At 67.0% G+C, this 115343-nt stretch carries 92 protein-coding genes and 3 tRNA genes (1 of these 95 cut by a window edge); 51 read left to right on the top strand and 44 right to left on the bottom strand.

Annotation, left to right across the window (positions count from 1 at the left end; genetic code table 11):
* From coxB to ASE83_RS11230, 5 genes are all read right to left on the bottom strand, one after another.
* Window positions 1–377 carry the beginning of a cytochrome c oxidase subunit II gene (coxB, locus tag ASE83_RS11250; protein WP_055789723.1) on the bottom strand. It extends 598 nt beyond the left edge of the window, so 377 of the gene's 975 nt are visible here — the first part of the coding sequence; it begins with the start codon at window positions 375–377; its stop codon lies beyond the left edge, outside the window.
* Between the two features lie 52 nt (window positions 378–429).
* Entirely contained in the window at window positions 430–3468 is a 3039-nt protein-coding gene (locus ASE83_RS11245; RefSeq protein ID WP_235513224.1) for a hypothetical protein, read from the bottom strand.
* Window positions 3465–4868, bottom strand: coding sequence for a glucoamylase family protein (locus tag ASE83_RS11240; RefSeq protein ID WP_055790239.1), 1404 nt, complete (start codon window positions 4866–4868; stop codon window positions 3465–3467). Before ASE83_RS11240 ends, ASE83_RS11245 begins: the two co-directional genes overlap by 4 nt.
* Window positions 4869–4941: 73 nt before the next feature.
* Window positions 4942–7989, bottom strand: coding sequence for a TonB-dependent receptor (locus tag ASE83_RS11235; RefSeq protein ID WP_055789718.1), 3048 nt, complete (start codon window positions 7987–7989; stop codon window positions 4942–4944).
* 8 nt (window positions 7990–7997) lie between these two features.
* Window positions 7998–9026, bottom strand: a complete 1029-nt coding sequence (locus ASE83_RS11230) for a LacI family DNA-binding transcriptional regulator (RefSeq protein WP_055789715.1) — start codon at window positions 9024–9026, stop codon at window positions 7998–8000.
* 184 nt (window positions 9027–9210) lie between these two features.
* Here ASE83_RS11230 and bglX point away from each other — a divergent pair, with 184 nt between their 5' ends.
* Window positions 9211–11496, top strand: coding sequence for a beta-glucosidase BglX (gene bglX, locus ASE83_RS11225; protein WP_055789713.1), 2286 nt, complete (start codon window positions 9211–9213; stop codon window positions 11494–11496).
* Between the two features lie 59 nt (window positions 11497–11555).
* Window positions 11556–11798: a hypothetical protein gene (locus tag ASE83_RS11220; protein WP_443024314.1), complete on the top strand. Its 243-nt coding sequence runs from the start codon at window positions 11556–11558 to the stop codon at window positions 11796–11798.
* A gap of 9 nt (window positions 11799–11807) precedes the next feature.
* Here the strand turns inward: ASE83_RS11220 and ASE83_RS11215 are convergent, their stop codons facing one another.
* Window positions 11808–12674 (bottom strand): ROK family protein, encoded by an 867-nt coding sequence (locus ASE83_RS11215; RefSeq protein ID WP_082443300.1) that lies wholly within the window; start codon window positions 12672–12674, stop codon window positions 11808–11810.
* 182 nt (window positions 12675–12856) lie between these two features.
* Here ASE83_RS11215 and ASE83_RS11210 point away from each other — a divergent pair, with 182 nt between their 5' ends.
* The 3 genes from ASE83_RS11210 (at window position 12857) to ASE83_RS11200 (ending at window position 14160) form a co-directional block, all read left to right on the top strand.
* Window positions 12857–13885, top strand: coding sequence for a LacI family DNA-binding transcriptional regulator (locus ASE83_RS11210; protein ID WP_055789705.1), 1029 nt, complete (start codon window positions 12857–12859; stop codon window positions 13883–13885).
* 77 nt (window positions 13886–13962) lie between these two features.
* Window positions 13963–14038, top strand: a tRNA-Ile gene (locus ASE83_RS11205).
* A 45-nt stretch (window positions 14039–14083) separates the two neighbouring features.
* A tRNA-Pro gene (locus tag ASE83_RS11200) sits at window positions 14084–14160 on the top strand.
* Between the two features lie 616 nt (window positions 14161–14776).
* Here the strand turns inward: ASE83_RS11200 and ASE83_RS11195 are convergent.
* Window positions 14777–15022: a hypothetical protein gene (locus tag ASE83_RS11195; RefSeq protein ID WP_055789702.1), complete on the bottom strand. Its 246-nt coding sequence runs from the start codon at window positions 15020–15022 to the stop codon at window positions 14777–14779.
* A 429-nt stretch (window positions 15023–15451) separates the two neighbouring features.
* On the opposite strand from ASE83_RS11195, the gene ettA reads away from it, so the two are divergent.
* A complete protein-coding gene (ettA, locus tag ASE83_RS11190) occupies window positions 15452–17131 on the top strand; it encodes an energy-dependent translational throttle protein EttA (RefSeq protein WP_055789700.1) in 1680 nt (559 codons plus the stop codon).
* Between the two features lie 4 nt (window positions 17132–17135).
* Window positions 17136–18317, top strand: coding sequence for a sensor histidine kinase (locus tag ASE83_RS11185; RefSeq protein ID WP_055789697.1), 1182 nt, complete (start codon window positions 17136–17138; stop codon window positions 18315–18317).
* A 336-nt stretch (window positions 18318–18653) separates the two neighbouring features.
* Here the strand turns inward: ASE83_RS11185 and ASE83_RS11180 are convergent, their stop codons facing one another.
* The 5 genes from ASE83_RS11180 to ASE83_RS11160 all read right to left on the bottom strand — a co-directional run bounded on the left by ASE83_RS11180 (window position 18654) and on the right by ASE83_RS11160 (window position 24598).
* Window positions 18654–19430, bottom strand: a complete 777-nt coding sequence (locus tag ASE83_RS11180) for an NYN domain-containing protein (RefSeq protein ID WP_055789694.1) — start codon at window positions 19428–19430, stop codon at window positions 18654–18656.
* A gap of 44 nt (window positions 19431–19474) precedes the next feature.
* Window positions 19475–19855, bottom strand: a complete 381-nt coding sequence (locus ASE83_RS11175) for a DoxX family protein (RefSeq protein WP_055789691.1) — start codon at window positions 19853–19855, stop codon at window positions 19475–19477.
* 84 nt (window positions 19856–19939) lie between these two features.
* Window positions 19940–21586, bottom strand: coding sequence for a YbaL family putative K(+) efflux transporter (gene ybaL, locus ASE83_RS11170; protein ID WP_055789688.1), 1647 nt, complete (start codon window positions 21584–21586; stop codon window positions 19940–19942).
* A gap of 505 nt (window positions 21587–22091) precedes the next feature.
* The gene (gene greB / locus ASE83_RS11165; RefSeq protein ID WP_055789686.1) at window positions 22092–22574 is read right to left on the bottom strand and encodes a transcription elongation factor GreB; all 483 of its coding nucleotides are present in this window, start codon (window positions 22572–22574) and stop codon (window positions 22092–22094) included.
* Window positions 22571–24598, bottom strand: coding sequence for a lytic transglycosylase domain-containing protein (locus tag ASE83_RS11160; RefSeq protein WP_055789681.1), 2028 nt, complete (start codon window positions 24596–24598; stop codon window positions 22571–22573). The genes greB and ASE83_RS11160 overlap by 4 nt, the downstream gene beginning before the upstream one ends.
* Before the next feature lie 78 nt (window positions 24599–24676).
* Between ASE83_RS11160 and dapA the strand changes: the two genes are divergently transcribed.
* The 7 genes from dapA to ASE83_RS11125 all read left to right on the top strand — a co-directional run bounded on the left by dapA (window position 24677) and on the right by ASE83_RS11125 (window position 34928).
* On the top strand, window positions 24677–25561 hold the full coding sequence (gene dapA / locus ASE83_RS11155; protein ID WP_055789679.1) for a 4-hydroxy-tetrahydrodipicolinate synthase: 885 nt from the start codon (window positions 24677–24679) through the stop codon (window positions 25559–25561).
* An 82-nt stretch (window positions 25562–25643) separates the two neighbouring features.
* Window positions 25644–28256: an ATP-binding protein gene (locus tag ASE83_RS11150; RefSeq protein ID WP_055789676.1), complete on the top strand. Its 2613-nt coding sequence runs from the start codon at window positions 25644–25646 to the stop codon at window positions 28254–28256.
* Between the two features lie 183 nt (window positions 28257–28439).
* A complete protein-coding gene (smpB, locus tag ASE83_RS11145; protein WP_055790234.1) occupies window positions 28440–28922 on the top strand; it encodes an SsrA-binding protein SmpB in 483 nt (160 codons plus the stop codon).
* A 79-nt stretch (window positions 28923–29001) separates the two neighbouring features.
* A complete protein-coding gene (locus tag ASE83_RS11140) occupies window positions 29002–29493 on the top strand; it encodes a DUF2062 domain-containing protein (RefSeq protein WP_055790230.1) in 492 nt (163 codons plus the stop codon).
* A gap of 346 nt (window positions 29494–29839) precedes the next feature.
* Window positions 29840–31903: a M13 family metallopeptidase gene (locus tag ASE83_RS11135; protein WP_055789674.1), complete on the top strand. Its 2064-nt coding sequence runs from the start codon at window positions 29840–29842 to the stop codon at window positions 31901–31903.
* Between the two features lie 227 nt (window positions 31904–32130).
* Entirely contained in the window at window positions 32131–34518 is a 2388-nt protein-coding gene (locus tag ASE83_RS11130) for a response regulator (RefSeq protein ID WP_055789670.1), read from the top strand.
* Window positions 34519–34574: 56 nt separating this feature from the next.
* Window positions 34575–34928: a response regulator gene (locus ASE83_RS11125; RefSeq protein ID WP_055789667.1), complete on the top strand. Its 354-nt coding sequence runs from the start codon at window positions 34575–34577 to the stop codon at window positions 34926–34928.
* 16 nt (window positions 34929–34944) lie between these two features.
* Here ASE83_RS11125 and ASE83_RS11120 read toward each other — a convergent pair whose 3' ends face one another.
* Together ASE83_RS11120 and ASE83_RS18195 are read right to left on the bottom strand one after the other, a co-directional pair.
* Window positions 34945–35424 carry a hypothetical protein gene (locus tag ASE83_RS11120; protein WP_156353053.1) on the bottom strand — a complete coding sequence of 160 codons (480 nt, stop codon included), beginning with the start codon at window positions 35422–35424 and terminating at the stop codon, window positions 34945–34947.
* Complete coding sequence (locus tag ASE83_RS18195) at window positions 35424–36500, bottom strand: LysM peptidoglycan-binding domain-containing protein (RefSeq protein ID WP_082443299.1); 1077 nt, start codon at window positions 36498–36500, stop codon at window positions 35424–35426. Before ASE83_RS18195 ends, ASE83_RS11120 begins: the two co-directional genes overlap by 1 nt.
* Here ASE83_RS18195 and recA point away from each other — a divergent pair.
* Window positions 36499–37593 carry a recombinase RecA gene (recA, locus tag ASE83_RS11110; protein ID WP_082443298.1) on the top strand — a complete coding sequence of 365 codons (1095 nt, stop codon included), beginning with the start codon at window positions 36499–36501 and terminating at the stop codon, window positions 37591–37593. The two genes, ASE83_RS18195 and recA, sit on opposite strands and share 2 nt — an antisense overlap.
* 136 nt (window positions 37594–37729) lie before the next feature.
* Complete coding sequence (locus ASE83_RS11105; RefSeq protein WP_055789657.1) at window positions 37730–38374, top strand: glutathione S-transferase family protein; 645 nt, start codon at window positions 37730–37732, stop codon at window positions 38372–38374.
* A gap of 4 nt (window positions 38375–38378) precedes the next feature.
* On the opposite strand, the gene ASE83_RS11100 is transcribed toward ASE83_RS11105, so the two are convergent.
* The 6 genes from ASE83_RS11100 to ASE83_RS11075 all read right to left on the bottom strand — a co-directional run bounded on the left by ASE83_RS11100 (window position 38379) and on the right by ASE83_RS11075 (window position 47290).
* Window positions 38379–39113: an alpha/beta fold hydrolase gene (locus tag ASE83_RS11100; protein ID WP_055789653.1), complete on the bottom strand. Its 735-nt coding sequence runs from the start codon at window positions 39111–39113 to the stop codon at window positions 38379–38381.
* A 374-nt stretch (window positions 39114–39487) separates the two neighbouring features.
* Window positions 39488–40630, bottom strand: coding sequence for an MFS transporter (locus ASE83_RS11095; RefSeq protein ID WP_082443297.1), 1143 nt, complete (start codon window positions 40628–40630; stop codon window positions 39488–39490).
* Window positions 40631–40719: 89 nt separating this feature from the next.
* Entirely contained in the window at window positions 40720–43581 is a 2862-nt protein-coding gene (gene galA, locus ASE83_RS11090; protein ID WP_055789648.1) for a beta-galactosidase GalA, read from the bottom strand.
* Between the two features lie 34 nt (window positions 43582–43615).
* Window positions 43616–44995, bottom strand: coding sequence for a family 4 glycosyl hydrolase (locus tag ASE83_RS11085; RefSeq protein WP_055789645.1), 1380 nt, complete (start codon window positions 44993–44995; stop codon window positions 43616–43618).
* Window positions 44979–45902: a carbohydrate kinase family protein gene (locus ASE83_RS11080; protein ID WP_055789641.1), complete on the bottom strand. Its 924-nt coding sequence runs from the start codon at window positions 45900–45902 to the stop codon at window positions 44979–44981. The genes ASE83_RS11085 and ASE83_RS11080 overlap by 17 nt, the downstream gene beginning before the upstream one ends.
* Complete coding sequence (locus ASE83_RS11075) at window positions 45899–47290, bottom strand: APC family permease (RefSeq protein WP_055789638.1); 1392 nt, start codon at window positions 47288–47290, stop codon at window positions 45899–45901. The genes ASE83_RS11080 and ASE83_RS11075 overlap by 4 nt, the downstream gene beginning before the upstream one ends.
* 210 nt (window positions 47291–47500) lie before the next feature.
* On the opposite strand from ASE83_RS11075, the gene ASE83_RS11070 reads away from it, so the two are divergent.
* Window positions 47501–48394: a MurR/RpiR family transcriptional regulator gene (locus tag ASE83_RS11070; RefSeq protein WP_055789635.1), complete on the top strand. Its 894-nt coding sequence runs from the start codon at window positions 47501–47503 to the stop codon at window positions 48392–48394.
* 193 nt (window positions 48395–48587) lie between these two features.
* Window positions 48588–50894: a GH92 family glycosyl hydrolase gene (locus ASE83_RS11065; RefSeq protein WP_235515985.1), complete on the top strand. Its 2307-nt coding sequence runs from the start codon at window positions 48588–48590 to the stop codon at window positions 50892–50894.
* A gap of 108 nt (window positions 50895–51002) precedes the next feature.
* Here ASE83_RS11065 and iolG read toward each other — a convergent pair whose 3' ends face one another.
* The gene (iolG, locus tag ASE83_RS11060; RefSeq protein WP_055789629.1) at window positions 51003–52007 is read right to left on the bottom strand and encodes an inositol 2-dehydrogenase; all 1005 of its coding nucleotides are present in this window, start codon (window positions 52005–52007) and stop codon (window positions 51003–51005) included.
* 74 nt (window positions 52008–52081) lie between these two features.
* Between iolG and ASE83_RS11055 the strand changes: the two genes are divergently transcribed.
* From ASE83_RS11055 to ASE83_RS11040, 4 genes are all read left to right on the top strand, one after another.
* Window positions 52082–53995: a bifunctional 5-dehydro-2-deoxygluconokinase/5-dehydro-2-deoxyphosphogluconate aldolase gene (locus ASE83_RS11055; protein ID WP_082443296.1), complete on the top strand. Its 1914-nt coding sequence runs from the start codon at window positions 52082–52084 to the stop codon at window positions 53993–53995.
* Between the two features lie 3 nt (window positions 53996–53998).
* Window positions 53999–55828 carry a 3D-(3,5/4)-trihydroxycyclohexane-1,2-dione acylhydrolase (decyclizing) gene (gene iolD, locus ASE83_RS11050; protein WP_055789625.1) on the top strand — a complete coding sequence of 610 codons (1830 nt, stop codon included), beginning with the start codon at window positions 53999–54001 and terminating at the stop codon, window positions 55826–55828.
* Window positions 55806–56813 carry a myo-inosose-2 dehydratase gene (gene iolE, locus ASE83_RS11045; protein WP_268794976.1) on the top strand — a complete coding sequence of 336 codons (1008 nt, stop codon included), beginning with the start codon at window positions 55806–55808 and terminating at the stop codon, window positions 56811–56813. Before iolD ends, iolE begins: the two co-directional genes overlap by 23 nt.
* 256 nt (window positions 56814–57069) lie before the next feature.
* Window positions 57070–59934 (top strand): TonB-dependent receptor, encoded by a 2865-nt coding sequence (locus ASE83_RS11040; protein ID WP_055790222.1) that lies wholly within the window; start codon window positions 57070–57072, stop codon window positions 59932–59934.
* A 54-nt stretch (window positions 59935–59988) separates the two neighbouring features.
* Here ASE83_RS11040 and ASE83_RS11035 read toward each other — a convergent pair whose 3' ends face one another.
* A complete protein-coding gene (locus ASE83_RS11035; RefSeq protein WP_055790220.1) occupies window positions 59989–61218 on the bottom strand; it encodes an HD-GYP domain-containing protein in 1230 nt (409 codons plus the stop codon).
* Between the two features lie 251 nt (window positions 61219–61469).
* On the opposite strand from ASE83_RS11035, the gene ASE83_RS11030 reads away from it, so the two are divergent.
* Window positions 61470–62666 carry a GGDEF domain-containing protein gene (locus ASE83_RS11030; RefSeq protein WP_055789615.1) on the top strand — a complete coding sequence of 399 codons (1197 nt, stop codon included), beginning with the start codon at window positions 61470–61472 and terminating at the stop codon, window positions 62664–62666.
* A 63-nt stretch (window positions 62667–62729) separates the two neighbouring features.
* On the opposite strand, the gene ASE83_RS11025 is transcribed toward ASE83_RS11030, so the two are convergent.
* Both ASE83_RS11025 and ASE83_RS11020 read right to left on the bottom strand, forming a co-directional pair.
* The gene (locus tag ASE83_RS11025; RefSeq protein ID WP_055789613.1) at window positions 62730–63572 is read right to left on the bottom strand and encodes an SUMF1/EgtB/PvdO family nonheme iron enzyme; all 843 of its coding nucleotides are present in this window, start codon (window positions 63570–63572) and stop codon (window positions 62730–62732) included.
* Complete coding sequence (locus ASE83_RS11020) at window positions 63569–65356, bottom strand: arylsulfatase (protein ID WP_082443295.1); 1788 nt, start codon at window positions 65354–65356, stop codon at window positions 63569–63571. Before ASE83_RS11020 ends, ASE83_RS11025 begins: the two co-directional genes overlap by 4 nt.
* Window positions 65357–65531: 175 nt before the next feature.
* Here ASE83_RS11020 and ASE83_RS11015 point away from each other — a divergent pair, with 175 nt between their 5' ends.
* On the top strand, window positions 65532–67919 hold the full coding sequence (locus ASE83_RS11015) for a TonB-dependent receptor (protein WP_055789612.1): 2388 nt from the start codon (window positions 65532–65534) through the stop codon (window positions 67917–67919).
* A 228-nt stretch (window positions 67920–68147) separates the two neighbouring features.
* On the opposite strand, the gene ASE83_RS11010 is transcribed toward ASE83_RS11015, so the two are convergent.
* Window positions 68148–69026: a phosphodiester glycosidase family protein gene (locus tag ASE83_RS11010; RefSeq protein WP_055789611.1), complete on the bottom strand. Its 879-nt coding sequence runs from the start codon at window positions 69024–69026 to the stop codon at window positions 68148–68150.
* Complete coding sequence (locus tag ASE83_RS11005; RefSeq protein ID WP_162236612.1) at window positions 69023–71590, bottom strand: TonB-dependent receptor; 2568 nt, start codon at window positions 71588–71590, stop codon at window positions 69023–69025. Before ASE83_RS11005 ends, ASE83_RS11010 begins: the two co-directional genes overlap by 4 nt.
* Window positions 71591–71693: 103 nt before the next feature.
* Between ASE83_RS11005 and ASE83_RS11000 the strand changes: the two genes are divergently transcribed.
* Together ASE83_RS11000 and ASE83_RS10995 are read left to right on the top strand one after the other, a co-directional pair.
* The gene (locus tag ASE83_RS11000; RefSeq protein WP_055789606.1) at window positions 71694–72566 is read left to right on the top strand and encodes a DUF6528 family protein; all 873 of its coding nucleotides are present in this window, start codon (window positions 71694–71696) and stop codon (window positions 72564–72566) included.
* 85 nt (window positions 72567–72651) lie between these two features.
* A complete protein-coding gene (locus ASE83_RS10995) occupies window positions 72652–73803 on the top strand; it encodes an ROK family transcriptional regulator (RefSeq protein WP_055789604.1) in 1152 nt (383 codons plus the stop codon).
* Here the strand turns inward: ASE83_RS10995 and ASE83_RS10990 are convergent.
* Complete coding sequence (locus tag ASE83_RS10990) at window positions 73797–74987, bottom strand: hypothetical protein (protein WP_055789601.1); 1191 nt, start codon at window positions 74985–74987, stop codon at window positions 73797–73799. The two genes, ASE83_RS10995 and ASE83_RS10990, sit on opposite strands and share 7 nt — an antisense overlap.
* Entirely contained in the window at window positions 74981–77692 is a 2712-nt protein-coding gene (locus tag ASE83_RS10985) for a TonB-dependent receptor (RefSeq protein WP_055789598.1), read from the bottom strand. The genes ASE83_RS10990 and ASE83_RS10985 overlap by 7 nt, the downstream gene beginning before the upstream one ends.
* Before the next feature lie 149 nt (window positions 77693–77841).
* Between ASE83_RS10985 and ASE83_RS10980 the strand changes: the two genes are divergently transcribed.
* Entirely contained in the window at window positions 77842–78957 is a 1116-nt protein-coding gene (locus ASE83_RS10980; RefSeq protein WP_055789596.1) for an ROK family transcriptional regulator, read from the top strand.
* Here the strand turns inward: ASE83_RS10980 and ASE83_RS10975 are convergent.
* The 3 genes from ASE83_RS10975 to ASE83_RS10965 all read right to left on the bottom strand — a co-directional run bounded on the left by ASE83_RS10975 (window position 78884) and on the right by ASE83_RS10965 (window position 81098).
* Window positions 78884–80233 carry an MFS transporter gene (locus ASE83_RS10975; RefSeq protein WP_055934324.1) on the bottom strand — a complete coding sequence of 450 codons (1350 nt, stop codon included), beginning with the start codon at window positions 80231–80233 and terminating at the stop codon, window positions 78884–78886. The genes ASE83_RS10980 and ASE83_RS10975 overlap by 74 nt on opposite strands.
* Before the next feature lie 79 nt (window positions 80234–80312).
* Window positions 80313–80549 carry a DUF3253 domain-containing protein gene (locus ASE83_RS10970; protein WP_055789590.1) on the bottom strand — a complete coding sequence of 79 codons (237 nt, stop codon included), beginning with the start codon at window positions 80547–80549 and terminating at the stop codon, window positions 80313–80315.
* 472 nt (window positions 80550–81021) lie between these two features.
* A tRNA-Pro gene (locus tag ASE83_RS10965) sits at window positions 81022–81098 on the bottom strand.
* Between the two features lie 159 nt (window positions 81099–81257).
* Between ASE83_RS10965 and yajC the strand changes: the two genes are divergently transcribed.
* Genes yajC through ASE83_RS10945 form a run of 4 tightly spaced genes read left to right on the top strand, consistent with a single transcriptional unit; the run spans window position 81258 to window position 84531 of the window.
* Window positions 81258–81602: a preprotein translocase subunit YajC gene (yajC, locus tag ASE83_RS10960; protein WP_055789587.1), complete on the top strand. Its 345-nt coding sequence runs from the start codon at window positions 81258–81260 to the stop codon at window positions 81600–81602.
* Entirely contained in the window at window positions 81602–83194 is a 1593-nt protein-coding gene (gene secD / locus ASE83_RS10955) for a protein translocase subunit SecD (protein WP_055789585.1), read from the top strand. Before yajC ends, secD begins: the two co-directional genes overlap by 1 nt.
* 12 nt (window positions 83195–83206) lie before the next feature.
* Window positions 83207–84169: a protein translocase subunit SecF gene (gene secF / locus ASE83_RS10950; RefSeq protein ID WP_055789583.1), complete on the top strand. Its 963-nt coding sequence runs from the start codon at window positions 83207–83209 to the stop codon at window positions 84167–84169.
* Window positions 84166–84531, top strand: a complete 366-nt coding sequence (locus ASE83_RS10945; protein WP_055789581.1) for an Mth938-like domain-containing protein — start codon at window positions 84166–84168, stop codon at window positions 84529–84531. Before secF ends, ASE83_RS10945 begins: the two co-directional genes overlap by 4 nt.
* Before the next feature lie 154 nt (window positions 84532–84685).
* Here ASE83_RS10945 and ASE83_RS10940 read toward each other — a convergent pair whose 3' ends face one another.
* The 4 genes from ASE83_RS10940 to thpR all read right to left on the bottom strand — a co-directional run bounded on the left by ASE83_RS10940 (window position 84686) and on the right by thpR (window position 87415).
* Complete coding sequence (locus ASE83_RS10940) at window positions 84686–85861, bottom strand: glycosyltransferase (protein ID WP_055789578.1); 1176 nt, start codon at window positions 85859–85861, stop codon at window positions 84686–84688.
* Window positions 85862–85940: 79 nt separating this feature from the next.
* The gene (locus ASE83_RS10935; protein ID WP_055789569.1) at window positions 85941–86366 is read right to left on the bottom strand and encodes an OsmC family protein; all 426 of its coding nucleotides are present in this window, start codon (window positions 86364–86366) and stop codon (window positions 85941–85943) included.
* Window positions 86367–86445: 79 nt separating this feature from the next.
* Window positions 86446–86778: a glycine zipper 2TM domain-containing protein gene (locus tag ASE83_RS10930; RefSeq protein ID WP_156353051.1), complete on the bottom strand. Its 333-nt coding sequence runs from the start codon at window positions 86776–86778 to the stop codon at window positions 86446–86448.
* A gap of 103 nt (window positions 86779–86881) precedes the next feature.
* Window positions 86882–87415, bottom strand: coding sequence for an RNA 2',3'-cyclic phosphodiesterase (gene thpR / locus ASE83_RS10925; RefSeq protein WP_055789566.1), 534 nt, complete (start codon window positions 87413–87415; stop codon window positions 86882–86884).
* Window positions 87416–87532: 117 nt separating this feature from the next.
* Between thpR and ASE83_RS10920 the strand changes: the two genes are divergently transcribed.
* From ASE83_RS10920 to ASE83_RS10895, 6 genes are all read left to right on the top strand, one after another.
* A complete protein-coding gene (locus tag ASE83_RS10920; protein WP_055789563.1) occupies window positions 87533–88273 on the top strand; it encodes a Bax inhibitor-1/YccA family protein in 741 nt (246 codons plus the stop codon).
* 114 nt (window positions 88274–88387) lie between these two features.
* Entirely contained in the window at window positions 88388–88675 is a 288-nt protein-coding gene (locus ASE83_RS10915) for a hypothetical protein (protein ID WP_055789560.1), read from the top strand.
* 72 nt (window positions 88676–88747) lie between these two features.
* Window positions 88748–89377: a hypothetical protein gene (locus ASE83_RS10910; protein ID WP_200921884.1), complete on the top strand. Its 630-nt coding sequence runs from the start codon at window positions 88748–88750 to the stop codon at window positions 89375–89377.
* A 74-nt stretch (window positions 89378–89451) separates the two neighbouring features.
* Window positions 89452–90336 (top strand): hypothetical protein, encoded by an 885-nt coding sequence (locus tag ASE83_RS10905; RefSeq protein ID WP_156353049.1) that lies wholly within the window; start codon window positions 89452–89454, stop codon window positions 90334–90336.
* Entirely contained in the window at window positions 90306–90746 is a 441-nt protein-coding gene (locus tag ASE83_RS10900) for a GNAT family acetyltransferase (RefSeq protein ID WP_055789554.1), read from the top strand. Before ASE83_RS10905 ends, ASE83_RS10900 begins: the two co-directional genes overlap by 31 nt.
* An 87-nt stretch (window positions 90747–90833) precedes the next feature.
* Complete coding sequence (locus ASE83_RS10895) at window positions 90834–92960, top strand: TonB-dependent siderophore receptor (protein WP_055789552.1); 2127 nt, start codon at window positions 90834–90836, stop codon at window positions 92958–92960.
* Between the two features lie 204 nt (window positions 92961–93164).
* Here the strand turns inward: ASE83_RS10895 and ASE83_RS10890 are convergent, their stop codons facing one another.
* Both ASE83_RS10890 and ASE83_RS18715 read right to left on the bottom strand, forming a co-directional pair.
* The gene (locus ASE83_RS10890; protein WP_055789549.1) at window positions 93165–93983 is read right to left on the bottom strand and encodes a ferredoxin--NADP reductase; all 819 of its coding nucleotides are present in this window, start codon (window positions 93981–93983) and stop codon (window positions 93165–93167) included.
* Window positions 93984–93992: 9 nt separating this feature from the next.
* A complete protein-coding gene (locus ASE83_RS18715; RefSeq protein ID WP_055789546.1) occupies window positions 93993–94421 on the bottom strand; it encodes a hypothetical protein in 429 nt (142 codons plus the stop codon).
* Window positions 94422–94604: 183 nt separating this feature from the next.
* On the opposite strand from ASE83_RS18715, the gene ASE83_RS10880 reads away from it, so the two are divergent.
* Window positions 94605–96347 carry a methyl-accepting chemotaxis protein gene (locus tag ASE83_RS10880; protein ID WP_082443317.1) on the top strand — a complete coding sequence of 581 codons (1743 nt, stop codon included), beginning with the start codon at window positions 94605–94607 and terminating at the stop codon, window positions 96345–96347.
* 196 nt (window positions 96348–96543) lie between these two features.
* On the opposite strand, the gene ASE83_RS10875 is transcribed toward ASE83_RS10880, so the two are convergent.
* On the bottom strand, window positions 96544–96939 hold the full coding sequence (locus ASE83_RS10875; protein ID WP_055789544.1) for a hypothetical protein: 396 nt from the start codon (window positions 96937–96939) through the stop codon (window positions 96544–96546).
* 110 nt (window positions 96940–97049) lie between these two features.
* On the opposite strand from ASE83_RS10875, the gene ASE83_RS10870 reads away from it, so the two are divergent.
* The 8 genes from ASE83_RS10870 to ASE83_RS18525 all read left to right on the top strand — a co-directional run bounded on the left by ASE83_RS10870 (window position 97050) and on the right by ASE83_RS18525 (window position 103700).
* Window positions 97050–97406 carry an ArsC family reductase gene (locus ASE83_RS10870; protein WP_055790210.1) on the top strand — a complete coding sequence of 119 codons (357 nt, stop codon included), beginning with the start codon at window positions 97050–97052 and terminating at the stop codon, window positions 97404–97406.
* Window positions 97407–97470: 64 nt separating this feature from the next.
* Window positions 97471–97911 carry a hypothetical protein gene (locus ASE83_RS10865; protein ID WP_055789540.1) on the top strand — a complete coding sequence of 147 codons (441 nt, stop codon included), beginning with the start codon at window positions 97471–97473 and terminating at the stop codon, window positions 97909–97911.
* Window positions 97912–97934: 23 nt separating this feature from the next.
* Window positions 97935–98795, top strand: coding sequence for a 3-methyl-2-oxobutanoate hydroxymethyltransferase (gene panB / locus ASE83_RS10860; protein ID WP_055789539.1), 861 nt, complete (start codon window positions 97935–97937; stop codon window positions 98793–98795).
* Between the two features lie 253 nt (window positions 98796–99048).
* A complete protein-coding gene (locus ASE83_RS10855) occupies window positions 99049–99750 on the top strand; it encodes a tetratricopeptide repeat protein (RefSeq protein WP_055789535.1) in 702 nt (233 codons plus the stop codon).
* 29 nt (window positions 99751–99779) lie between these two features.
* Entirely contained in the window at window positions 99780–101111 is a 1332-nt protein-coding gene (locus ASE83_RS10850; protein WP_055789532.1) for an outer membrane protein assembly factor BamB family protein, read from the top strand.
* 180 nt (window positions 101112–101291) lie between these two features.
* Window positions 101292–102665, top strand: a complete 1374-nt coding sequence (gene der / locus ASE83_RS10845) for a ribosome biogenesis GTPase Der (RefSeq protein WP_055789529.1) — start codon at window positions 101292–101294, stop codon at window positions 102663–102665.
* Complete coding sequence (locus ASE83_RS10840) at window positions 102662–102859, top strand: sulfurtransferase TusA family protein (RefSeq protein ID WP_055789526.1); 198 nt, start codon at window positions 102662–102664, stop codon at window positions 102857–102859. The genes der and ASE83_RS10840 overlap by 4 nt, the downstream gene beginning before the upstream one ends.
* A gap of 22 nt (window positions 102860–102881) precedes the next feature.
* Entirely contained in the window at window positions 102882–103700 is an 819-nt protein-coding gene (locus tag ASE83_RS18525; RefSeq protein ID WP_156353041.1) for a hypothetical protein, read from the top strand.
* 152 nt (window positions 103701–103852) lie between these two features.
* Here ASE83_RS18525 and ASE83_RS10835 read toward each other — a convergent pair whose 3' ends face one another.
* Both ASE83_RS10835 and ASE83_RS10830 read right to left on the bottom strand, forming a co-directional pair.
* Complete coding sequence (locus ASE83_RS10835; protein ID WP_055789523.1) at window positions 103853–104623, bottom strand: glycosyltransferase family 2 protein; 771 nt, start codon at window positions 104621–104623, stop codon at window positions 103853–103855.
* Entirely contained in the window at window positions 104620–105675 is a 1056-nt protein-coding gene (locus ASE83_RS10830) for a glycosyltransferase (protein WP_055789520.1), read from the bottom strand. The genes ASE83_RS10835 and ASE83_RS10830 overlap by 4 nt, the downstream gene beginning before the upstream one ends.
* A 116-nt stretch (window positions 105676–105791) precedes the next feature.
* Between ASE83_RS10830 and ASE83_RS10825 the strand changes: the two genes are divergently transcribed.
* Both ASE83_RS10825 and ASE83_RS10820 read left to right on the top strand, forming a co-directional pair.
* Entirely contained in the window at window positions 105792–106568 is a 777-nt protein-coding gene (locus tag ASE83_RS10825; protein WP_055789517.1) for a glycosyltransferase family A protein, read from the top strand.
* Window positions 106565–107563, top strand: a complete 999-nt coding sequence (locus tag ASE83_RS10820; RefSeq protein WP_055789514.1) for a hypothetical protein — start codon at window positions 106565–106567, stop codon at window positions 107561–107563. The genes ASE83_RS10825 and ASE83_RS10820 overlap by 4 nt, the downstream gene beginning before the upstream one ends.
* A gap of 2 nt (window positions 107564–107565) precedes the next feature.
* Here ASE83_RS10820 and ASE83_RS10815 read toward each other — a convergent pair whose 3' ends face one another.
* Together ASE83_RS10815 and ASE83_RS18520 are read right to left on the bottom strand one after the other, a co-directional pair.
* A complete protein-coding gene (locus ASE83_RS10815) occupies window positions 107566–108018 on the bottom strand; it encodes a hypothetical protein (RefSeq protein WP_055789511.1) in 453 nt (150 codons plus the stop codon).
* A gap of 74 nt (window positions 108019–108092) precedes the next feature.
* Window positions 108093–108320, bottom strand: a complete 228-nt coding sequence (locus ASE83_RS18520) for a hypothetical protein (RefSeq protein WP_235513221.1) — start codon at window positions 108318–108320, stop codon at window positions 108093–108095.
* Between the two features lie 111 nt (window positions 108321–108431).
* On the opposite strand from ASE83_RS18520, the gene ASE83_RS10810 reads away from it, so the two are divergent.
* Together ASE83_RS10810 and ASE83_RS10805 are read left to right on the top strand one after the other, a co-directional pair.
* Window positions 108432–111284, top strand: coding sequence for a M16 family metallopeptidase (locus tag ASE83_RS10810; RefSeq protein ID WP_055789509.1), 2853 nt, complete (start codon window positions 108432–108434; stop codon window positions 111282–111284).
* Window positions 111285–111295: 11 nt separating this feature from the next.
* Complete coding sequence (locus ASE83_RS10805) at window positions 111296–111598, top strand: hypothetical protein (protein WP_055789506.1); 303 nt, start codon at window positions 111296–111298, stop codon at window positions 111596–111598.
* 311 nt (window positions 111599–111909) lie between these two features.
* Here the strand turns inward: ASE83_RS10805 and ASE83_RS10800 are convergent, their stop codons facing one another.
* Window positions 111910–113220 (bottom strand): NAD(P)/FAD-dependent oxidoreductase, encoded by a 1311-nt coding sequence (locus tag ASE83_RS10800; RefSeq protein WP_055789504.1) that lies wholly within the window; start codon window positions 113218–113220, stop codon window positions 111910–111912.
* 305 nt (window positions 113221–113525) lie between these two features.
* Here ASE83_RS10800 and ASE83_RS10795 point away from each other — a divergent pair, with 305 nt between their 5' ends.
* Window positions 113526–114152: an outer membrane protein gene (locus ASE83_RS10795; RefSeq protein ID WP_055789500.1), complete on the top strand. Its 627-nt coding sequence runs from the start codon at window positions 113526–113528 to the stop codon at window positions 114150–114152.
* 763 nt (window positions 114153–114915) lie between these two features.
* Here ASE83_RS10795 and ASE83_RS10790 read toward each other — a convergent pair.
* Window positions 114916–115227 (bottom strand): hypothetical protein, encoded by a 312-nt coding sequence (locus ASE83_RS10790; RefSeq protein ID WP_055789497.1) that lies wholly within the window; start codon window positions 115225–115227, stop codon window positions 114916–114918.
* Window positions 115228–115343 lie beyond the last annotated feature (116 nt).

The raw sequence follows: 115343 nt of genomic DNA, 5'->3' as shown, positions 1-115343 counted from the left end.
TACCGGACGCGCCACCAGAACTGCTCCCCCTCCACCGCGATGCGCAGGTCGTTCTGCGCTACCGGCAGCGGTCGCATCGCGGGCAGGCTGTAGAGCAGCAGCCCCAGCAGCACGACGACCGGCAGCACGCCGCCCAGCCATCCGACCAGACGCATCCCGCCGACCAGCGTCAGCTTGCCCTCCGGCGCGCGCACGGCGGCGACCATCAACGCGGCGACACCGGCGGCGATGACGATCGCGCCGATCAGCATGATGACGGTCAGATGGCGGACGGTGGCGGCTTCCGCGCCGAACACGTCGAGCGCCGATTGATGCCGGTTACACGCCCCCAGCAGCAACAGCGCGGCTGCACCCCAACTGGCTTTGACGCCGCGCATAGTCCCCCTTCGCCCCGCGCCGAAGTATACGGCACGGGTACGAAACGACATTTCAGCGGCGGCGTTCCATCGTCACCGCAATTGGTCCGCTGTGGGCCGGAATGTGCAGGCCATCCTTCGCGATTGCGACCGGCGTGCCGTCGATCGTCGCCCGCCCGGCGTCGCCGGCCAGCGGCCAGGGGAGGAGGAACCCGCCTGGCGGCATCGCTCCGCCGCCGATGGTCGCGACGACCGAGGTCCCCTCGGCACGGATGGCCAGATCGACCGTCCCATAGGGGGTGCGCAGGCCGCGCACGTCCGATCCCTTGCCGGCCAGCCAGTCCTGGTCCAACCCGCCGGCCAGCACGATCGCCCGTTTGTCCTGATCGACATAAGCGAACAGGTCCAGCGCGGCCCGGATATAGTCCGATGCGACCCAGGCGTGCGGCACGTCGCCCAGAAAGCGGATGTCGCGTGGGTCGCGTCCGACGACTTCGGCCCAGCCATTCCACCCGCCCGGTCGCCGGTCACCCATGTAGAAATCGAGCAGCCGGTTCGCCCGGTCGCGCCAGCCCAGCCGGACCATCGCCGACACGTTGCGCAGTTCATAGGGGGTGTAATCCGTCCAGTCGCCGGTGACCGGCCGCGCGATCACCCGCTGCCACTGTTTGTCGAACGTATTGGCCAGCAATTTGGGATCGAGCCGCGCCTGTTCGCCGGCCGGGTCAAGGCCCATGGTGGTCGAGGTCGCGTCGAAATCGCCCATGCTGGTCGCGCCGGGGATATAGTCGATCTTCCAATACCGCACCGCCGCCGCGATCGCCGCGTGCAGGTCGCGCTGGAAGCGGTCGCGCTGCGCCTCGATCTCCGCCGCCTCCGGTTTGCCCAGCACGCGCGCGGCGAAGGCGGCGTCCTTATACCCGGTCAGCGCCCAGAAATCGTCCCACAGGCTGTACTGCGCCTTGGCCGAATAGCCTTCGTGGCTGATTGAAGGCGGCATCAATCCGTACAGCATTCGCCGTTCAGGCGTCCGGTTCGCCGCCGTCCGTTCGGACTGGGCAAGGCTTTCCATATAGCGCCGCGCCGCATCCAGCTTCGGCCAGTCGCGCGCCAATGCCGCCTTGTCCCCGGTGTAGCGATACAGGTCGGTGACGAGGTGGATATACTGGCCGTGGCTGTCGTTCTCCGGCACCGGGTCCGGCCCGCGCGCATCGACGCAGCACGGCACCTTGCCGTTCGCGAACAGGTTCGGCCCGTACCAGTCGGCGAAGGCGCGGCCCGGCGCGACCAGCCCCATGCGCAACATCGTCTCCGTCATCATCGCGCCGTCGCGAATCCAGCTCCGGTCGTAGGAGCGCGTGCCGGGCTTGAGCGCCGGCGCGTCGCGGCTCATCAACACCTGCGCCAGCGCCGATTTGACCGTATCGGCCAGCGGCTGCTTCACCGCCGGGACGGTCATCGTCACCGCGCCCAGCGTCCGTTGCCAATAGGTACGGGTCGCGGCATGGGCGGCGTCCAGCGCTGCCGCTGTCATCGGCGCATCGCCGCCCAGCGCCATCGCCGTGCTCCAGCTTTCGCCGGGGGCGAGGGTGATGTCATAGGCCAAACCGCCCGAGGCAAGCCGGGTCAGGCCCTCGATCCGTGTCGCGATGCCGGGCCTGGCAGGATTGCCGAGCGCACCCTGATCGAACGGCGTCGCCCACGCTTGCGCCGGTGCGGTAAGCGGGAACAGCCGCCGCGTAACGGCCGAATCCCCATCGATTGCGCCGGGCGTCGTCACCGCCATCGCGCTGCCATCCCAAGCCAGCGCGGAGATCGGACTGACGCCGCCGCGCTGGCTAAGGAACTGGGCGGGCGGGTTCACCTGGAACGGGCGTACCGCCAATACCAGCCGCAGCGTGCGTGGCGTGTCGCCGCTATTCTTCAGCGTCCACCGCGCCATCAGCCGCCTGGATCCGGCATCGGCGAACAGGCTGGTGTCGAGCGTCCACCCGGTCGCCGTCCACAGCGCGTGCGGGATCGGCAGATAACCGTCCTCAAGACTGTGACCGGTCGCAACATCGCTCCACGCGATCGTCCGGCCATTCTCGACGACGAAGGGTTCGACCGAAAAGCCGCCCTTGGCGATCTCGATCGCGCCATCCTCGCCGATCAGCCCGCTGACCGTGCCGCCGTCGCTGGCGACGAGCGTCCAGTAGCTTTGTTCGGTAAAGCCGCGCGGAAAGCGGCCGCGCGGTGCCGTGCGTGCCAGATCGGCGACGAAGGCGTTGGGCGTTTCCGCCCAGGTGCGGTCCTTCACCTCGACCTCCGCCAGACCCTTCGCCCTGCTGATCCGCAGATAGCGCGTTTCGGTATCGGGCAGCGCGATCGGATCGCTGCCGCCATCACCCTGCGTCACCGCGCGTAGCAGTCGCCAGCGGCGGCGGTCGTCGCTCGCTTCGATGCGATAGGCCGGCGCGGCACCCGCCCAGTGTAGCACCAGCCCGCCCAGCTCGCGCGCACCGCCGAAATCGATCGTCACCGGTCCCCTGGCGGCGGTCGTCCGGTCGCCGTCGATCGCGCGCGCGTCGCTCGCTACCGGGGCAGGCAGCGGACGAGGCGGGGGCAGGGTCTCGAAGGTCCAGTCGTCGACCTCGATCGTGCCCGCGCCGCCATCACGGCCGCGTACCACGACGATTTCGACCGCCTGCGTCGCCCTCAGCGCCTTGTCGGTCGTGGGTCCCCAGGCGAACTGCACGTCGCGCGGGCGGATGCGCAGTTCCTGCCAGTCCGCCGAGGGCCGGAAATTGGGCTTGGTCACCCACCAGACATTGGTGCCGTCGGCATCGGTGAACTTGATCTGCAGGTCGTTGACCCCGCCGGTGCCGCGCACCTTCAACCGCATTTCCCAGTTCGGCGGGAAGGTGATCGGCAGCGTCCGCCGGATGAAGGCATAGCCCGATACCTTCGCGAAGTCGTAGCGCAGCTGCAGCGCCTTGTCCGTAGCACCCGGCACGGCGGTCGCCGTCGCGCTGACCCCGTCCGACGATGCCGCGCGCCACGCCGCCACATCGTCGAACCGGTCGAGCGGTTGCGCCTGTGCCGCCGCCGCCAGCAGGACGAGCGGGATCACGCCAGCCAGCCCCCCTTGAACCCGGCCCGTTCCAGCCCGCGCCGGATATGCGGGTTGCGCCGCATCACGTCCCAGATCATCCCCGACCGGCGGTTCTCGATCATCAGCACGATCGGTCCCTGATCGATCCCCAGATAATCGCCATCGACCCAGCCGACGCCGGGCACCAGCTTGCCGTGCTTGAGCGGCTGGTCGGTGCGGGTCAGCGTCGGGTTGAAGCTGTCGAGAAAGCCATATTTGTCATAGATGCCGGCTCCATAGCGCGCGTGCATCTTGCCGATCATCGGTTCGACGATTTCCGGCGCGAACGCGACCGAGCCGAGTGCTGCGGTCGGTGCCAGCGTTCCGTCGTCGCGCTCGCCCGGACCGCGCGCGGAATAGCTGTAGAATTCGCGGCTCCGCCCGTCGATCGTCACCGTGAAGTCGCCCGGCCCGTCGCAGGCGGTCAATCCCCAGCAATCGTCGCCATAGCCGACCTTCTGCCCCGGATTTTCGTTGGCATAGGCACGCTGCGCATAGGTCGCGCGGCGGCTGTTCTCGAAATAATCGATGCCCTTCGACGCGATATAAGGGTCGCGGATGTCGCGGAAGTCGATCCAGACATGGCTGTACTGGTGGCCGAACATCGGCGCGAACTGAAGATGCGGTTCGCCCCAGCGATTGCCCCAGCTCTTGTCGAACTGCTGCGTCAGGGCGCTCCACGTTGCCGGCGGCAGCGGATGCGTCGGGCTGGCCAGCGCCAGCACGTACAGGATCATGCCTTCGTTATAGATGTTCCAGTCGGACTTGATGAAGCCGCTCTCGGGATGCCAGCCCATCGACACGAAGGGCGGGCGCGGCACGATCCAGTCCCATTCGACCGCGCGATAGAGTCGCTCGGCCAGATCGCGGATACGTGCCTCTTGCGGATCGGCGCGGTCGAACCAGCTCTGCGCGAACAGGACGCCACCCAGCAGCAATGCGGTGTCGATCGTCGACAGCTCGCATTTGGCGAAGCGCAGTCCCTTGGTCACGCCCAGAAAATGATAGAAGAAGCCCTTATGGCCGCTGAACCCGGTTTCGCCGTCGCCCTGTGGCGCCCTTGCGAGAAATTCGAGCGTGGTAAGCGTGCGGTCGCGATGCTCCTGGCGTGTGATCCAGCCGTGTTTTTCGCCGACGCCGTAGGCGGTAAGCGCAAAGCCCATCGCGGCGATCGAGGCGAAGCTGGGCGTCGGCCAGCGATCAGGCGCAAGGCCGGTCGCGGCATCAGTCGTGTCCCAGAAAAATCGGAACGCGCGCTCCTGAATATCGGACATCAGGTCGCCGTTGCGGGCAGGGGCGGGGGCGATCCCGGTCCGTGGCGTGCAGGCCCCGACAAGTGCGGCGGTGCTGGCGGCAAGGAAGAAACGGCGATCGATCACGAGCAAGCCCCTTAACTGGATACAAAAAAGCCGGGACAGGCGGGGGAGCCTGTCCCGGCAGGGGAGGGAAAGGTTAGAAGTTGAAGCCCGCCGACAGCTTGATCGTACGCGGCTGGTTGCCGCCGATGCTGAACGACGACCGTTCGCCATAGACCGACTGCGTGCCGTCGGTCCGGCTGTTGTCGAGCGGACTGTTGTTGAAATCGATATAGTTGCGATCGTTCATCAGGTTGATGATGTCGACACGGAAGCGGATCCGCGCGGTGTCGTTGACGAACCGGATCGGGATATACTTCGTTGCGGCGACGTCGAGCTGACGACGGCCCCATTGATCGCCCAGGCTGTCACGGAACCGGCCGACGAAGTTGCGCTGGTACGGGTTCGAGCTGTCGAACGATGTCACCATGAACATTGGCGATTCGATCGAGAACTTGGCCGATAGCGACAGACCGATCGGCGTATCTACGCTACCCGCAGCGACGAAGCGGTGGCGCGGCACGCCGGCCGAACGCAACGTCGGGTAATCGTCGATCGACGGGAAATCGAGGCTGAAGGTTTCGCCGAATTGACGGTTTTCCGACGCTTCGGTGAAAGTATAGGTCGCGTCGAGGCTCCACGGCGACGTCGGCGAATAAGGCTTGGTCAGCTTGACATAGGCCGAGTCCGCGTCGGTCTTCAGGCCGTTGTCGCCGATGATGATCGACCCGAAGCCCGGCGGCGTGAAGCCGAACGGCGACTGCGGCGTCGGGTTCTGTGCGGTCGGAGCGGGCGCGAAGAACGACCCGTCCGGACGACGGTTACCCAGCAGATACACGAAGCCGTCGCGGCTCGAGATATGCTGATACCCGACTTCGAGTTCGATCGGGTTGAACCGCGAACGGAAGCCCAGCGAGAACTGGTCCGAATACGGCATCTTCAGATCGTTCTTGATGAAGCGCAGTTCGCGCCCGCCACCGGTGCTGCTCGACGCCAGCTGCGCGCGGCCTTCCGCGGTCAGATAGATCGGGTTCCACGCGATACAGGTCGACGACGGGGTGCACGGGTTCAGCTGGTCGGCGCCCTGGAACAGGAACGTCCGCTGCTGGAACGCGCCGACCGACAGTTCCTGTTGCAGGAAGTCGAACTGGTTGCGGTCGTACGACCGGCCGAAGCCGCCAAAGACGGTGAAGCGACCATCCTCGTCGATGCGATAGGTAAAGCCGACGCGCGGCTGGATCGCGCCGGTAAACGCCTTCCGGTTGTTCCCGTTCGAGATATAGTCGTTGATGTTGTAATCGGCGTTCTGCAGGTTCGGATATTGTGCGGCCGAGATAGCGGTCAGGTTCGACTGCGGGGTCACGAAGTCTAGGAACGCCGGGGTCCGTTCGTAATCCCACCGCACGCCGAGGTTCAGTGTCAACCGGTCGGTGACGTCCCAGTCGTCCTGCGCATAGATGCCAAACTGGAAGTTCTTGGATTCGATCGTAGAGCTGCCGAAGCCGCTGGGAGCGCCGAACTGCAGGCGATAGGGGATGTCGGTCTGGAAACCGGTCTGGCTGAACAGGTTCACGTCATAGGTGTAGGAACCGTTGATGTTGTTCTGTTCGAGCGTGTTGAGGTTGACCCACTTCGCCTTCACGCCGGTCTTGAACGTATGTCCTTCGAGGCCGGTGAAGGTGAAGTCATTCTGGACGGTCCAGCCCTTCTGACCCTTTTCCTGGAAATTGGTACCGCCACCGATGCGCAGAAGGTCGATGCGCCGCGAGCTGGTGCCGGTGATTTCAGTGCGCTGGAAGAACTGATTGATCGACTGTTCGACCGGACGCGGCGACCAGACCACGTCCTCGTACGACACGCGGAAATCGTTGATCCAGTTGTCGGCGGTGTGCTGCCAACGGGCCAGGCCGCGGACATCTTTGACCGAATTGTTGGTCCGGGTGGAGAAGGCGTTGATACCGCTGCCCAGGTCGTCACCGCTTTCCTTGCGGTACTTGCCCGAGAATTCGAACAGGTCTTCCGCAGTCGGCGAGATGTCGATCTTGCCGAAGATCAGGTCTTCGTTAAACGTGTTGGTGAAATTGCCGAAGCGCGAGCGCAGTTCGGCGGGGATCACGTTGATGTCGACGCCGTTGCCCGGCAGCACGTCGACCGGGCGTTCCTGCCGCTTGCCTTCGTAGCTGACGAAGAAATGCGCGATGTCCTTAATGATCGGACCGCCCAGGGCCACGCCGTACTGGATATCCTTGGTGTCGACCTTCGCGACGCGGGTCGGGAACAGTTCGGTCGGACGGCGGTCGCGCAGATCCTGGTTGGTATAGTCGACGAACCCTTCGCCATGGAACTCGTTCGTGCCCGACTTGGTGCCGGCGACGATCGCCACCGAGCTTACCTGGTCGAACTCCGCCTTGTAGTTCGACGACAGCACCTGATATTCGCCGATGGCGAGCTGCGGGAACGGGTTGCCCGGCGACGAATCCTGGCCGGTGACGCCGTTCTTCAGGACATAGTCCTTCTGGCTAACGCCATCGATGAACACGTTGACCGAATTCGACCGCTGCGCACCACCCTGAAGACGGGCTTGGCCGTTCGCGCCTTCCTCAACGAAGCGGACACCCGGCGCCAGGTCGGCGAAGGCCAGAAAGTTGCGGTTGTTCTGCGGCAACTGCTCGATCAGGCGCTGCGTGATGTTGATGCCGACCTGACCGCCCGACAGCGTACGGATGCGGTTGCCGGTGACGACGATTTCTTCGTCGTTCGACGCGACGCTGCCGGGATCGGTTTCGGTGGTTTCGCCGGCAGGCGCGGCGGCGGCGGTCGTCAGGTCGAGGTCGAGACCGGCACTCTGGCCGACCCGCAGCGTGAACTCGTCGGAATTGCGCGTGCCGTTGGTCAGCTGGATTTCCAGCCGGTAGGTGCCGGCGCGCAGCGACGCGAAGTTGTACGTCCCGTCCGCGCCGATGGTGGCGGTACGGCGGATGCCGGTTGCGACTTCGATGGCGGTGACCTGCGTCGCCTTGTTGTTCGCGGGCGACGTGATCGTGCCGCGCAGCGATGCCTGTCCGACCTGTGCATAGGCGGCAACCGGAGCGAGCGTCGCCCCCGTCGCCAGCGTCGTCGCGGCGGCCAGGGCCGCGCGGATCATGGTTTTCCTCATGCGTGTATTCCCCTTTGTTCCCGGTTTTCCGGGTCTTCCCGTGGTGAAGTGGTGTCGCGCACGACCAGCATGGGCGCGCGCAATTCGACGCTTTGGTCGTCGCCGCCGTCGATCTGATCGATCAGGCGGGCGACCGCGCGTTCGCCCAGTCCGGCGATGTCGATCTTGAGCGTGGTGAGCGCAGGCGAGATCAGGCGGGCGAGCGGAATATCGTCAAACCCGGCAACGGCGATCCGGTCGGGCACGGCAATCCCGGCGCGGCGAAACGCCATCATCGCGCCGATCGCCATCATGTCGTTGGCGGCGAATACCGCGTCGACATCCGTCCCCTCCCGAACCAGCCGTTCGGCCACGAAAACGCCCGATTCCTCCAGAAAGGTTCCGCGTTCAAAGCGGGATTCGATGCCCGCTGCGGCCATCGCCGCACAGTATCCGGCAAGCCGTTCTTCGGCATCGATATTTCCCGCAGGTCCCGCGAGATGAAAAATGCGCCGCCGGCCGGTCGCGAGGAGATGCTCGACCATCGTCCGTGCGCCGGCGGCATTGTCGATGCGCAGTTCGGGGCGCGGCTGATGATGGGGCGCGCAATTGACCAGTACGGCGGGCACGCCCGGTGGCAGGTGGCCGAACAACTGGTCGGGGTCGATATGCGGCGCCATCACCACCAGCCCGTCGACCCGCCCGCGCATGGTGTGCAGCGCCTCGACACCGCGTGCCGGATCGGCGTGCATGTTCGACAGCAGCAATTGCAGCCCGCGCTCCGACGCCTCCCGGTCCATGCCGCGCAGCAATTCGGAAAAGAACTCGCCGTGCAGATCCGGCAGGACGACGCCGATCGCGTTCGACCGGGCCAGGCTGAGCGAGCGCGCACCGGCATGGGGGACATAGCCGAGCGTCCGCGCGGCGGCCTCCACCTTCTCGCGCAGGGCCGGTCGGACATTCTGGTGCCGGTTGAGGACACGCGAAACCGAGGCGACGGACACGTCCGCCGCGCGAGCGACATCGCGGATGGTGGCATTCGCCATGCTCTTACCGGTCCACTCCCTGCATCGCCCCGCCCATCGCGGCGAATCCGACGGCTGCCTGCCGTTCGCTCTTGATGTAACCGGTTACAAGAATCTACAACGCGCTTCAACCACAGATTCGAAACGACGAATTTGAAACACGGGCGCGACTGGATCGTTGCGCGAAAGACACAGAGGGGATCGCATGGAAGACATCCGCATTTCGCGCCGGGCGCTCATGATGGGCGCCGGCGCGGTGGCCGCGTGGAGCGCGTCACCGGCCCGGGCGCTGCTGGCGCAGGCGGGCGATCGCCTGCCGGCATCGGTCGAGGCGCTGATCGGTCAGATGACCGTAGAGGAGAAGGCCGGGCAGCTGACGCTGATGGCCGCCGCATGGGCCGGGGGCGCCGCCAACGCGCTGAATCCGATCAGCGCGACCGCAACGTTCGACGAACAGCTGGCGCAAGTCCGCGCGGGCAAATTGACTGGCGTATTCAACGGCAATGGCGCGGAAATGGCGCGGCGGATGCAGTTGGTGGCGATGCGCGAACAGCGGCTGAAGGTGCCGTTGCTGTTCGCCGCCGACATCATCCACGGTTTCCGCACCGTCTTCCCCATGCCGCTGGCCGAGGCGGGCAGTTTCGATGCCGACCTTGCCGAACGCACCGCACGCGCGGCGGCGGTCGAGGCGTCGGCGGCCGGCATCGATTGGACCTTCGCGCCGATGGTCGACATCGCCCGCGACCAGCGCTGGGGCCGCGGGATCGAGGGGGCGGGCGAGGACCTGCTGCTGGGCAAGACGATGGCGGATGCCCGCGTACGCGGTTTCCAGGGGCGTCGCGGGCTGACCGCCGACGATGCGGTTGCGGCCTGCGCCAAGCATTTCGCCGCCTATGGCGCGGCGGAGGCCGGGCTGGATTACAACACGGTCGATATTTCCGAACGGACGCTCCGCGAAACCTATTTCCCGCCGTTCCAGACCGCCTTTGCCGCCGGTGCGCCGACGACGATGGCGTCGTTCAACGAATTGTCGGGCGTACCCGCCACCGCCAATCCGTGGTTGCTCGACACGATTTTACGCAAGGAATGGGGCTTCGGCGGGCTGGTCGTGTCCGACTATACCGGTGACGAGGAACTGATCGCGCACGGCTTCGCGGCGGATGCGCGCGAGGCGACGAAGCTCGCCTTCCTTGCCGGCGTCGACATGTCGATGCAGTCGGGCTTCTATATCAAGCACCTGCCCGATCTGGTCGCGAAGGGCGAGGTGCCGATGGCGCGCCTCGACCAGGCGGTGCGCCGCGTGCTGGCGCTGAAGGTGCAACTCGGCCTGTTCGACGATCCGTTCCGCCGCATCGATCCGCGCCGCGAGAAGGCGCGGGTGCGCACCGCCGCCCATCTGAAGCTGTCGCGGGAGGCGGGCGCTCGCTCGATCGTGATGCTGAAGAACGACGGCGATCTGCTGCCGCTGCCCAAGTCGGGCAAGAAGATCGCGCTGATCGGTCCGTTCGTGCAGGGGCAGCGCGAGCTGATCGGCACATGGAACGTCTATGGCTCGGATGCGGAGGCGGTCGACCTGCTGACCGGAGTCCGCGCCGCCGTCACCGATCCTTCGCTGGTTTCGGCGGTCGACGGGTCGGGCATCACCGACGCCATCCCCGGCGGGATCGAGGCGGCGGTCATCGCCGCATCGCAGGCGGACGTGGTGCTGCTGGCGATCGGGGAGTCGCAGCGCATGTCGGGGGAGGCGCAGTCGCGCGTCGACATCGGCATCCCGCAGGCGCAGCTCGACCTGGCGCAAGCGGTGCTGGCGACCGGCAAGCCGACCGTCATCCTGCTGCGCAATGGTCGGGCGATGGTACTCGACAAGCCGGTGCTGGATGCGCGTGCGATCCTCGTCACCTGGTTCCTGGGGTCGCAGAGCGGTCCGGCGACCGCCGACATCCTGTTCGGCGACATGTCACCTTCGGCCCGCCTGCCGGTCAGCTTTCCCTACTCGACCGGCCAGCAGCCTTATTATTATGCGCACAAGACGACCGGCCGGCCCAATCCGCCGGGGCCGCTGGCCGAATACAAGGCGCGCTATCGCGAAGGGCCGAACGCGGCGCGTTTCCCGTTCGGCCATGGCCTGACCTATGGCCGCGTCGCCTATAGCGATCTCGATCTCGGCGGCGGGCGGCTGAATACCGATGGCGCGCTGAAGGTGCGGGCGCGGGTCACCAATAGCGGCACCCGCGCCGCGACCGAGGTGGTGCAGCTCTACATCCACGACGTCGCCGCCAGCATCACGCGTCCTGTCCGCGAGCTGAAGGCGTTTCAGCGCGTAGCGCTGGCACCGGGCGAATCGAAGATCGTCGAGTTCACCCTGCGCGCCGACGCCCTGCGCTTCATCGGGACGCAGAACCGTCCCGTCGTCGAACCGGGCAGCTTCCGCATCTGGGTCGCGCCCTCGGCCGAAGCGGACGGCGTCAACGGCAGCTTCGTGCTGGCCTGAACGCACGCACCCGGCATCGGTCGTCGCGCGTTGACCCTCTCAACCGCAAGGAGAAGCATGTGATGACCGATGACGGAAAACAGCCCAACCAGGCGGTAGGCGGCAAGTCCGACGCCGGCGGGCCCGATGGCGTCAACACGACGTCCGGCGGCGGCGAGTCCGGTGGCGGAGCCTATCCCAATCCGCATGACGACAAGGATGCCGGACGCTTTGCCGGTGGGCAGAGCGAAAAAGACTATCACGGCGGACCGGGCGGCGCGCACAACGACGCCGCCGGGACCGACACGTCCGACGCGGACTGATCCTGCCGGTCAGGCGGCGGTCAGCACGCCCTGCGCCATGACCAGCGTGCCGAGCGGGCCGGCTTCGTCGCCCAAGCCCGCCGGCACGATCCGCTCGCCGATCGAGTGCTCGTCGACAAAGCCCAGATAGCCCGCCAGTGCCGCGACCGTGCGTTCGCGCACCATTGGCAACACGTGCGGCTGGCCGAGCCCGACCCCGCCGCCGACGATGATGCGGGCAGGGGAGAGGGTGAGGAACAGCATCGCGAACGCCTCACCCAGCGCATCGGCGACATCGCGCCACGCCGGATCGTCGGCGCCCAGCAGATGCGCCGGCTTGCCCGCCCGCGCGGCGATCGCGGGGCCGCTGACCAATCCTTCCAGGCAGTCGCCATGGAACGGACAGGCTCCGGCAAAATCGTCCCCCGCGCGCCGCCGCACGCGGATATGCCCGGCTTCCGGATGCATCAGGCCGGTCACCGGCCGTCCGTTGACGATGATCCCCATGCCGACCCCGGTTCCGACCGTGACGTATAGGAAATCGGACAGGCCGACGCCGGCGCCGTGGCGACCCTCGCCCAATGCCGCACCCGTCACATCGGTATGGAACGCCACCCGGTCGAACCCGACCGCAAGCGGTCCGACGATGTCCGCGCCCGCCCAATGCGGCTTGGGCGTCGGCAGCATCGTTCCGTCCGCCACCGAAATCGGGCCGAAGCTGGCGATACCGATCGCTTCGGGGCGATGCACCTGCCGCCATTCGGCCAGCTTCGCCGCCAGCGCGCCCAGCGTTTCGTCGGGCGTGGTGGTCGGCACGCGGAACCGGTCGATGATCGTGTCGCCATGTCCGATCACCGCGATCGACTTGGTTCCGCCCAGTTCGACACCGGCAACCATCCTGTCCGCAACCATCGTTCGCCCTCTCCGCTGATCCCCGATCCTGCCGTAGCGACGCCCGTCGCGGCAAGCCGGGTTATTGTCCTCAGCCCATATTGGCGTTCGCAATCGTTTGCAATTGTCTCGCATCCTCCACACATTCTGCTGGCAGATGTATGGAATATGTTCGTACAAGTAACAACATGGACGAAAATACCACATCCGGGTCCCGCGTGCGGACGATCGCCGACCTTGCCCGGCTGGCCGGGGTGTCGCCCGGTACCGTGTCGCGCGCGCTGGCCGGCAAATCGCTGGTCAATGCGGAGACCCGAGACCGCATCCAGGCGCTGGCCGCCGAACACAGTTTCCGCCCGAACCAGATGGCCAGCCGATTGCGGACGCAGCGGACGGGGGTGATCGGGGTGGTGGTGCCGCTGGGCCATGAACGGCGCCAGCATCTGTCCGACCCGTTCTTCATGACGATGCTCGGCTTCCTCGCCGACCGCCTGACCGAGGATGGCTACGACCTGATGCTGTCGCGCGTCATTCCCGATGCGACCGACTGGCTGGAGCGGATCGTCGATTCCGGTATGCTCGACGGGGTGCTGCTGATCGGCCAGTCGGACCAGTTCCATACCATCGAACGCATCGCCCGCCGCTATCGCCCGCTGGTGGCGTGGGGCAGCAGCAATCTGCCCGACCAGATGCATTGCGCGGTCGGGACCGATAACATCGCGGGCGGGCGGCTGGCCGGCGAACGGCTGATCCAGCGCGGCGCGCGGCGTATCGCCTTTCTCGGCGAACTGCGTGCGCCCGAAATTCGCCAGCGTTGCGAGGGCGTGGCGCAGGCGCTGGCGATCGCCGGTATCGCCGACCCGCCGATCCAGCTCGACACCCATCTCGCCTCCGACATCATGGAGCAGGAGATCGCCGCGCATCTCGACCGGGTCGGCGGGCAGGTCGACGGGATCGTTGCCGCATCGGACGTCATCGCGTTGACGGCGCTGCGCGTCCTGGCCGATCGGGGCATCCGTGTTCCCGGCGATATGCCGGTCATCGGCTATGATGACCTGCCGCTCGCGGTAAGCGCCGTGCCGCGGATCACGACCGTCCGCCAGGACATCGCGCGCGGCGCGAACGAGATGGTTTCCGCGCTGTTCCGCCGGATCGCGGGGGAGGATGCCCCGTCGGTGGTGATGACGCCGACGCTGGTCGAACGCGACTCCGCCTGATCGCGCAGACGGGGGAGGGGCATCATCCCACTTGCGCCGCCCCCGCGCCCGACGCTATCGCACCCCGGTACAAGCGTGGGCCTGTAGCTCAATGGTTAGAGCTGGCCGCTCATAACGGCTAGGTTGCGGGTTCGAGTCCTGCCGGGCCCACCAACGCTTGTGCAACGCGGCGTTTGCGACTAGGGCCGCGCTTCGCGTCGGGGAGTGGCGCAGTCTGGTAGCGCGCCTGCTTTGGGAGCAGGATGTCGCAGGTTCGAATCCTGTCTCCCCGACCACATTGCCCTGAAGCGATTCGATCGCACCGCTTTATGGTTATGCGCACTGGCGCGGACGGTGCACAGAAACGCGGCACCCGTCTTCCCTGATATCGTTGCTGCTGACGTGCTGTATCTCTGCAGGGGGCAAGGGGCATTGTAGAGCGAGGTGGGGCTTCGCTCCGCCGCGCTCCTCAGCTCGTTGCTCGGTATTACGTTTATGCGGCTACAGGTCGAGAACCGGCCGGTTCGACGTCGGGTATTGGAGATGGCGCCCGGCGGGACAGTTTACCGGGCGAATCGTTCCGAGCGTGCAGTCCGTTTGGCGGCAGGCAGAGGTTATGCTGGGCGCGCCGCCGGTAGATCGAACCATGCGGATTGGCGAACACTGCAGGGCGCCGGGGTTTCGCGCAGTTGCGATGAAGCAGCGATCTTACGCACCGAATATGGCAAATCGTGCGGCGGTGCAGCGCGCAACATTCGCTCATCGGTTCGTCGCAAAGGCGCCGCAATCGCGCCATCGTGCTGCTGACCGCGTAACGATCCGTAGCTGGCACGAAAAAAAGGGCGCCACCGTTGCCGGGGCGCCCCTTCTTCATTCCTGTTTCCCGCATCCGAGAGGACGCAGGAACGGGAATTACATGCCGTTGTGCTCGGCTGCGTTCTCGATCGCGTCCGAAGCGTCTTCGGCGTTTTCCGAAGCGTTCATCAGGTCGGCAGCGACGGCTTCGTTCGAGGTGTTCTCGGCCTGCGCTTCGAGGTTGTCAGCCAGCATTTCCAGGTTGTCCGACGCGGCGTCAGCGGCGTTGTCGGTCGGGGTATTCTTGCAAGCGGCAACCGACAGGAGGCCGACGGCGGCGGCGACGAGCATGATCTTCTTCATTCGGGTTACTCCCAGAAAATTCCATTTCGCGAATATCCCGGCGTCACCGCCGTCGCGAGATAGCCGCAATAGCGCCTTGTACGCCGCCGTCAATCTCCAATTGTGGCAGGAATGCGGCTTTGCGACCAATGGTGGGCCGTGGCTCGCCTGCGACGAACGACAAATATGCCTCTAAATAGGGCGAAAAACGGCGGTTGACGCGACGTCATGTTGCATTAGCGAATTGTTATGGGTCTCATTCGAGATTTCCGGCTGGACCACGCTGCGCGCCGCATTTGACCGGTCGTCATGGCGGGGCAGGGTGGCCCGAATCGCACGCTTGGCCCGCCGTCGGTCCGTAGCGCCCGCGTTGCCAATTCGACGGCCCAACGCTACATCGCGCCAGAGCCTTTTACACCACCCCCGATATTCGAAACGGAGCCGTCGGCAATGGCCGTGCAGTACAGCTATGTGATGAAGGGTCTGACCAAGACCTTCCCCGGCGCCAACAAGCCGGTTCTCAACAATATCCACCTGCAGTTCCTGCCCGACGCGAAGATCGCGATCATCGGCCCGAACGGCGCGGGCAAGTCGACGCTGATGAAGGTCATGGCCGGCATCGACACCGAATTCACCGGCGAGGCATGGGCCGCCGATGGGGTGAAGGTCGGCTATCTGCCGCAGGAGCCGAAGCTCGACCCGACCAAGACGGTGATGGAGAACGTCAAGGACGGCGTGCGCCCGGTCGCCGACCTCGTCGATCGCTTCAACGCCATTTCGGCCGAGATGGGCGATCCGCAGGACGACACCGACTTCGATAAGCTGCTCGAGGAAATGGGCGAGCTGCAGGCGAAGATCGATGCGGTCGACGGCTGGAGCCTCGACAACCAGCTCGAAATCGCGATGGAAGCGCTGCGCTGTCCGCCGGGCGATGCCTCGGTCGAAAACCTGTCGGGCGGTGAGAAGCGCCGCGTCGCATTGTGCAAGCTGCTGCTGGAAAAGCCGCAGATCCTGCTGCTCGACGAACCGACCAACCACCTCGACGCCGAAAGCGTCGGCTGGCTGGAGAATTATCTCAAGGAATATACCGGCAACGTCATCCTCGTGACGCACGACCGCTATTTCCTCGACAACGTCGTCAACTGGGTCCTCGAACTCGATCGCGGTCGCTACTACACCTACGAAGCCAATTATTCGGGCTATCTGGAAAAGAAGGCCAAGCGGCTCGAACAGGAAGAGCGCGAGGAAGCCGGCAAGGCCAAGGCGATTCAGGACGAACTGGCATGGATGCGCCAGACGCCCAAGGCGCGCCAGACCAAGTCCAAGGCCCGCATCCGCGCCTTCGACGAACTGGTCAAGAACCAGGAAAACCGCGCGGTCGGCAAGGCGCAGATCCTGATCCAGATCCCCGAACGCCTCGGCGGCAAGGTGATCGAGGCGCAGGGCCTGACCAAGGCCTATGGCGACAAGCTGCTGTTCGAAAATCTCGACTTCAACCTGCCGCCGGGTGGCATCGTCGGCGTGATCGGGCCGAACGGCGCGGGCAAGTCGACGCTGTTCAAGCTCATCACGGGACAGGAACAGCCCGATGGCGGCTCGATCGAGGTCGGGCAGACGGTGAAGCTCGGCTATGTCGACCAGTCGCGCGACGATCTCGATCCCAACAAGAATGTCTGGGAAGAGGTGTCGGACGGCCTCGACATCTTCCGCTTCGGCAAGCAGGAGCTGGGTACGCGCGCCTATGTCGGCGCGTTCAACTTCAAGGGGCAGGACCAGCAGAAGAAGGTCGGTCAGCTATCGGGCGGTGAGCGCAATCGCGTCCACATCGCCAAGATGCTGAAGGAGGGCGGCAACGTCCTGCTGCTTGACGAACCGACCAACGACCTCGACGTCGAGACGCTGCGCGCATTGGAAGAGGCGCTGGAAAGCTTCGCCGGCTGTGCCGTGGTCATCAGCCACGATCGCTTCTTCCTCGATCGCCTGTGCACTCACATCCTCGCGTTCGAGGGCGACAGCCATGTCGAGTGGTTCGAGGGCAATTTCGAAGCCTATGAGGAAGACAAGCGCCGCCGCATGGGCGACGCCGCGGATCGTCCGACGCGACTGGCGTACAAGAAGCTGACGCGCTGACCTGATGCCGGTGGTCGAGGAAAATGGGGCGGGGTCGGACGATCCCGCCGATGCGATCCGCTATCGCCTCGACCAGCAGCGCATCCTGGCCGAATTCGGCGGCATCGCACTCCGCAGCCGCGACATCGACGAGATCGTGCGGGCGGCGGTCGAACTCGCCGCGCGGGGAATGCGCACCCGGCTCGCCAAGTTCCTGCACCATGACGACCAGGGCGGCGCGCTGATCGTCCGTGCCGGCATCGGCTGGGACGAGGGCGTGGTCGGGCAGGCGGAGATGGGCGACGACCTGGCTTCGCCCGCGGGCTTCGCCTTCCGCACCGGCGAAGCAGTGATCTCCAACCATCTGGGCGACGAAAAACGCTTTCGCACCCCCGGATTCATGGCGGATCATGGCGTCAAGCGCGCGATCAACGTGCTGGTCGAGGCCAATGGTCGCCGGTTCGGCGTGCTGGAGGTCGACAGCCGCAAGGATGGCCGGTTCGAGGAAGACGACCTCGCCTTCATGCAGGGTTTCGCCAACCTGATCGGCGTGGCGATCGAGCGGCTGGATGCCGAGGCGTCCCTGCGCGCGGCGATCCAGCATCAGGAACTGCTGACGCGCGAGGCGTCGCACCGGGTGAAGAACAGCCTGGCGATGGTGTCGGCGATGCTGAACCTGCAGATGCGCGAGGATGACGACCCGCGCGTGCAGCGGATGCTGGGCGATGCGCAGGCGCGGATCGTCGCCATCGGGCAGGCGCATGACCAGCTGTGGCAAGGCGACCGCGTCGGCGTCGTCGCGCTGGACCGGCTGGTATGCGGCATCATTGACGGCCTGCGTAAGCAGGCGCCCGACCACGCCATCGACTGCGATATCGCGCCGCTGGTCGTGAGCGGCGACACGGCGATCCCGCTGGGGCTGTTGCTGACCGAACTGGTCACCAACGCGATCAAATATGCTTATAGCGAAGGCGGCGGGCCGGTCAGGATCGAGACGCGCTGCGACGATGGGCAGTTATGGCTGGAGGTCGTCGATCATGGACGGGGATTGCCGGCGGGCTTCGATCCGGCGGCGGCGCGTCCAACCAGCCTTGGGATGCGGATGGTGTCCAGCCTCGCGCGGCAGCTGGGCGGGACGTTGCGTTTCGAGGATGCCGGGCCGGGGACGCATGTGTCGTTCGTGATGCCGTTGCCTGAGGCGGTGTAGGGCGGTCCTTCTCCCCCAACGCCTCCCGCTTGCTTCGAACTTGTCGAAAAGTGTTGCCTTCCACCCGCATCAACCCGTTCGTGCTGAGTAGGGACCGAGCCCTTCGACTGCCTACCCGCGGCAGGCGCTCAGGACAGGCTTCGGTGCTACGCACCGAAATCGAAGGCCCGTATCGAAGCACCCTTGGCAGTCCTTCGATACGCCCTTTCGACAGGCTCAATGGCTACTCAGGACGAGCGGCGGGGATGCAGGGCGGCCTTCTCGACAGTCGCTTCTCGACAGGCTCGAAACAAGCGGAGTAGGTGAGGAAAGGGGGCGGATAGAGGACCGCTCCCCTCACACCAGCTTGACGAACACCCCAGTATCGCGCCGCTCCACCTCGAACTCCTTCACCTTCTCGATCAGGTCCGACAGCCGCTTGAACCCGTAATTCCGCGTGTCGAAGCTCGACCGGTTCGCCGCGCGCTGGCCGACTTCGGACAGGCTGGCAAAGCCCTTCTTGTCGACCTTCGACGCGTCATAGGCATCGGACAGCAGCTTCACGAGCGACGCATCGACCTTCTGGCTCTTGCGCGCCGGGGCAGGGGCAGGCTTGGCCGCCGGAGTCGTGGCGGGGGCGGGGACGCCGCCGATCGCGGGGGGCAGCGGCATGTTCGCCACATCCTCGACGTCCAGCGACGCGACGTCGATGAACCGGGTGCAGCTCTCGCGGAACCCCTCTGGCGTGCGGTCCGTGCCGAAGCCGTAGACCGGGACCCCTTCCTGCCGGATGCGCTGGGCGAGCGGCATGAAGTCGCTGTCCGACGACATGATGCCGAACCCGGTGATCCGCCCGCGCAGCAACAGGTCCATCGCGTCGATGGTCATGCGCATGTCGGTCGCGTTCTTGCCCTTGGTGATGTCGAACTGCTGGAACGGTTCGATGCCGTGGCGCATCAGCAGCGCCTTCCAGCTTTTGAGGCCGGGCTTTTCCCAATTGCCATAGGCGCGGCGGACGTTGACCGTGCCGAATTCGGCCAGCACCGTCAGCACGGAATCGAGATAGGCGGCGCCGGCATTGTCGGCATCGATCAGCAACGCGACGTTGCCGGTGGGGGCGTTATGGTTGGCCATGCCGCCCGTCTATCGCACTCGCGGCGCGCGTGCGACCGAAACCGTCAGGCGCGCTGCCGGGCGGCGTCGATGCTCCACGCCCCGCCGCCGGCCGCCGCCATGTACAGGAAGGCGAAGCAGTACAGCACCGCCGCTTCGCCGCCATTGGCGATCGGGAACGGACCCTGCGGCGCATGGGCCAGGAAATAGGCGACCGCCATCATCCCCGACAGGACGAACGCCACCGGCCGCACCGCCAGCCCGACGATCAGCAGCCCGCCGCCGACCAGTTCGAGGATTGCCGCGCCATACAGCAGCCCGTTCATCGGCATCGGAAAGGGCGGCAGGCCGAACAGCTTGGACACGCCATGGCTGAGGAAGACGAGGCCGAAGACGATCCGCATCGCGGCGAGCAGGCGCGGGGCAAGGGTGGCGGGCAGGGGCATGATGGTTTCTCCTCGGGGCGACGACCCCGATATTGCAGCGGGTCGGTCGTTCCCCAAGTGCAATGATCGAAACGATCCGTTGCATCATTCGGTGCGCTGGCGCTCCGTCTCCGCGCGACGCAACATGGTGTGCGCCAGCTCCTCCTCGCCCAGCACGACCTGATCGACGCCGTGGCGGGTGAGATATTGCACCTCCTCCGCCGAATGCGCCCGCGACAGGATGTAGAGGTCTGCATTCATCCCACGCGCGTGCTGGACGATGGCACCCGCCTCGAACCCGCCGGGAATGGCGATCAGCAGCTTGGTCGCCTGCGCCACCCCGGCATCGCGTAGCACATTGGGGTCGAGGGCGTTGCCCAGCACCACGCTCCACCCATGCGCTTGCGCCGTGCGGGCGGTATCGGCCTGATCCTCGATCACGACGAAGGCACGACCGGCCTCGCGCAGCCCTTCGGCGATCAGTCGCCCGACGCGGCCCGCGCCGATCAGCACGACATGATCCTCGCGCGCTTCCTCCCGCGCTGCCTCGCGTTCCCGGGCGGGGCCGGCGTCCTCGCCACGTCCGGCGACCGCGCCGAACAGGAACGGATTGACCATGATCGACAGGATCGCCCCGGCCAGGATCAGGTCGCGCCCCTCGCTCGGCAGGATGTTCAGGCTCGTCCCCAGCCCGGCGAGGATGAACGAGAATTCGCCGATTTGTGCGAGGCTGGCGGCGATGGTCGCGGCGGTCCGGTTGGGGTGGCCGAACAGGCGGACGATGGCGAAGGCGGCGGCGGACTTGCCGATCACGATGATGGCGATCGTCGCGATCAGCGGACCGGGCTGCTGCGTCAGCACCTTCGGATCGAACAACATGCCGACCGATACGAAGAACAGCACCGCGAACGCATCGCGCAGCGGCAGCGTCTCCTGCGCCGCGCGCCGGCTGAGCGGGGTTTCGCCCAGGATCATGCCGGCGAAGAACGCGCCCAGCGCGAACGACACGTCGAACGCCAGCGCCGCGAAGAACGCCACCCCCAGCGCGATCGCCAGCACGGCGAGGCGGAACAGCTCGCGCGATCCGGTGTGCACCACCCAGTGCAGCGCCCACGGGATCGCCCGCCGTCCGACGACCAGCATCAGCGTGACGAAGCCGGTGACCTTCAGCAGCGTCATCGCGACGGCGGTCACGATCGCGCCCGGTGCGGCGGCCTTCGCCGGATCGACCGCCGCCGCGATCACCGGCAGCAGGACCAGTGCCAGCACCATCGCCAGATCCTCGACGATCAGCCAGCCGACCGCGATCCGCCCGCGTTCGGTCTGCACCAGCGCGCGGGCCTCCAACGCGCGCAGCAGCACCACGGTACTGGCAACCGACAGCGCGAGGCCGAACACGATTCCCGCCATCAGCGACCAACCGAGGAACTGCGACAATCCCCAGCCCATCGCCGTCGCCACCGCGATCTGCACCAGCGCGCCGGGCACGGCGATGCGCCACACCGACAACAGGTCCTTCAGCGAAAAATGCAGCCCCACCCCGAACATCAGCAGGATGACGCCGATTTCGGCCAGCTCGGCGGCGATGCCCGAATTGGCGACGAACCCCGGCGTGAACGGCCCGATCAACACGCCCGCCATCAGATAGCCGGCGATCGGCGACACCCGCAGCTTGTGCGCCATCGCCCCCAGCGCGAAGGCCGCGACCAGGGCGGTGACGATGGTTCCGATCAGCGGCGTGTAGTGGGGCATTCCGTCTCCTCGACCGGTTCGACTGATTGAACGAACCGCTGCGGCGCAACCAAGTTTCAAATCGTTGCCGAATCGCTTCGTTGGTAGATAATATCGTTGTCCGAGCATGGCGCTTGGTCGATGGCTTGCCAGTCGTTCGCAGCCGGTCTGTTATGGGCAAGGAAGGAGCAGATGATGATAGTCGGTATTGCCGGTACGGATCAGCTCATCAGATGCCCAGCCTGCGGTCATTGCACGGTTGTTCGAGCGCGCGTGCGTGGGATGCCCCCGGCGGGTCCCGGCTCCTACGCTTCGGTACCCATTCCCTCGCCGACATGTGCCCGCTGTCTCAAGATGCTGAGCTATGAGCGGGAATAGATAAGGCCATAAACAAGAAGCTGCTGCCGGACCTCAGTTGTTTGTTAGGCAAAGTCATTCCCGCGAAGGCGGGAATCCATACACGCATCGTCTGTACTTGGACCGGAAACGATAGTTCCTACCGGCAAGCACCACCCCGACGGGACGGTCAAGGATAGGTGATCGCCATCACTTCATATTCCTTCGTCCCCGCCGGCAGCGCAACGGTGCGCACATCGCCGACCGCGCTGCCACGCAGGGCGCGCGCCATCGGCGAGTTCCACCCGATCCGCCCCTTGCCGGCATCGGCCTCGTCATCGCCGACCAGTTCCAGCACGCGGTGATTGTCGTCCTCGTCGGCGATGGTGACGGTCGCGCCGAACCATGCCTTGCCCCGTTCGGTCTGCGCGGTCGGATCGACCACCCGCGCCGCCTTCATCCGCTTGGCGAGGAAGCCGAGCCGCCGGTCGATCTCACGCAAGCGCTTGCGACCATAGATATAGTCGCCATTTTCCGAGCGGTCGCCATTGCCCGCGGCCCAGGCGATGACGTCGACCAGCTTCGGGCGTTCCTCGCCCAGCAACTGGTCATATTCGGCCTTCAACACGGCATAGCCCGCCGGGGTGATGTAGTTCGGACGCGGCTCGGTCATCCCGGTCGGTTCTTCCCCAGATACCAGCTCAGGTTGTTGGGTCCGCGCGACCGGGCCTTGTCGGTATGGATCAGGTCGTAGACGACCGCATTCTCCAGCACCCGCTGCACATAGCCGCGCGTTTCGCTGTACGGAATCTTCTCGACCCAATCGACCACGTCGACGCCCGGCGTGCGCGGGTCGCCATTGGCGCGCAGCCATTTGTTCACATTGCCCGGCCCGGCATTGTACGCCGCCACCGCCAACGGATAGCTGCCGCCATAATAGTCGAGCATCCGCTGGATGAAGCTGGACCCCAGCGCCATGTTGTAGGCCGGATCGTTCAGCGACGACGGATTGTACGACAGGCCGAGCTTCCCCGCCGTTTCGCGCGCGGTGCCGGGCATCAACTGCATCAGCCCGCGCGCGCCGGTGCGGCTGACGGCGGTGCGGTCGAACTGGCTTTCCTGCCGCGCGATGGCGTGGATCAGCGTGAACTGGTCGCGCTGCGCTCCGCTGACCGGCACGGACGGGTAACCCGCCAGCGTATAGTCGCTATGCCCGTTCACCAATGCGCTGCGCCCGACCATCACACTCAGGTCGGGACGATCGATCGCCTGCGCCAGCTCGACCGCCAGCGCGTGATCGGTGTCGCTGCGGGCATCCTCCGCGATCTTGCGGACGAACAGCCCCTGATCGGCATATTGCCCGGTGCGGCCCAGATAGCGCGTCGCCTTCACCACGTCGCTGTTCATATAGGCCGCGCGGACCGCCGCCGGGATTGCCGCCGCATCGGCGGTGTTCGCCGGGGCGCGCAAGGGACGCCCAATCCGTTCGCTCGCCAACTGCCCGTAATAGAGGTCACCCAGATCGGCGGCCTGCGCATACCATCGGTCGGCGGTCGGCCGGTCGCCGGCCGCTTCGGCCGCGCGGCCGGCCCAGTAATAGCCCTTGGTCCGCACCGTCGGCGTGCGCGATCCGCTGGCATAGCGGGCGAACATGCCGGTCGCATCGGCGGGCCGGTTCAGCTTTTGCAGGGCGATCGTGCCGGCCAGCCATGCCAGGCTGGTATAGTCGTCCCGCTCGCCATAGGCGGCGTCGGCGATGACCGTGCCGGCGGGAAAGGCATCGTCGATCTGCGATGCGATGCGCCAGGCGAGGTCGAACTGGCTGTCCGCCTGTGCCGCCTTCGCATTGGTCAGCAGGACTTCGAGCCATTCCTCGACATCGCCGGGCGTCCGCGACAGGCGGCGCGGCTGGGCGAGGTAGGCGCGCGCCGCCACCGACTGCCCGGTCGCGCGCAGCCAGCTCGCGCGGTCGGCGACATAGCCCGGATCGGCGCGGTCGACGCCCGCCTGTTCGCCGCGCACGCTGGCATCGGCCGCGCCGGTGCGGAACGCGATCCGCGCGTCGAACGTGGGGCGCATCGCGGGAGAGACATAGCCGATCTGCTTGCCGGCAGCACTGGTCGCCCCCTGCCACAGCAGACGGTCCATCCGCGCATCGTGATCCTCGGGCCGGAGCGCCGAAGCGAACCGGCCGAGCAGCTTCGCCTCGTCATTCGTACGCAGCGCACCCCGGCGCCATGCCGCACGTGCCGCCTCCTGCGCCTCCGCCATCCGTCCGCTCGCCGCCAGCGCTTCCGCCATGCGCAGCCGTCCGGCGGCGGTCATCGGCGGGAACCGGTCGAAGAAGCGCAGCACGGTCGCCGGGTCCTGACCTCCGTCGGCCAGCACCGTCTCTGCCGCCGCGCGCCGGCTGGTCTCCCCCGGAAAACCGGGATGCGCCATCAGGAACCGGGCATAGTCGGTGAAGGGGTAATTGTCCGATTGCTGCAACCGTTTCCAGTCGGCCAGTACCGGCTGGATCGGGTCATAGGCCGGGGCCTGCGCCATCGGCCGGGCAGGGGCCGGCACCTGCTGCAGCATCGGTGCCGGCTGGGGCTGGACGGCGATTTGCGCGGCGGGGCGGAACATCCCGGCGGCCATGGCGGCGCTCGCGACGCCGGTGAGCAGGAACGCGCTCTTGAACACGGTGGTCAGCATACTGGACATGATATGGAAGGCCGCCCTATCTGTCGCCACCTTTTCGGCTCGAAACCCTGTCTGCGGAGCGCGTTTTCCATGTTTTCCGGTTCGATTCCCGCGCTCGTCACCCCGTTTGCCGACGGTCGGTTCGACGAAGCATCGTTCCGCGCTCTCGTCGACTGGCAGATCGAGAGCGGGTCGAGCGCGCTGGTCCCCTGCGGCACCACCGGCGAAGCGGCGACGATGACGATCGAGGAGCATGACCATGTCGTGCGCGTCTGCGTCGATCAGGCACAGGGCCGCGTGCCGGTGATCGCGGGCTGCGGATCGAACGATACCGCCGTCGCACTGCACCACATCCATGCGGCGAAGGCGGCGGGCGCCACCGCCGCGCTGCTGGTCCCGCCCTATTACAACCGTCCGAATCAGGAAGGCGTGTTCCGCCATTTCGAGGTGCTGGCGCGCGAAGGCGGGCTGCCGATCGTCCTCTACAACGTGCCCGGCCGCACCATCACCGATATCAATGTCGAAACGGTCGAGCGCATCGTGAAGGCGTTCCCCGACGTCGTGGTCGGGATCAAGGACGCGACCGGCCAGATGGCGCGCGTCGCCGAACACCGGATGCGCTGCGGCACCGGTTTCGCGCAGTTGTCGGGCAATGACGACATGGCGCTCGCCTTCATGGCGATGGGCGGGGTCGGGGCGATCTCGGTCACCGCAAATGTCGCGCCGGCGATGTGCGCCGAGTTCCAGGACGCCTGTGCCGCCGGCGACTTCGCCCGTGCGCTGACCATTCAGGACCGGCTGTTCCCGCTCCACGCCGCGCTGTTCAGCGATGCGTCGCCGGGGCCGGTCAAATATGCGATGGGCCGCGTCCGTCCGGGCTTCCCGACCGATCTACGCCTGCCGATGACGCCCGCGTCCGCAGCGTCGCAGGCGGCGGTCGACGCCGCGTTGACCCATGCCGGGCTGGTGCGCTGAACTGATCGCTGGCACCGCCAAATCGAACGAGCGGAACCGTTCCATTGCGGTAGCGGGGGCGGCGGCGTAACACGCGGGGCATATGCCAAACGGACCTCTTTCCACCCAGACCCTGACCGGCGCGGAGATCGCCGCGTATGACTGGTCGGCCCACCCGCTCGGCCCGATCGAGGGCTGGCCGGTATCGCTGCGGTCGCTGCTGGCGATGATGCTGTCGTGCCCCACGCCGATGTTCCTGGCATGGGGGCCGGAGCTGCGCTGCTTCTACAACGACGCCTATCGGCCGCTGCTGGGGGTCCGGCTGGCGGGATCGCTGGGCGAACGGTTCGATGTCGTGTGGTCGAACCTGTGGGACGAACTGGTCCCGCTGGTCGACAGGACCCTGGCCGGTGGCAATGTCGTCGCGACGGACATGAAGCTCGACCTGGCCCGTACCGGCGAACCGGAGGACAGTTGGTGGAGCTTCACCTATTCCCCCGCCTTCGACGATGCCGGGCGGATCGCCGGGCTGTTGTGCGTGACCGGGGAGACGACCGCGCGCGTCGTGGCGGAACGGGAACGCGCCGCGGCCGACGAACGGTTGCAGCTGGCGCTGTCGGCCGGGCGCAATATCGGCGCGTGGGACTGGGACGTGCAGGCCGATATCGTCCGCGCCGACACCCGCTTCGCGCTGCTTTATGGTGTCGATCCGAAAATGGCGGAGAATGGCGCGCCGATCGCGACCTTCTTCGAGGGGCTGCACCCCGACGACCTGCCCGAAACGCAGCGCGCGATCGAGCGGGCGATGGACCCGGCGGGCGACGGCACGCTGGTAACCGAATATCGCGTCATCGACCGCGACGGCGGTTGCCGCTGGGTATCGGCACAGGGGCGCTGTACCTTTGACGAAGTCGGCCGACCGGTCCGGTTCCCTGGCGTCAGCTACGACATCGACGACCGCAAGCAGGCCGAACTGGCGGCACTGGCGGCCAAGGCCGAGCGCGAATTCGTCCTGTCGCTCAGCGCACGCCAGCGCGCCGCGACCGATCCCGCCGCGATCATGCGGTTCACCGCCCGGTCGCTGGGCGAATGGCTGCGCGTCGACCGTGTCGGTTTCGCCCGGGTAGCGGCGAACCGCGTGCGCTATACCGGCGGGTGGAACGATGGCGTCCTGCCGCCGCTGGCCGGCGAACATTCGCTCGACCGGTTCGGACGCAGCAACACCGCGCTGCTGCGCGCCGGGCGAACGATCGCGTCCGATGAATTCGCGACTGACCCGGCGTTCGAGGAAAGCGAAGCCTCCTCCTACTCCGCCGTCTCCGGCCTGTGCGTACCGCTGCGCCATGACGGTCGGCTCGAAGGGTTGCTGGTCGTCGGGCACGGCACCCGGCGCCACTGGTTGCCCGGTGAAATCGCGTTGTTGCAGGAAGTGGCCGAGATCAGCTGGGTCACCGTCCAGCGCGCCGACGCGCTCGTCCGGCTGGAGGCGAAGGTCGGGCGGCAGGATGCGCAGCTCGAACGGGTCGCCACCGAACTGCACAATGCCGCCAGCGCCCGCGCCGCCGCCGAAACGCAGGTGCGCCAGTTGCAGAAGATGGAGGCGGTCGGCCAGTTGACCGGCGGCATCGCGCACGACTTCAACAACATGCTGGCCGTCGTCATCGGCGGCCTCGACATGATCGAGCGCCGCATCGCCGCCGGGCGCGGCGACGTGGGCCGCTATGTCGAGGCGGCGAAGGACGGGGCCACCCGCGCCGCCGCGCTGACGCAGCGCCTGCTCGCCTTTTCGCGCCAGTCGCCGCTGTCGCCCGAACCGGTCGAGGGCAACCGGCTGATCACCGACCTGACCGAGTTGCTGACCCGGACGCTGGGCGAACCGATCGCGGTGGAGACGGTGTTGAGCGCCGGGCTGTGGCGGGCGGAGGCCGATCGCGGGCAGTTGGAGAACGCGATCGTCAACCTGGCGGTCAACGCGCGCGACGCGATGCTCGATGGCGGCAAGCTGACCATCGAAACCGCCAACGCCCATGTCGGCGACGATTATGCGCGCGAGGCCGACATGGCCGCCGGGCAGTACGTCATGATCGCCGTCACCGACACCGGCACCGGCATGGCGAGCGACGTGCTGGCCAAGGCGTTCGAACCGTTCTTCACCACCAAGCCGGTCGGACGGGGCACGGGGCTGGGGCTGAGCCAGGTCTTCGGCTTCGTCCGCCAGTCGCGCGGCCATGTCCGCATCTATTCCGAACCCGATGTCGGCACGACCGTCCGCCTGTACCTGCCGCGCTTCTATGGCGAGGAACCGACGCCGACGCCGCGCGCGACGATGCAGCCGGTCCGCCGGGGCGAACCGGGCGAAACGGTGCTGGTGGTCGAGGACGAACCGCGCGTCCGCAGCTTTTCGGTCGAGGTGCTGCGCGACCTCGGCTACGGCGTCCTGCACGCCTCGAACGGGGCGGAGGCGCTGGCGCTGCTGGAGGAGGGGGTGCGCGTCACCTTGCTGTTCACCGACGTCGTGATGCCCGGCATGACCGGCCGCGAACTGGCCGACCGGGCGCTGGCGATGCGCCCCGACCTGCGGGTGCTGTACACGACGGGCTATACCCGCAACGCGGTGGTCCACAACGGCGTGCTGGACCCCGGCACGCGGTTGCTGCCCAAGCCGTTCGGCGTCGACGAACTGGCAAGGAAGGTTCGGGAAGCACTCGACGCCTAAAATCCTCCCCGGCACGGGGAGGGGGACCGCCGCGCAGCGGTGGTGGAGGGGGGCCTCTCCAACCGGAACGGCAGCGTTTGCGGACCGCCCCCTCCACCAGCTGCGCTGGTCCCCCTCCCCGTGCCGGGGAGGATTTCTTCCACCCGCTTCCCTCCACGCCCCCGACACCCTATGTCGCTGCCCATGAGCCGTCCGCGCCCCCAATTGTTCGATAAGAAGAAGATCGTCGCCGAAAACCGCCGTGCGCGGTTCGATTACGAAATCGACACGGTGTACGAGGCCGGCATCGCTCTGACCGGCACCGAGGTGAAGTCGCTGCGCTTCGGCGAGGGATCGATCGCCGAAAGCTATGCCGATGTCCGCGACGGGCAGGTGTGGCTCATCAATTCGAACGTGCCCGAATTCAGCCACGGCAACCGCTTCAACCACGAACCGCGCCGCCCGCGTAAACTGCTGCTTCACGAACGCGAGATAAACAAGATGCACGGTGCGGTGGCGCGCGACGGCATGACGCTGGTCGCGCTGTCGGTGTATTTCAACGGCAAGGGGCGGGCGAAGGTCGAACTGGCATTGGCCAAGGGGCGCAAGACCCACGACAAGCGCGAGCACATCAAGGAACGGGACTGGAAGCGTGAACAGGGAAGGTTGCTCCGCGACCGTGGCTGACCCGCAGGGCGATGACGACCGGCGGCTGGGCGCCCGCGCGCTGCGCTGGATTCGCGCCAACCTGCCGACGCGGGAATCGATGGAGGCGAACCGCTTCCTGCGCCCGGTCGCGCATCGGGTCCTCGCCCCCGAACTGTGGCGCTTCACCCGGCGGTCGGTGCCGCGCGGGGTGGCGTTGGGCATGTTCACCGGCATCCTGATCCCGCTCGGGCAAATCCCGGCGTCGGCCGTCCTCGCGCTACCCCTGCGCGCCAACGTGCCCGCCGCGGCGCTCACCACCTTCTTCACCAACCCGATTACCACGCCTTTGCTGTTCATCCTGTACTATAAGGTCGGGGCATGGCTGCTGCACCTCGACCGCGTCGTGCCGGGCGACCCGATCGGCAATGCGGTGGCGACGCCGCCGGGCTGGCTCGAATGGCTGGTGGCGGAGGTCGGGCCGGCGACCGCGCTCGGCATGGTCGTCTGTTCGGTGATCGGCGCGGTGCTGGGCTATGCGGTGGCCGCGCTCGGCTGGCGGTGGTGGATCGGGGCGAAGTGGAAGCGCCGCGGGCATGGGGTGCGGTCCTGAATCACCCCAACCGTTTGTGCTGAGTAGGGGCTGAGCTTGTCGAAGACCCGTACCGAAGCACGGGTGGCAACGGTCCTTCGATACGCCATTTCGACAAGCTCAATGGCTACTCAGGACGAACGGTGATGAGGCAGGTGCACCCTCCTTCCCGTTCGGTTCGAGCAGCTTCGAGCTTGTCGAGAAGCGTCTGTCGAGAACACCGTGTTTGCGGCACCCCTTTCTCGACAGGCTCGAACCTGCGCTCGAAGCAAGCGGGTGGCGGAAGGGGAGGGCAAAGCTAGATATTGACGATCGATAAGCCCGGGTGCAGCATTGCCGTATCACCCGATACGAAAAGGCTTATTCGATGCGGCGTAGTTTCGTCCTCACCACCCTGCTCGCGGCGTCCGCCCTGTCGGCCTGCGCCACCACGCCGCCACCGCAAACGGGCAATGCCGATCCCATACCGGTGACCGAAACCGCCGCCCCGGCACCCAAGCCCGAGATCGGCGATTTCGGCTTCGACGTCGCCGGCATGGACCGCAGCGTGAAGGCGGGCGACAATTTCTACAAATACGCCAACGGCAACTGGGAAAAGATCACGCCGATCCCGGCCGACAAATCGAACTACGGCATGTTCACCGCACTCGACGACCTGTCGAAGACGCGCACCCGCGAGCTGCTCGATGCGGCGAAGGGCGATCCCAATTCGAAGATCGGCGTGGCCTATGCCACCTATCTCGATCAGGCGGCGATCGAGGCGAAGGGGCTGGCCCCGATCCAGCCGTGGCTGAACGAGATCAAGGGCCTGTCGTCGAAGGCCGGCTATGCCGCGCTGACGGCCAAGGCGTCGCAGGCCGGCGTCGGCGCGCCCTTCGGTGCCTATGTCGGCCCGGACGACAAGCAGCCGACCGTCTATGCGCTGCAAACGTCGCAGGGCGGGTTGGGGATGCCCGACCGCGACTATTATCTGTCGACCGACGCCAAGCTGGTCGAACAGCGCAAAGCCTATCAGGCGCACCTGGCCAAGATGCTGACGCTGGCCGGCGAGCCGAACGCGGCCGCCCGTGCCGCCGCCGTGGTCGCCTTCGAAACGCAGATCGCCAGGGCGCACTGGACGCGGATCGAAAGCCGCGATGCGAACAAGACCTATAACAAGATGTCGGTCGCGGACCTCCAGCGCCGCGCGCCGGGCTTCGACTTCGCGACCTATTTCCGGGGTCTGGGCGCGAACACGACCGATGTGATCGTCGCGCAGCCGAGCGCGTTCGCTGGCATGGCGAAGGTCATCGGCGCCGCGCCGATCGGCGTGCTGAAGGACCAGCTGCTGGTCCGCTCGCTCGACACCTTCGCCAGCGTTCTGCCGCAGACATTCGATAAGGAAAGCTTCGCCTTCTTCGGCACCGTCCTGTCGGGCACGCCGCAGCAGGAAGAACGCTGGAAGCGCGCGGTCGACTTCACGTCGGATGCGGTCGCCGACGACGTCAGCAAGGCTTATGTCGCCAAATTCTTCCCGCCCGCGACCAAGGCGGCGGCGGACGAACTGGTGCGCAACGTGACCGAGGCGATGGGCCGCCGGATCGACAATCTCGACTGGATGGCGCCGGAAACCAAGGCGAAGGCGCGTGCCAAGCTCGCCGCCTTTACGCCCAAGATCGGCTATCCCGACCAGTGGCGCGACATGACCGACCTGACGATCACGCCGGGCGATGCGTTCGGCAACATGCTGCGCGCGAACCAGTGGCAGCAGCGCTACAATGTGCAGCATCTGGGCAAGCCGATCCAGAAGTGGGAATGGTTCATGACCCCCATGACCGTGAACGCCTATGCGAACCCGGTGATGAACGAAATCGTGTTCCCCGCCGCGATCCTGCAACCGCCCTTCTTCGATCCCAACGCCGATCCGGCGGTCAATTACGGCGCGATCGGCGCGGTGATCGGGCACGAGATCAGCCACCATTTCGACGATCAGGGCCGCAAATACGACGTCAACGGCAGCCTGACCGACTGGTGGACGGCCGAGGACGTGAAGCGGTTCGAGGAGCGCACGGCCGCGCTGGTCAAGCAATATGACGCCTATGAGCCGCTGCCGGGCCTGCACGTGAAGGGCGAACTGACGCTGGGCGAGAACATCGCCGACCTCGCCGGCCTGACCGCCGCGTGGGACGCCTATACCCATGCCTATCCGAACGACCGGAAGGTGATCGACGGCTTCGGCCCCGAACAGCGCTTCTACCTCGGCTGGGCACAGGTCTGGCGGCGCAGCTACCGCGAGGCGAACCTGCGCCAGCGGCTGCTGACCGATCCGCACAGCCCGTCCGAACAGCGCGCCTGGGTCGTCCGTAACCTCGACCCGTGGTATCAGGGCTACAAGCCGGCGATGGGCGAATATCTGTTCCTGTCGCCCGAACAGCGCGTGCGTATCTGGTAAGCGGCAAGGGGCGCCGGATCACTTCGGCGCCCTTTTTCGTCATTCCCGCGAAGGCGGGAACCCATAGCCGCCAACGCTGCTACTAAACCATGATCGTCGGCGTGTATGGATTCCCGCCTTCGCGGGAACGACGTGGATCGTCGGAGGCCGGCCCGGTTGCTTCCCGCGCCCGGACGAGTGGCGCCACCGCTTGACGTCGCCCCCCGAACCACCCCAACAGCTTCGACATGCTCTCGAAATCTCCGTCCGCCTCGTCGCCGGTCCTGCCGCTCGCCATCGCGCTGGTCGCCGGGGGTGTCGCGGCGGCGCTCATTCTGTGGACGCTCGGCAGCATCCCCGTCGCGATCGGTTTCGTCGCGGCGGCGATCGTGCTTGCCGGCGTGGCGCTGGGCGTTCGTCACTGGACCGGAACGGCCGAGGCGGCGGAGCCGGTGATCGACTGGTCGCTGGCCCAGACCATCGCGTCGGTCAGCCCGCACGCGCTGGCGGTCACCGACCGTGCGGGACGGCTGGTCTGCGCCAACGACCGCTATGCCGCGCTGTTCGGCGGCTATCCCACCCCGCCGGGCGTGCTGGGCGATGGTGTCGATGCCGGCGCATTGGCGGGAGCGGCGCGGACGGCATGGCGCGACGGCGATGCGAAGGTGACGGTGCGACAGGGCGATGCGCCCGTCATGGCGACGCTGGCCCGCGCCGGCGAATCGATGCTCGTCTGGCGCTTCGAAGGCGGGCAGGCGATCGCCGAGGCGGTGACGATGCGGGCGATGATCGCGGGTGACGCGGGCGAGCGGCTGGGCACGGCAGGCGTAATGGTCGCGCTGCTCAGCGCCGATGGCCGCATCCGCGCCGCCAACCGCGTGTTCCGCGCCCGCGCCGTCGGCAACGAGGACGCCGCGATCGAAGGGCGCGACTTCGCCCGTTTCCTCGTCACCGACAATCGCGGCCGGGTCCGCTTCGAACGCGAGGGGCTGGGCGGCGACCCGTTGCGCATCGTGCAGGTGCCGTTCGTCGACGATCCCGCCGGCCCGATGCTGGTCGCGATGCTGGACGAGGAAGAGGCGCCGGTCGGCCTGATGCCGATCGCCGCGCCCGGTTCGGCGGCACAGGTCCGCGCGCTCGTCTCGCTGCTGCCGGTCGGCATGGCGCTGGTCGACCGCGACGGCCGCTTCCTGCACATGAACGACGCCTTCGTTCGCGCGACCGGCGTCAACCCCGTCGCCCCGCCGCTCTATCCCGGCGACCTGGTGGTGCGCGAGGACAAGGCTGCGCTGGCCGATGCCGTCCGCCGTTTCGCAGGCGGCGCGCAGCACAGCGCGGACATGGCCGTCCGCCTGAACGACCGTTCCGACGAACCCATCGCCCTGTCGATCGCCGGTGCGCGCGGGCTGGGCGAGGCCGCCGTCGTCCTGTCGCTGCGCGATACGGGCGAGGAGGGCAAGCTGAAGCGACAGGTGGCGCAGGCGACCAAGATGCAGGCGGTCGGGCAACTCGCCGGCGGCGTCGCGCATGATTTCAACAACATCCTGACCGCGATCATCGGCCATTGCGACCTGATGCTGATGCGCCATGCGCCCGGCGACAGCGACTATGACGACATCCAGCAGATCCGTGCCAATTCGAACCGCGCCGCCAGCCTGACGCGCCAGCTGCTCGCCTTCTCCCGCCAGCAGACGCTGCGCCCGCAGGTGCTGCAGTTGCCCGACGTCATTTCGGAGGTGTCGAACCTCCTCAAGCGCCTCCTCGGTGAAACCGTGCAGCTGGTCGTCAATCATGGCCGTGGCCTCGGCTCCGTGCGCGCCGATCCGGGGCAGCTCGAACAGGTCGTCGTCAACCTCGCGGTCAATGCCCGCGATGCGATGCTGGCGCAGGGCGGGCGGGGCAGCGTGCTCACGATCGAGACGCTGGCGACCAGCGCGCAGGAAGTCCGCGCGATGGACGACGACGTCCTGCCGGTCGGCGACTATGTGACGCTGAAAGTGTCCGACACCGGCACCGGCATCCCCGCCGACGTGCTGCCGAAGATTTTCGAGCCGTTCTTCACGACCAAGGAAGTGGGCAAGGGCACCGGTCTGGGCCTCTCCACCGTCTATGGCATCATCAAGCAGTCGGGCGGCTATATCTTTGCCGAATCGCGCGCCGGTCAGGGGTCGATCTTCACCATCCACCTGCCGGTCCACGCCGCCGCCGCCGAGCCGCCGCGTTTGGGCACCAATCCAAAACTGAAGAGCGAACCGGCCGAACCCGCCTGGGGCAGCGGCACGATCCTGCTGGTCGAGGACGAGGACATGGTCCGCGCCATCGCCGAACGCGCGCTGACGCGGCAGGGCTATACCGTGATGACCGCCGAACATGGCGAGGCGGCGCTGGAGCTGCTCGCCGACCGGCCGCACATCGACCTGCTGATCTCCGACGTGGTCATGCCGACGATGGACGGTCCGACTATGGTCGGCCATGTCCGCAAAGTCTATCCCACGCTGCCGATCCTGTTCATGTCGGGCTATGCCGAGGAACAGTTGCGACGGTCGATTGATCTGGATCAGGTTTCCTTCCTGCCGAAGCCCTTTTCGGTGCAGCAACTGGCCACCGCGGCGCGCGATGCACTCGCAAAGTCCTGAACGGACCACGAAATCGGTTGCGGTGTTCCTGCTTTGACCGCTAAGGACCCGCCGACATGACCTCGCCTGCGCGTATCCTCCTGGTCGAGGACGAACCCCTGATCGCCATGATGCTCGAGGATTTCCTCGACATGCTGGGCCACACCGTCGCCGGCACCGCCGACAGCGTGGCCGCCGCCGTCTCGGCGATTGACAAGGGCGGCATCGACGGCGCGATCCTCGACGTGCACCTGCGTGGCGGGGAAAAGAGCTGGCCGGTCGCGGACAGGCTGGCGGCGGCGGGCATTCCGTTCGTGCTGGCGACCGGTGGTTCCGGCGACACGATCGAACCCGCCCACCGCGACCGCCCGGTCCTGTCGAAGCCGTTCACGATGGACGCGGTCGAAAAGGCGTTGAACGACTTGGGATAGCCGTCGTTACGCCCGCTTAATGCGGGACGAACGATCCAGCCGGAATGATCCCCCGCGACCGGGACGAGATCGGCGTATCGTTGTCGCAGATGCGTGACGACAATCGCTTGCTGCCCTGTCGGACGACCAGGCCGGTTTCCGATTTCGGATCGTTGCGTCCGTCCGCACCGAACGCGGTACGCGTCGTGCGATCGAACATCGTGTAGGAATATCCGTTGTTCGTCGCGGTAATCTGGGTTTCGCCACCACCGGAAAAGCTCCGCTTCGCCAGCGTCAGCCGCTGCGACGACAATTCGATCCGCCCCGGACGTCCGTACCGATAAGTTGCCTTCCCACCCGTCTGGCAGACTGAGGCGCGGCGGCTGCCCAGCGTGCAGGTGAACAGCGGCGTTTCGGCCGGCATACACAGAGCGGCGTCGGGATCGTGTGGCACCTTGGCCGTCGCTGGCGGCGTAGCGGGGGAAAGCCCCATCGCCACCGCCGTCGATACAACCATCACTGCGCCGATGCCGGCTGCAATGCCCTTAACGCCCGTTGATATGCTGCCCATCGTTCATCGCTCCCATGATCGCCGCCGTTGACCGTCCGCGACACGCCGTTGAACGCCTGCCGGGACAGGACGGTCGACGTACGCGCGTTCAGGCCGTTGGTTGCCCAGAACCGCCCGGCACTGTCGGCTGCCGTGGTGGGGTCGGCAAGCGCGTCGGGGTTGTTTTCGAATCCGGCCGAACGATAATTGCTACGACCTGTCGTCTGCATTAACCCGCGACCGCGATAGCGGTAGCCATCGCCGCTCGCCTCGTCGCCATTGCTCAGCCGGTCGGCATAGACCTTGTTGGCAAGCGCTTCGGGATTGTGGGCGTAATTCCTGGCTATTTCGTCGCTCCGGAACCGCTTTGGCCATACGACGCGCAGCCGCGACGCCGAATAGTTCAGATTCTCGACGACATTGTGCAACTGTCCGCTTTCGACGCTGATCTGCGCCAGAAACGCAGCCCGCCGCGTCGTGGTGTTGATGCTGTGAAGCTGCATCGCCGCGTTTAACGGCGCAAGATAGCGTCCCGCCCGCGTACCTGCATTCGGCATGATCGCCCGCAACTCGGCCTCGGTCACGCCGCCGGCGATCCCGTTGCCGGGTCCGGGCGCCGTTGCGGCCGGGGCCGCGGAAGGGGGCGGCGTGCGCGGCGCTTCAACAAGTGTCGGCGCGGACCTGACGCGTCCGGCAGTGGCACGGGCGGGCGATGTCGCGGCATTGGAACGACCGGGTATCATCAGCCTCTGTCCAACTCTCAGCCGGTCCGGATTGCTCAATCCGTTCGCCCGCGCCAAGGTTTCCCAGGTCGTACCGAAGCGGGCTGCGATCGCGGACAGGCTCTCGCCCCGGCGAATGATGTGATGCTCCACGGCTTGCTTCCTCACCATGTTGACGCGCCGTCCATAGCAGGATCGCCTCCCAACGAAAACGCGAGATCGCCAGTTCCCCTTGCGGAACGAGAACAAACCGAATACATGCAAATCCAACAAGGCGCGTTGAACCCTCGGCGCGGTTGCTCTACGCGAAAGGCTGGACATGGCGGCAAATCTGAAGGCGGTCGATAGCAAGATGGCGGCAGCGAACGACAAGGCAGCGGGCGAACGGCAAAAGGCGCTCGACGCCGCGCTGGCGCAGATCGACCGGGCGTTCGGCAAGGGTTCGGCGATGAAGCTTGGCCAGAAGGAAGCGATGCAGGTCGAGGCGATCTCGACCGGGTCGCTTGGCCTCGACATCGCTTTGGGCGTCGGCGGCCTGCCGCGCGGCCGCGTGATTGAGGTGTACGGGCCGGAAAGCTCGGGCAAGACCACGCTCGCGCTGCACGTGCTGGCGGAGGCGCAGAAGGGCGGCGGCACCGTCGCCTTCGTCGATGCCGAACACGCGCTCGATCCGGTCTATGCGAAAAAGCTGGGCGTCAACATCGACGAACTGATCGTGTCGCAGCCCGATACCGGCGAACAGGCGCTGGAGATCGTCGACACGCTGGTCCGTTCCAACGCGATCGACGTGCTGGTGGTCGATTCGGTCGCGGCGCTGGTGCCGCGCGCGGAGATCGAGGGCGAGATGGGCGACAGCCATGTCGGCCTGCAGGCGCGCCTGATGTCGCAATCCCTGCGCAAGCTGACCGGCTCGATCAGCCGCTCGCGCTGCATGGTGATCTTCATCAACCAGCTGCGCATGAAGATCGGTGTGATGTACGGCAATCCGGAAACCACGACCGGCGGCAACGCGCTCAAATTCTATGCCTCGGTCCGGCTCGACATCCGCCGCACCGGGCAGATCAAGGACCGGGACGAGATCATCGGCAACACGACCCGGGTAAAGGTCGTGAAGAACAAGGTCGCCCCGCCGTTCAAGCAGGTCGAATTCGACATCATGTACGGACAGGGCATTTCGAAGATCGGCGAGATCCTCGACCTGGGCGTGAAGGCCGGGTTGGTCGAGAAATCGGGCGCGTGGTTCAGCTATGACAGCGTGCGGATCGGGCAGGGGCGTGAGAACGCGAAGAATTTCCTGACCGAACATCCCGAACTGCGCGACAAGCTCGAAGCCGCGATCCGCGCGCGGACCGAAAAGGTCGCCGAGGAAATGATGACCGGCCCCGATGCCGAGGACGGCGACGACGATATGTAAGGGCAGGGCGGCGATCCGACGGGTCGCCGCCTGCTTTCGTCACGGTCGGTCGCCTTTGGCGGCAAGGTGACGGATCGTTTGGCGAGTGTGAACTTTGTGAACTTTGCCATTTGAACGATCCGATATTGGGGGTCACATGATCGTCGTCCATCACCTTGAAAATTCCCGGTCGCAGCGGGTGCTCTGGCTGCTGGAGGAGCTGGGTCTGCCCTATGCGGTGAAGCGCTATGAGCGGAACAAGGCGACGATGCTGGCTCCGCCCGAACTGCGCCGCGTCCATCCGCTGGGCAAATCGCCGGTGATCGAGGACAGCGGCGCGGGCAGCGCCGGCGGTTCGCTGGTCGTCGCCGAAACCGGGGCGATCGTCGAATATCTGGTGGAAAAGGCCGATGGCCGGCTGGGCACTCCGGCGCATCGCCGCAACGCGCTGCACTATCGCCATTTCCTGCACTATGCCGAAGGCTCGCTGATGCCGCCGCTGCTGGTCAAGCTGGTGCTCGGCCGCGTGCCGCTGCTCGGCAAGGCGGCGCAGAAGAAAGTGCAGCCGATGATCGACGTCCATCTTGATTATGTCGAAGCGCATCTGGCCAGCCACGACTGGTTCGCGGGCGACGCGATGACCGCCGCCGACATCATGATGAGCTTTCCGCTGGAGGCGGCACGCAACCGCGCCGGTCTCGACGCCTCGCGCCCGCATGTCATCGCGTGGCTCGACCGCATCCATGCCCGTCCCGCCTATCGCGCCGCGCTCGCCGCCGGTGGAGCTTATGCCTATGCCTGAGCGGCTATGACCGATCGATTGCCTTCAGGTGATCGACGATCAGTGCCGCCAGCCGATCGGGTTGTTCCAGGGGCATGAGGTGCGCGGCATCCGCCACCGCCTCGACCCGCCCGGCGGTATAATGCGGCAGGTTCAGCCGCCGCTGCGCTGCCTCGCCCAGATCGCCGTCCTCGGCACCCGCGACGATCAGCGCTGGCATCGGCAGCGTGCCGACCCGCACGGCCCAATCCTCGCGGCTGCCGCGCGTCAGCCATCCGGTCCATGCCGCCGGGCGGCTGCGGCGCACCTCCGCTATCGCCTGATCCCGCAGCGGCGAGGGCAGTCGCCCGGCGCAGTTCGCATCGACGAATGCCGCCGCATCGGCGTCCGAAATTTGCCCGTCCGCGAACCAGTCGATCATCGCCTGCCGACGTGCCTCGTCCATCGGTTCAGGCGATGGCGGCGATGCTGCGACCAGCACGACGCCGGCCACCGCCGGTCCGGCGTCGGCGGCGATCAGCGTGGCGATCTTGCCGCCCATGCTGTGCCCGACCAGTACGCACGTTCCGATCTGCGCGACGACGGCTCGCACCGCATCCATCATCTCGGCGACGTCCCCCGATCCTTTGTCGGCAGCCGCACCGAAGCCGGGCAGGTCGATCGCGACCGACGCTATCCCGCCCAGCCGCTCGCGCACCGGACGCCACGTCGCCGCACTCATCCCGAGCGCGTGGAGGAAGATCAGGGTCGGGACGGGCATGGCATCTCACCGGCAGCGGACAGGATGCGACCTCAAACCACCGTGCCCGGCAGGGTTCCGTTGCTCGCCCATCCCGTCGGTCCGATGCAGATCGACACGGCACGATTTCCCGCTCCTAGACACCACAGTGAGTCAGGCTCACCGATGATGTCATCCGCGCCCTGTCGGGTCTGTCCGAACGCGCTAACACCGTCGCCGACATCAATCGATTCCACGATAGCCGGCAGCCGCCGGTCCGGTCTGAAACCCGACCAGTGTCGGACGATCGTGACGCAGGGGCACGACCGGACCAGCCTTCGCTCGCAGCGGAAGCACGGCCTTGACCGCGCGGAGATCGGCGACGGTAGCACGTTCCATCTCCGCGCGCCGGTCCGCTATTCGTGCGCGCACCGCCGCGCGACGACGCTCGCCCGATCCTGCCGGTTCGCGATCGCCCACAGTCCCAGTCCGGCGATCGCGAACAGGCTGCCGACCCAGCCCGTCGCGGTCCAGCCCAGCCCGGCCGAAATCGCCAGTCCCCCCGCCCAGGGTCCCAGCGCGTTGGCGAAGTTGAACGCGCTATGGTTGAGCGCGGCGGCGAGGCTCTGCCCGCCCTCGGCAAGGTCCATCAGCCGGGTCTGGAGAACCGTGCCGAGGCCACCGCCCAGCCCGATCGCGAAGACCGTCAGCGCGATCGACCACAGCGCGCCGGCGGCCACCGAATAGAGCGCCAGCATCACCGCGCTCCAGATCAACAGGGCAGCGGCGGTGGGCATCAGCGCGCGGTCGGCGAAGCGCGGCACGATGAGGTTGCCCAGCGTCATCCCGATCCCGAAAATGGCCAGTACCACCGGCACCGTGGTTTCGGGAACCCGCGTGACGGCGATCAGGGTCGACGCCAGATAGGTATAGACCGAAAACAGCCCGCCATAGCCGATCGCCCCGATGGCGAGGGTCAGCCAGATCCGCCGGTCGCGCAGGATTTGCAGTTCGGCCAGGGGGCGGGCGGTGCGGTCAGCGACATCGTGCGGGGCGACGAGGGCGATGGCGATGGCCGTCGCCGCCGCGATCATGCCGACGATGCCGAAGCCCCATCGCCACCCCAGCGTCTGCCCGAGCAGGTTCGCCAGCGGTACGCCGACGATCGTCGCCACGGTCAGGCCCAGCATCACCCGCGCGACCGCCTGCGTCCGCTTGTTCACCGGGACCAGCGACGCGGCGACGAGCGAGGCGGTGCCGAAATAGGCCCCGTGCGGCAGGCCGCTGACGAAGCGGAAGAACAGCATCCACGGAAAGGTCGGCGTGACCGCGCTCAGCAGGTTCCCAAGGGCGAAGAGCAGCATCAGCGCGATCAGGACGTGGCGGCGGCTGAACCGGCTACCGATCACCGCCAGCAACGGCGCGCCGGCCACCACGCCCAGCGCATAGGCGCTGATGACATGCCCCGCCATCGGCTCGTCGACCCGCAGCCCGGCGGAAAAGAACGGCAGCAGGCTCATCGTCGCATATTCGGTCGTGCCGATGGCGAACCCACCCATGGCGAGCGCGAAGTGGACGAGACCAACGGGGGCGGAAGCGCGAACCAAGGGGAGTAGCTTTCTGTGATCGGAGCGAGGGTCGGGCGGGATCAGCCGACCGTGACGCTGCCGGGAAGGCCGAACGGGGTCGGGCGACCGCCGGTATCGAACAGGATCTGCAGGATGTGCGGCCCCGGCCCGGCCCGGAGCGGCAGGACGAGGCGGCCGGGACCCGGATCGGTCTTGTCCCGGACCGGTTGTCCGTCGAGCCAAAGGCGCGCGGCCCCGACGATCCGGGCGAAGACGATGGTCCCGCCGGCGGCCATCGTTCGGCGGCGGGGGGTGAATTCGGTGCGGAACAGGATGTAGCGCCCATCCGCGCCGCCGGTTTCGACCGCGCCGGGCTTGATCCATGCCCAGCTGTTCATGTCGCCCTCGGCGATCACCCGGTCCAGCGGCGGGGGCGTGGGGGAGGGCGGTGCCTGCCGCCATTCGGTCAGGCTCTGGCGTCCGTCGCGCGGTGCGACCGAGGGCATGGTGCCGGGGATCAGGTTGAGCGACAGCGACGTCGGTGCCAGCCCGTCCGCCTGCGCGGTGATCGTCATCCGGCCCCGCCCGCGCGTCTGCACCAGCACCTGCGCCAGCCCGTTGAACAGGTGCCGCGCCGCGCTGTGCCCGCCCGGTGCCGGCAGGTCGCTTTCGTGGCTGTTCGGATCGCCGTTGCCGACCCCGGCGATCGTCCCGCCGTCGATGGACAGGCGCACGAGGTGCTGCGCATCGGGACAGGGGCGGCCCCGTGCATCAAGCGCCTCCAGCGTGATCGGCACCGTGTCGCGCCCGTCGGCCCGTATCGCCGGGCGATCGGGCGTCAGGTGCAGGGCGACCGCGCGTCCGGTCGTCTCGACCCGGCGATGCGCGACCGGCCGCCCCCGGCGATAGGCGATGGCTTCGAGCCGACCGGGCGCATAGGCGAGGGTGGTCCGCGCCATCGTGAAGCGATCGACGGTCAGGTCGCCGACGATCTGGCCGTTGAGGCGCAGCACGACGCGGTCGGCATTGGTGATAACCAAGATGGGAATCGGCATCCCCTCGCGCCCCGGCCAGGTCCAGTGCGGCGACAGTTCGAGCACCGGCGCGTCGTCGGTCCACAACGCCCGCCGGATATGGAACGCGCTCTTGGCGAACCCGCACAGGTCCATCGCCCCGAACGACGCGCCGGTGCTCGGCCATTCGAACGGGGTCGGTTCGCCGCGATAGTCGAAGCCGGTCCATGCGAAGCCGCCCGCCATGAACGGGCGCGTCGCGATCGATCGCCAAGCCTCGCCATGGCTGCGGCCCCATGCGGCATGTTCGCTGTCGTCGTCCGCCAGCACATGCGCCGCCCGGTCGGTGCGCAGGACCCCGCGCGTCATATAGGCCGAGGTGTCCTCGGAACTCAGCAGCGGCCGGTCGGGAAAGGTCGCGTGATAGCGGTCATATTGGTCGGTGCCGTAATTGAACCCGACCACGTCCAGTTCGTCGGCGATGTTGGGCTGCGCGAACATCGCCCCGTTCAGCGCGGCGGTGATCGGGCGACTGTCGTCGAGCGCGCGGACGACCGCCTTCATCCGGCGGATCATCGCCACGCCGGTCGCGCTGGATTGCAGCGATTCCTCGTTGCACAGCGACCACAGGATAACGCTCGGATGGTTCCGGTCGCGCCGGACGAGCCAGCCGAGCCGGTCGAGCGTATCGTCGGCACCGCTCAGTTCGCGATGCTCGTCCATTACCAGCATCCCGAGCCGGTCGGCGGCGTCGAGCAGGGCTGCAGCAGGGGGATTGTGCGCGCACCGGATCGCGTTGGCGCCCATCGCCTGCAACCGACGCAACCGATAGTCCCACAGGCTGTCGGGCACCGCGACCCCCACCCCGGCATGGTCCTGATGCACGCAGACGCCGCGAATCTTGAGCGGGCGATCGTTCAGGAAAAATCCGTCGCGCGCATCGAAGCGCAGCGTGCGGAACCCGATCGGCGTCTCGACCGCGTCGATGCTTCGCCCGTCCGCGACGATGCGCGTCGTCAGCCGGTGGAGGACGGGCGCGTCCGGCGACCAGCGCGCCGGATCGGCGCAGGACAGCGTCGCATGGGCGACGACGGTGCCGCCCGCCGGCAGCGCGACCGGCGTCGCGGCGGCGATCCGGCGACCGGCGAGATCGGTCAGCACCGTCTCCAGCACGACCTGCGCGGCGGTGGCCCGCGTGTTGACGATCGCCGCCGCGACAGGAACCCGCCATGCGCCGCCGTCGTACCGGGGATCGCAATGGACGCCGTCGGTCGCGATATGCACCGCGTCGCGCTTCGTCAGCCAGCAATGGCGATAGAGGCCGGCACCTTCGTACCACCACCCCTCGGTCGCATCGGCATCCACCCGGACGGCGATGGTGTTCAGGTCGTCGCCGAACGCGGCGAACGCGCCGAGATCGATCGTGAAGCCGGTGAAGCCGCTGAAGTTGCGCCGCGCCAGCGTGCCGTTGATCCACACCGTCGCATGGGTGGCGATCCCGTCGAAGCGCAGTTCGAGGTGCCGGTCGCGATCCGCTTCGTCCAGTGCGAAGGTGCGCCGGTACCAGCCGATCCCCCTGCGCCGGAACCCCTGGTCGATATTCATCGCCGGGTCGACGGGCTGGCCGAGCGCCCAGTCATGGGGCACGGTGACCACCGCCCAGTCGCTGTCGTCATGGTCGGCCGCCGCCGCGCCGGTCGCGTTGCCGGCCTTGCCATTGGCATAGGCCGCCTCGTGATCGCGGATCGGGGGAAAGGCGATGTCGCCTTCGTGGAACCGCCATCCGTCGTTCAGCGACAGCGTTTCCCGACCCGATAACACGATGGCCGGCGGCGGCGCGGCGGCCATCGCCGGCGGCAGGCCGCCGCACGCCGACAGCCCGACCGCCGCCGTCGACCCGGCGATCACCTCGCGCCGCGTCACGCTCATCGGCGGACGATCGAGTACACGGCGGCCATCGCGCTCAGCAGTGCTGGCAGGTCGGGTCGAGCAGATCGGCCAGCAGTGCGCCGGTCGGGTCCCATTCGCCGATCGCCGGGTGGATCAGCAACGCCTTGCGCGCGGTCGGGCGCTCGCCGGTCAGCGCCGCCTCGATCGCGGCGCGCTCATAGGCCTTGATGCCATGGACCAGCCCGATGGCCGGGTCCGGCAGCGCCGCGATCGGCAGCGGGGTGATGGCGTCGCGTTCGATCCGCGACGACGTCTCGACGATCGATCGTTCGGGCAGGTCGGGCAACGCGCCCCGGTTGCGGGTGTTGACGACGATCGTGGCGGGCTTCGCCCCGGTCAGCGCGCTCATCACGTCGATCGCGATCCGGTGATAGCCGCTGGCGACGCGGAACGGATCAATGTCGAAAGTCGATTCGGGGTCGAACGCCGATCCGCCCTCGGCCTCCAGCTTCATGTACGATCCCGAACGGCGGTTGAGATAGGCGGCGTAGGCCGCGATCGCGCTCGCGCCGTCGTCCGCCCCCAACCGGTCGCGCAGCGTCGCGATCAGTTGGACGTTCAGCGCCTCCACCTCGGTGCCGCGGCTCGACCCGTGCTTGCACTGGTTGGCGAGCGCGCGGCGGCGTTCGTAATAGAAGAACAGATATTCGGTCGGGATCAGCCGCAGCGCGCGGATCATCGCCTTGTCGAACACCGGCGCGCTGTACAGCTTGTCGAGGACCGCATCGTCGGCAAGGACGCGGTCGAACACGTCCTCGCCATGCAGCCGGATGCCGCGCACCCAGCCCAGATGGTTCAGCCCGACATAGTCGCATTCGACATCGGCGAGCGTCGCGCCCAGCGCATGGGCGATGTTGTGGAACAGCTCGGTCGGCGTGTCGCAGATGCCGACGACCTTGGCGTCGGTATGGTCGCTGATCGCCTGGGTAATCAGTCCCGCCGGATTGGTGAAGTTGACGATCCAGCCATCGGGGCTGAGCCGCTCGACCAGTCGCGCCTGTTCGATGGCGATCGGCACGGTGCGCAGCGCCATCGCGGCGCCGGCCGGGCCGGTAGTTTCCTGACCAGGAAAGCCGTGGTCGATCGCGGTGCGTTCGTCGGCGGCGCGGCCGGCGATCCCGCCGACGCGGATCGAGTTCATCACGAAAGCGGCACCCTCGACCGCATCCTCGATCGACGTCGCCTCGCGCACGATCAGCTCGCCGCCCTCCGCCTTGACGATCGCACGACCCAGCGCCGCCATGATCGCCAGGCGATCGGCATCCGGGTCCCACAGCACCAGCTCACGCGCGCCCAGCGCCTGCGCGGCATCGTTCACGCCGAAGGTGACGAGGGGCGTGCGGACGCCCCCGCCGCCGATCAGCGTCAGCTTGCGGTCAGTAGCTACAGTCATGGAAACTCCGGAGTTCTTGGGTATCGGGAATGGCGGCGAGCGCGCCGGGCCTGCGGGTCGACAACGCCCCGGTGATGCAGCCGCGTCGCAGCCGCGCCAGGGCATCGCCGCCGTCGAGCAGCGCATCGATGAAGCCCGCGTCGAAATTGTCGCCGGCACCGGTCGCATCGACGGCGGTCACGCGGGGCGGGACCGCGCGTACGACCGCGCCGTTCTCCAGCGCGGCGGCCCCGCGGACGCCCAGCTTCAGCATCGGGTTGCGCAGGCCGATCGCGCGCGCATGGGCGAAATAGGCGTCGGGATCGTCGCTGCCGCACAGCAACTCCGCTTCCTTCTCGTTCGGCATCAGGTGGTCGACGGCGGCCAGCGTCGGCGCATTGGCGGGGTCGGCCAGCCATTCGGGCTGATACCCCATGTCGAGCGACGTGGTGATGCCCAGGTCGGCCAGCACCGGCAGGACCGCATCGGCGACGTCGCGCGCGATCGGCATGGCGAAATGAACGTGGCGTGCCCGGCGCAGTGTCGCCAGCCCCGGCCCCTTCGCCAGCGCGCCGACGTCGCGGTTGACGCCGACATGGGTGAAGAACGACCGGTCCACGGCGGTCGACACGCTGATCGTGGTTCCGGTCGATCCCTCGCCCGCCACCAGCCCGTCGGCGACGACGCCGAACCGGCCAAGCCGGTCGAGGAACCAGAGGATGTCGTCCTGCCCGACCAGTCCCAGCAGCGCGACCCGCCGCCCGAGCTTCGCCAGGCCGCAGGCGGTCACCGCCGCCCCGCCGCCCACTTCGCGGACATAAGCGTCGGTCACGACCTCCTCGCCCGGCGCGGGCCAGGTGGCAAAGCCGCTGAAGACATGGTCGACATAGATTTCGCCGACGACGACGACGTCATATCCGGGGGTCATGCGGCAATCTCCCGCTCGGGTGCGAAGGGCCAGCTGCGGCGTGCGCGGGCGATGAGGAGGAAGACGAGGGTGCCGATCATCATCGCGCCGATGCCGCCGACGATATGGACCGGGCGACTGGTGGTCACGATGAACAGCCACCCGACCAGCGTGACGACGATCGGCAGGGGATAGAGCGGCATCCGGAACGTCGCGCCGCCCTCCGCCCGCCGCTGCCGGCGCAGCAGGACGATGGCGAAGCATTGCGCGGTATATTGGAACAGCGTCTGCACCACGATCAGCGCGGCGATCAGATTGTCGAGCGACACCAGGCACGCGACGGCCGATGCCGCGCCCATGAACAGCAACGATACCGTCGGAAACTTGCCGGTGGGATGCAGCCGGCCGAACCGTGCCAAGAATTCCCCCTCCACCGCGGCGGCATAGGGGACGCGCGAATATCCCAGCAGCACGATCAGCGCTGAACCCCAGCTCGCGATCAGGATCAGGACCGCGACGGTGACCCCGCCGACCGATCCGTAGAGGACCTGCATGAAGTCCGCGACGACCGCCTCGCTCTTCATCGCCTGCTGCCATGGCAGCACGCCGATGATCGACAGGTTCAACCCGACATAGAGCAGCGCGACGAGCGGGATGGAGATCAGCACTGCGCGCGGGATGGTGCGGCGCGGTTCGCGCACCTCGCCGCCCAACATGCAGACCGCGTTGTAGCCGCCATAGTCATACACGCCGATCAGCGTCGCGGCGCCCAGCCCGGTCCAGAAGGCGGTGGTGGGCGAAAAGGCATGGGGTGGAAAGGAGAACGCGCGTCCGGCATCGAAATGCAGCGCGCCGCTGACGATGATCCACAGGCACGCGGCGATCACGATCACGCTGACGGTGATCGACAGTCGCTGGATCGAGCGCACGTCGCGCCACAACAGGCCGGTATTGGCGAGGCAGACCAGCGCCGCCAGCGCCGCGACGCCCCATCCGGTCAGCGAAGGCCAGATGAACGTGGCATAATGCGCCAGCCCGACCGTGCCGGATGCGATCGACATCGGACCGATCAGCAATGTTTGCCAAAGGTACAGGAAACCGAACAGCCGGCCGAGCTTCGCCGGGCCATAGGCTTCGCGCAGATAATGGAACGGCCCGCCCGAGCGGGGCAGCGTCGATCCGAGTTCGGCCCAGACCAGCCCGTCGCACAGGCACAGCACTGCCCCCAGCAGCCAGCCCAGCAGCGCCTGCGGCCCGCCCATCGCCGACAGCGCCAGCGGAATGGTGATGAACGGCCCGATGCCGATCATGTTGAGCAGATTGGCCGATAGCCCGCCGATCAGGCCCAGCGACCGCGCGGGGGCGCCCGTGTCGATCGTCGCGCGCGATCCGGAATCGACGTCGTTCATGCCGCGACCGACTCCGACGTCGCCGGGACGGCGAACGGGTATCCACACGACAGCGCTGCATCCTTCATGGCGGCATTCCCCCCGACCAGATCCCCGGTCGAATAGACAGATAATGCCAGCGCACTGTCAATATAGAAATTACATTCCAGAAATCTTCGTTGCAATGAACCCTGCCGGATTTATGCTGGGTCGCCCGCGAAGGAGACGAGCATGACCGAGGCCGATACCCCTGTTCCCCAGACGGCGGCGGAGCTGCGGCAGACCATTCTCGACCGGCACGACGGGCTGAGCAAGCGGTTGCAGCATGTCGCCCGCTACGTCCTCGACCATCCCGACGACATGGCGCTGCAACCGCTCAGCGTCATTGCGGCGCGATCGGGCACACAGCCCTCCACGATCGTGCGGTTCGCCAAGTCGCTCGGCTTTACTGGCGCGGGACCGATGCAGCGGCTGCTCCGCGACAGCCTGCTCGCGAAGAATGCGAGCCTGGGATATGGCGAGCGGGTGCACCAGTTCACCGCCGCCGTCGACCAGTCGGTATCGGAACACGGCGTCGGATCGCTGATCGACGAGTTCACCGAAGGCGACATACTGGCGTTGCAGAACACCCGCCTCACCATCGGGCAGGACGGTCTGGCGGATGCGGTCGCGCTGATCCGCAAGGCGCAGATCGTGCATGTCGTGGGGATGCGGCGCGCCTTTCCGGTCGCCGCCTATCTGGCCTATGCGGTGCCGCAGGCGGGCAAGCCGACCGTGTTGATCGACGGGGTGGGCGGGCTGACGTTCCAGCAGTTCCGGGCGATGTCGCCGCGCGACCTGCTGATCGCCATCAGCTATAATTCCTACGCCCCCGAAACGGTCAGCGCGGTCGAGGCGGCGGCGGCGGCGGGTACGAAGATCCTCGCCATTTCCGACAGCCTCGCCAGCCCGATCGCCCGGCACGCCACGCAGACGCTGGTCGTGCGCGAATCGGAAGTGCGCGGGTTCCGGTCGCTGGCCGCGTCGCTGTGCGTTGCGCAGGCGCTGGTCGTCGGTCTTGCCTATGAAAAGGAACGCGGCGTCCGTCGTACGAAAGCCGTTCCCGCGGTGCAGGACGCATCCTGACCCGGCCACCGGTTCGTTTGGAATGAATTGGCGCATTATGCGCTGAAATGGAAATGTCATATTGACAGGAGCGCGGCCGCCATATTCTCTGCGGCGGATCGACCGATCGCTCAGGCCGGTCGCGGATCGGGGCATTTCTATGATCGACACGCCGGCTGTTTCGCGTCGCACGCTCCTCGCCGGGGCTGGCGGCATGATCGTGGGGTCTGCCTTGCCTGCGGCCGCCGCCGTCCCGGCGCGCGCACGGCCGGCGGACAGGGTCGATCCGTTCATCGGCACCGGCGGTCATGGCCATACCTATCCGGGGGCGGCCCGGCCGTTCGGCATGGTGCAGCTCAGCCCAGATACCGACAATGCCCGGTGGGACGCTTGTTCGGGCTATCACCATGACGACACGACCATGCTCGGCTTTTCGCACACCCATCTGTCGGGAACCGGCGTCGGCGACCTGATGGACGTGCTGCTGACGCCGCGCACCGGGCCGGTCGTCCTGAACCCCGGCAGCCTCGATCGACCCGAGGGCAGCTATCGCCAGCGCTTCGTCCATGGCGACGAACGCGCCGTGCCCGGCTATTATGCGGTGCGCTTTCCCGACAGCGGGATCGCGGCTGAACTGACCGTCACCGATCGGGTGGGCTATCACCGCTATCGCTTCCCCGGACCGGGGCATATCCTGCTCGACCTTGCGCATGGCGCGCGCGACGAGCCGGACCCGGCGAGCATCGGTTTCGATCCGCCGCGTCCAACCCCGGTCAGCGACGCCTCGCTGCGGCTGATCGGGCGCGACACGCTGGTCGGATCGCGGCGGGTGCAGCAATGGGCGAACGGGCGCGTCATCCATTTCGCGCTACGCCTGTCGCGGCCCTTCGCCGAAGCGCGCTTCTTCAGCAACGACCGCCCCGTCGCGCACGGCGCGGACGGGGTTGCCGGTGCGGCGCTGAAGGCCGCGTTGCTGTTCCCCGACGCCGCCGACGCGCCGATCGTCGTGCGGGTTGCGCTGTCGGGCGTGGATGTCGACGGGGCCTTGGCCAATCTGGCGGCGGACGGCGCGGTCGAGGATTTCGACCGGATCGTGCGTGATGCGGAAGCGCGCTGGAACACGGCGCTGGGAACACTGTCGATCGAGGGCGCGGATGCGGTGCAGGAACGCATCTTTTACACCGCCGCCTATCACGCGATGCTGGCCCCGACGCTGTTTTCCGATGCCGATGGACGCTATCGCGGCATGGATACCGCCGTCCATCGCCTGCCCGCCGGGGCCGGCAACTACAGCACCTATTCGCTGTGGGACACGTATCGCGCGCTCCACCCGCTGCTGACGCTGGTCGCGCCGGAGCGGAACGGCGACCTGGTGCGAGGGCTTGCCCGCATGACGCTGGAAACGCCTGCGGGGCCGCCGGTCTGGCCGTTGCAGGGGATCGAGACGCACTGCATGATCGGATGGCATTCGGCGGTCGTCATCGCCGAGGCGCTGGTCAAGGGCGTGCCCGGTCTGGACGCCGCCGCGATCTGGCCGGCCTTTCGCCAGCTGGCGTTCGAGAGCGAGGCACGCGGCCTGCGGCCCTATCGCGCGCTCGGCTATATCCCGTCGGACAAGGTGGCGGAGGCGGCCAGCAAGACGCTGGAATATGCCTATGACGACTGGGCGATGGCGGTGATCGCGGACCGGGCGGGGGCGGCGGACGATGCCGCGCGCCTGCGCGCCCGGTCGCGCAACTATCGCAACCTGTTCGACGCGGGCACCGGGTTCATCCGCCCGAAACTGGCGGACGGTCGCTGGGCCGAACCGTTCGATCCGCGTGCGCTGGGCCATGATACGACGCACTGGCGCGACTTTACCGAATGCAATGCGTGGCAGGCGACGTTCCTCAACCAGCACGACGTCTATGGCCTGATCGACCTGTTCGGCGGGGACGCGCCGTTCGAGGCGAAGCTCGACGCGCTCTTCGCCGCCGACAGCGCGATCGTCGGCGACGCGGTGCCCGACATCTCCGGCATGGTCGGCCAATATGCGCATGGCAACGAACCCAGCCACCACGTCGCCTATCTCTATGCCTATTGCGGCGCCCCGTGGAAGACGCAGGCGCGGGTGCGGATGCTACTGGCGGGCCAGTATCGCGCCGCGCCGGACGGCCTGTCGGGCAACGAGGATTGCGGGCAGATGAGCGCATGGTATCTGATGAGCGCGCTCGGCCTCTATCCGGTCGATCCGGTCAGCGCGGTCTATGTCTTCGGCAGCCCGCTGCACCCGCGCGCGACGATCGACATGGGGCAGGGGCGGCGGCTCGTCATCGAGGCGCCGGGGGTGTCGGCGGAGGCGGTGTATGTGCAGCGCGTGACATGGAACGGCCGGCCCTGGACCCGCAGCTGGATTCGACACGACGAGCTGGCACGGGGTGGGCGGCTGGTTTTTCACATGGGTTCCCGTCCCAACCGGACGTTCGGCCGCGATCCCACCGACCGGCCGCCGTCGTTCGGAGGCGTCGGACGATCCGCATGACCCGCGCCGGTGCCGCGTCCACGCAAGTGGATCGACCGCTAGAGCGGTATCCGATCAGGTTGGATCACCGCGCTGCGAAGCAGGCGCCCGAAGGGCGATGACGGCGGTTCAACTTGCTCGGATACCGCTCCAGACCGGCTCGATCCGGCCCGACGCGATCGATCGCTCCGCCGCGTCCGCCAGCGCCAGCGCGGCGACGCCGTCATGGTGATCGACCATGGCCGGCGCGCCGCCCAGCATGTCGGCGAAATGTGCGATCTCCCGTCGATAGGCGTCGGCATAGCGATCGATAAAGAAATGCTGGACCGGGGCATGGTGTCGCCCGTCGGCGCTCCAGTGTTCGACCATGGTCTGCGCCAAATTGTCGACCCGCAACAGCCCGGTGCTGCCGAACGCCTCGATCCGCTGGTCATAGCCATAGCCGCTGCGGCGGCTGGAACTGATCGTCGCCATCCGCCCGTCCGCCGTGGTCAGGATGGTCCGCGCGGTATCGACATCGCCGGCCGCCGCGATGGCGGGATCGATCAGGCAGGCGGCGCGCGCGAAGACGCCGGTGACGGGCGCATCGAGCAGCCAGCTGGCCATGTCGAAATCATGGATCACCATGTCGCGGAACAGCCCGCCCGAGGTCGCGAGATAGTCGGTGGGGGGCGGCGCGGGGTCGTGGCTGACGATATGTACCGCCTCCAGCGCGCCGATCGTCCCGGCGCGCAGCCGGTCGCGCAGCGCGTGGAAATGCGGATCGAAGCGGCGGTTGAAGCCGATCAGCACGCGGGCGCCCAGCGCATCGAGCGCGGTCGCCGCCGCACGGGCGCGATCGAGGTCGAGGTCGACCGGCTTTTCGCAAAAGACCGCCTTGCCGTGGCGCGCGGCAGCCAGCATCAGGTCGACATGGGTCGGGGTAGGGCTGGCGATCACGACGCCCGCAATGTCGGGCAGCGACAGCGCGGTGTCGATGTCGACGACGCGCGCGGCGTGGCGCGTGGCCAGCGCCCGTGCCGCCGTCGGCGTCGCATCGGCCACGCAGGCGAGGGTCAGGTCCGGATGCGCGGCGATCGATGCCGCATGGATGGCCCCGATCCGTCCCGCGCCGATCACCGCGATATTGTGCACGCCCGTCCCCTTTGCCGACGCCCATCCTTTCCATGGCCGACCGCCGTTCGGCAAGCCCGCGAAGGGACCCCGCGATGAACCGCCCGCTCGACCTCATCACCATCGGGCGGTCGAGCGTGGACCTGTACGGCGAACAGGTCGGCGGCCGGCTGGAGGATATGGCGAGCTTCGCGAAATATGTTGGCGGAAGCCCGACCAACACCGCGATCGGCGCCGTCCGCCTCGGCCTGCGCGCCGGGTTGGTGACGCGGGTCGGCGACGATCATATGGGCCGGTTCGTGCGCGAACAGCTGCTGCGCGAAGGGGTGGACACGCGCGGCGTGCGGACCGATCCCGCCCGGTTGACCGCGCTCGTCATCCTCGGCATCCGCGACCGGGACAGCTTTCCGCTGATCTTTTACCGCGAGAATTGCGCCGACAGCGCGCTCGACGAGGGCGATGTGGATCCGGACCAGATTGCCCGGGCGGGGGCGGTGCTCATCAACGGCACCCACCTGTCGCAGCCCGGCGTGCGGCGGGCGAGCATCAAGGCGGCGCGGCTTTCCCGTGCAGGGGGCGGGCGCGTCGTCTTCGACGTGGATTATCGCCCGGTGCTGTGGGGCCTTGCCTCGCGCGATCGCGGCGAGGACCGGTTCGTTGCCGATGCCGACGTCACCCGCGCCCTGCAGGCGGTGTTGCCGGTGGTCGACCTGATCGTCGGCACCGAGGAGGAAATCCACATCCTGGGTGGCGTCACCGATACGGTCGCGGCGCTGCGCATCATCCGGCAGGCGACCCCGGCGTTGATCGTGGTGAAGCGGGGTGCCGAGGGCTGCACGATCGTGGAGGGTGACGTTCCCGCGACGCTGGCAGACGGGCTGCGGGTGCCGGGCTATCCCGTCGAGATGTTCAATGCGCTGGGGGCGGGGGACGCGTTCATGGCGGGGTTTTTGCGCGGGTGGCTGCGGGGCGAGTCGCTGGAGACCGCCGGTGCGTGGGGCAATGCGTGCGGCGCGATGGTCGTGTCGCGCCACGGCTGCGCGCCGGCGATGCCGGGTTGGAAGGAATTGCAGATGTTCATGACGGCCACCGACCTGCCCTATCGTCTGCGCGACGATCCCGCGCTGGCGCGCGAACACCGCATCGTGGAGCGCGGCGCGGCGTATGACGACCTGATGGTGCTGGCGGTCGACCACCGGACCTATTTCGATGATCTAGTTGACCGTCTGGGCGGAGACAGCCGGTCGCGTGTCGCCCGGTTCAAGTCGCTGGTGCTGCGCGCCACGGACCGCCTTGCCGCCGGCGACCGGGGGTTCGGCGTGCTGCTGGACGGCGGGGACGGCGCCCGCGCGCTCGAAGCGGCGGCGGACCTGCCATACTGGATCGGACGCCCGATCGAGGTGCCGGGATCACGCCCGCTGTCGTTCGAGGCGGGGCTGGACCCGGCGGTCACGCTGCGCGGCTGGCCTGCGCGGCAGGTGGTCAAGTGCCTCGTCTATTACCGGATCGACGATCCCGCCGACATGCGCGCGGCACAGGATCGCGAGTTGATTCGACTATATCAGGCGTGCCGCGCGACGGGGCATGAACTGCTGCTGGAAGTGATCGTGTCGGCGCACGGCCCGGTCGACGCCCGCACGACCGCCGACGTGCTGGACCATTTCTACACGCTGGGCATCCATCCCGACTGGTGGAAGCTGGAGCCGGCCGACGATCCCGCGGCATGGGTCGCGATCGGCGACGTCATCGCTCGCCACGATCCCGATTGTCGCGGGGTCCTGCTGCTCGGCCTGTCGGCGACGCCCGAGGTGCTGCTCGACCGCTTCGTCATCGCCGCGACCTGCCCGATGGTGCGGGGCTTTGCCGTCGGCCGGACGATCTGGCACAAGGCCGCCGCCGACTGGCTAGCCGGCAAGATCGACGAGGAAGAGGCGGTGGCGCGGATCGCGGCGAATTTCGGGGTGTTGGTGGATGCGTGGCGGCGTGCGCGCGCGGCGCGTCCCGCCTGACGCATGGCGCAGCCGCCGATCCTGCGGCTGACCGCCGCGCAGGCGATCGTCCGCTGGATGATCGCGCAGCGCGTAGAGACGGCGGACGGTGTCGTGCCGTTCTTCGCCGGCATCTGGGCGATCTTCGGGCATGGCAATGTCGCGGGGCTGGGCGAGGCGCTGGCCGAGGTAACCGACGACCTGCCGACGCTGCGCGCGCACAGCGAGCAGGGCATGGCCCATGCGGCGGTCGCCTTTGCCAAGGCGCACCGGCGCGAACGGGCGATGGCGTGCACCAGTTCGATCGGTCCCGGCGCGACCAATCTGGTGACGGCGGCGGCGGTGGCGCACGTCAACCGACTGCCGTTGCTGCTGCTGCCCGGTGACGTCTTCGCCGGTCGACGGCCCGATCCGGTGTTGCAACAGCTCGAATGCCCGTCGGACCCGACCGCGACGGTCAACGACTGTCTGCGCCCGGTATCGCGGCTGTTCGACCGCATCGCGCGGCCCGAACAACTGATCGATGCGTTGCCGCGCGCGATGGCGGTGCTGACCGATCCGGCGCTGTGCGGCCCGGTCACCCTGTGTCTGTGCCAGGACGTGCAGGCCGAGGCGTTCGACTATCCCGCTGCGCTGTTCCGCACGCGGACCTGGCGACGGCGACGCGCGCCCGCCGACCCGGCGGAGGTCGCGGAACTGGTGGCGGCGCTGCGCAGCGCCCGGTCGCCGCTGGTCATCGCCGGGGGCGGGGTCCTGTATGCACGGGCGGAGGAGCGGCTGGCCCGCTTTGCCCGCGATAGCGGCATCCCGGTGGTCGAGACGCAGGCGGGCAAGGGCACGCTGTCCGGCGACCATCCCCAGTTGCTGGGCGGGATCGGCGTCACCGGCACGCAGGCCGCCAACGACGCGGCGGCCGCGGCCGACGTGATCGTCGCGATCGGCACGCGGTTGCAGGACTTCACCACCGGGTCGCGCACCCTGTTCGCCGACGACGTGACGCTGTTCCAGGTCAATGTCGCGGCGCAGGACGTCGCCAAGCATGATGCTCGCCCGGTGCTGGGCGATGCGGCGATGGTGCTGGATGCGCTGGCCGGGGCGCTGGGCGACTGGCGGGTTCCGACCGCATGGCGCGACCGTTGCGCGGCGGATCGTCTGGCATGGGACCGCGCCGTCGGACAGGTGCTGGCACCCGGCGATGCGACCGCGCTACCCGGCGAAGCGCAGGTGATCGGCGCGGTGGCGCGTGACGCGGCGGACGACGACGTGATCGTCTGCGCGGCCGGCGGCCTGCCGGGCGAGCTGCATAAATTGTGGCGGGTCGCGCGCGCCGGCGGCTATCACGCAGAATACGGCTTTTCCTGCATGGGATACGAGATCGCCGGCGGGCTGGGCGTGGCGCTGGCGATGCCCGGCCGGCGGGTGACGGTGATGGTCGGCGACGGCAGCTACCTGATGCTCAATTCCGAAATCGCGACCGCCGTGGCGATGGGGTGCGCGATGACGATCGTGCTGGTCGACAATGGCGGGTTCGGCTGCATCGAACGGTTGCAACGCAGCGTCGGCGGGGCGTCGTTCGGCAACCTGCGCACAGCGGGCGTGCCGGCGATCGACTTCGTCGCCCATGCCCGCAGCCTTGGCGCGGCGGCGGAGCGGGTCGACGGTATCGCCGCGCTGGAGGCCGCCTTGCCCCGCGCGCGCGAACGTGGCGGGGTCGTCGTCGTCGTCGTCGCGACCGACCCGATGCGCGCGACCGCGATTGGCGGCCATTGGTGGGACGTGCCCGTACCGGCGGAATCCACCCGCGCCGACGTGCGCGCGGCGCGCCAGCGCTATGACCGCGGTTCGGGGGCATAGTCTTTCCCGCGCATCGGGCCGCGCCCGTCTTTATCGTGCCCCGCCGCTCTGGCATGGTCGCCGCGACGGGCAGGGACGGAGGAGTGCGGGCTTGGGCATCAGCTGGGGGGTAAGCCCCATCGCGTGGATGAACGACGACATGCCGGAACTGGGTGCCGGTACGACCGTCGCACAGGTGCTGGACGATGCCCATGCCATCGGCTTCGACGGCATCGAACTCGGCCACGCCTTTCCGCGCGATCCGGCGCTGTTGTCGCCGCTCTTGTCGCGCCATGCCCTGCGCCTCGTCGGCGGATGGTATGGCACCTCCCTGCTGACCCGGCCGGTCGAGGCGGAGATCGCCGCACTCGGTCCGCATCTCGACCTGTTGCAGCGCATGGGCAGCGACGTCTTCGTCGTGGCGGAAACGTCGAACGCGATCCACGCGGATCGTAGCGTTCCCCTGACCGGCACGCCACGGCTCGACGACGCCGGGTGGGATATGCTGGGACGCGGCCTGAACCGCATCGCCGGGCACCTCGCCGCGCGCGACATGCGGCTGGCCTATCACCACCATCTCGGCACCGTGGTGGAGACCGCCGACGATCTGGAGCGGCTGTTCGAGGTGACCGACCCGGAGGTCGGGTTGACCATCGACACGGGCCATGCGGCGCTGGCCGGTATCGATCCGGCGGCCATCGTCCGGCGGTATCCGGAGCGTATCCTGCATGTCCATTGCAAGGATGTGCGTCGCGCGCGGCATGACGCGGTACTGGGGGCGGGGGGCAGTTTCCTCGAAGGTGTCGTCGCCGGCATGTTCACCGTGCCGGGCGACGGCGATCTCGACTTCGGCCCGTTTCTGCGGTCGCTGGCCGAGATCGACTATGCCGGATGGATCGTGGTGGAGGCGGAACAGGACCCGGCCAGCGCCCCGCCCCGCGACTATCAGCGCCTCGGGCTGGATACGCTCCGGGCATTGGCCGCCAAGGTCGGCTTGTCGGCCTGATCCGCCGGATTCGTGTCCGGCACACGGTCTGACAGCGGTGCGGTGGAACATAAAGCGCCACGATTTCATCCATATGCGGCCGATCGGCGCAGGGCGTGGGATGCCGCTTCGCACGCCGGCCTGCGCATATCGAACTTGGAAATAATAGTTCAAAATAATTCGAAACAGAAAAAGCATATTGACAAGAATATGACATTGGCATTCCCTGTACCCCAAGAAAGCCGGCACCATGCCGGCGGATTTCGGGGGACGGGACATGGGCGGGACGACCTTGCGCGCGCGATTGTTGGCGGGAACGATGCTGCTGGCGGGGGCGGTCGTCGCCACCGGTGCCGCGGCGCAGGAAGTGGCCCCCGGTCCCGTTCAGGGAGTAGCGGCGGCACAGGACGCCGCCGATCGCAAGGCGGACGCCTCCGCCCCGGCCCGCGCGCCCGACGTCGCGCCACAGGCGGCGGCCGATGTCGCGGGGGACGACATCCTGGTCGTCGGCAACCGGTACGAAGCGACCGACCTGCAGATGCGGTCGGCGAACACCACCAACGTCCTGTCTGCCGAGGATCTGGCGCATACCGCCGTCCACAACGTCGCCGAAGCGCTGGGGCTGCTGCCCGGCATCAACGTGATGAACACCGGCTCGGCCTTTGCCGGCGGTGTCGACGGCGCGTCGCGCGGCGAGGGCATGTTCGTGTCGGTGCGCGGGCTGAACGCCGAATACAACCTCAACCTCATCAACGGCGTCAACGTGGCGCAGGGCAATCCCTATAGCCGCGGCGTCCAGCTCAGCCTGTTGCCGCCATCGGGGTTGCAGACGATCGTGCTGAACAAGACGTCGCAGCCTGACATGCTGGGCGACGCCATCGGTGGGACGATCGATTTCCGCACGCCATCGGCCTTCGACTATCGCGACGGCCTGCGCGCCAGCGTGACCGTCGGCGGGCGGCTTGAAAGCCGTGCGCGCGCCTATGGCAAGGATGGGCTGGGCTATAATGTCGGTGGCGACGTTTCGACCAAATTCGGGCCGGACCAGCAGTTCGGTTTCTATATCAGCGGCTTCTACGACATCCGCCATTATGCCAACAGCCTGGTCGGCGGCATCCAGGCATCGGGCTGCTGCGACTTCGGCTATGATTTCGCGGTGCAGAATGCGGACGGGTCGAACCCGTCCAACCTCGATCCGGCGGCGAACCTGATCCTGACCGGGGCCAATTTCGGCATGTCGTCGGGATCGACCGAACGCTATGGCGGCAACGCCACGTTCGACTGGCGCCCCGACGACGACACCGCCGTCTATGCGCGCGTCACCTATGCGCAGGCTAATACCGAACAGAACAGCCACCTGACCCAGATCATCGCGATGAACAAGAAGACCGGGTCGGCGGGCACGCCGCTCGGCAACGGGCTGTACGCGCCGGTCCTGTCGAACGTCTCGACCCGGTTCTGGTACGAAACCAACCCGGCGCTGGCCAAGCTGGGCACCGCGCAGATCGGCGGCGAACATCATGTCGGCGCGCTGACGATCGCGCCGAACCTGTTCTACAGCTGGGGCACCAACGCGCGGCCCAACCATATCGAGGTCGCGGCGCGCACGCTGGGCACCGACGGCAACGGGCTGGCGTTCGGCGGCGGCACGCTGTTCGGCTATCGCAACGGCTATCCCGAACCGCTGTTGCCGCAGCGGCTGTACGATGCGCTGAACAATGTCGCAGGGATGCCGGCGGCGGGCGGAGCGCCGGAATATACGCCGCAGACCAGCAGCCAGCGCAAGGGCGGTGCGAAGATCGATCTGCGCTACGATGTCGAGGGCAGCGCGTTGCGCTTCGTGAAGGCCGGTGTGCGGATCGAGGAGAGCAGCCGCAAGATCACCAACCGCGACTATACCGTGCCGGGATACGGCACCGCGAACACCTTCGGCGACCTCGGCATCATTTCGAAGACCTATCCCAGCGTCTGGCCGGGCCGCTATGGCTGGGACGTGCCGGAAATCGACCAGAAGAAGCTGTTCGCGCTGTTCGACCGTCTGGGCGGCGCGACCGATGCGACGATCGACACCTGCGGCAGCAATCCGATCAACAGCTTCAACTGCAACACGCAGCGCGCGACCGAAACCGTCTATGCCACCTATGCCATGGCGCAGGTCGATATCGGCAACCTCGAACTGATCCCCGGTGTCCGCTACGAACATACCGACATCCGCAACACCTTCTGGGTCACGCCCAACGTCAACGGGGTGACCGGCACCGGCGCGTTCGGCAACAACGTCGCGCGCTTCGATGCCGTGTTGCCCAGCATCGCCGCCAATTACCGGCCCAACCGCAGCGCCGTGTACCGCGCGTCGATCTGGACCAGCTATGTCCGGCCGCCGTTCCTTCAGCTGGGCGGCGGGGCCAACACCGTCGTGTCGGGCGGGGTAACCACCGTCACCCGCGGCAACCCGGACCTGAAGGCGATCCGCGCGATCAACGTCGATGCGTCGGGCGAATGGGATTTCGATCAGGGTGGCCACATCCTGCTGTCAGCCTTCTACAAGCGGCTGAACAACTATATCTACGACAATGGCAGCAATGCCGGCATCGTCACCGGCACCAATGTCGGCGTGACTCAGGGCACGGTCACCTTCCAACCGCAAAATGGTGGGTCGGGCGACATCTACGGCATCGAACTGGCGGCGCGGCAGAAGCTGTCGGGGCTGCCCGGCTTCCTGAGCGGGTTCGGCGTCGCGGGCAACGTCACCCGGCAATGGACGAAGGTCGACGTGCTGGGCGACGGCACGCGGATGGACCGGATCCAGAACGCGCCGGACCTGCTGGCCAATGCGCAGCTGTTCTACGAAAGCGGGCCGGTGACGTTCGACATCAACTACAACCATGCCGGCAGCTATGTCTCGATCTACGATACGCTGGGCAAGGGGTCGAGCTGGGACAATGTATGGGTCCGCCCGATCAACCGCGTCGACCTGCACGCCGGGTTCGCCGCGACCGAGCGGCTGAAGCTGGACGTGTCGGTATCGAACGTCTTCAACACCTACAGCTATTGGGCGCATATTGGGAAGAACAGCCTGGCGGTGTCGGACATCGTCAATTCGGGCACCACCTCGCTGTTGACCGCCACCTGGAAGATGTAAGGCCGGCTACGGGTGCCTGACCATCCGATCGCGCCGCTACGCGCGATCGGATGGTCAGGCACCGCTTGATCGGTGGGGCAGGGACGGCGGGTCGAATCGCCGGTTCTCGCCGATGCTGGCGACGATCGCCGGCCAGTTGTCGCCGAACCAATAGCCTTCCCGTTCGCGCCGCAGGACCGGATCGTGCGCGGTGTCGACATCCTCGGGCGCGAGGAACGCGGCGGGCGGCACGTCGAAGAAGGTGCGCACCCGCGGGTGAAACGGATCGACCGACCCGTCGAGGACGATGCCCAGGCGGTTCGACCGGGTCCGGACCAGCGCGCCCACGGGATGAATGCCCAGCATGGTGATGAAGCTGTCCAGCAGCACCGGATCGAAATGCCCCTCCCAGCTGCCCATCCGCGCCAGCGCTTCGTTCGGCGACCAGGGCCGCTTGTACGGCCGGATCGACGTCACCGCGTCGTACACGTCGCAGATCGCGGCCATCCGCGCATGGATGCTGATCGCGTCGGCCGCCAATCCTTCGGGATAGCCCTGTCCATCTAGCCGTTCGTGATGATGCAGGCACACGTCCAGCGTGATGCCGTCCGCTTCGCCCAAGTCGCGCAGGATCGCATGGCCGCTCGCGGCATGGCGTCGCATCACGGCCAGCTCGCCGGCATCCAGCACGCCGGGTTTCAGGAGGATTTCGTCCGGGGTCGTCGCCTTGCCGATATCGTGCAGCAACCCGGCGGCGCCGATCGCCCGCACCTGTTCGTCGTCGAAGCCGAGATGGATCGCCAATTGGATCAGCAACGCGCAGACCGCGATCGAATGGAGATAGGTATAGTCGTCGGCGGGCTTTTGCCGTGTTCCGGCGACCATCGCCACCGCGTCGCGCCGTACCCGCAGGGTGATGTCGTCGACCAGCGGGCTGACCGCCGCGACCGTGACGTTCCGTCCGAGCCGGACGTCCTGAAACAGCGCATGAACCTGCTGCTTGGAACGCTCCAGCATGGTTTCCAGGCTCTCGGTCGCGGGGACCGCGCGGCTCCGCCGTCCGTGCGCGATCGGCAGGTCGATCGCCATCGACACGGCGGCGGGAACGACGGGCGATACCGGCGCCAGCCCCCGGTCGGTGTCGATCGCGACAAAGGCGATGGCGGACTGTTTCAACCGCGCGATGTCCTCGGCATCGCGGAGGGCGAAGCGCCGCCGCCAGAAGGGGCTTTCCAGCCACGAACATTCGATCGAGTCGATATACATGCCCGGCCGCAAGTCCTGCACGGCAATACGAACGATCATCCCCGCCACCACCCTCCTGTCGTATCCCGGGCTACCGCAATTATGTTTGCAAAAGGTTATGTGGCGGCGGGCCGTTGGAATATGTCGAAATTCATTCGGAGTGTATTAACCCATAGCAAATCATCCCAAGGACACGGACGCTGATCCTGCCTCATCGATACTTTAACCATGACAGTATTTATCTGTCGGGAACGCGTAGGCATCGGTGTCTCGTCAGGGAATTTTAAATACAGGTTGTCTATGGTGCCGCGATGATCGCGTTCGGCTACCAGATCGACCTGACGACGATGTTGTTCGTCAATGCGCTGACCTCGTTCGCGTCGGCGCTGCTGTTCCTGTGTTTCTGGTACGCGACGAACGACCTCAAGCGGCCGGTCAGCCTGTTGTTCTGGAGCATCGCCAACCTGCTGCTGGCGGCGGGGTTCGGCGCGCTGCTGTCCGAAGCCTTCGGACTCACGGTGCGGCGTATGCCGCTGATGGCCAATCTGACGATCGATGCGGGAACGGCGGTCGCACTGGTCGCCACCAACCTGTTCCTCGACCGTCCGCGCCGGGACAACTGGCCGATCGCGGTCGCGGCGATCCTTGCCGTCGTGGAAGTCTGCTACGCGCTGACGCGTGCGACGCCCGATTTCGGCGTCATGCTGATCCTGGGCTGCACGCTGCGCGGAACGCTGACCGTCGCCACGGGCATCGCGCTATGGCGTCATGCCGATCTGCCCCGCCGTCCGCCGGCGCGATTGGCGGCGGGCTTCCATTTCGCCCTGGCCGGTGTCATGGCCCTGCGCAGTATCGCGGTACTGGCGGGTGCGGAGGACAGCGTAGCCTTCGAGCTAAGCTCGGTCGTGGGGCTGGTCACGCGCCTGCTGCTGACCTGGATGATCGCCATCTGCCTGTTGTGGATGATCGCCCGGCAACTGAACGAACAACTGATCTGGCAGGCGACGCGCGACACGCTGACCGGCCTGTCGAACCGGCGGGTGATGTGGGAAACCGGTACCAGGCGCGTGGCGTCGCTGGCCCATGACGGCGGGAACGTCGCGCTGATCCTGCTCGACATCGATCATTTCAAGCGGCTGAACGATCGCTGGGGGCATCTGGCGGGGGACGCGGCGCTGGCGGCGGTTGCAGCGCGGATCGCCCGGACGGTGCGGTCCGCCGACCTCGTCGCGCGGGTGGGGGGCGAGGAGTTCATGGTCTTGTTGGAGCAAGGTCCCGATACCAGTCCGGCGGAGATCGCCGAACGCATTCGCGCCGCGATCGAGGCGATGGCCATCCGCCTCGACGACGGTACCGAACTACGCTGTACGGTCAGCGCCGGGTACAGCCATATCGCCGACCGGAACGCGACGTGGGAACGGCTGATCGCGCAGGCCGACAGCGCGCTCTATGCCGCCAAGGCGCAGGGCCGCAACCAGGTGGTCGATCACGCCCGCATGGCAGCATGACCTATCCCGGCGCGCAGGTCACCGCGTCGCCGTCGACCCTCTGTTCCAACTGTTCATCATAGTTCACCGATAGCGATACGCCACGCGGAACCCGATGTGCGAAGTGGGGAAGTCCTGTTCCTGCGCCTGGAAGGCGGCGGGGCGGAAGTTCGCGCAATAGTTGGTCGCGCACAGGAAACTGCCGCCCTTGACCAGCCCGACCGGTCCGTCGCCCGCGACCCATTCCCACACATTGCCGACCATATCGTACAGGCCGAGGTCGTTGGCCGGAAAGCGCGCGACGGGGGCGATTCCGGCATAGCCGTCGGCGGCGGTATCGACGATCGGGAAGACGCCTTCCCACACATTCGCGCGCGCCTTGCCGTGATCGAATGCCCAGGTCATGGCGTCGCGCAGCGTCGTCTGTCCGCCGCGGGCGGCACGTTCCCACTGGTCGACATTCGGCAGGAAGCCGCCGGCCCAAGCGGCATAGGCGGCGGCGTCGGACCGGTCGACATGGACGACCGGGTCCTGCCAATGCCCGTCGATCGAACTTGCCCGTCCCTGCGGATGCCGCCAGTCGGCGCCTTTCACGAACCGCCACCAGCGCGCGGCATCGTTCAGCGGGACAGGTTCGGTCGGCGCGACGAACACCGCCGACCCGCCATCGCGCTCGGCACGGGTGCGATGGCCGGTGGCAGCGACGAAGGCGGCGAACTGGCGGTTGGTGACTTCATGCGCGTCGATACGAAACGCGGCGACCGGCGTCGCCGTCCCTGGACGGCCAGCACCATCCTCGCCCAGCAGCACCGTACCGGCCGGAATCGCGACGCAGCGGTCGGTCGCGTCGCAGCGCGGGGTCGGGCGATATGCACCGGTCGATGCCAGCCCCGCCACGGCCAGCAGCAGCGCCGTCGCCGGCTTCACGGCTTGGCACCGGTAGGCGCGGCGGCTCCGGGCAGGGGTACGACGCCCTTTTCCCTGGCATAGACGTCATAGGCGGCGACCAGTTCGGCGAGCCGGGCCGGTTCGGCCGCCGCCAGATCGTGCGTCTCACCCGGATCGCGGGCGACGTCGAACAACTGCCAGCGTCCGGTGCTGACGCCCTTGCGGGTATAGCGATTGGTGCCGGCCGGCAGGTACACCGCCTTCCAGTCGCCCTTGCGCAAGGCGCGGCGGTAGAAGAGTTCATAGCCGACGGCTTCGTCCGCCGTGCGGACCGCCGGGGCGGTGGCGGCAAGGACCGGACGCAGGCTGTGCCCCTGATGCGGCACGATCGGGCGGCCGGCAAAGCTCTTGGGCTGGGTCAGTCCGGCATAGTCGAGCAGGGTCGGCGCGATGTCGCGCACGTCGAGATTGGTGGTGGCGATGCGTCCGCCGCCGGCCACACCCTTGCCCGCGGCAAAGGCGCTGACCCGGATACCGCCCTCGGTAGGATAGCCCTTCACCAGCCACGACGGCGTCGAATTGGCCTGCGCCCAGCCCGGACCATAGCCGACATAGCTGGTCGCCGCGCCGATGTTGGCGAGGCGGTTGTCGATGCCAAGCGACGGGTCGACCGGCGGCGGCGCATCGGGATCGGCCGGGGGAGCCTTCGGATCGGCGATCCTGAACCGGGGCGAGGGGGCGTCGATCACATTTCCTTCCGGGCCGTTGTCCGACAGGAACAGGATGATCGTATCGTCATAGCGGCCCTGCGCCTTCAGCGCGGCGATCACCCGCCCGACATTCTGGTCGAGCCGGTCGACCATCGCTGCATAGACCTCCATCTTGCGCGCCTCGATCGCGCGTTCCTCCGGGGTCAGCGATGCCCAGGGGCGGACCTGCTCGGTGGCATGGGCGACGGCATCAGTGGGCACCAGCCCCAGTTGCTTCTGACGGGCGAGCCGCGCCTCGCGCAGCGCTTCATATCCCGTGTCGTACCGGCCCTTATATTTGGCGATCGTTTCCGGCGGAGCTTGTAGCGGCCAGTGCGGCGCGGTGAAGGGAAGGTAGGCGAAGAACGGCCGGTCGTCGCCCGCGCGCTTTGCCTGGTCGAGATAGCCGATCAGCCGGTCGGTGAAATAATCGGTCGAATAGCGGCCGGCAGGAAGGGCGGCGGGCTTGCCGTCGTCGCGGTAGCTGGGGTCGAGGCCGGCCTTCTTCCAAGCGGCATTCTGGTCCGCGCCGAAATGGTTCGACAACCCCTGCAACAGCGCGAAACTATGTTCGAACCCGCGCGCCGCCGGTTCACGATCGGGGGTGAGGCCGAGGTGCCATTTGCCCGACATCACCGTGGCATAGCCGCCGGCGCGCAACAGTTCGGCGATCGAGGCGACCCGATCGTTGAGATAGCCTTCATAGCCCGGCCGGCCACGCGTCGCATCGCTCAGCAGTTCGGCCATGGTGCCTAGCCCCGCCTGATGATTGTCGACCCCGCTCATCAGCATCGATCGCGTCGGCGAACAGGTAGGGGCGGTGTGGAAACCGGTGAAGCGCACCCCCGACAGCGCCAGCGCGTCGAGGTTCGGGGTCGCGATCTCGCCGCCGAACGCGCCGATGTCGGACCAGCCCAGATCATCGGCGACGATGACGAGGAAGTTCGGCGAACCCTTTGGCGCGACCGTCGGCGCAGACTGTGCGGCCGCCACCGGCGGCGTCTCGGGCGCGGCGGCGGCGGGAAGGGCGAACAGCAGCGCGGGGAGGGCGGCGATCAGGGGCTTGGCCGGCATGGGCACTCCTTGGGTAGCGAAAGTCGTGCGCACGGGCATAGCGAGGCTCATGGCGCCGACAATAAAGATAATCTACCAATACAGTGGGAATTAGTGCGTTCGTTTCGATGGCGTCTCCATTCTAGCCAGTGCCGGTCCGGCGGGTGCCGCCGCCATTCGTGACCGAGGACCATCGATGCCGACTTCGCCCGCCCGCGCCTTTCGCCTCGCCCTGTTCGCCGGTGCCGCACTGTGCGCCGCACCGGCCTTTGCGGCCGATCCGGTGCCGACTACCGCCGAAGTCGACGCCGACGCACCCGAACCGGCGGAGGGTGGCGAGGACATCGTCGTCACCGCGCGCCGCCGGGCCGAGCGCAGCCAGGACGTGCCGATCGCGATCAATGCGTTCGGGGCGGCGCAGATCGAATCCACCCGCACCTATAATCTGCGCGACCTGCAACAGCTTACCCCCAGCCTGGTCGTCACCAACACCAACCCGCGCAACACCAGCATCAATATCCGCGGGCTGGGCAACAACGTCGCCGTCTATAATGACGGGCTTGAGCCGGCGGTCGGCGTCTATGTCGACGGCGTCTATCTGGCGCGGCCGGGACAGACCGTGTTCGACCTCGCCGACCTCGAACGGATCGAGGTGCTGCGCGGGCCGCAGGGGACGTTGTTCGGCAAGAACACCTCGGCCGGCGCGGTGGTCGTCACGACCAAGGCCCCGACGTTCGAGCCGGAGGCCGGCGGCGACGTGTCGCTCGGCAATGTCGGCTTCCGCCAGCTCCATGCCTATGTGTCGGGACCGATCACCGATAGCCTCGCCGCGCGGCTGTTCGTGTCGAAGACCGATCGCAACGGCTTCACCCTGAACCGCTTCGACGGGCGGTTAGGGCAGGATTTCCACGACCTCAACGTGCGGGGGCAACTCCTCTACAAGCCGACCGATACGCTGACGTTGCGCCTGATCGGCGATTGGGGGCGGCAGCATTCCTTCACCGCCGGTACCATCCTGCTGGGCGCGATCCGTGCTTACGACAACGGCACCAACTTCGCGAACAACTATTATGATCGCGCCGCGCGGCTGGGCTACAGCCCGGTGCCCGCCGATCCGGCGTTCCGGACCACCGATGTCGACGCGAACCCGCGCTATGCGATGAACCAGCACGGCATCAACCTGACCGCCGATCTCGATCTGGGGGCGGCGACGCTGACCTCGGTCACGGCGTATCGCGCGTGGAACTGGTATCCGCATAACGACGGCGACAGCACCAGCATCGATGCGGGCGCCGACTTCCACCAGAGCAACGAACAGCGACAGGTCAGCCAGGAACTGCGCATCGCGTCGAACGGCGACCGCCCGGTCGATTATGTCGCCGGCCTCTATTATCTCTACCAGTCGATCCGCGCGGAGGCGGTGAACCGCTACGGCACCCGCGCCGCCGACTGGTTCCTGCCGCCGACGACCAATGCAGCGGTCGGCGCGGCGGCGCTCAACGACTATAACGTCGTCAGCCAGTCGCGCCCCGTCACCGACAGCTATGCCGCGTTCGCCCAGACGACATGGCATATCGTGCCCGGCGTCGATCTGACCACCGGCCTGCGCTATACCTATGAGACTAAGAGCGGCTATTTCGATCAGATCGCGACCGGCCGTTCGCTTGGCCAGCTGACGACGGCACAGCAGGCGGCGGCGCAGACCATCCGCTCGCGCTACGGTATCGCCAATCGCTATGCGGCCGATACGAAGGCCGGGCGGCTGTCGGGACAGGCGACGCTGTCGTGGAAGGTCGCTCCGCCGGTGCTGGGCTATGTGACCTATGCGCGCGGCAACAAGTTCGGCGGACTGAACCTCGCCAATATCACGACCACCGGGCAATTCGCCGCCAACCCGGTGATCGCGCCCGAGACGATCGACAGCTACGAAGCGGGCGTGAAGACGACTTGGTTCGGCGGGCGGCTCACCGCCAACGCCGCCGCCTTCTGGACGGACGTGAAGGACTATCAGACGACGATCATCGACATCGAACGCAACGGAGTTAGCTTCTTCACCAACGCGGCAAAGGTCCGCACGCGCGGGTTCGAGGGCGATGTGCGCGCGACGCCGACCCGCTGGCTGACGCTGTACGGATCGGGCACCTATGACGATGCGCGCTACATCTCCTATGCCAATGCGCCATGCCCGATCGAGATCACCGGGCGGGCGCTGTGCGACCTGTCGGGCCGGCGCCTGCCCGGCGTATCGGAATGGGCGGCCTCGGCCGGGGGTGAGGTCCGTGCACCGATCGCAAATATGGCGGGCCGATCAGGCGAGGTCTATTTCGGCAGCGACTACAGCTATCGATCGAGCACCAACACCACCGCCAGCCTCAGCCGGTATTCGGTCATCCCGGCCTACGACCTCTTGAACCTCCGCCTGGGCTTCCGCACCGACGACGGGCTGTTCGACATTCAATTGTGGGGTCGCAACGTGACCGACGAAACCTATTTCCTGTCGCGCGCCGCCGCCAATACCGGCGCGATCACCGGTACGCTGGGCGATCCGCGAACCTATGGGATCACGCTGCGCACCCGGCTGTAGTCGAGGCGGGTGCCGAGGCGATGATGGACGTGGCCTGCTGGCGTTTGATCCATCTTGGTGAAACGTCACCTCAGCGAAGGCTGCGGTTTCTAGCGGCTCCTGCAGAGTGCTGTCGCCGGGATGACGCCTGCGTCAACAAGGATGGATCAAACTCCAACCTGCGCGGCAAGTACCGACCCGGCGGCATCGGGTGGATGCTTCGATCGTGTCATCTGCCCGATGGCATCATCAGCGCGCCGTCAAGGGGAGCGGGCGCGCGAAGACCAGCAGTTCGTTCGCGACGGGCCGTTCCCGTCCGGGCACGCCGGTATGGATCGGCCGGTTGAGGACCGTGGCGCCATCGTCCATCGCGATGGCGAGCGTCGAGGAGCCGCCGCCATCGAAGCTCATCGCATCGCTGGCCCCCAGACTCCGGAAAAGCGCGACCAGCGCGGCATTGTCCGCGCCCATGCTATAGCCCTTTTGCCGGCCATCGATCACGACGATCCATGCGCGCCGCAGGTCGGACGACAGCCCGAACGCGGTGCGCGGACCTTTGCCGCCCTCTGCGGCGAGGGCGCGGTGAAGCGGGACAAGCTTGCCGTCCTGCAACAGATGCGGGCCGGCGGCGATGGCGTCGCGGGTTCCCTTCGGGCAGCGCTGCCCGGGGAGGATGACGGTCCGGCGGCCGATGCACAGGATGGCCGCGACGCGCAGGTCCTGGTCGTTTTCCTCCGGAGAGGCGACGCGCCCGGCGCCGATCGCCGCGCCGGACACCGACACCGGCTCCCCGTCATGCGGATAATAATCGTCCCTCTTGGGCGATCCGCCGAAGAAGGGCAGAAAATAGCTGGCGTTGACCGCGACCTGTGCGCGGTTGGCGACCAGCGCCGCGCGGACGGTATGCGCGACATATTCCATCTTGCGCGACCGGTCGGGCGGGGTCACCCCCAGGCGCAGGCCCGCTCGCGTCAGGTCGAGGGTGACGATGTGGATCACCACCGGCTCGGCGCCGGCGTCGACGCGCTGCTCCTCCCGGTAGGTGACACCGTCGAACAGCGGCCGGTCCGCCCCGGGCACGGCCTGCCCTGCCGCCATCAGCGCCAGCAGGGCGAGACCCGCGCTCACAGCTTCACCGCCGCGCCGAGCCAGAACTGGCGACCGAAGAAATTCTGGTCGCGCGTGCCGAAGCCGTCGAAATTCTCCCGGTGCGCGTTGGTCGCGTTGCGGACCTCGCCGATGATCTGGATCGCACCGAACGTCATGCGGGTCTGCAGGTCGAGCTGGTCGAACGGCTGGTCGTAGCGGTTCGTCAGCGGGGCCGTCGGGCTGATCGAGGTAAATTGCCGCCCGATATGCGCATAGCTTACCCGCGCCTGGAGCCAGTCGCGCTGGTAGAAGAGCGCCGCATTGCCCTGGAATTCGGGCTGCTGCGTCAGCCGGTCGAAGCTGCCGCCTCCCGGAAAGCGCGATCTGCCGTTCAGATAGGTGGCGTTCAGCGACATGCCGAAATCCGCCAATGGTCCCGGCAGGAAGCGCAACTTGTTGACGACCAGCGCCCCTTCGACGCCGAAAACGCGCGATCCTGCGAGGTTCTGCGGCTGCGTGACCTGATAGGTCGTGCCGTCGATCACGGCGGTGCCGGCCGCCCGCGAATAGATGTCGTCGCGAATGTCCTTGTAGAAGGTGGCCAGCGACAACAGCCCGGCGTCGCCCGGCATGTAATATTCGAGGCTGGCATCGAAATTCTGCGCGACGCGCGGGCGCAGGTCGGGATTGCCGCGCGTCAGCACCAGCGTCGTCTGGTTCAGCGTCTCGTTGGTGCCGAGGTCGCTCGGGCTGGGTCGCCCGATCGCCTTGTAATAGCCGAGGCGCAGCTTGAGCGGATCGGCCAGTTCGTAGTTGAACGTCGCCGATGGCAGCCAGGTGCCGTAATCGGACCCGCGCGTGAGCGGCGTCAGCGCGCTGCCGGCGACGCGGAAGCCATCGATCGTCGTCTCGGTATCCTCATAGCGGACGCCGGTGATGAGCGAGTGACGATCGCCGGTGTGGCGCAACAGCACATAGGCGGCCATGACCTTCTCATCGACGACATAGTCCGAACGCCGTTCGTTCAGCGTCGTCTGGGCGGCGTTCAGCGTGAAGCGCGACGGGTTCTCCAAAAAGTAGCGCTGGAACGCCGCGAAATCGATCAGCGGCTGCGGGCGGTCCTGCCCGCCGGTGTAGAGCGGGGACCAGCGGTCGGGCAGCACGAACCCGGCGGCGTTTAATGTGGTGCCGGTGGCCGGACCCCATACCGCCTGCCGCGTGTCGAAATCGCGCGTGGCGGCGCGGTACTTCATCCCCGCGCCGATGCCCAATCCCCGGTCCCGCGCGGTATCGCGATAGCCCCAGTCGAATTGCCCCTCGCGCACCAGGTCGAGCGAGCGGTCGCGATAGGGGGTGTAGGAGGCAAAGCCATAGCTTGCCGGATTGGTGAAGACCGCCGGATTGTCGAGCACTGCGATCGGCACGCCGTCGGCCATCGTCTGGCTATAGGCGTTGGCGACGCTGGTCGGCAGGTTGAACTGCACCTGGTTCGACGCCTCGAGGAAGATCGCGCGCGACCAGCTGCCGCGGACGGCCGCGTGGTGCCCGTCGTCGCCGGTCCATTGCGCCCGGCCCTGCGCGACATAGAGCGGCTTTTCGAGCGGGAAGTCGTTGAAGCGCAGGAATCCGCCGGCAGTGCCGACGCGGGCCGTGCCGCCATTGGTGCGGGTGGCGTCGACGGTGCCGCGGGTCAGCTGCTGCTGGTGGCGCAGTTCATTGTCGGACTGCTGGAAATAGGTCCCCGACACGTCCAGCTGGAGGCGCGGATCGGGACGCCATTCCAGCTTCGCGGTCCCGCCATAGCGATCGACCGTGTTGGGATAGCCGGCCGAGATGATGCCGCTGGCCACCGGGACGCCGTTGACGAGCGTGTAGCCGGTCGGGTTCAGCCGCTCCTGGTCGCGGCGCTTGCGGCTATAGGCACCCGTCAGCACGAAGCCCCAGGTCTCGTCGACGCCGAAGCGGGTCGCCACGGTCGCATCGGCGCGATAGTTGATGCCGTCGTCCGATGGCCGGTTGAAACCCTTGCCCGGCACGGCGCGGCTGTCCGAGGTGCCGATAAAGGCATTGCCGACGAAGGTGCGGATGCCCCGATCGAAGGCGGAGCGGGTCCGCAGATTGACGATGCCGCCGATGGCGTTGCCCTCAATGTCGGGGGTGCGCGACTTGATGACCTCCAGCGCGGAGACGGCGGTGGTCGGGATCGCCTCCATGTTGAGCTGGCGGTTCTGGCGCTCGGCAGTGGCCAGCACGGCGCCGTCCAGCGTGCCCATGGTGAAGTTCGGGTTCATGCCGCGGATGCCGACATAGCGACCCTCGTCCTCGTCGAAGACGGTGGTGACGCCGGGCAGGCGGCGGAAGCTGTCGGAAATATTATAGTCGGGCTGTTGCCCGATCTCGTCGCTGGCGAGGAACTCGCCGATCCGGTCATTGTCGCGCTTGGCGGCGATGGCGCGCATGTTCTGGCGCGCGTAGCCGGTGACGACGATGTCGTCCGTCGGCTCGGACGACGCCGGCGCGGGTGCCTCCTGCGCGATGGTGGGAAGCGGAAGAACGGCGGCGGAGAGCATTACCGCCCGCAATGTCTTGGTGGATCGAAACATCGTCATACCCCCTGAATCAGCAACACGGCCGTCATTTATGCACTATAGGTGACATAAACATGACGCCGCGACCGGTGCGGCGTGACGGGGATCGGAACGAGGGATGACGATGCTGATTTTGATGACGTTTCTGGCGATGGCCGTAGCGGACGAACCGGCGCGGACCGCCTATGCCTGTGGCGACGATCAGGTCCGCGAACTGCGAATCACCCCCGATGGCGCGGTCGAGACATGGCGGTGGAGCGCGCGTGACGCACGCGACCTGCCGGCCGACTATCGCGAGCGGCTGCTGAGCCATATCGACGAATGCAAGCCGGTCGATGGCGGTCGCTCGATCCTCGTCACCGCCTCGACCGGCGGTGCGGTGCTGATCGATCGTGCGACCGGCCGCACGGGATTTCGCGCTCGGGTTCCCATGGCCCATTCGGCGGCGCTGCTGCCCGGTGGCCGCATCGCCGTCGCGCTGTCGATCGCGCCCGATGGCGACCGGCTGCAACTCTATGACCGGCGGCGCAGCGAGCAGGTGCTGCAGACCGAGCCGCTGCCCTCGGGCCATGGCGCGGTCTGGGACGCACGGCGACGCCGACTGTTCGTGCTGTCGCATGATCTGGTGCAGGCCTTTCGCCTGACCGGTAGCGGGCGATTTGCGCGGCTGCGCGAAACCGCGCGCTGGACGTTGCCGGGGCGCCGCGACGGGCACGACCTGTCGCTCGGCGATGACGGTCGTTATTGGGTGACGACCGACGATGGCACCTGGCGGTTCGACCCTGCGAACGGCAGCTTCGCCCTTTACGCCCCCCTCAATCCCGCGCTGCGGATCAAGTCGGTCAGCGCGGCGGGCGACCGGATCGCCTGGGTCCAGGCGGAGCAGAGCTGGTGGGCGAATGGTTTCACCGTGATGGCGGCGGACGGCAGCGACCGGCAGCGGATCGCACTCGACGGCATCCACCTCTACAAGGTGCGCTGGGTGCGATGACGGCGATGACCGGCCGCCATGCCGGGACGATGCCGGGCGTATCGACAGGCTTGACAACCGGTCCCGCGCGCGGCGCAAGAAGCGGATGACTGACCGACATGCCGGCGCCTTCGATCCCCGCTTCCTGCGCGCTGATGGCCAGCGGACGGCCACCGCGAACGAACGTTTCGTGATGTCGCTGCTGGCGCGGCGCGGTGCCGCCTCGCGCGCAGAGCTTGCCCGCGCGACCGCGCTGGCCCCCCATTCGGTGAGTAGGCTGATCGAACCGCTGATCGACCGTGGTCTGGTGGAGGAGGGAACGCCCGAGATCGCCGGACGCGGCAAACCCGGAGCGCCGCTGCGCCTCGCGGCCGACGCCGCGTTTTCGGTCGGCGTCTCCGTGATGACCGATGCGGTGACGCTCGTGGTCATGGATCTGGGCGGGACGGTGCGCGGTCACACCGGAGCGCCCCTCAAACTGGCGGACTTTGACGCGGGTGCGCGGCAGATCGCGGCGCTGATTGCGGACACGATCGGAAGGACCGGCCTCGATCCGGCGCGGCTGCTCGGTATCGGCTGCGGCGTCACCGGCTATTTCATCGGCGACGGCGCCCGGCTCAATCCGCCTACGTCGCTCGATCCCTGGGCGCTGCTACCGCTCGACGAACTGCTGGCGGACAGGTTGGGCGGCCCGGTGTGGATCGACAATGACGGCAACGTGGCCGCGATGGGCGAGGCGATGCTGGGTGTCGGGCGCACCTGTGCCAATTTCGCCTATCTCTATTTCGCGGCAGGGTTCGGCGGCGGTGTCTTCGCGCGCGGGGTGCCGCTGCGCGGGGCGAGGGGAAATGCCGGGGAGTTTGCATCGATCATTCCCGAGGGCTGGCCGCAACCCAATCTCGAAAATCTTCGTGCGCATCTGGCGGAGCGCGGGATTGTCCATGACGGCCTGCGCGCGATGCTGCGCGACCTCGATCTTGCCGCGCCGGCGGTGGAGGAATGGCTCGACCTCTGCGCACCTTCCCTGAACCTCGTCGTCTCCGCCATTTCCGGTTCGCTCGACCCCGAGATGATCGTCTTCGGCGGCCGGTTGCCACCGCAGCTTGCCGACCGGATGATCGCGAAGATGCGCTTCACGAATCCCGCCCGGCGCGGCCATCGCCGCCCGTTGCCGCGCATGGTGCACTCGACCGTCGGGGTCGATGCCACCGCGATCGGTGCCGCGATGATGCCGCTCCGCGCCGCCTTCTTTCAATAGGGTCTGACGATCTCACCCGCCGCTGCTTCCGTCTGTGGCGGCGGCACCGAAGGCGCGCTGGGCGGCACCATGGTCGGCGACAGCAGCAGACCGCTGTCGGTCGCGTAGCGGAAGGTTTCCACGATGTCGCCGGTCGTCACCGTCAGCACGCCGTCGCTCAGGTCGTCGACGACGGTGATGCGCTGTTCGTCGACGCCGGGGCACCCGACGATCGCGCCACCGGCGAAGCCGTCCGCCGCAGCGGGTCGGATCAGGCAGGTGCGTCCCCGTCCATCGCCGATCTCCAGCCAGCCCTGTTCGGTGATGCGGTGGGTATAGGCGGTCGCACCATCCGGCGCGATCGTGGCGAAGGTCGCGCCGCGACCGAACCGCCGCTCGGGCACGTCCATCCCCTTCACCCCGGCCAGGTTGTGCGACAGCAAACCATTGCCGTCGATATAGTAATGGCCGATCTGCGTGCCGGTATCGCCCGGCCAGCGCAGGTGCATATGGGCATGGGGCGGCGCGTCGACATGGCGGTGCGGGGCGTTGGTGTCGAAGCCCATGATCTGGATGGTGCCCCATCCCCGCCGCACCGCTGCTTCGCCAAGGCCCAGCGTCCGAACGACCTGCCGCTGGGCGAATTCCAGAACGTCGGCGGCACGCCGTTGCAGATAGGGAAAGGGACCGGCGGCATAGGCGCCGGCACGCCGCGCGGGGTCGGCATGTTCGAAGCGCAGGACCATGCCCGGCTCGACGATATGGGTCGCCACCTCGGCGGCCGTGATCGCATCCTGCGCGAGCGGCGGGAGGGCCACGACGATGCGGTTGCCGGCCGTCCGGAACGGCAGTTCGCCGGATTCCAGCAACACCCTCCGAACGGTGGCGGGACGCGCCTCGAACGCGAGTTCGATGCTGCGTCGGCGCGGCACCTGCAGCGCGATCGCCGTTTCGCGCGCATTGTCGGCGTTGAACAACGGTTCGTCGACGATCCGGCATGTCTTGCACGAGGCCGGATCGAAGCGGACGGACGCGCCGCCCGCGCCGCCCGCGCCGCCCGCGCCGCCCGCGCCGCCCGCGCCGTCCCGCTTCACGAACTTCAGGACGACGCGCACTTCGTCGGGGTGGCCCGCACCCGCCGCCGTAGCGATGGCGGGGACCAGGGCGAGGGCGGCGGCGGTGGCAAGCGCAAGGTACCTTACCATTGCGGTTTCCAAGACAGGCCCAGCCAGAAGGTGCGGCCGACCGGGAAGAAGTAATTCACATAGGCCCGGTCGACGCCCTGCCGGACGATGAACGGCGACTTGGTGAGGTTCTGTACCTGCCCGACCAACTCCACGCCGTCGCGGAGGGTCCAGCGCGCCTGTACGTCGACCTGCTGGCGCGGTTCCTGATACAGGTCGCGCGTCGGCGTGTCGCCATCGGCCGATTGCAGCGCGCGGCCGATGCGGTTGTAGGAGCCGCGCAGTTCGACCGGCCCGATCGCGTAGAAGGCGGTCAGGTTGGCGATATAGTCCGGCTGCTGGATCAGCCCACTGGTCCTGCGGGTCGCGCCCAGCCCCGATGCGATGCCGGCCGCGCTGACCGGCTGACGATAGGAACCGTCGAGCAGCGTGAAGTTGGCGTTGAACCCCAGCCCCGGCAGTGCGGCGATGCGATCCATCGTATAGCCGATCTCCAGCCCCTTCACGCTTGCCCCGGCGGCATTGCGCGGCGTGCTGACGACGACGTTCTGGTAGGTGACGCCCTGGAACGTCGTCACCGGTCCGACCTGGCTGCTGGTGAAAATCTCGTTGCGGATGTCCTTCACGAACCCGGCGACCGAGATCATGCCGACGGGCATGTACCATTCGTACGACAGGTCGTAATTCCACGCCTCGCGCGGTTTCAGATCGGGGTTGCCGGTGTTGATCGTTAGCGTGCCGTCGGTGCCGATCCCGAACGAGGTGCGCGCGGCATATTGGCTGTAGTCGGGCCGACCGATCGTCTTCGACACGCCCGCGCGGACCCGCATCCCGTCGCCCAGTTGATACGTCGCCAGCGCCGAGGGAAGCCAATAGCCGTAGTCGGTCGAGCGTCGCACCGGTTCATAGGCGGTCGCGCCGCGCGTGGTAGGCGCCCGATTGGTGTCGACGACCAGATGCGTGTCGTCGTAGCGGACGCCGATCTGCGCGTCGAAGCGATCGGCGCGGAACAGGCCCTGCGCATAGACCGCCCTGGTCGTCTCCAGATCGCGGAAATCGTCGGCGGCGTTGTTCGCGATCTGGTTGGTGGTGGTGAACGACGCGCGATTGGCCGCGAACCGCTGCCACGCCGCCGGTCGATCGATGAGCAGATAGGGCACGGCGGGCGTCAGATAGGTCCCCGGCCGCTGGTCGTACAGGATGCCCGACAATGTGCCGACCGCCGCCTGTCCGGCGGTGGTGGCGGGGACATATTCGACATAGCGCTGGTCGTAGGACAAATCGGTCCGGGTGACCGCCGCACCGATATTCGCGCCGAACCCGCGATCGTCGGCGGTGGCGTTGAACCCCAGATTGACCTTGCCGAAATCGACGGTTGAATCGAGGTCGCGGTGGATGGTGCGGAAATAGAGCGCGCGGTAGCTGTCGGGATTGTTCGCCGCGGCCGTCCCGTTGATCGTCAGGCGCGGACGTCCGTCAACGATCGTGTAGCCATAGCCATAGGCTGGCAGGAACCCGGCGGACGCCGCGCCGGCGCGCGGGTTGGTGTCGTATTTTATCATCTCGCGCAGTTCGCGATACTGCGCCTTCGACCGCGCGAGCGTGGTGTCGAGGACGATGCCGCCACCGAAATCATGCCGGCCCTTCGCGTCGATCAGCCAGGTATCGCGCGTGACCGGCTGATAGGTCAGCCCCTGCTGAAGATCGCCCTGCGCGAACGCGCCGCTGGTCGCGGTGACCGCGCTTGGCGCGCCGGTCGGCTGGGTCAGGACCTCGTACCGGGTCTCCACGTCCTTGTCGTGGTAATAGCCGCCGAACAGCGACACCTCGGTCGCGTCGTCGGGCCGCCATTCCAGCTTCAGATTGCCGCTGAGCCGGGTGCGCATGTTCTCGAAGAAATAGTCCTGGTTGCGCACCGGGACGAGGAAGCCGGTCGACAGGTTGGGAAACGGCGTGCGTGCGCCGGCAGCGGTGAAATAGGACCAGCCCGCACCGTTGCTGTCGCCGGGCAGTTCGGCCCGCGCGGTCGAGGGCAGACGCTGATATTCAACCGAGGCGACGATGCCGAAGCTCTTGTCGGGACCGAAGCGCAGCGCGCCGGTCGCATCAGTGCGGATCGATGCGCCGCCCTTCTCGATCAGCTTGCCCGCCGTGTCGTTGTACCCTCCGTTCGCATTCACCACGAAGAAGCGGTCGCTGCGACCGTCGAACGCGCTTTTCGACACGACGTTGATCTGCCCGCCGAGCGCGTGTGGGTCATATTGCGCGGTGACGCTCTTGATCGCCTCGATCCGCGACACCAGCGACGAGGGCAGCATGTCGAGCCGCGCCCCGCGATAGATCCAGTCGGGCGAGGCGAGCGGGATGCCGTCGATCGTCACCAGATTGTAGCGCGGGTCGAGACCGCGGATCGTCGCGCGCTGATAGATGTCGCGGTTCTTGGTCGGATCGGCCCCGCCGACCACCGACACGCCGGTGATCCGCCGGCTTGCCTCGACGATGTTGAGATCGGGCAGGCGGCCGACATCGTCCTGCGAAATGGCGTCGAGGATCACCGCCGACTGGCGCTTGGCCCGGGTCGCCGACTGCTGCGAAGCGCGAAAGCCGGTGACGACGATCTCGTCCCCCTGTGCCGGATCGGCCGCTGCCGGGTCGCCGGGTTCGGTCTGCGCCAATGCCGGCAGCGCGCAGCCCAGCGACGTGCCGAGTAGCAGAAGGCAAGCCAAACGTAGTTGCCGTGTCGATTTCATCTATATCACCCCTTCGGTATCCGCGCCTTATATATCGCTCAATGTGATATTTATTTGACAGTGGCGGGGGTGGGGTTCATTTTTGGCGTGGCGTTCGACCATCGCGTTGAATCGAAAGGCGTTTGATGTCGGCATTCAAATTGTCGGGGCGGAGCAGGGCGGTGCTGGCGGCGATCCGGCGGCGCGACAGCGCGTCGCGCGCGGAACTGATTCGCGACCTCGGTCTGTCGGGCACCGCGGTTTTCCGCGCGACCGAGGAACTGGAGGCGGCAGGGCTGGTCCGCAGCGGCGAAACGGTCGCGGCCGGTCGCGGCCAACCCAGTGCGATGATCCATATCCAGCCCGATGCGGCGTTCAGCATCGGCGTGTCGGTGATGACCGATCGCGCCGACGTCGTGCTGGTCGACCTGGCCGGCGCCATCCGTGCCCGTCGCGAGATCACGCTGCCCGGAATGCCGCGCGCGAAGATGATCGATGCCGCGATGGGCTTCGCGCTCGACCACATGGCCTCGGCCGGCATGGACCGCCGTCGCCTGCTGGGGCTGGGCATCGCGGTCGCGGGCTATTTCGTCGGCCCGTCGATGGTCAATCCGGGCCTCGAACTGGAGGAATGGGCGCTCGTCGATCTGCAGGAGGCGATCGAGCGGCAGACCGGCCTGCCCGTCATCGTCGAGAATATCGCCGGCGCGGCGGCGCTGGGTGAGCGAAGCCTGGGCGTTGCCGCCCGCCATGACAGCTTCTGCTACGTCAACGTCGCCGCCGGCTTCGGCGCCGGCATCGTGATGAACGGGGCGCTGGTCCGGGGTCGCCACGGCAATGCGGGCGAGATCGGCGGACTGTTCCTCAGCACCGGGCGCGTCACCCCGAACCTGATGACGCTATGCGATCGGCTGGCCGACCACGGCATCGCCTGTGCGGGCATCTCCGACCTGATCGCGCGGTTCGATCCGGCGTGGCCCGGCGTGGAGCAATGGCTGGCGGAGCATCTGCCATCCTTCTCCTATCTGTTCGGCGCGCTGCGCCTGACGCTCGACTGCGAGGCGATCATCCTCGGCGGGCGCCTGCCCCGGGTGCTGGCGCAGCGGATCGTCGATGCGATCGACCTGCCCGAAAACCACTGGCCCGTCCGGCGCGAGCGGCGCGCGCCGCCCATGGTGATGGAGGTGGCTAGCCTCGCGCCCGAACTGTCGGGGCCGCTGGGGGCCGCGTCGCTGATATTCCACCAGACCGTTTTCGATTGAGGGTCAGCACGAACGCCAGCACGCCGCACACGATGGCAATTTCGGCCAGCGCGCCGGCCATCATCAGCGAGGGCGGCGACCAAGGATCGCGCAGCGTCAGGCGATAGGGGGATGCGGCCAGCACGTGCCCGGCCGTGACGATGGCGACTGCCTGCGCCGTTTTCGATACGCAGGTGAAGATTCCGACATAGCGGGTCGCGCCGCCCTGCGCGGCGAGCGCCGTCATCGCGGTCCAGAGCATCAGCCACAGTCCGCCCGATCCGACGCCGAACGCCATGCCGGCCAGGACGACGCCGACCGGCGCGGATCGAAGCGGGCTGAGCACCAGTCCGGCCGATCCGGCCAGCGTGAAGGCCGCCGCGATCAGCATCACGCTCGCCGACCAGCGGCTCCGGCCCCGCGCCCATAACGGCTGACTGATCGTCCCGCCGATCGATGCCCAGAGCAACAGCCCGGCACCGCCCTGAACGAACGCGGAATAATAGGGTTCGATCAGGCGAAAGGCCGCGCTGGCGGCGATCATCATCGCCAGCGCCCACAGGATCGTCGCAAAGCCCAGCGTGCCGTCGGCGCCGCCCGGCCGGTCCGGTCGCGTCGGGCCGCCAGGCATCGGTACCCGTGCCACACACCACGCGCTGCCACAGACGACCAGCACCAGTCCGAATGCCCAGAGCATCCAGTGGCGCAGATCGCCGTCCCGCATCAGGATCGGCGCGGCGATCACGCTGACCGCGATTCCCGCGATCCCCGACGCGACGTTGCGATGCGCCAGAAGCCTGCAACGCGCGGCATCGTCGAGCGAGAGCAGCGCCGGAATGCTGTTCTGCGGCACGTCGAGCAGCGGATAGGTGGCGCGGAAGCCCAGCAGCATCACCAGCGCCCACGCCGATCGCGCGTCGATGGACAGGAACGGCGTAGCGCAGAACAGCAGGAAGAACGCACAGGTCAGCGGCGCACCGAGCGCCTGCGCGCGTCGCGCCTGCGCCTCGTCCGTGATCCGGTGTCGCCACCACATGCCCATGGCAAGATCGATCGATCCGTTCAGCAGCAGCGACGCCGCCATGATCCACCCCATCGACCGGGCACCGATCCCGCAGATTTCGGTCAGGAAGAAACCGAACAGCAGGGTGCTCGAATGCCAGAGCTGGCTCTTGGCATAATGGGCGATCAGATAGGCGGGGAAGGATGCCGCCAGTCGTCGTCGCGATGTTTCGAGCAGATACTGGATAGCGTCATCCGCAAAGGGCACGACGGTGCGCAAGGTCTTGCCGATCATGCCACCCTCCCGACCGGGCATATGCCGGTTTCATTGTGGAAGCATGACACCAACGCAATGGGGGTTGCGTCTTCCGCCCTCAATCGTCGCGGGGATGGCCGATCCTGTATGGCCCCGTCCGCGTCATCAGCGGTTGCCCCTTCCAGCTCAACCGCACCAGTCCGTCGCGGACCAATGCGTCGACCGTCGCGTGAACCGCAGGCATCGCCCCGCGCCAGTCCTGTGCGATCGCACGCGCGACCTCGCTCGGGCAGATCGTGGCGTCCGGAGCACGGCGCGCGAGCAGCGACAGCATTGCGGTTCGTGGGTCGGTCATCGGGCCGATGTCGGCCCGCCTTGCCGTCCGATCAAGCCGGAACGGGGTCGCGACAGCGCAACCGACGATTCGTTGCGCTCATCCCGGCACGACTGGCCCGCGTCGCTCGTGTCTGCCGGTCGGGCGCGGTGTTGCTGGGCGAATCAACGCAGAGGGCGACGATCCATGCCTCGTTCGACGGGCCGAGCCGACGATCGCCGCGGTCCGTGTCACCGGGCGGTCGGGGACGGGGCGCTCACCGAGGCGACGTACATTCTCTTCGTCACCCCGGACTTGTTCCGGGGTCCACGGTGCGGCGATCGGTGCAGCCAGCGTTTCTCAGGAAAGCGCGAGCGGCGAAGTGGACCCCGGAACACGTCCGGGGTGACGATAGAGCGCTGAATATCGATCCGGCCCAGTCGATTGAAGATCGGCGGAGGACCGGGCGGGGCTCGACGGGGCGGGGGGGGAACCGCCGTCTCGTCGATGTCTCTGGTCGGGGCGACAGGATTCGAACCTGCGACCCCCACACCCCCAGTGTGATGCGCTACCAGGCTGCGCTACGCCCCGATCAGAGAGGGCGTGCCTTTAGGGCGGCTTCGCGCGCCATGCAAGCCCGAAGCGTGGGCAAGGGCAAATGTTGCGTGGGACCCGTGCAGATGATAGCTGCCCGCAATTGACAGGATGCCGTGTTCGCGGCGTCCGCTTTTTCGGACATTCAGGCCAGCAATGCTCGTACCTTCCGCTTTCGCCCAGACCGCTGCCGCTCCTGCGGCTTCGGGTGGTTTCCTCGGCACGCTCGTCGGCATCGCGCCGCTGCTGCTGATCTTCGTCGCCTTCTACTTCCTGCTGATCCGTCCGCAGTCGAAGCGGATGAAGACGCTGCAGGCGTCGATCGCCGCCGTGAAGCGCGGCGACCAGGTCGTCACCGCCGGCGGCGTGATCGGCCGGGTGACCAAGGTCGAGGACGCGTTCGTCGAGGTGGAAATCGCCCAGAACACCCGCATCCGCGTGGTGAAGGCGACCATCGCCGAAGTCACGCCGCCCGCCGGCGCCAAGCCCGCGAACGACTGATGCTCGACTTTCCCCGCTGGAAACGGATCGCCATCTGGGCATCCGTGATCCTGTTGTCGCTGTTCGCGGTGCCGAGCCTGTTGCCCGAAGCCGTACGTGCCAAGCTGCCGAACTGGTACGCGTCGCAGACGATCAATTTCGGTCTCGATCTGGCCGGCGGCAGCTACATCCTGCTCGAAGCACAGACGCAGGACGTCGCGGCGACGCGGGTCGAGGCGATGCGCGAGATGATCGCGACCGAGATGCGCCGCAACCCGCGCGTCAGCGTCGGCGACATTTCGACGCGCGGCGGGCAGATCAGCTTCATGGTCCGCGACGCGACACAGGTCGACGCGGCGCGCGAAAAGCTGCTCGGCCTGACCGGCGGCGGGGCGGGGATGACCGGCCAGCGCGAATGGGACATCGAAGTGCGTGACACCACGCGCTTCGTCCTGACCCCGACCCAGGCCGGCCTGCGGCTGGCGGTCGAGAATGCGATGAAGGACGCGACCGAGGTCGTGCGCCGCCGCATCGACGAACTGGGCACGCGCGAACCGACGATCATCCAGCAGGGCAGCAACCGCATCGTCGTGCAGGTCCCCGGCCTGTCCGATCCGAAGGCGCTGAAGGATCTGCTCGGCAAGACCGCGCGGCTGGAATTCAAGCTGGTCGACCTGACCGCCGATCCGGCCGCCGTCGCACGCGGACAGGCGCCGGCCGGCAGCCAGATCCTGCCCTATCCTTCGCAGGGCGGCGGGATCGCGGTGAAGCGCACCACGATCATCTCGGGCGATCAGCTGGCCGATGCGCGCCAGACCTACGACCAGAACAGCCAGCCCAACGTCACGATCAACTTCAATGCCGAAGGCGGTCGCCGCTTCGCGAAGGTGACGCAGGAAAATACCGGCAAGCCGTTCGCGATCATCGTCGACAATCAGGTCATTTCGGCCCCGAACATCAACGAACCGATCCTCGGCGGCAGCGCCACGATCAGCGGCGGCTTCACCGTTGATTCGGCCAACCAGCTCTCGATCGCGCTGCGTTCGGGCAAGTTGCCTGTCGATCTGACGGTCGTGCAGGAAAGCACCGTCAGCCCCGAACTGGGTGCCGATTCGGTCAAGGCCGGCGTCACCGCCGCGATCATCGCGACCATCGCCGTCATCGCGTTCATGGTGATGACCTATGGCCGGTTCGGCATTTATTCGACGATCGCGGTCGTGCTGAACATCCTGATGATCCTGGCGGTCATGGCGTTCCTGAAAGCCACGCTGACGCTGCCCGGCATCGCCGGCTTCGTGCTGACCATCGGTACCGCGGTCGACGCCAACGTGCTCATCAACGAGCGTATCCGCGAGGAACGGCGACGCGGGCGCAGCGTGCTGCAATCGCTGGAGCTGGGCTACAAGGAAGCGAGCCGCACCATCTTCGAGGCGAACGTGACCCACGCCATCGCCGGCGGGATCATGCTGATCCTCGGCTCCGGGCCGATTCGCGGCTTCGCGGTCGTGCTGCTGCTTGGGATCGCCAGCTCGGTGTTCACCGCCGTCACCTTCACGCGGATGCTCGTTGCCGGATGGATGCGCCGCAACCGTCCGACCGACATCACCATTTAAGGCTCCGGCGTCATGCGTCTCATCAAGCTGGTTCCCGACAACACCAACATCCGCTTCGTCGCGCTGCGCAAGGTCGCGTTCACCGTGACGCTGATCCTCAGCATCCTGGCGGTCGGGCTGGTGTTCGTGCGGGGCCTCAACTTCGGCGTCGACTTCATGGGCGGCGTCGCGATCGAGGAGAAATTCGCCTCGCCACCCGCGATCGACAAGGTGCGCGCCACGATCGAGCGGCTGGGGGTGGGCGAACCCGCGATCCAGCAGTTCGGCGACCCGAAGCTCGTGTCAATCCGCCTGCCGGTGCCCGAGGGTGATTCGGGCGCGACCGACCGGCTGGTCGAACGGGTGAAGTCGGCGCTGTCGACCGAGTTTCCCGGCGCGACCTTCAGCAACTATTCGACCGTGTCGGGCAAGGTGTCCGGCGAGCTGGTGACGAACGGCATCCTCGCCGTCGTTCTGGCGATCGTCGGCATCGCGATCTTTTCGTGGTTTCGCTACGAATGGCAGTTCGGCGTGTCGACCGCCGTCGCGATCGTGCACGACGTGCTGATGACGCTCGGCTTCTTCGCGCTGTTCCGTGAACAGTTCGCGTTCGACCTGACCATCGTTGCGGCGGTGCTGACCATCATCGGCTATTCGATCAACGACAAGATGGTGATCGACGACCGCATCCGCGAAAACATGCGCAAGTTCCGCAAGATGGAGATGCGCGAGCTGATCGATTTGTCGGTCAACGAAACGCTGCCACGCACCGTCATGACCTCGCTGACCATCCTGCTTGCGCTCACCGCGCTGCTGGTATTCGGCGGCCATGTGCTGCGCGGCTTCACCGCCGCGATGATCCTGGGCGTGATCGTCGGCACCTATTCGTCGATCTACGTGTCGTCGTCGCTGCTCATCACGCTGGGGCTGAAGCCCGGTGCGCCGGTGGGTGAGGGGACGGTCAAGGAGCCGGTCCCGCAAAAGGGTTCGCGGTGAAGCTCGACCGGGTCCGCAAGGGCGACGGCCCGGTCGTCTCCGGCCTGACCACGGCCGGGTTCCGCGTCGATGACGGCATCTATCCCGCGCTGCTGATGACGCCGCAGCGCGCGGACCTGTGGGAGCCGCCGGCGTTCGACGCGCTCGATGCCGATGCGCTGGCGTCGGTGCTGGCGATGCAGCCGGAGTTCCTGCTGCTCGGCACCGGCGCGACGCTGCGCCAGCCGCCCCATGCCCTGGCCCGCGCGCTCGACGCGATGGGGCTGGGGATCGAGGCCATGGACAGCCGCGCCGCCGCCCGTGCATGGGGCGTGCTGCGCGACGAGGGGCGACAGATCGCCGCGGCGTTCTACCCGCTCTGACGTAGCCGAGTACCCACGATCGTCACCCCGGACGTGTTTCGGGGTCCACTTCGCCGCTCACTTTGTCCCAGGAAGCGCTGGCTGCACCGATCGCCGCATCGTAGACCCCGGAACAAGTCCGGGGTGACGATACAAATGTGAATGTCGATCGGCCCTAGTCCGACCGCCGCCCCGCCACCAGTCCCGCCAGATGCGCGCGCAACTCCAGCGCATTACGCTCCCAACTGAACGCCTCGACCACCGCCTGCGTCGCTTGCCGGTCGACCGGCTGCGACAGGACCGCCGCGATCCCCTGCGCGAAGGCGCTCGATTCCCGCGCGACGATCCGTCCGGCGGCCGGCACGGTCACGACCTCGCGCGCGGCGCCGGCATCGGGAATGACGATCGGCGTACCGCTCGCCAGCGCTTCGACCCAGGCGTTGGCCAGCCCTTCCGACGACGACGCCAGCGCCATGACGTCCGCCGCCGCCAGCAGGTCGGGCAGGTCGCCGTGTGGCAGCGCTCCGCATAGCGTCACCCGGTCGCCGATGCCCAGTTCCGCGATCCGCGCCGCCAGCGCCGCCTGATCCGGCCCGCCACCCACGATCCACAGACCGACGCCGGGAAGCGCCGCCACCGCGTCCAGCACGATCCGGTGGCCCTTGCGCGGGATCAGCGCGCCCAGCGACACGACCAGCGGCCCGGTGATCCCCAGCCGCTGCCGCGCGGCCATGCGGTCGACGCATCCGAACCGGCTGCGGTCGATGCCGGTGCGGTGGACGCGGACCGGGCGGTCGATCCCGGTGGCGGCGATGTCGTCGGCCATCGACTGCGACACGGCGAGCAGCCCGTCGGCGGCCCTACCGGCGGCGCGCACCTGCGCGGCGGTCGCGGGGGCGTGGCCCCAGTGATGGATGTCGGCTCCGCGCGCCTTGATCGACACCGGCACGCCGAAGCGCCGCCCCAATGCCACCGCCGCCGGGCCATCGGGGAAGAAGAACTCGGCATCGATCACGTCGAAAGGAAAGTCTTCCCGCAATCGCACCAGATGCGGCACCAGTCGACGGACAAGCGCCGCGACATGGAACCGGCCCTGGGTCGCGGGCAGGTTCAGGAAGCGGGGCCGGTCGACCGGCAACCCCTTCCACACCTCATGCTGCGGCAAGCGCGACAGCGACCGGTAACCGGAATGCAGCGACAGCGGGAAAGGCGGCAACCCCAACGGCGCGACCACCCGCACCTCGACATCGTCCAGCGCGGCCAGTCCCAGCGTCTGGCGTTCGACGAACACCCCGAAATTGGGCCGCACGGCATCGGGGAACAGGGTGGCGAGGGTCAGGACACGCAGCATCGCGGCCGGTGTAGCGCGAAAAGCGTGAAGGCTTCGCGAAAAGGTGCCGGACCGCCATACGGACAGCCCGGCAAGCAGATCACGCCGTCAGCGTGTGCTCCAGCGTGATCTCGGCGTTCAGCAGCTTGGAGATCGGGCAACCGGCCTTGGCACCGGCTGCGATCTCTTCGAACTTCGCCTGATCGATGCCGGGAACATGGGCGGTCAGCGACAGCGCCGATTTGGTCACCGTGAATCCGTCGCCATCCTTGTCGAGCGTAACCTTCGCCGTCGTCTCCAGCGTGCCGTCGGTAAAGCCCGCACCGGCCAGCGCGAAGCTTAGCGCCATGGTGAAGCAGCTGGCATGGGCGGCGGCGATCAGCTCCTCGGGGTTGGTGCCCTTGCCGTCCTCGAACCGGGTGTTGAAGCCATATTGCTGGTCGGACAGCACGCCCGACTGGGTCGATACATGGCCTTTGCCGTCTTTGCCGAGACCGTCGTAGCGGGCGGATGCACTGCGGATCATGCGGGAACCTTTGCAAATGAAGAAGGGGCGGACCCGTCGCCGGACCCGCCCCTCCTGAATTCGCCAGACCCGTTAAGGTTCAACGGCAACGGCCACGGCTGCCGCTACGCTCGATCTCGCGACCGGCCAATGCGCCCGCGCCGGCGCCCAGCAGCGTGCCGAGCGTACGGTCGCCGCGCGAATCGATCGTGCGGCCGACCAGCGCACCGGCGACGCCGCCGACGACCAGACCGGTGGTGCCGTTTTCCTTGCGGCAGTAACGACGGCCGTCACGACCGCGCCATTCGCGATACTTGGAACGACGCTGCGCCTCGGCTTCGGTCTTGCCGACCGAAATGCCGTGCTTCGAGAAGGTCGGGCCGACCGGGGCCAGCAGCGAGGCGGCGGCGAGTGCCATCATGATATTGCGCATGGGGTTTTCCTTTCGTCCGTAATCTTGACTTGGGGCCTTAACGCATCCCCGCCATGACGGTTTCATGAACGAAACGACAGGCTCCCGTTCAGCTTGGGCGCGGTCATCCCAGCGGATAGCGGACGATCGGTTCGTACCACGCGCCGTCCTGACCCAGATGGCTTTCGTACAGGACCAGATGGTCGAACCGCATCGGCGGCGAGGTCAGAGCAGCATGGGCGGCGAGAAAGCCATCGACCGGTCCCGACAGACGGTTTAGCCGGGCCAGCGTAATATGCGGCAGGAACGCGCGTCCCTCGGGCAGCAGTCCGACCCGGACCAGTGCATGATCGACCTTGCGATGCAGCGCCGCGACCGCATCCTGCGGGGTAATGCCCGCCCATAGCGCGCGGCCTCGCGACCCGGTGTCGAACCGTCCCACTCCCGATAGCGCGAGGTCGAGGGCAGGGCCGTGCACCGCTTGCAGGGTGACCGCAATATCCTCGGCAACGGGCCGCTCCACCTCACCGATATAGCGTAGCGTGACGTGCAACTGCGCCTCGTCCTGCCACCGCGCACCCTCGACGCCGTCCATGATGTCGAGCAATTTCCGACGCATGGATGCGGGCGGGCGGAGGGCGACGAACAGGCGGTGCAAGCGTGAATTCTCCCGGTGGCGTAACAAAGTGTTGCTGTCCGCGTTTGCCTTGAAATCGTGCGTTGCGCAGACGATATTTCGAGCATCCGGCATGTGTGCCGGGAAGAGGAGTTTACAATGGCGAACTGGTCCGATCCCCGGACGACGGCCGCACCGATCACCCGCAACCGCACCACCGACATGGCGCGCGATGCGGGACTGCGGTCCTACATGCTTTCGGTTTACAACTACATGGCTTCGGGCGTGCTGTTGACCGGCATCGTCGCGCTGTTGTTCTCGTGGGGTGGCGACAGCTCGCCGGCCGCGCAGGTATTCTACCAGCCGGGCGCGCTGAAATACCTCATCATGTTTTCGCCGCTGATCTTCGTGATGGTGATGAGCTTCGGGATCAACCGGCTGTCGACCGGCGCGGCGCAAGGTCTGTTCTGGGCGTTCGCGGCGGTGATGGGTCTGTCTATGTCGACGATCTTCCTGCGCTATACCGGCCCGTCGATCGCGCTGACCTTCTTCTCGACCGCGACCGCGTTCCTGGCGCTCAGCCTCTATGGCTATACGACCAAGCGTGATTTGACCGGCTTCGGCACGTTCCTCATCATGGGTCTGGTCGGCCTGATCGTCGCGTCGCTGCTGAACCTGTTCTTCCAGTCGGGCATGTTCAGCCTGGTCATCAGCGCCGTCGGCGTGCTGCTGTTCGCCGGCCTCACCGCCTATGACACGCAGCGGATCAAGGCGATGTATTTCCAGGTCGCCGGCACCGACTTCGCGGGCAAGGCCGTGATCTTGGGCGCACTGTCGCTTTATCTCGACTTCGTGAACATGTTCCAGTTCCTGCTGTCGTTCCTCGGCAACCGCGACTGATCTAGCGGCCGGCCAATGATGGGATGGAGGCCCGGCGGGTGACCGCCGGGCCTTTTTTCATGGGCGGAACGTCGGGCGCACTAGCGTCGTTCTGATGGGGAAGGAGTGAGGGATATGACCAACGACACCAACGGTATCGACGACAAGGCGATCGCGTCGCTCTCCGTCGCGCCGGACGGCAAGGAAAGCGAAGCCAATCCTGCGCGTGGCGATGCCGGAACCGATGCGGCGCACGATGACGTCTCGGACAGCGACGCGAAGCTCGACCGCGGCCTCGACGAATCGATGGACGCCTCCGATCCGCCCAGTTCGGTCCAGCCCGGCAGCGATGGCCCGGCGCCCTCTTCGGGCTATGATGCCCAGCAGGAGGCGAAGCTGGCCGGACAGGTCGACCGCGACTGATCGAAGAGTAAGGTGCGGTTCGCGCGGCGCGTCGGCTATTCCCGGCGTGCCGCGCTTGGTATGAGGGCGGTCATGACGACCGATCGGCTGCTCCGTCCGATAATGCGCGCGCTCGCACTCCTCCTGCTGGCGTTAGTCAGCATCGTGCCGGCGCAGGCGGCGGTGACGATCACCTTCTGGTCGCAGGAGTTCGGCCAGAATTTCCCCCATGCCTTCTTCACCTTTTCCGGAACGCCCGACGCCGGTGGCCCGGCGGTGAACGAAAGCTATGGCTTCACGGCGAAGGCGATCACCCCTGCGCTGCTGATGGGATCGGTCGGCGGGATGATCGATCGACCGAAACCTTCCTATATCGCCAGGAGCAACGCGCATTTCTCGGTGGTGCTCAGCGACGCGCAATATGCGTCGGTCCGGGCGCTGATCGACGAATGGGGCGTGAAAGGCGATTCGCACTATAATCTGAACCGTCGCAACTGCGTCCATTTCGTCGCCGAAGCGGCGCGGCGGTCGGGCCTGACCGTGGTCGAGGACCGGAAGCTGATGAAGAAGCCGCGTTCCTTCATCCAGTCGGTTGAACACGCCAATGCCGGGCGGGTGACCGTCGTCGAACTGCCGGCCAAGGCGTATTTCGCGACGCTGCCGCCGCCCGCTGCCGCCAATGACGATACGCCGGTGCGCGACGCGGCGACCGCGCCGCACTGACCGGCGCGTTGCCCCTTTCGAAGCACGCATAATTGCGGCAGTCGTGCGGGCGGTATTCGAGCGGGAGAAACGGAATGCGGCGTTGGATGATCGGCGTGCTGGCGATGCTGGCCGGATGCGGTCAGGCGGATGAGACGCCCGCTCCCGCGAACCTGACCGACGACACCCCGATCCTGCCGGCCGCCACGCCGACCCCCGAAACATTGGTGACCATCCCGACCCGGTTCGTCGGCAGCTGGGACCGCGACGGCGCTGCCTGCGCCGCCAATCTGGCGAGTGCCGGTCGCCTCGTCATCGCCGCCAATGCAGTGCGGATCGGCGAAACCGACCTGCCGACCCGCGCGATCACCGCTGCGGATGCCGGCGCGGTCGATGTCGACGTGATCGGCGACCGGAGTGGCATCACCGAGCAGCGCCGCTACCGCCTCGCGCTGGGGAGCGGCGGCAGCCTTGAACTGACCGGGGTCGATGGCCTCACCCGTCTCGTCCGCTGCGACGCGCCGGCGGGGGCGGAGGCCGCCGCGCGCAACGCGGTGGCGCTGAACCTCGCGCCCGACGGGTTGCAGACGGTGGCCGGCGCCAGCAGCCGCTCGCTGCCGTTCGGCACCCCGGCGGAGGTCGTCCTGCGCGTCGTCGAGGCCGCGACCCAGACGCTGCCCGAACGGTCGCGCAACGCCGACTGCGGCGAAGGTCCGCTCGACATCGCCACCTATCCGCGCATCGCCGTCTATTTTCAGGAAGGGCGGTTCGTCGGCTGGTCGGCACGGGGGCGGGGGCTGACGACGATGGGCGGCGTCGGAATCGGATCGAAACGCGCCGCCGTCGAAGGGGTGATCGACGCGCCGGTCGAGGAAACCAGTCTGGGCCGGGAGTTCACCAGCGGTGGCCTGTCCGGGCTGTACGACGCGAAGGATAGCGTCAGCGCGCTATGGGCCGGCAGCACCTGCATCGCCCGGTGATCGACGACGCGACCCCGGCGGACGCGGCGGCGGTTGTCGCGCTGTGGCACGCCTGTGGCCTGACGCGGCCGTGGAACGACCCCGACGCCGACTTTACCCGCGCGCTGGATGGTGCGACTTCCACGATCCTGTTGGCGCGGCAGGCGGGCGTTCCGATCGGCAGCGTCATGGTCGGCCATGACGGCCATCGCGGCTGGCTCTATTATCTCGCGGTCCGGCCCGATGCGCGGGGGCAGGGGGTCGGCACCGCCCTGTTCGACGCCGCCGAACAATGGCTGCGTGCCCGGTCGGTGCCGAAGCTGCAACTGATGGTGCGTGAGGATAATGCCGCCGCCCTAGCATTCTACGACCGAATCGGGCTGGAACGGCAAGGGGTGGTGGTGCTCGGCCGATTCCTGACCAGGCCGTAATAGCACCCCGATAGGCTACTGATAGTCACTTGCAAAAGCATTAACGGCGGCGTAGCGGCAGGCGAAGCATCACAGGAATTGTTTCGTATGTCGCCTATCGCCGTCTTTCTCGCCGCCACCGCGCTGACCCCGAACCCGGTTGCCGCGGATGATCCGCAACAGCGTGGCGATGAGATCGTCGTGACCGGCCTGCGGACCGAAGGCAGCGACGACTATGCGGTGAAGGCACAGAGCACCGCGACCCGCCTGCCGCTGTCGCTGCGCGAAACGCCACAGTCGGTCAGTGTCGTGACCCGCGCGCAGATCGAGGACTTCCAGCTCAACGACATCAACGCGCTGCTGGCGACGGTGCCCGGCGTCAACGTGCAGGCGCAGGAAACCGACCGCTTCTATTATTCGGCGCGCGGCTTCGACATTCAGACCTTTCAGATCGACGGCGTCGGCCTGCCATTCCCGTTCCAGATCCAGAACGGGTCGATCGACACCGCGATGTACGACCGGATCGAGGTGGTGCGCGGCGCGCCGGGGCTGTTGTCGTCGACCGGAAACCCGTCGGCGGTCATCAACTTCATCCGCAAGCGCCCGACCCGCGACCTCGCCGTGTCGGCCAGTGCGCAATACGGCTCGTTCGACAATCTGCGCCTCGACGGCGACGTCAGCGTGCCGCTGACCGGAAACGGATCGGTCCGCGCGCGTGCGGTGGGGTCCTATCTCGACGGCGACAGCCATCTCGACCGCTACGGCCTCACCCGCTGGACCGGCTATGGCATTGTCGAGGCGGATCTGGGTCCCGACACCGTCGTCAGCGCCGGCTATGGCTATCAGAACCACAAGAGCCGCGCGGCGATGTGGGGGGCGATCCCGCTCTACTATACCGATGGCACCCGCATCGACCTCGCCCGCTCGACCAACACGGCCCCCGACTGGTCGAGCTTCGACGTGAGCGATCGCCAGATGTTCGGCGATGTGACCCATCGTTTCGGCGACTGGACCGCGAAGCTGACCGTGCAGCGCCGCGCGATCGACGAGGATGACCGGCTGTTCTACGTCTATGGCAATCCGGTTCGCGCGACCGGTCTCGGCATCGCCAGCTATCCGGGCGCGTTCCGGTCGTTCGCGCGCAACCTGACGATCGATGCGAACATCACCGGCACCGTGTCGCTGTTCGGGCGGACCCAGGATGTGATGTTCGGCGCGAACCGCTCTGCGCAGCGTTATACGCAGGATTCGGCCTATGACATGACGCAGGTCGGGCTGTCGCTGCCGCTGGCGACCGTGTTCGATGGTTCGTTCCCCGAACCGGACTTTCCCGCCTTTTCCCGCAGTCTCGACACGCATAGCCGGCGCGAGACGGTGTACGGCCTACTCCGCCTGAACCCGGCCGACCAGCTGAAGGTGATGGTCGGCGCGAATGCGACCCGCGCGTTCAGCGAGGGCATTTCCTATGGCGCGCCCACCAATTACGACCGTGCGCGGTTCCTGCCGTTCGTCGGCGCGACCTATGACCTGACCGGCAATATCAGCGCCTATGCGAGCTTCGCGACGATCTTCAATCCGCAGGATCAGCTGGAACGCGGCACCGACGGCACGCTGCGCCTGATCGACCCGATCGAGGGCGACAATCTGGAGGCGGGGCTGAAGGGTGAATGGCTGGGTGGTCGACTGAACGCCAGCGTCGCGCTGTTCCAGGCGCGGCAGAAGAACACGGCGGAGTCCGCCGGCTATGATACGACGATCCGGCAGACCCTCTATCGCGGCGTCGACGCCACCTCGCGCGGGATCGAGCTGGAGGTCAGCGGCCAGCTCGCGCCCGGTGTCCAGGCGACCGGCGGGTTCACCGCGATGCGCATCCGTGGCGAGAACGACCAGGCGGTCCGCACCTTCGTCCCGCGCAATACCGGCCGGCTGAACATCGTCTGGGCGCCGGTCGCGCTGCCCGCGCTCAAGCTGGGTGTATCGGGCCAGTATCAGAGTCGCATGTATCTCGAACCGGCGGGCATCGTGTCGTCCACCACCGGACAGCAGGTGCGGGTCACGCAGGACGGGTTCGCGACGGTCGACCTGATGGCGCGCTACGAATTGACGCCGCGCGTGTCGATCAGCGCCAATGTCCGCAACCTCAACGATGCGAAGGCGCTGAGCGCGCTGAATTTCGATCAGGGCTATTACAACGCGCCGCGTACGGTGCTCGGCACGGTGCGGGTCAGCTACTGACGTAAAAAGGGGGCGGTGGTGCCGCCCCCTTTGGTCCCTGTATCCGAACCAGCCATCCGTTCGTGCTGAGTAGGGGCTGAGCTTGCCGAAGACCCGTATCGAAGCACTTGGCGCACGGTCCTTCGATACGCCCTTCGACAAGCTCAGTGGCTACTCAGGATAAACGGCGTGGGTTGATCGGTACCGTGTCGCTGCAGAGCAGCCTCACCCCACGAACGCGCGTTCGATCACGTAATCGCCCGGCTTCGCGTTCGACCCCTCCTCGAAACCCTGACCCTCAAGATATTCCGAGAAATCGCGGATCATCTCGGTCGACCCGCACAGCATGATACGGTCGGTCGCCGGGTCGAACGCCTGCGCGCCGCCGATGCGCGCGCTGAACAGCGTGCCGTTTTCCACCAGCGCGTCGATACGCCCGGTGGTGTGGAATTCCTCGCGCGTGACCGTCGGCACATAGGTGAACTGCGCCGCCGCCTGATCCTCGACCAGCGGGTCGCCGGCGAGATTGGCCTCCAGCGTGGTGCGGAAGGCGAGGTCGCTGACGCGGCGCACCGAATGCACGACGACGATCGACGAATACATCTCATACACGTCGGGGTCGCGGATCAGCGACAGGAACGGCGCCAGACCGGTGCCGGTCGACAGCATGAACAGCCGTTCGCCGGGCTTCAGCGCGTCGGTGACCAGCGTGCCGGTCGGCTTCTTGCCGAGGAAGATCTCGTCGCCGGGGACGATCTGCTGCAGCTTCGACGTCAGTGGGCCGTCCGGCACCTTGATCGACAGGAACTCCAGCTCCTCGGCATAGGCGGGGCTGGCGATCGAATAGGCGCGCAGCAGCGGTTTGCCGTTGTCGCCGGGCAGGCCGATCATCACGAACTCGCCCGAACGGAAGCGGAAGCTGGGCGGGCGGGTGATGGTGAAGCTGAAGAGATGCTCGTTCCAGTGGCGCACCGAACGCACGCGCTCGACGCTCAGCGCGTTGGTGGGTTCGAGGCCGTGGACGACGGCGGTGCGGTCGGTCATCGATAATCCTTACGTCCTGACGTTGGTCCCCGGCGGCAGCCCGACCTGTCCGAGCATTGCCGCCGTCCGGGCCAGCGCGCAAAAAGTGGGGGCGATCGCCTCTTCGGCGACCAGCAGCGAAAGCGTGGTCCGCGCCTTCGCATCGCGTCCCGTTACGAGATCACGCGCCAAGGTCAAGAGAACCGATTCATCGTCGGTCACAAGCCCGCATTTACAATTGATCTGGATCGGCACCCGCGCATGGCTCGACAACTGCGTCATCCACGCGTCGAAATCGCCCAGCGCGTCGAGCGCGCCGGATTGTGCGAAGCGCGCCGCCAGCAGCGCGGCGGGGCATTGGCAGGCACCACGCGCCGCCACCCACAGCCGGATCGCGTCGATCAGGAAACGGTCGCCGGGGGACAGGGCCGTTACCGGCCGGTCGATCAGATCGTACATAGAGCCTCGCTATTGATACTCATTCGCATTGGCTATCGTGGATCGAATGGGTCGTCAATGGCCGGTGCGACGAATGCGACGCCGACGACGCGGTTCATGATTTTGCGGGTCGACCGCCAACGTTTAAACGCGATGTTCAGTATTTTGCGGGAAACCCGTCGGGAAATGACGGGGACGGCGAAGATGCAGTTGAAGGTTCGGGGTCGGATCAATCTGATCGGGGTGGTTGCCGCGCTGGGGCTGGTGGCCCTGCTGTGCATCAGCCTGTTCAATCTCTCCTCGGTCATGCACCGCGACATCGAACGCAGCACGCGCCAGGCGGTGGAGGGCGCACGCTCGATCGTCGTGCATTATCATGCCGAACAGGTCGCCGGGCGGATGACCCGCGCCGAGGCCCAGGCCGCCGCGCTGAGCGCGGTGAAGGCGATGCGTTACGACGGCTCCGAATATTTCTGGATCAACGACCTGCATCCCACGATGCTGATGCATCCGACCAAGCCCGAAATGAACGGCACCGACCTGACCAATTATCGCGACCCGACCGGCAAGACGCATTTCGTCGAGATGGCGCAGATCGCCAAGACCAAGGGCGCGGGGTTTCTCAGCTACAAATGGACCAAGCCGGGTCAGAAGGAAGCGCAGCCGAAACTGTCCTATGTCGCGGGCTTTGCGCCATGGGGCTGGGTCATCGGGTCGGGCGTGTTCATCGACCGCATCAACAGCGCGATCTTCGAAGCGGCGTTGTATCTCAGTGCATTGGCGCTGGCCGTGATGTTGCTGGTCGCCTTCTGCGCGCACCGCATCGGTCGCTCGATCTCGCTTCCGGTCGAGGCGGTGGCGGGCCGGATGCGCGCACTGGCGGCGGGCGACACCGCGTCGGCCATTCCGGGGCGCGACCGGCACGACGAGATCGGGGAGATGGCGGCGGCGCTCGAAACCTTCCGCGACGCCGCGATCGTCGCGGCCGAGCGCGAGGCGGAGCAGCAGCGCGTGGTCGACACGGTCGGCACCGGTCTTGCCGCGCTGGCGCGCGGGCATCTCGACACCCGGCTGGGCGATTCGCTGACGGGGTCGTTCCGCAAGCTCGGCAGCGATTTCGATTCGGCGATGGGCGCGCTCAACGATGCGATGCGCGCGGTGGTCCAGTCGACCGGCGGCATCCGGAGCGGCGCGTCGGACATCAGCAGCGCGTCGGACGACCTGTCGCGCCGCACCGAGCAGCAGGCGGCCAGCCTCGAGGAAACGGCGGCGGCCCTCGATCAGATCACCGCGACCGTCCGCCGCACCGCGACCGGCGCGGCGCAGGCGAACAGCACGATGGCGGCGACGCGTGGCGATGCCGAGGAGGGCGTGCGGATCGTGCGCCAGGCGGTCGACGCGATGGGCGCCATCAAGCGCGCCTCGGACGAGATTTCGGAGATCATCTCGGTCATCGACGGCATCGCCTTCCAGACCAACCTGCTGGCGCTCAACGCCGGCGTCGAGGCGGCGCGGGCAGGGGACGCGGGCAAGGGCTTCGCGGTCGTCGCCTCCGAAGTCCGCGCGCTGGCGCAGCGTTCGGCCAATGCGGCAAGCGACGTGAAGAGCCGCATCCTCGCCAGCGGCAGCCAAGTCGAGGTGGGCGTGAATCTCGTCGGCGAAACCGGCGGCGCGCTGGAACGGATCGTCGGCCGCATCGCCGAGATCGCCGATCTGGTGGCGACGATCGCCAAGGGCGCGGACGAACAGTCGTCGGGTCTGCAACAGGTCAACATCGCGGTCAGCGAGATGGATTCGGTGACGCAGCAGAATGCGGCTATGGTCGAAGAAAGCACCGCCGCCGCCCGGGGCCTCGCCGATCAGGCTGCGGCGCTCGCCGACCATGTCGACCGCTTCCGCCTGTCGGCCGAAGCGCGCAAGCCCCACGCTTATCGCGCGGCGGCTTGACGGGGCGTTCGGTGATGAGGGCAGAACGGAATTCGGCCATGGACTTCGATCCCTGGGCGCCGGCCGCATCGCGTGCTGAGGAGCGTGCCGACCTTCCGCTCTCTACGGCGTTCCCCGCTACAACCATGTCACGCCCGAGCGCGCAGTCTGACGCCTCGTCAACGTCAGGCTTTGGCGGGCAGCGGACGTATGCCATTTAGCGGCTGTGACGCTCGATCAAATAGCGCCAGGCAGATTTTCGATAATCCGGGTCGGCTGTGTCGAACTCAAAGTCCTCAAAGGGTATGGGAGCTTTCCGCCATCGTTTGGACCAGCGAACAAAGCGTACCTCCTGCTCTGGCGAGGTAAAAATAAGGCCCATCGCCACGCCCCAGCATATTGGAACGATGGTCGCTAAAGTGCCGACCACGACAACATACTCATTGCCGTTCCTCGAGAGCGGGAGGTGACGTACGATGCCATCCGTCGTCCCGGGAAAGATCAGAGCGAGAGCCAGCGAAACACTCAGGATCAAGGCAATCAAAGTGAGCCTGCCAATCGCTTGGAGCTTCTGATCTTGATACAGCGATGCAGGGTCACCTTTGCTTCTCATTGAACGAGCATAGCTCTGCTCATGAAATGTCTGCAATTGGGCGAAAGGCGACGGGCTGCTTTCGCGGCGGCCAATCGCTATCGCTAAGTCTGAATGCGACGAGGATGATGATGACGATCACGCTATACGGCATCCCCAACTGCGACACGATGAAGAAGGCGCGCACCTGGCTCGACGCGCACGGTGTCGACCACCATTTCCACGACTATAAGAAGGCCGGGATCGACCGCGCGACCCTGACGGCATGGGTCGATACGCTCGGCTGGGAAGCGCTCCTCAACCGCAGCGGCACGACGTTCCGCAAGCTGCCCGATGCCGACAAGGCCGACCTCGACGCACCGCGCGCGATCGATCTGATGCTGGCGCAGCCCTCGATGATCCGCCGGCCGGTGCTGGTGGGCGATGGCTGGATCGAAACCGGGTTCAAGCCCGAACGCTATGCGGAGCGATTCGCCATCGCCGGATAACTGCGTTAACCACAGGGGTAGGGCATCATTGCGGTGCCGTATCGAATCGCATGTGGGGAGCAGCATGGCATTGACGTTCGTCCGGACCCCGCCGCCATGGTTCCGCATCGTCGCCGTCCTGTTCCTGCTATGGGGTGTCGCGGGCGTCTTCGCCTTCTACAGCCAGGTCACGATGGGGCCGGCCGCGCTCGCGGCGCTCGGCGACTATGATCGCCGGTTCTACGCGTCGCTGCCGCGCTGGTTCGACTGGATCTATGGCATCGCCACCTGGGGTGGCTTGCTCGGCAGCGTCGCGCTGCTCATCGGCCGGCGCTGGGCGGCGGGGCTGTATGCCGCCTCGCTGCTGGCGGTCGCGATCCAGTTCGGCTGGGTCTTCGCCGCTACCGATCTGGTCGCGGTCAAGGGCGCGGCGGCGACGGTGCCGTTTCCGCTGGTGATCTTCGCCATCGCGCTGTGGCAGCTCGCCGTGGCGCGTCACGGCATCGCGCGCGGGTGGCTTCGCTGACCGCTTCGAGCTAGACCGCGCGCATGTCCACGACCTTCACCATCGACACCGCCACCAGCCGCGCGACGCCCACCCCGGCCCCGATGAAACGGCTGACAATCCCCGCCATCCGCGCCGCCAAGGGCAAGACCCCGCTGGTGATGCTGACCGCCTATACCGTCCGCATGGCGCAGTTGCTGGATGCGCAGTGCGACATGCTGCTGGTCGGCGACAGCCTGGGGCAGGTGATCTACGGCTTGCCCTCGACCGTGCCGGTCACGCTCGACATGATGGCGGCGCATGGCGCGGCGGTGGTGCGCGGCTCCTATCATGCGCTGGTCGTGATCGACATGCCGTTCGGCAGCTATGAAGCCAGCCCGCAACAGGCGTTCGAAAGCGCGGCGATGCTGCTGAAGGCGACCGGCGCGGCGGCGGTGAAGCTGGAGGGCGGTACGGCGATGGCCGAAACCGTCGCCTTCCTGTCGCAGCGGGGCATTCCCGTCATGGGCCATGTCGGCCTGACACCGCAGGCGGTGAACCAGCTCGGCGGCTATGGCGCGCGCGGCCGCAGCGCGGCGGAGGCGGAGAAGATCGTCGCCGATGCGGTGGCGGTCGCCGATGCCGGCGCGTTCGCGGTGGTGATCGAGGGCGTGGTCGAACCGATCGCGGTCGACATCACCCGCCGCATCGCCTGCCCGACGATCGGCATCGGCGCCTCGGCACAGTGCGACGGACAGGTGCTGGTGGCCGAGGACATGCTCGGTCTGTTCGAACGCACCCCGCGTTTCGTGAAGACGTTCGACGACATGGCCGGGCATATCTCCGCCGCGGTCGCGACCTATGCCGAAGAGGTCCGCACGCGCACGTTCCCGGGACCGGCGCAGCTTTACGCTCCGAAGGATTGATCGCTACGTCCCCTCGTCATTCCCCCGCAGGCGGGGATCCATAGCCGCAGCACCTGCGACTCTTGCCGGAACGTCAGCGTATATGGATCCCCGCCTGCGCGGGGATGACGGAATGGAGGGCCTCATTCATCCCCCGCACAGCCTTGCCGCCCCATGGTCCCGCCCCGGCACCGACCCCTACGACCATTCGCTTTCGTTTCGCATGGGCCTCGGCTAAAGGAGCGCGCTTGATCTATCCCCTGGAGCTGTTCCCTTGGCGTTGACCCCGCAGAACAACGAAGCCTTCATCCGCGAAGTCGATGAAGAGCTGCGCCGTGAGCAGATGTCGAACATCGGCAAACGCTATGGCCTGTTCATCATCGCGGCGGTCGTCCTCGCGCTCGTCGCGTTCGGCGGCTGGACGTGGTGGCAGCATCGCCAGAACACGCTGGCCGGCGAACAGGGCGAACAGCTCGCCACCGCGCTCGACGACATTCAGTCGGGCCGCGTCGCGCAGGCGACCGAGCTGGTCGGCAAGCTGACGACCTCCGACCGGGACGCCGTGCGCGCGACGGCGCTGCTGACCCAGGCCGACATGCTGCTGTCGAAGAACGATACCAAGGGCGCGGCCGCCGCGTTCGGCAAGGTCGCCGCCGACGAGACGCTGGCCCAGCCGTTCCGCGACATGGCGCTCGTCCGCCAGACGGCGGTCGAATATGATTCGCTTCAACCCCAGCAGGTCATCGACCGGTTGCGCGGCCTGGCCGACAAGGGCAGCCCGTGGCTGGGCAGCGCGGGCGAGATGGTCGCGGTCGCCTATCTGCGCCAGAACAAGCTGCAACAGGCCGGTCAGACCTTTGCCCTGATCGCGCAGACCGATGGCGTGCCGGAAAGCGTGCGCGCGCGGGCGGTGCAGATGGCCGGCTCGCTCGGCGTCGATGCCGCGCCCGCCGCTCCGACCGCCGCCGCGCAATAATTTCCTTTCGATACCGGAACCCCTTTCCCATGAAGACGCATCTGAAACTCTCGGCAGCGGTCGCGGCGTTGGCGCTGCTGGGTGGTTGCAGCGCCCTGAAGGGCAAGGGCGGGCCGCGCACGCCCGTCGTCGGACAGCGCGTGCCGATCCTCGCATCCGAAAATCTGGCGGAGGTCGATCCGGCGCTCGCCAATCTGCAGGTCGTCCTGCCGCTTGCCGAAACCAATGCCGACTGGTCGCAGCCGGGCGGCAATGCGTCGAAGTCGATGAGCCATGTCGCGCTGGGCGACACGCTGACCCAGGCGTGGAGCGCCCGGATCGAGGGTGGCAACACCCGCACCCGCCTCGCCGCCGCGCCGGTCGTGGTCGGCGGCCGCCTGTACGTCATCGACGTAAACGGCATGGTGACCGCGATGGATGCCGCCAGCGGCCGGACCGTGTGGACCGCGCAGACGGTGCAGGGCGACGCCAATCCGCGCGCCCGCTTCGGCGGCGGCGTGTCGGTAGAGGGCGATCGCGCCTTCGCCACCGATGGCCTGGGCGATGTCGTGGCGTTCAATACCGCCGACGGCAACGAAGTGTGGCGCGCCAAGCCCGGCGGCCCCCTGCGCGGTGCCCCGTCGCTGTCCAACGGCCAGGTCTATGTCGTCAGCCAGGACAATCAGCTGTTCGCGCTCGACCAGAGCGACGGCAAGGTCGTGTGGACCCAGTCCGGCAGCATCGAGGCGCAGGGCGTGTTCGGCGTCGCCGCCCCGGCCTCGGCGCAAGGGACCGTGGTCGCGGGCTTCTCATCGGGCGAACTGAACGCCTATCGCTATGAAAACGGCCGTTCGGTGTGGGGCGACAGCCTGTCGCGCACCTCGGCCTCGACCTCGGTGTCGGCGCTGGCGGACATCGACGCCGAACCGGTGATCGACAATGGCCGCGTCTATGCGGTCGGGCAGGGCGGCCGCATGGTCGCGCTCGAACTCGTGTCGGGCCAGCGGCTGTGGGAACAGAACCTCGCCGGTATCGCGACACCATGGGTCGCGGGCGAATGGATCTTCGTCGTGACCGACGACGCCCGCCTGCTGTGCATCTCGCGCGGCAGCGGCAAGCTGCGCTGGGTCCAGCAACTGCCCGGTTTCCGCAACGTGAAGAAGCGCAAGAACCCGATCAGTTGGCGCGGCCCGATCCTGGCGGGCAACCGCCTGATCCTCGTGAATTCCGAAGGACAGCTGGTGTCCGCCTCGACCGCCGATGGCAGCATCACCTCGACGCAGGACACCCGGTCGAAGGCAGGGTACAACCTGTCGCCGGTCGTCGCGAACGGGATGCTGTACCTGCTGGACGATGCAGGACAGCTGACCGCCTGGAAATAGCATCATTCTTCGTCATCCCCGCGAAGGCGGGGATCCATAGACGCAGCGCTTCTGATAGAGGCGCTGCGTCGGCGTATATGGGTTCCCGCCTGCGCGGGAACGACGATCTAGGGTAACACCCTCGACCCCCCGACCCAATTTCCTTACACTCGGCGGCAACCCCGCACCCCAGGAATCCCCATGCCTTTACCCGTCGTCGCCATCATCGGCCGTCCCAATGTCGGCAAGTCGACGCTGTTCAACCGGCTGGTCGGCAAGCGGCTGGCGCTGGTCGACGACCAGCCGGGCGTGACCCGCGACCGGCGTGAGGGGGAGGCGAACCTGCTCGGCCTCGACTTCACCATCGTCGACACGGCGGGGTTCGAGGACGAGGACGCCGCGACCCTGCCGGGGCGGATGCGGATGCAGACGCAGGCGGCGGTCGAGATGGCCGATGTCGCATTGTTCATGATCGACGCCCGTGCCGGCATCACGCCGCTGGACGAGGAAATCGCCCGCTGGCTGCGCTCGGCCGATGGCACCGTCGTCCTGGTCGCGAACAAGGCGGAGGGCCGCGCGGGCGAAAACGGCGTGCTCGAATCGCTGGCGCTGGGTTTCGGCGATCCGGTGCAAATGTCGGCCGAACATGGCGAGGGCGTCGCCGACCTGTTCGACGCGCTGCGCCCGTTCGTCGAGCGTGAGGAAGAGCCGGAGCCGGAGGACGAAGGGGAGTTCGACCCCGACACTGCCGTCCTGAAGCTCGCGATCGTCGGCCGCCCGAATGCCGGCAAGTCGACACTCATCAACCGTTTTCTCGGAGAAGACCGCCTCATCACCGGACCCGAAGCGGGCATCACCCGCGATTCGATCGCGGTCGACTGGAACTGGACCGCCCCCGATGGCCGCGTCCGTCCCGTCCGGCTGATCGACACGGCGGGGATGCGCAAGAAGGCGCGGGTGCAGGAAAAGCTCGAAAAGCTCTCCGTCGCCGACGCGCTGCACGCGATCGACTTTGCCGAGGTCGTGGTGCTGCTGCTCGACGGTACGCGCGGCCTTGAGTTGCAGGACATCAAGATCGCCGACCGCGTGCTGCAAGAGGGGCGCGCGTTGGTGATCGCGCTCAACAAATGGGACATCGCCGAACACGCATCGTCGTTGTTCAACGGCGTGAAGGGCGCGCTCGACGAAGGGCTGGCGCAGGCGCGGGGCGTGCCGCTGCTCACCGTATCGGCCGCGACGGGCAAGGGGCTGGACGTGCTGATGCAGGCCGCGTTCGAAACGCGCGAGGCATGGGGCCGCCGCGTGTCGACCGGACAACTCAACCGCTGGTTCGACCGCGCGCTGGAGGCGAACCCGCCGCCCGCCCCCGGCGGCAAGCGCATCAAGATGCGCTACATCACCCAGAACAACATCCGCCCGCCCAGCTTCGTCCTGTTCGGCACCCGCGTCGACCAGTTGCCGGAGAGCTATAAACGCTATCTCATCAATGGCATCCGCAAGGAATTCGGCTTCGGCGCGGTCCCGGTACGCCTCAACATGCGCGCACCGAAAAATCCCTTCGACCATAGCAAGTGATCCGCATCGACGCCCGCGGGATGCGCTGTCCGTGGCCCGCCATCCGGCTGGCCCGGTCGCTGCGCGACGGGGCGAAGGTGGTGGAGATCGAAGCCGACGACCCACGCGCGGCGGGCGAACTGGCCAGCGCGGCGACGGCGGTCGGTGCGCGGCTGGAGGTCGTGGGCGAGGGGGTGTTCCGGGTGGCGCGATGACCCGAGGGAGACGAGGCAGGCTATGATACCCGCAGCTTTCGACAAAACCGTCGCTGTAACCAAGTTGTCTATCGCAGCGCCATGCATTGAAATACTCGCTGACACTGGTGAGGTGTTGGCAACTGCGTCCGCTGCATTCTATTTGGGCGATGACGGCGATTATATCGTCACTAATTGGCATAACTTGGCAGGGGTAAACCCACTCACCGGGGTGCCTTTGTCGTCATCAAGGCGGTACCCGGCTAGTGTGAGGATAATCGGCCGCCACATGTATGACGATGTCTGGAATGTTCCAATAACCTTTGAAATATCGATAAGGCATGGCCATGATGGCCGTTATAATTGGAAGCAGCATCCGTTGTTTGTTAATAAAGTGGATGTTGCTGCGATTCGTATTCCGGACAATATTAAACTTAAATTAGTCCATGCCAATTCTGATATTTGGACAAGTCCAGTCATCAAGGGGCCAAGAGATGAAATATTCGTACTTGGCTATCCCCTCAATATTAGTGGAGGAGTAAACTATCCGTTATGGAAACGTGCGAGTATCGCATCCGAACCGAGCGAGGATATCAACGGGCTGCCAAAATATTTGATAGATACAGCCAGTCGGAAAGGTATGAGTGGCGCTCCTTTCTTCTATCGCAGTCATGTTCATTTGACGAACGACGACAAACTTTCTGTCGGTCAAACTGCACAGATTTTTTACGGGATATATTCTGGAAGACTCGTGGAGCTGGGTGATAGCGTAGCTGACCCAATCGCCGCTCAAATAGGAACCGTATGGAAACCCGCGGCAGTTGCTGAGGTGGTAAACCATGGAACTTCACCGACGCTCTAAACGCGTCGCGCCGGGCTGTCCTACATCCGTCAGGACATGCTATTATCCGCCCGGTTCTTTCACATCGCCGGAAAATCGCGCGTCGGGCATGGGGCGAACCGCACGACGCGCAAAACGTGCGCAAGTGTGAACTTCGTGAACTTTGGACCGCGCTACCGCTTCGATTCCCACGGTTTATCCCGCAAATTCAAATGGGTAATGCCACGCGCCTTCAACCGGGGTCCGAGAAAGCGGTAGAAGAACCAGTCCTTCGCTGCGAACGGCGTCGCATGGTACAGAATACGCTCGGCCAGGGTCCAGCGCACCCGCCGCCGGTCCGACCGGCGCGGTGAGGGTTTGGCCCAGAAATCATAGGGATAGACGATTCTGCCGAGCTTCGCGACGCGCTGCATGATCTCGTGGTCGAGCAGGACATAGGGCCACAGCTTCTCGGAAAAGCCGCCCGCCTCGACCAGCGCCGATGTTCGAAACGCCTGCCCATAACCGCCGGTATGCGTCTGTTTCGACAGGATTTTCGTAACGAACCCGGCATAGAGCGCGCGCCGTAGCTTCTGCCCCGACGCATCGACGCCCAGCGCCATCACCGCGACGGTGCGCGGATCGGCATCGAACGTCCGCTCCGCCTCGGCCAGATAGTGCGGCGGATAGAAGGTGTCGGCATCGCCGAACGCCGCGAACTCGGTGGACAGATGCCCCATCGCCGTTTCCAGCGCGTGGATTTTCCCAGGCCGCGCTTCGGACAGGTTCACTACCTCGACCCCCGGCGCGGCAAAGGCGCGGGCGATGGCGTCCGATCCGTCGGTCGACCCGTTGTCGACCAGCACCAGCCGGAACGGCACCGTCTGCGCCGCCAGCGCGGCCAGGGTCGCGGGCAGGAAGTCCGCCTCGTTGTAATAGGCGATGACGAAGGTCCAGCGGTTCATGCGGCCAGTTCCTGCAGCCGGCGGCAGGCGGCCTCCGACGATCGTGCGCCATGGGTCGCGACCGCGTGCGCGCGGGCCGCCACGCCCATCGCCGCGACCGCCGCCGGATCGGCCAGCAGCGCCGCCACCTTGTCGCGATAGTCGTTGTCCTTGACCAGCAGGCCGCACGCCTCGGGGATCACGTCTGGCCCGATCCGGTCGTCGAACGCGATGACCGGCAGGCCGCACGCCATCGCCTCCGGAATCGCGCGCGGAAAATAGTCGCGGCGTCCGGCGTGGAAGAACAGCCGCGACTGCACCAGCACCGAGGGCACCTCCGCATTGGGAACATGGCCCAGCCACGCGACCTGCGGAAAGCGGTGGCGCAACGCATCGGACTGCGGCCCGTCACCGATCACCGCCACCCGGTGCGTCTCCCCCAGCGCCGCGATCTCGTCGAACCGTTTGTACGGCGTCAGCCGGCTGGTCGCGATGACGTCGAACCTCTTGTCCGCCGGCCGGGGGGCGAAGCGGTCGGTATCGATCGTCTTGGGCAGCCGCTGCATCCGCGCCGTAGCGATCGCCCGCTGCCAGAAGCGCCAGCCGGGATGCGTCAGCTTCGCCTCCTGCAACGCCGACTCGGGAAAGACGAAGGCGGCGTGCGGCATGATCCGGCTCCACCAGTCACCGCCGATGATGACGGCGAAGCGCCGGCGGTCGGGTCGCAACACCCGGTCGAACAGGTCGAACCCCGCGCCGCCATTGCTGCCGACCAGCACGAACAGCGTCGCCGGATCGATCCGCGCGGCGGCGACCATCGCGTCGCTCTTCTGGTCGCGGGTCCGGGCCTGCGGGTTGGACGGCGCGAACAGGCGGATGGGGTAGGGGGCAATGCCGGGCAGGGCGGACACCGTGTCCAGCGGTTCGCGCGCCAGCCCCCACAACTCCACCTCGACGCCCATCTCGGTCAGGATGCCGGGCATCCGCCGGTCGCGATTGTCCCAGCGCAGCCACTCGCCGACATCGGCGACACCATGATGGGTGGGGTAGGTCAGGACGAATACGATCCGCATCGCCCATCCGGCTACCAGCGCGCGGGGCGTTGCGCCACTGGCTATTGCATGGCGGCGGCACCGCTCCACGACAAGCTGTCTCGACGCCTTTCCAAACCGGGTCTAAGGCGCTGGCGATGAACTGGTCCGATGACGGCGCGCGGGTAAGCTGCGTGATGGTGACCGCGAACCGTGCCGCGCTGGCGCGGCGCGCGGTCGACTGTTTTCTGCGGCAACGCTGGGGCAATCGGGAACTGGTCGTCGTCGACGACGGCGATCAGGACTATGCCCCGCTGTTCGCCGACATTCCCGCCGACCGGCTGATCTACGACCGGGTAGCCAAGACGCCGGAGACGACGCTGGGTCGCTTGCGCAACCGCACGCTGGACCTCGCCCGGGGCGGCATCGTCGCGCAATGGGATGACGACGACTGGTATCATCCCGACCGGCTGGTCCGGCAGGTCGCGGTGCTGGACGGCGGCAAGCACGCCTGTGTCCTGCGCGGCACGCTGATGCACCTCGACGCGCCCGACTGGTTCGACCATCCCTATGTCGGCACGCTGGAGCCGGGGGTGCCGGGCAGCATCGTCCACCGCGCCGATCCGACCGCCCGCTATCCCGAAAAGCGGCGCGGCGAGGATACCGATTTTCTCGCCCATTGGCCGCTGGACCGGATCGGCGTGCTCGACGCAGCCGGCCTGTTCGTCCGCGCCTTTCACGGGGCGAATACGTGGGAGCGGACCCATTTCGAACGGCGGGTACGCAACACGCCGCTCTCCGCCCTAGAATATGCCGTGCGCCGCTTCCTGCCGGGCGGGGTGTGGGGCCACTCGCGCTTCCGCCTCGACCCCGATACCCGCGCGGCGTTCGCAGCGTTCGTGGCCGATTCGCGTACCGCCGGAGTGTTCGCTTGACCCTGTCCGAGCGCGCACAGCGGCTGCACGACTGGTCGCAGACGCCCGCCGCCGCGCGTCTCGGCAAGGTCTTCCGCGCGTTGTTCTTCGTCGGCGTGCTGCTATGGCTGGTGCTGAAGGTCCGCGCGATCGGTTGGACCAACGTTGCCGCCGCGCTACCGCGCACGCCGTGGTTCTATATCCTGTTCGTCGTGATGTTCCTGGCGCTGCCGGTGTCGGAGGTATGGATCTTCCGCCTGCTGCTCGGTCGTCCGCTGCCCGGCAGCCTGCCGGTGTTCGTCCGCAAGCGCGTCTTCAATTCGGCGTTCGTTGGCTATTCGGGCGAAGTCTATCTGTTCGTCTGGGCGCGGCAGCGGCTGGGCATCGCGTCCAAGACGCTGCTGCTGGCGATCAAGGACAATGCGATCCTGTCGGCGCTGGCATCGGCTGCGATCACTTCGATCCTGCTGGTCATCTTCATGGGCACCGGCCGGGCGAAATGGATCGCCGACTGGCTGCATTCGGCGGGCGGCATGTTGCTGGCCGGATTGCTGGTCGCCGCGTTCCTGACCCCGCTGCTGTTACGCCTGCGCAAGCAGATCCTGTCGGTGCGCTGGCAGGTGGCCGGCGCGGTGCTGGGCATCCATGTCGCGCGCATCCTGGTCGTCGTGCTGCTGCAGGCGACGCAGTGGGCGGTGGTGCTGCCGGCCGAACCCTGGGGCGTGTGGGTCACGTTCCTGACGGTGCAGATGGTCATCAGCCGCCTGCCGATCGTGCCCAATCGCGACCTGCTGTTCCTGTCGGCCGCACTGGAGATGAGTCATATCGTCGACGGCCCGCGCGCCGCCATGGCCGGGCTGTTGCTGGCCGGCGGCGCGCTGACGCAGGGGAGCAACCTGCTGTTCTTCCTGCTTACCAGTTTCCAGCGGCGGCGCGGCACGCTGCCGGTTGCCGAGGTCGATCCTGGGTTCGAAGCGGAGGTCGCCACGCCGGCGGTGCCGCCGGCGGGCGAATAGCCTCAGGCCGAGGCCCGTGCGCAGATGAAGCGCGACAGTTCCTGGCGGAGCGGCAGACCGTCGGTCGAACGCAGCGGCCCGTCATGCGCGACGTTGGTTTCGACATGTGCCCGCGTGTCGGCCACGCCGACGACATGGAACAGGTTACGCTCGCAATCCAGTTCGGTGCGGGCATAGACGAAGCGGTTGCCGCGCTGCTGGCGCAGGATCGCGATGATCGTACCGCCTGCGGTCCGCCGCTGGCGCAGGACTTCGTACCGCGACTGGGCGTCCGATGGCGTCGGTATCTCCACGCCCTCCAGCGGATAGCGCTCGATGCCGTTCCCGGCCACCTCGGTCTCGACCAAATGGCGCAGGTCGACCGTGTTGTTCATCGTCGCCTCCGGCTCGGACGAAGTCGAACCACAGGCGGCCAGCATTGCCCCGGCCATCAGGACGGCAGTCGAACGGATCATACGCAAAACCCTTGTTCCTTGAGAAAACCCGTCTCAGGAAATGTTGCTACGCAGCAATATTAGAGCGCGGACGCTCAGCGCGAACGCAGCGCGCCGATCACCGTCATGCAGGCGAAGGCACTCATGGCAAGGACGACGCCTCCGATGTCCTCCCAGCCGACCGCAAGCAGGCGGTCGAGCCGGTCGGAATAGGGAAAGATCGCGCGGAAGGTTTCGAACGGACTGGTCATGGCGCGTTGCAACATAAGCACTGAAAGCAACATGAAAACCGCCAATCGGCCCGATCGCTCCAGGGACATCATATGTTACAGAGAGGCAAGGGATCGGCGCGGTTCGGGCAATGGAAGCGGCTTGCGCGGGTTCGTCGCACGCCATACACCTGCATTCCGTTTATCGATAATGGGTGGGGTTCCATGTTTCGTACCGTCGCTGCCGTATTGCTTGCTTCCACTGCGCTTGCCGGAACCGCCGCCTATGCGCAGGCACCGGCGCCCGCCGCGCCCCCGGTGAAGGCCGCTCCGCTCGCCCAACTGGTCGCACCGGTGAACATTCCCTACGAAAAGTTCACGCTGGCCAACGGCCTGACCGTCATCACCCATACCGACCGCAAGGCGCCGATCGTCGCGGTGTCGGTATGGTATGATGTCGGGTCGAAGCATGAGCCGGAGGGGAAGACGGGGTTTGCGCATCTGTTCGAGCATCTGATGTTCAACGGGTCGGAGAATGCGCCGGGCGATTTCTTCGATCCGCTGCGCTCGATCGGCGCGACCGACCTGAACGGCACCACCAGCTACGACCGCACCAATTATTTCGAGACGGTGCCGAAGGCGGCGCTGGACCGCGCGCTGTTCCTCGAATCGGATCGCATGGGCTATCTGTTGGGCGCGGTGACGCAGGGCGTGCTGGATGAACAGCGCGGCGTCGTGCAGAACGAAAAGCGGCAGGGCGACAACCAGCCCTACGGCCTGGTCCGCTACAAGATGACCGAGGGCATCTTCCCGGTCGGCCACCCCTATCGCCATTCGGTGATCGGTTCGATGGCCGATCTCGACGCCGCCAGCCTCGAGGACGTGAAGAACTGGTTCCGCGGCCATTACGGCCCGAACAATGCGGTGCTGGTACTGGCCGGCGACATCGACGCGAAAGAAGCGCGCCCGTTGGTCGAGAAATATTTCGGCAAGATCGCCAAGGGGCCGGAATCGGTCCTGCCGAAGATCGCGGTGCCCACGCTGGCCGCCCCGGTGCGCGAGGTGATGAAGGACAATGTCGCCGCGACCATGATCATGAAGGTCTGGCCGGTGCCGGGTCTGAACGATCCCGACGCGCCCGCGCTGGACGTCGCGATGAGCGCGTTCGGCGGCCTCGCCTCGTCGCGGCTCGACAACGAACTGGTCAAGAAGGACAAGCTGGCGGTGCAGGTGTCGGCCGGCGTACAGTCGCTGGCGCAGGCGGGCATGTTGATCGTCCGCGCGATCGTGCGTCCGGGCGTCGATGCGAAGACCGTCGAGGCCAGGCTGGACCAGATGATCGCCGATTATCTGCGCACCGGTCCCACCGCCGATGAAGTGTCGCGCGTCGCGACGACCCAGGTGGCGGGCACCATCGGTGGACTGGAATCGGTCGGCGGCTTCGGCGGCAAGGCAGTCACGCTGGCGTCGGGCGAGCTGTATTCGAACGATCCGGGCTTCTACAAGAAGGAGCTGAACGCGCTGGCCACGATGACGCCGGACCGCGCCCGGGCCGCCGCGCAGAAGTGGATGTCGCGCCCGGCCTATACGCTGATCGTCGAAAACGGCGCGCGCGAGGGCTATGAGGAGGCGAAGGCGGTCGCCGCTGCGCCCGCCACCCCGGCTGCCCCCGAAACGCCGTTCAAGGGCACGCGCGGCGCCATGCCGGGCGTCGCCGAAACCGGCACCGCGCTGCAATTCCCGAAGGTCACGCGCAGCCGCCTGTCGAACGGCATGGAGCTGGTCTATGCCCAGCGGACCGCCGTGCCGGTGACGCAGGTGTCGATGGTGTTCGACGCCGGCACCGCCGCCGATGTGGCCGGCAAGCTCGGCACCGCCGGCATGACGCTGTCGCTGATCGACGAAGGCACCACCACCCGCAATTCGATCGCGATGGCGGAGGCCAAGGAAAAGCTGGGCATGAGCATGTCGGGCGGCAATTCGGCCGACCAGACGACGATCGGCTTCGAGGTGCCCAGCGCCAATCTGGGCAGCGCGACCGAATTGTTCGCCGACGTGCTGCGCAACCCGGCATTCGACGCGAACGAGCTGGAGCGGGTGCGCGGGCAGGTGATGGCGCAGATCGGGCAACAGCGCACCCAGCCGCAGGGTCTGGCCGACATGACGCTGCCGCCGCTCCTCTATGGTGCCAACAGCCCGTATGCGAAGCTGGCGGCAGGCGTGGGCGATCCGGCGGCGGTCATGGCCATGAAGCGCGACGACCTGATCGCATGGCGCGGCGCGTGGTTGCGTCCGGACAAGGCGAAGGTCTTCGTCGTGTCCGACCGCCCGCTGGCGGAGGTGCAGGCCGCGTTGAACGCGTCGCTCGGCAACTGGCAGGCGACCGGTGCCGCCGGCACCAAGAGCTTCCCGACGCAGCGCGCGACGACCACGCCGAAGATCGTGCTGGTCGACCGGCCGAACTCGCCGCAGTCGCTGATCGTCGCCGGACAAATGACCCCGGTACAGGCGAAGGCGGACACGCTGGCGGCGACCACTGCCAACACCGTGCTCGGCTCGGGCTTCCTCAGCCGCATCAACATGGACCTACGCGAAGCCAAGCACTGGTCCTATGGCGCGCGTGGCGGGTTTCAGCTGATGCAGAACGCGGTGCCCTATGTCATCAACGCGCCGGTGCAGGCGGACAAGACCGGCCCGGCGATCGCGTCGCTGCGCGAACAGATCAACGGGTTCCTGGGTCCGAACGGCGTAACGCCGGTTGAATTCCGCCGCTCGATCGATGGCGAGACGCGGCAGCTTGCAGGCACGTACGAAACGTCGGGCGCGGTGCTGGGCGCTATGCGGGCGAACGACTTCCTCGGCCGGCCGGACGATTACCAGGCGACCCTGCCACAAAAATATCGTGCGCTGTCCACGGCCCAGCTTGACGCTGCGGCACGCGCGGCAATCGACCCCAATCGCTTCGTCTATGTGGTGGTCGGCGACGCCAAGGTCGTCCGTCCGCAGCTTGACGGGCTGGGCCTGCCGGTGGAGGTGGTGTCGGCAACGCCGGCAACCGCCCCCACCCCGGCGAAGTAAGGAGAGCGAACATGGCGAATGTCGATGGCAGCTGGAACACGATCACCAAGTCGCCGATGGGCGACCAGCAGGCGACGCTGAACGTCAAGAGCGACGGCGCCAGCTTCACCGGGACCTATTCCGGGGCGATGGGATCGACCGAGATCACCGACGGCAAGGTCGAAGGCGACAAGCTGAGCTGGAAGGTGGCGATCGTCGTGCCGATGCCGATGACGCTCGACTGCGAAGCGACGGTCGATGGTGACACCATCTCCGGCACGGTCGGCGCAGGCGCGTTCGGCAGCTTCCCGATGGCGGGCAACCGCGTCGGCTGACGTCCGGTGCGGTGACAGGAAACGGCCCGTCCGCAGTCGATGCGGGCGGGCCGTTTCGCGTTTGGGGGCATCCCATCTTAGCCCTGGACGTCACCCCAGCGCAGACTGGGGTCTCTCGCGGCAAGCAGGTCGCGCTATCCGCAGGAGATCCCAGCCTTCGCTGGGATGACGTAGTTGCTGGAGCGTCGGCAGCGCCTGAGCGCAGCCAACCCCGACCCAACGCGTCACCCCGGACTTGATCCGGGGTCCCGCTGCCTTGGCAACGGTTGAGAAGAAGCGGGACCCCGGATCAAGTCCGGGGTGACGAAAGGCTATTCCGCCGCCCGCGCTTCCGCCTCGATCTCCGGCAGCCCCGCCGTGCGCGGCTTTTCCCCCGGTTCGGGAGCATAGCCGGTAAGCAACCGTGCGCCCCGGCCATAGGTGAACCACGACCACGCCCAATGGACGTACACCGACACCCGGCTGCGGAAATCGACCAGCAGCATCAGGTGGACCAGCGACCATGCCAACCATGCGACAAAGCCTTTCAGCTTCATCCCGCCGATCTCCGCCACCGCGCGCGACCGGCCGATGACCGCCATCGTGCCATAGTCGCGATAGCGGAAGCGGTCGGGCGCCGGCCGTCCCGCGATCCGCGCGGCGATCAGTTTTCCCACGAACCGCCCCTGTTGCTTGGCGACCGGAGCCAGCCCGGGCAGGGGGCCGTCGCCGCCATCGAAACTGGCGACGTCGCCGATCGCGAAGATGGCGGGATGGCCGGGGATCGAACAATCGGGCGCGACCTTCACCGCGCCGTTCTTGGCAGCCGCTGCCGACAGCCACCGCGCGACCGGCCGCGCCTCGGTCCCCGCGGCCCAGAGCACGGCGGCGGCGTCGATCCGCTGATCGCCGACGGTCAGCCCGCGTGCGTCGATCGCCTGCACCGCCGCGCCGGTGCGCACCTCGACGCCCAGCGACTCCAGCATCGCACGTGCCGCCTGCGACAGCGGCGGGTCGAATACGGTCAGGATGCGGCCGCCCATCTCGCACAGCACCACCCGCGCCGCGCGTGGATCGATCGAGGCGAAATCGCGCGCCAGCGTCGTACGTGCCAGTTCGGCGATCGTCCCGGCCAGCTCGACCCCGGTCGGCCCGCCGCCGACGACCGCGAAGGTCAGCAGCCGTTGCAACTCCACCGGGTCGTCGCATTGTTCCGCCCGCTCGAACGCGCCCAGCACCGCCGCGCGGATCGCCAGTGCATCGTCGATCGATTTAAGCACATAGGCATGGTCGCGCCACGCATCGTTGCCGAAGAAGCTGTAGGCCGCACCGGTCGCCAGGATCAGGTGATCGAACGGCAATCGCCGGCCATCGGCCAGACAGACTTCCCGGGCGTCCGCGTCGACGCCGCTCACCTCGGCCATCAATATCCGGGTGTTTCTGTTGCGGCGCAGCAGCGCGCGATTGGCGGTCGCGATGTCGGCCGGCGACAACGCGGCACCGGCGACCTGATACAGCAGCGGCTGGAACAGATGGTGGTTGGTGCGGTCGATCAGGACGATGTCGGCATCCGCCTTGCGCAGCGCCTGTGCCGCCGCGATGCCGCCGAAACCGGCGCCGACGATGATGATCCGGGGTCGCATACGCTGTTCGTCCTCCGATTCGCGCCTGTGATCGGCTCTCCCAACCCATCGGACCCCGGATCGTTGCGCGGGCCGTGCCCCGCCGCCGTGCCGCTGTTGCCACATTGTAACCATGGTCCGGGCAGTCGCGCCACGGTTCGTTCATCCGCGTGACAGATACCGTTGCGCGGAAGCAACAGTATCCGATTTGATGACCGCCATGTTGCGATGCGATGCAACACTTTGCGTTCTTTCGGGTTCAGAGGGGCCACGGACAAACCGGTGCGCGTTCGACGCCGGGACCGTAAACGCTGATGAGGTTTTGTATGCGTAAGCTTTTGACCGTCGCCGCTGCCGCCGTTGCCTTCACGGCCGCGCCCGCCTTTGCGCAGGACGCCACCGTGGTGCAGGACGCCCCGACGACCGAACCCGCCCCCGCCGTTGCCGCACCCGATGGCACCAGCGGCATCGGTTTCGAACCCTATGTCGCCATCATGGGCGGCTGGGAACAGTTCGACTCCGAGCGTACCGATGCCGGCATCCCGCTGGTTCCGCGCAACGACAAGCTGAACGGCGCCCTGGTTGAAGGCATCGTCGGTTTCAACGTGCCGCTGGGTCCGGTGTTCGTCGGTGCCGAAGGCAGCGTCTCGAAGGGCGTGTCGGGCGACATCGATTGGGATTACGGCGCGGCTGGCCGTTTCGGCGTCCGCGCGGGTGATTCGGGCCTAATCTACGGCAAGGTCGGCTATCGCTGGGTCAACTTCGACCGGTTCGGCAACGACAGCCGCGACTATCACGAAATGACCTATGGCGCCGGTTTCGAAGTCGGTCCGAAGGACATCGGCCTGGGCGGCATCACCGGCAACTCGGGCGTTCGCCTGCGCGGTGAAGTGTCGACCTTCGGTTCGGCGCACAGCTTCCGTCCGATGCTGGGTCTGACGACCCACTTCTAAGCATCGCACGAGTTTCGGGTGGGTCCGGCGTATCGGGACCCGCCCCGGTAATTGCGTATCATGAAAGGCTCCGGACGGGTTCGTCCGGGGCCTTTTGTTTTGGATTGAGCCATGATCCGCTCGGTCAGGGTGTAGGCCATATAGATCGGGCTGTCCGCGTAGCAGCCCGCTAGGATGGACCGACATTCACATTCCATTTCGTCACCCCGGACTTGTTCCGGGGTCCACCGAGCGGCGATCGTGGTCGATAGAGGCTCACGCCGCACCGATTGCCGCGCCGTGGACCCCGGAACAAGTCCGGGGTGACGGAGAGGCTGGAGGCAGCGATCAGGAGCGACACCGGGCGTAAATGAAGGTCGATCGGTTCTCGAACGGATACGGCTCGACATTCTGCGTGGTGATCTGGGTTGGTATCCGAGACTTTTCTGGTCGTCACTCCCGCGAAGGCGGGAGTCCATACACGCCAACTCTGCGGTCACGTCCGCAACGGTCGCGTCTAAGGATGCCCGCCTTCACGGGAAGGACGAACATGCGTTGCCGTCCCTGAAGGCCGATCAGTACTGATGCCCATGTTCGCACGATCGTTATCCGTGCCAAGCCGGCAAGAACGACAAATCGGGCCGGCTGGCGCGACATCTCGGGAACCCTAACACCTTCATTTGATATGCGTTTTCTGACACGACACGACACGACACGACACGACAACAGACAGGCCGCCGGGCGAACCCGACGGCCTGTTCTCCGTAAGACCGCTGTGCAGCGGTTATTCTTCGACGGTAACCCGACCGTTGCGGACGATCATGCCGCGTTCGGCCATTTCCTTGCGGAAATCGTGACGGGCATCGGCCACCTCGCGGCGATACTCCGCCCACGCATCCTCGCGGTCGGCGGCGTCGTCGGCGCGGGCGAGGTCCTTGCGCAGCTCGCGCTTCGCTTCGGAGAGGTCGGTCTTATAATCGAGATAATAGGGATTGTAATCCGAATAGACCGGGACCGTACGGCGATCCTTGGCCAGCGAAGGCGCCGCAATGACTGCGGTGGCAGCGGCGGCGATCAACAATGTCGTGCGGTTCATGGGGGCTCTCCCTTTTCCTGAACTTGCCGCGATACAACCCGCATCGGACGATGCCGGTTCCTTCATCTGGCGTTCACCTTGGGAGCGGGCATTCGGTACCCTTGCCAATTGCGGCA

Origin of the sequence: Sphingomonas sp. Leaf32 (assembly GCF_001421765.1) — a bacterium.
Lineage (GTDB): Bacteria > Pseudomonadota > Alphaproteobacteria > Sphingomonadales > Sphingomonadaceae > Sphingomonas.
Note: the sequence above shows the minus strand (reverse complement) of the source record. Positions and strands in the feature narration are given on the sequence as shown.

Excerpts from the sequence above, each read along its gene's own strand:
- ASE83_RS11235 (WP_055789718.1), bottom strand. The coding sequence starts at position 7,989 with ATGATCCGCGCGGCCCTGGCCGCCGCGACGACGCTGGCGACGGGGGCG.
- ASE83_RS11230 (WP_055789715.1), bottom strand. The coding sequence starts at position 9,026 with ATGGCGAATGCCACCATCCGCGATGTCGCTCGCGCGGCGGACGTGTCC.
- bglX (WP_055789713.1), top strand. The coding sequence starts at position 9,211 with ATGGAAGACATCCGCATTTCGCGCCGGGCGCTCATGATGGGCGCCGGC.
- ASE83_RS11215 (WP_082443300.1), bottom strand. The coding sequence starts at position 12,674 with ATGGTTGCCGGTGTCGAACTGGGCGGAACCAAGTCGATCGCGGTGATC.
- ASE83_RS11210 (WP_055789705.1), top strand. The coding sequence starts at position 12,857 with ATGGACGAAAATACCACATCCGGGTCCCGCGTGCGGACGATCGCCGAC.
- ASE83_RS11195 (WP_055789702.1), bottom strand. The coding sequence starts at position 15,022 with ATGAAGAAGATCATGCTCGTCGCCGCCGCCGTCGGCCTCCTGTCGGTT.
- ettA (WP_055789700.1), top strand. The coding sequence starts at position 15,452 with ATGGCCGTGCAGTACAGCTATGTGATGAAGGGTCTGACCAAGACCTTC.
- ASE83_RS11185 (WP_055789697.1), top strand. The coding sequence starts at position 17,136 with ATGCCGGTGGTCGAGGAAAATGGGGCGGGGTCGGACGATCCCGCCGAT.
- ASE83_RS11180 (WP_055789694.1), bottom strand. The coding sequence starts at position 19,430 with ATGGCCAACCATAACGCCCCCACCGGCAACGTCGCGTTGCTGATCGAT.
- ASE83_RS11175 (WP_055789691.1), bottom strand. The coding sequence starts at position 19,855 with ATGCCCCTGCCCGCCACCCTTGCCCCGCGCCTGCTCGCCGCGATGCGG.
- ybaL (WP_055789688.1), bottom strand. The coding sequence starts at position 21,586 with ATGCCCCACTACACGCCGCTGATCGGAACCATCGTCACCGCCCTGGTC.
- greB (WP_055789686.1), bottom strand. The coding sequence starts at position 22,574 with ATGACCGAGCCGCGTCCGAACTACATCACCCCGGCGGGCTATGCCGTG.
- ASE83_RS11160 (WP_055789681.1), bottom strand. The coding sequence starts at position 24,598 with ATGCTGACCACCGTGTTCAAGAGCGCGTTCCTGCTCACCGGCGTCGCG.
- dapA (WP_055789679.1), top strand. The coding sequence starts at position 24,677 with ATGTTTTCCGGTTCGATTCCCGCGCTCGTCACCCCGTTTGCCGACGGT.
- ASE83_RS11150 (WP_055789676.1), top strand. The coding sequence starts at position 25,644 with ATGCCAAACGGACCTCTTTCCACCCAGACCCTGACCGGCGCGGAGATC.
- smpB (WP_055790234.1), top strand. The coding sequence starts at position 28,440 with ATGAGCCGTCCGCGCCCCCAATTGTTCGATAAGAAGAAGATCGTCGCC.
- ASE83_RS11140 (WP_055790230.1), top strand. The coding sequence starts at position 29,002 with ATGGAGGCGAACCGCTTCCTGCGCCCGGTCGCGCATCGGGTCCTCGCC.
- ASE83_RS11135 (WP_055789674.1), top strand. The coding sequence starts at position 29,840 with ATGCGGCGTAGTTTCGTCCTCACCACCCTGCTCGCGGCGTCCGCCCTG.
- ASE83_RS11130 (WP_055789670.1), top strand. The coding sequence starts at position 32,131 with ATGCTCTCGAAATCTCCGTCCGCCTCGTCGCCGGTCCTGCCGCTCGCC.
- ASE83_RS11125 (WP_055789667.1), top strand. The coding sequence starts at position 34,575 with ATGACCTCGCCTGCGCGTATCCTCCTGGTCGAGGACGAACCCCTGATC.
- ASE83_RS11120 (WP_156353053.1), bottom strand. The coding sequence starts at position 35,424 with ATGGTTGTATCGACGGCGGTGGCGATGGGGCTTTCCCCCGCTACGCCG.
- recA (WP_082443298.1), top strand. The coding sequence starts at position 36,499 with ATGGCGGCAAATCTGAAGGCGGTCGATAGCAAGATGGCGGCAGCGAAC.
- ASE83_RS18195 (WP_082443299.1), bottom strand. The coding sequence starts at position 36,500 with ATGTCCAGCCTTTCGCGTAGAGCAACCGCGCCGAGGGTTCAACGCGCC.
- ASE83_RS11105 (WP_055789657.1), top strand. The coding sequence starts at position 37,730 with ATGATCGTCGTCCATCACCTTGAAAATTCCCGGTCGCAGCGGGTGCTC.
- ASE83_RS11100 (WP_055789653.1), bottom strand. The coding sequence starts at position 39,113 with ATGCCCGTCCCGACCCTGATCTTCCTCCACGCGCTCGGGATGAGTGCG.
- ASE83_RS11095 (WP_082443297.1), bottom strand. The coding sequence starts at position 40,630 with ATGGGTGGGTTCGCCATCGGCACGACCGAATATGCGACGATGAGCCTG.
- galA (WP_055789648.1), bottom strand. The coding sequence starts at position 43,581 with ATGAGCGTGACGCGGCGCGAGGTGATCGCCGGGTCGACGGCGGCGGTC.
- ASE83_RS11085 (WP_055789645.1), bottom strand. The coding sequence starts at position 44,995 with ATGACTGTAGCTACTGACCGCAAGCTGACGCTGATCGGCGGCGGGGGC.
- ASE83_RS11080 (WP_055789641.1), bottom strand. The coding sequence starts at position 45,902 with ATGACCCCCGGATATGACGTCGTCGTCGTCGGCGAAATCTATGTCGAC.
- ASE83_RS11075 (WP_055789638.1), bottom strand. The coding sequence starts at position 47,290 with ATGAACGACGTCGATTCCGGATCGCGCGCGACGATCGACACGGGCGCC.
- ASE83_RS11070 (WP_055789635.1), top strand. The coding sequence starts at position 47,501 with ATGACCGAGGCCGATACCCCTGTTCCCCAGACGGCGGCGGAGCTGCGG.
- ASE83_RS11065 (WP_235515985.1), top strand. The coding sequence starts at position 48,588 with ATGATCGTGGGGTCTGCCTTGCCTGCGGCCGCCGCCGTCCCGGCGCGC.
- ASE83_RS11055 (WP_082443296.1), top strand. The coding sequence starts at position 52,082 with ATGAACCGCCCGCTCGACCTCATCACCATCGGGCGGTCGAGCGTGGAC.
- iolD (WP_055789625.1), top strand. The coding sequence starts at position 53,999 with ATGGCGCAGCCGCCGATCCTGCGGCTGACCGCCGCGCAGGCGATCGTC.
- iolE (WP_268794976.1), top strand. The coding sequence starts at position 55,806 with ATGACCGCGGTTCGGGGGCATAGTCTTTCCCGCGCATCGGGCCGCGCC.
- ASE83_RS11040 (WP_055790222.1), top strand. The coding sequence starts at position 57,070 with ATGGGCGGGACGACCTTGCGCGCGCGATTGTTGGCGGGAACGATGCTG.
- ASE83_RS11035 (WP_055790220.1), bottom strand. The coding sequence starts at position 61,218 with ATGATCGTTCGTATTGCCGTGCAGGACTTGCGGCCGGGCATGTATATC.
- ASE83_RS11030 (WP_055789615.1), top strand. The coding sequence starts at position 61,470 with ATGATCGCGTTCGGCTACCAGATCGACCTGACGACGATGTTGTTCGTC.
- ASE83_RS11020 (WP_082443295.1), bottom strand. The coding sequence starts at position 65,356 with ATGCCGGCCAAGCCCCTGATCGCCGCCCTCCCCGCGCTGCTGTTCGCC.
- ASE83_RS11015 (WP_055789612.1), top strand. The coding sequence starts at position 65,532 with ATGCCGACTTCGCCCGCCCGCGCCTTTCGCCTCGCCCTGTTCGCCGGT.
- ASE83_RS11005 (WP_162236612.1), bottom strand. The coding sequence starts at position 71,590 with ATGTTTCGATCCACCAAGACATTGCGGGCGGTAATGCTCTCCGCCGCC.
- ASE83_RS11000 (WP_055789606.1), top strand. The coding sequence starts at position 71,694 with ATGACGATGCTGATTTTGATGACGTTTCTGGCGATGGCCGTAGCGGAC.
- ASE83_RS10995 (WP_055789604.1), top strand. The coding sequence starts at position 72,652 with ATGACTGACCGACATGCCGGCGCCTTCGATCCCCGCTTCCTGCGCGCT.
- ASE83_RS10990 (WP_055789601.1), bottom strand. The coding sequence starts at position 74,987 with ATGGTAAGGTACCTTGCGCTTGCCACCGCCGCCGCCCTCGCCCTGGTC.
- ASE83_RS10980 (WP_055789596.1), top strand. The coding sequence starts at position 77,842 with ATGTCGGCATTCAAATTGTCGGGGCGGAGCAGGGCGGTGCTGGCGGCG.
- ASE83_RS10975 (WP_055934324.1), bottom strand. The coding sequence starts at position 80,233 with ATGATCGGCAAGACCTTGCGCACCGTCGTGCCCTTTGCGGATGACGCT.
- ASE83_RS10970 (WP_055789590.1), bottom strand. The coding sequence starts at position 80,549 with ATGACCGACCCACGAACCGCAATGCTGTCGCTGCTCGCGCGCCGTGCT.
- yajC (WP_055789587.1), top strand. The coding sequence starts at position 81,258 with ATGCTCGTACCTTCCGCTTTCGCCCAGACCGCTGCCGCTCCTGCGGCT.
- secD (WP_055789585.1), top strand. The coding sequence starts at position 81,602 with ATGCTCGACTTTCCCCGCTGGAAACGGATCGCCATCTGGGCATCCGTG.
- secF (WP_055789583.1), top strand. The coding sequence starts at position 83,207 with ATGCGTCTCATCAAGCTGGTTCCCGACAACACCAACATCCGCTTCGTC.
- ASE83_RS10940 (WP_055789578.1), bottom strand. The coding sequence starts at position 85,861 with ATGCTGCGTGTCCTGACCCTCGCCACCCTGTTCCCCGATGCCGTGCGG.
- ASE83_RS10935 (WP_055789569.1), bottom strand. The coding sequence starts at position 86,366 with ATGATCCGCAGTGCATCCGCCCGCTACGACGGTCTCGGCAAAGACGGC.
- ASE83_RS10930 (WP_156353051.1), bottom strand. The coding sequence starts at position 86,778 with ATGCGCAATATCATGATGGCACTCGCCGCCGCCTCGCTGCTGGCCCCG.
- ASE83_RS10920 (WP_055789563.1), top strand. The coding sequence starts at position 87,533 with ATGGCGAACTGGTCCGATCCCCGGACGACGGCCGCACCGATCACCCGC.
- ASE83_RS10915 (WP_055789560.1), top strand. The coding sequence starts at position 88,388 with ATGACCAACGACACCAACGGTATCGACGACAAGGCGATCGCGTCGCTC.
- ASE83_RS10910 (WP_200921884.1), top strand. The coding sequence starts at position 88,748 with ATGACGACCGATCGGCTGCTCCGTCCGATAATGCGCGCGCTCGCACTC.
- ASE83_RS10905 (WP_156353049.1), top strand. The coding sequence starts at position 89,452 with ATGCGGCGTTGGATGATCGGCGTGCTGGCGATGCTGGCCGGATGCGGT.
- ASE83_RS10900 (WP_055789554.1), top strand. The coding sequence starts at position 90,306 with ATGGGCCGGCAGCACCTGCATCGCCCGGTGATCGACGACGCGACCCCG.
- ASE83_RS10895 (WP_055789552.1), top strand. The coding sequence starts at position 90,834 with ATGTCGCCTATCGCCGTCTTTCTCGCCGCCACCGCGCTGACCCCGAAC.
- ASE83_RS10890 (WP_055789549.1), bottom strand. The coding sequence starts at position 93,983 with ATGACCGACCGCACCGCCGTCGTCCACGGCCTCGAACCCACCAACGCG.
- ASE83_RS18715 (WP_055789546.1), bottom strand. The coding sequence starts at position 94,421 with ATGTACGATCTGATCGACCGGCCGGTAACGGCCCTGTCCCCCGGCGAC.
- ASE83_RS10880 (WP_082443317.1), top strand. The coding sequence starts at position 94,605 with ATGCAGTTGAAGGTTCGGGGTCGGATCAATCTGATCGGGGTGGTTGCC.
- ASE83_RS10875 (WP_055789544.1), bottom strand. The coding sequence starts at position 96,939 with ATGAGAAGCAAAGGTGACCCTGCATCGCTGTATCAAGATCAGAAGCTC.
- ASE83_RS10870 (WP_055790210.1), top strand. The coding sequence starts at position 97,050 with ATGACGATCACGCTATACGGCATCCCCAACTGCGACACGATGAAGAAG.
- ASE83_RS10865 (WP_055789540.1), top strand. The coding sequence starts at position 97,471 with ATGGCATTGACGTTCGTCCGGACCCCGCCGCCATGGTTCCGCATCGTC.
- panB (WP_055789539.1), top strand. The coding sequence starts at position 97,935 with ATGTCCACGACCTTCACCATCGACACCGCCACCAGCCGCGCGACGCCC.
- ASE83_RS10850 (WP_055789532.1), top strand. The coding sequence starts at position 99,780 with ATGAAGACGCATCTGAAACTCTCGGCAGCGGTCGCGGCGTTGGCGCTG.
- der (WP_055789529.1), top strand. The coding sequence starts at position 101,292 with ATGCCTTTACCCGTCGTCGCCATCATCGGCCGTCCCAATGTCGGCAAG.
- ASE83_RS18525 (WP_156353041.1), top strand. The coding sequence starts at position 102,882 with ATGATACCCGCAGCTTTCGACAAAACCGTCGCTGTAACCAAGTTGTCT.
- ASE83_RS10835 (WP_055789523.1), bottom strand. The coding sequence starts at position 104,623 with ATGAACCGCTGGACCTTCGTCATCGCCTATTACAACGAGGCGGACTTC.
- ASE83_RS10830 (WP_055789520.1), bottom strand. The coding sequence starts at position 105,675 with ATGCGGATCGTATTCGTCCTGACCTACCCCACCCATCATGGTGTCGCC.
- ASE83_RS10825 (WP_055789517.1), top strand. The coding sequence starts at position 105,792 with ATGAACTGGTCCGATGACGGCGCGCGGGTAAGCTGCGTGATGGTGACC.
- ASE83_RS10815 (WP_055789511.1), bottom strand. The coding sequence starts at position 108,018 with ATGATCCGTTCGACTGCCGTCCTGATGGCCGGGGCAATGCTGGCCGCC.
- ASE83_RS18520 (WP_235513221.1), bottom strand. The coding sequence starts at position 108,320 with ATGATGTCCCTGGAGCGATCGGGCCGATTGGCGGTTTTCATGTTGCTT.
- ASE83_RS10810 (WP_055789509.1), top strand. The coding sequence starts at position 108,432 with ATGTTTCGTACCGTCGCTGCCGTATTGCTTGCTTCCACTGCGCTTGCC.
- ASE83_RS10805 (WP_055789506.1), top strand. The coding sequence starts at position 111,296 with ATGGCGAATGTCGATGGCAGCTGGAACACGATCACCAAGTCGCCGATG.
- ASE83_RS10800 (WP_055789504.1), bottom strand. The coding sequence starts at position 113,220 with ATGCGACCCCGGATCATCATCGTCGGCGCCGGTTTCGGCGGCATCGCG.
- ASE83_RS10795 (WP_055789500.1), top strand. The coding sequence starts at position 113,526 with ATGCGTAAGCTTTTGACCGTCGCCGCTGCCGCCGTTGCCTTCACGGCC.
- ASE83_RS10790 (WP_055789497.1), bottom strand. The coding sequence starts at position 115,227 with ATGAACCGCACGACATTGTTGATCGCCGCCGCTGCCACCGCAGTCATT.